Below are 115,343 nucleotides of genomic sequence, written 5' to 3'. Positions count from 1 at the left end.
GCATCAGGTGCAAGCGAGTGTCACATCGTTGATCTGAAAGAAGAATTTGTGCGTGATTTCATCTACCCGACCATCACAACAGGTGCCGTTTATGAAGGCGAATATTTATTAGGCACGTCAATGGCTCGCCCTGTTATAGCCAAAGCACAAGTCGATATTGCGCGCAAAGTAGGCGCCGATGCCTTGAGCCATGGTTGCACCGGCAAAGGCAACGACCAAGTCAGATTTGAAGGTGCTTTCGCGGCACTAGCGCCTGATTTACAAGTGATTGCCCCGTGGCGCGAATGGGACATGGTCTCGCGTGAAGATTTACTCGATTATTTAGCTAGCCGAAATATCCCAACGTCCTCCTCAGCAACTAAAATATACAGCCGTGATGCAAACGCATGGCATATATCTCACGAAGGCGGTGAACTTGAAGACCCATGGTGCGAGCCGAGCAAGCAAGTGTGGACAATGACCACCGATCCTGAAGAAGCACCAGACAAAGCTGAGCGTATTTCCCTTATATTTGATGAGGGTAGATTAACCCATGTCAATGGCAATGCATTATCGCCTTATCAAGCATTGGTAATGCTTAACCAACTTGCTGCTCCACATGGTGTTGGTCGTATCGATATCGTTGAAAACAGACTAGTAGGCATGAAGTCACGTGGTTGCTATGAAACACCTGGCGGCACGGTAATGATGAAAGCTTACAAAGCACTGGAATGTCTTGTTTTGGACAAGTCAGCGTTGAAATTCAGAGAACAACTTGCCCTCGAATTTGCACATGTTATGTACGATGGACGCTGGTTTACAGCGCTAAATGACGCTTTATTAGCCAGCGCGGCAAGTTTCGCAAAATTGGTTACTGGCGAAATAGTCGTGAAATTATACAAAGGCCAAGCTACGGTCGTGCAGCGCCAATCACCAAACAGCCTATATTCGGAAGACTTTGCCACCTTTGGCGCAGATGACGTTTATAACCAAAGTCATGCTGAAGGATTTATTAGATTGTTTAGTTTATCTAGCAGAATTAAAGCATTAAAACAAAAATAAGGAAGCATCATGGCATTATGGGGTGGGCGTTTTCAGTCCGGTAGTAGCGATATGTTTAAGCAAGTTAATGATTCACTGCCATTTGATTATGTCATGGCAGTTGAAGATATTTGGGGATCCGTTGTTTGGTCTCGTGCGCTAAAAGACGCTGGAGTGTTGAGAGAAAATGAGCAACTTCAACTCGAAAATTCTCTGAATGCGCTAAAAAAGCAAGCAGAAGAAGGCACTCTTGATTTTGCTAACTCGCCTGAAGAAGATATTCATAGTTTTGTAGAGGCGACCTTAACGGCTGAATTGGGTGATGTTGCCAGAAAACTACATACCGGTCGCAGCAGAAACGACCAAGTGGCCACTGATTTTCGTTTATGGTGTCGTTTACACTTAACGTCACTAAGAGACGATTGCTTAAATGTGATTAGTGCGCTGTTAAAAGCGGCAACTCGCCACCAAGATGCCATTCTTCCGGGCTATACACATTTGCAACGCGCACAACCTGTGTATTTTGCACATTGGTGTCTGGCTTATGTCGAAATGTTAAAACGTGATGTCAGTCGAATTGAAGACTTACAAAAGCGGTTAAATCAATGTCCTTTGGGCTCTGGTGCATTAGCAGGAACCACATTCCCAGTTGATCGTCACAAGATCGCGGCAGAGTTAGGTTTTGACTCTCCTTGTTTAAACAGTTTAGACGCTGTTTCCGACCGTGATTTTGTGCTCGAACTCCTTTTCAACGCCAGCACAAGCATGATGCATTTGTCACGCATGAGCGAAGACTTAATTTTCTATAACAGTGGCGAAGCTGGTTTTTTACAATTGGGCGATTCCGTTACATCGGGTTCGTCACTCATGCCGCAAAAGAAGAATCCAGACGCACTGGAACTAATGCGCGGTAAATGTGGCCGCGTATTTGGTAACTTACAAGGCTTACTGGTTACCATGAAAGGCTTACCACTGGCATATAACAAAGACATGCAAGAAGACAAAGAAGGCGCAATAGACAGTGTCAATCAATGGCATATTTGTTTATGCATTGCAGTGGAAGTGCTTGATACATTGTCGCTAAACGAAGAAAGATGTCGAGCGGCTGCTCAGCAGGGCTATGCGAACGCAACCGAATTAGCCGATTATCTAGTGGCAAAAGGTATCCCGTTTAGAACGGCTCATGATATTTCTGGACAAGCTGTGGTAATGGCAATCTCAAAAGGCAAAGCGCTCGAAGAGTTAAGTATTGCGGAGTTGCAAACAATAAACGATAAAATCGAAGATGATGTCTATCCTGTGCTGGAATTAGAGTCAGTTTTAAATAAACGTAATGTGCTTGGTGGCACCAACAAAGAGTTAGTTACCAAAGCATTATATGTCGAACTAGAAAAGCTCGACCAACTCATAGGGTAGCCAATGAGTCTGCTTATTGTTGATGTTAAGAGAGATTAAGATGGCATTGTCTGATTCGGAAAGTATTCGTCTATTTAGGAGTTCTGCTCCCTATATAAACGCGCATCGTGGTAAAACCTTTGTGATTATGTTTGGTGGTGAAGCGATTGAAGATCCTAATTTTCCTAGGATAATCCAAGATATCGCGCTGCTTAACAGCCTAGGTGTTAGACTTATTCTGGTGCATGGCGCTCGACCACAAATTGATCAGCGTCTCAAACTTCGTAATAAAGAATCGAAGTTTAAAAACAATATCAGGATTACCGATAAAGAAACCTTAGAATGCGTCAAAGACGCAGCAGGTTCGCTGCGCAGTCAAATTGAAGCCTTACTTACCATGGGTTTACCTAATTCACCTATGCACGGTTCGCAAATTAGAGTCTGTTCAGGAAACTTGGTGGTTGCTAGACCTCTAGGCGTAAAAGAAGGCGTCGACTTTGAAAATACGGGCCTAGTTCGCCGTGTCGACGTGCAAGGCATCAATGATCACCTCTCCGATGGCTCAATTGTATTACTTTCACCTATGGGATATTCACCCACCGGCGAAATTTTCAACTTATCCCATGAAGACGTTGCTACGCAGGCTGCTATTGCAATGAAAGCGGACAAAATTATCACGCTCTCAGAACGCGACGGTATTTTTGATAAGGCAGGTGAGCTGTTAAGAACAACTGAATTAAATCTGATTAAGAAAGAGTTAGCAGCTAACAATATTGACGCTGAAACAACCTGTTTAACAGCCATGATAAGCTCTGTTGAAGCAGGGGTAACGCGAGCACATTGTGTCAATTATCACACTGATGGCGTGTTACTGAGAGAGTTATTTACGCGTGATGGAGCAGGTTCACTTGTATTGCAAAACCACTATGAACAGCTTAGAACGGCGACCATAGACGATGTTGGAGGTATCTTAAAGCTAATTAAACCGTTAGAAGAAAGCGGTGCTTTAGTAAAACGCTCACGTGAACGATTAGAAAATGAGATTGGCCTATTTACCGTCATTGTTAGAGACGGGATGATTATCGCCTGTGCGGCTTTATATATGTATAGAAACGACGCTTGTGGAGAGTTGGCCTGCGTTGCAACACATCACGATTATAGAGGCGGAAACAGAGGCGAACGCCTACTCGATGAAATTCGTAAAAAAGCAATTTTAGGTGGCCTTGAGCGTATTTTTGTTCTAACCACCGTCACTGGCCATTGGTTTTTAGAGCAAGGCTTCGAAGAAAAAACGATTGAAGCATTACCCTCAGCTAAACAGGAGATGTATAACTTTACACGTAATAGTAAGGTTTTTATGTTGTCACTATTTGTGAACTAATCGACATCAGAAAAAACGTAAACTGCACATCGGCCATGAGTTAATCGAAATCAGTTATGCCTTACGTAATTGTCTTAAACTTTTTTCCATAAGTTTTGTAGCTTCTTGTACCCAAAAAATCCATAAGGATTCCAATAACTTGGAATAATATCTAGTTCTTTACGCTCTTCAAAATTTGACGCCAACTTGCGCAGTATTTCTTGTAAACGAGCAGGACTAATTTTTTCAAGCTTCTTTTTTGTTGTAGAAAAGTAAAGGTTACTTTTCTTATCGATAGAAACGACTTGACCGGAAGCGATAAAAGTCAAATTACGAGTTACTATCCGACATGTTGGTACAAAAGGATCTTCAGGATTGAGTCCAGTCACTATTGCGTATTCGTAACGATCTATACTTTTATTATCGTCGTCTTTGGGAATATAGGTAATACCATAACCTTGCGGGAAATGCCCTACTATGGCGAGTAAGCTATCTGCTACTACTTTACTAATACTATCGCGTTCAGCTGCTTTGCCTACTATTAGCATAGCTTTGGGCAGATCAAAAAAATTGTGATTTTGTTTAGAAGAAAATATAATAGAGGCATAAATCTGTGGCGCTTTGATTAAATTCCCCACGCCCAATTTTGGTTTAAGCGCACTAATCAAAAGCGTGCGAATGAAATTCAGTCGCTTTTTTTCGTTTTGTGCAAATTCTGTTCTTTCTGCTTTGCAATTCCCTACATATCTCTGCATGCCCAAACCATAGGTAATAAAGTGTAGTGTCTGCTCATGGTTTATTTTAAGTAAGGTTAGACGGTCTTCTTTGTCTAATAGCCTAAATTCGTCGAGCGTTCCATCTTCGCCCTTTAAAATAATTTGTGCGTTGGGGTGCAATGAACCGATGTCTTGAAATAGCGCTGCCATGATGACAGGAATAGCGACTTGGCGTTGGTAAAGGGTTAAATCGCCTTCTTTTTCTGAATAACGCAGGTTAACCTGATACCGTTCATTGATATATTGATTATTGATTTGTCCATCATTTAGCAGTTTATCTAACAATCTAATTGCCAACACTCCCCTGTAGGCGGGTTTTAATCTTTGGTTTTTATGGGCAAGTTTTACGCCCTCGCCGGGAGAAAGTAATTGCAAAGTACCTAATAATTTTGCGCTGTTAACCTGCGTCTTTTTCCAATTTTCTGCTTCACAAAGTACAAGTAATTTAGAACATACGTCCAACACGTTTTGCAATCTTAGGATGCGCATATCTTCTTGGCGAGCATCGTCTTTATGTAAATCTCGCCGGGCAACATCAAGCTTTTTAACTAATATATCTTTATTTTTTGCAACCGCTACTTGCAAAGCGTCTTCTAGGGATTTTATCTTTTTTTGTTGTTCCAGATACGCCTGTTTATCTTTATCTACATTTTCAAAGTAAAGCCGCGCTTGTTCGAATAGGGAATCTTTTTGTGCTGTGCTACTTTGGATGCTCCTAACCAAATTAGAAACCGATTTAGTATAGGAAGATCCACCCATGGGGCCATGCATAAGCGTTACCTAATGTGAGCGGTTTTATCGTAACACATAGTATAGTCTAATTTTTTCTTCCAATACGGTATACTTAATCACCGTTCTAATGTGAATTTGATACTTAAGGTGTGAGCAATCACAGGATTTTAAATAGGCATTTTCTTATCCGCAAATGCTTTGGCTTTGGCAAACCGCTGGCTTGAGCGTTCACCCAGTTTGACTAGCATCAAATAACAAAATGGAACCAAAAATAAACTAGTAAAGGTTGAAAACAATAGGCCACCGATAATGGCCACAGCCATTGGGTAAGTTTCGCTATCATTGGCAGCAAACGTTAACGGAACCATACCTATAATAGTCGTCGCTACGGTCATAAAAATCGGCCTAATTCGGCTTACACACGCTTCTACAATCGGCGCAATGAGTGTTGCTGAGTCGGTTTTCAACTTATTAATCTGGTCAATCAGTACAATGCCGTTATTCACCACTATACCCATTAAAATCAACATGCCGATCATGCCGGTTTCACCCAAACCCATACCCATTATTGCAAAGGTCCAATACACTCCAATAAAGGCTAAGCCGATAGACGATAATATGGCGATCGGCATTAACAATGATTCAAACAACGCCGCCATCACAATAAAAATAAGCGCTAAGGCGAGTATCATATTTATCAACATGTCTTTTGCAGCTTCTCTATCTTCCGTAAACTGGCGTCCTAAGTTCCAATCATAACCCGCAGGCAACTCAATATTATCCATCACCTCTTTAATTTTTTCGGCTGCTTGATCACGGCTTATATCTGCAAGGTTGATGGAAATACCTAGCGTGGTTCTCCGTTGCACGCGCGTGATCTGTTGCATGATTGGCTGGGTATCAAAGACCACTAATTGTTGTAAGGTAATAATGCGTCCGTTACTTTCATAGATCGGTAATTGCTTAATGCGCTCCATAGGTACTGCTTGTTCAGGATGGTAAACCAAACGGATATCAACTTCTCCTAACGTCGCATCGCGAAAAGAACGCAGGTTGATGCCTCGCAGTGAGTTTGCAATACGCATAGCAATGTCTTGGGTGTTTAACCCTAAGCGTGACACTATTTTGCGATCGATACGCAATACCAATTCCATATCTTGGTTTTCATCATCAATACCGACCTCAGAAAAACCCTCTACATTGCTCAGTCGACTGATAACCGATCCACTCATTTCCAATAGGCGTTTTGTAGAACTCCCGTTTAACGTCATCTTAACCAGTTTTTGCTTTTGTTCAGACCACTCAAATGAGGGTTTCGCAATCGCAGTTTCAGGAAATCCTTGTTTAATTTGTTCTTTTAAATCATTAAAAGGAATTGAGTAACCCTCTTTTAGTTTCACACGAGACATCGCATAGCTTGAAAAAATCCGACTATTCACTTGAGTAAACTCAAAGGCTTGCTGGTTGGCGTACAAGTACTGCTCCATTTGGTCTACCAAACGACTCACATCCGCTAATTTTTGTTGACCTTGAATATGGTAAACAATAATGACTTCAGTCTCTCCTTGGCCCATCTCACTATTAGCATTGACTAATTGTTTGGTGAAGAAGCCACTAACACAGAGCAAAAAAATGAAAGCGCCGGTAACTTTTGGATATGTCAGTATTCTGATGAGATTTGGACGGTACCATTTGTCTAAACGTCCCTGTGTTACGACACCTGATAACGCAGTTTGATCTATCCGACTTAGCATTAGTGGAATAACGGTTTTGGAAATAATTAACGAAGCAAACAAAGGTAAACATATGGCGACCGCTATTTGTTCAACCAGAATGGTAATAAAGTTTTTTTCGCCAAGCAGTAAGGGCATAAAAACGATGGTAGTGGTCAAAGTACCACTTATTATTGCAATACTGACGTTATCAACCCCTTTGAGAACTCTCTCTATGGCGCTTAATGACTTATCTTTTTGCTGAAGAATACTTTCACAAATGACCACCGAGTTATCAATTAATAAACCCACGGCAATAAAGAGTCCAGCAAGTGTCAGCATGTTTAAGCTGTAGCCCATAAAGTACATGCCAGCTAAGGCAAAACTCAATGATATAGGCACAGACGCGACCACCACCAACGTGATCTGAATATTACGCAAAAAGATAAATAGAACGATAAAAGACAACACAATACCGAGCCCACCCGCTTTCAGTAAACCACCCAATGATTGTTGAATTTCTTCACCGCTGTTGTCTTCTATACCGATAGTAATGCCTTTAAAGTCATCCGCTAGACGCAAGGCTTCAACTAGCGCAACAATGCTATTGGTCACATCAATCACATTTGAATCCGACTCTTTGAACACCTCTATGCCGACGGATTTTTTTCTGTCAGTTCGTATTTCACTGTTTCGGGGTGGCGTCACTAATCCAACCGTTGCTACTTCACTTAATTTTACCCCTGCTCTAACCTGGAAGTTTTCGATGTCTGCTAAGCTCTGGTATTGGCCGTCAGGTGACACTCTAAATTTGCGACCGGCATTGAGAATAGAGCCGGATTTGACCAAAAAATTACTGGCTCGTAAATCACGCAATAATTTACCCTGATCCACCCGGTTCATGGATAACTTAGTGCTATCCAGCTGAATTTCAATATAAGGTTGGATCACGCCCCGCATTTCAACTTGACCAACACCTTCAAGACGTTCCAGAGGTTGTTGTAGTTTTTGGTTCAAAAAATCATAAGCTTGAGATAAATTTTTATCACCTGACAAGACTAAGCTGATGACAGGCAGGTCTTGGGTCGAAAACTTTTGCACGAAGACTCTTTCCACATCATCGGGCAAGAGGTATCGCACCATATCAACTTTTTCTCGCACTTCTAATATTTTGCTATCCAAATCCGTACCAAGATCCATAAAGACTCGAATAGATGCTCTATCTGCGCGGCTAGTAGAACGCATTTCGGTAATACCGCCTAAAGTCGATACCGCTTCCTCTATTGGACGAGTTATCAATCGTTCGACTTCTTCTGGGGTTGCGCCATTGTACGGCACATTAATAAATGCTATCGGGATATTGAGTGCCGGCCAGCTTTCTTGTGGCAACAGCTTACTCGAAATAAGCCCAGTCAAAAAAAGCGACATAATTAACATACCCGTGGTGACAGGTCGCTTTATGGCTAAGGCCGTTAACCAAACCGTGGCCGGCAAGTCTGCCAATTTTTGCGTAAATCGTTTGTTATGAAACTTAGGGGCTGTCATATTTTCGCCTCGATTGTTTTATCAGGGAAATTGTCAGGACCATCACTTTCAAGAGATTCACTTTCAAGAGCTTCACTTTCAAGAGATTCACTTTCAAGAGCTTCACTTTCAAGAGCTTCATTTAGCGGATCGTCACTTTCTATTTGATAGTCTTTTCTATCAAATAAGCTATACAACACTGGAATTAGTAACAGTGTCAGCATGGTTGCAACCAGCAAACCACTCATGACCGTAATCGCCAAAGGAGCACGCAGTTCGGCGCCCTCTCCACTACTGAACGCTAGGGGAGCTAAACCCAATATTGTGGTTAATGAGGTCATAATAATAGGCCGAAAACGAGAACTACTGGCTTCTATAATCGCAGCCGTTTTTTCAACTCCGCTGTGGCGCAGCTGGTTAATTCTATCAACTAAAACGATGGCATTATTCACCACTATGCCAGTAAGCATAATAACCCCAATAAGCACAATCACGCTGATGTTGGTGCCAGTTACGAACAAGCCTAATACCGATCCTAATACGGCAAGCGGGATCGAAAACAAAATAATAAACGGATTTAGTAATGACTCAAATTGTGATGCCATCACTAAGTAAACCAAAAATATAGCCAAAGCCAAGGCCATCATTAATGAAGAAAAGGAACTTTCCATTTCTTCATTTTGACCCGCAACCGTGGCTTTTATGTTGAACGGCAAATACAAATCGCTGACTAAATTTTCTGCTTTTTGGGCTGCCTCTGATAAATCACCAAAAGCCAAAGAGGCTGAAATAATGGCCACACGACTCTGATCAATACGGTTAATTTCATTCGGTCCAATACTTTCAGTTATGTCAGCTACTGCCGACAAAGGCAACGACCTACTTTGCTCTGAGTTGATGGTTAATTGGCGAATAGCTTGTACCGAATTTCTAGCGCTTTCATCGGCGCGCACTAAAATATCAACTTGTCGGTCTTGTAGGTTATATTTACTGGCAACTGAGCCCGCAATTTTAGTCACCAACTGATCAGCAATATCGGCTCCCCTTAGCTCCAAACTTGCCAAGCGCTGATTATCGAAGCTTATGTTTAGTTCAGGTTGTCCTGCTCGTAAACTATTGTTTAAATCAATAAACTGCTTATCTAGCGACAGCTTTTGCATAAGTTGGTCGCTATATTTTTTAAGGGCGACAAGATCGTATCCTGATAAAATGACTTGCAGAGGACGCTCCGTGGTGAACATATCTACTTGTGCTATTTCAGCGCTCACATCGGCCATTTGTGCGACTTTATCCCTGACCACAGATTTTACTGCGTCGACGTCTTGACTATTATTAACTGCAACCAATAATTGGCCCCAGTTTTCACCCCCTTTACTAGCTGAACTCATCATCAAGCTGCCACTTCCAGCTAGGGAGTAGCTGTGCTTGACGCGCTTATCGTTGGCAATCGTGGCTGCCAGCTCTGTCAGTCTGGTATCCGTCACCGAGATAGGTGTGCCTTGGGGCAAGGTTAACTCAATAGTGAATTCAGCTTTTTCTACCTCGGGTACTAATTCAACAGCGATTTTGGGTAATAAGCTCAGTACTACAATGGCAAAAATAACACTACAGGCAACTAAAATAAGTCGATGTTGCAACGTGGATTTTAGTAATTTTGAATAAGCTAAGGCTACTTTTTCGAAATAAAGACTAAATATTTTATGTGCGGGCTTAAAAACTAGAGTCATGATTTTGGTGATCATGTTGGTCAACAGCAGTACCGCTCTTGTTATCAACATGGGCACATAATTAAAAATTAATACAAAAGGGAATGCCGCAACTTTCGCTATTATATTGAAGGTTTTTTTTGCCGTGCTAACCGGCGCTTTAGGTATTTTTTTATCTGCTAAGACAGGACCATTATCGGTTGTAATTGTACGCTTATCGAATTGACGGGAGGCCAACATTGGAATTAATGTTAATGCCACCACTAACGAAGCAAGTAAGGCGAAAGTGACGGTAATAGCCTGGTCACTGAATAATTGTCCTGCAAATCCCGTGACGAAAGCCAAGGGGAAAAAAACAGCTAGTGTGGTCAAAGTGGACGCCGTTACAGCGCCGGAAACTTCATCGGTACCGCGTACCGCCGCTTCTATAATGCTCGCACCTTTTTCTCGGTATCGTGCAATATTCTCAAGCACAACGATGGCGTTATCCACCAATAAACCGACAGCTAACGCAATGCCGCCTAATGACATAATGTTAAGGCTGATATCATTAGCAAACATTAGGTTAAAGGTGGCAATAATGGAAACAGGTATGGCCAATGAAATAATAATAGTATTGAAAAAATTACCCAAGAATAAATATAAAATCAGCATCGCGAGTAATCCACCTAAAATGGCAGCACTTTTTACTTCATCCACCGCATTCACAATAAATTCAGATTGATCGTAAATGACTGTAAAAGAGAGCTCTTCAGGTAACGTTTTTGCAAGCTCAGCTAATTTAGCATTGACCGCTTTTGCTACAGTTACCGTGTTTGCATCACCTTCTTTATAAATTGCTAATTCGATAGCTTCATTATTATTGACTCGAGTAATATCGGTGCGTTCTTTTTCGCCATCAATTACTCTTGCAATGTCTTTCAGATAGATGGTTTTGCCATCGACTTGTTTAATAATCATATTGCCGAGCTGGTCTAACGAAACAAACTGATTGACCGTGCGTACCAAGTATTCTTGTTGACCATCGTATACACGACCTGCCGACATATTGATATTTTCACTCTGAATGCGAGCAACAATACTTTGCGCTGTGATCCCTCTGCGCGCTGCTTTTTCTTGATCGAAAATAACTTGAATTTCTTGCTGTAAGCCACCGCCAAGTTGTGCTGCTGCGACACCTGAAATGGTTTCAATTTGACGTTTTATTTCTTGTTCAGCGAAGGTGCGTATTTGTTTTAATGCGCGGGGGTGAGTATTCTCAGTGGATAAACCTAAGCGAATAATAGGATCTAGTGCTGGGTTAAAACGCAAGATAACAGGTTTGTTAACGTCGATGGGTAGCGCAATAATATCCAGTTTTTCGCGCACATTTTGAATCGCGAAATTCATGGCCGTACCCCACTCAAACTCAATAACAACATCCGATTGCCCGGCTTTTGAGATGGAATGTACTTTGCGAATGCCTTTAACAACTCCCACCGATTCTTCGATAGGTTTGCTGATCAGTTGTTCTATTTCAGCCGGCGCGGCACCGGGATTTTCTGTTCTGATTGTGAGTGTAGGATAAGACAGATCGGGCAATAAAGACACCGACAAACGCGAAAAACCAACCATACCAAATAACATAACTGCGAGAGTAAACATCGCGACTGTTACCGGGCGCTTGACCACCGTACTAACAATACTCATAAACTAGTCCTTTGCTATCACATCGTCGCTGGTTTCTTGCCCCAAAATTTGCACGTCACTATCAATTTTTAAGCCTTGTTGACCAACAATTACTATTGGCTCTTGTGCATTTAAGGGAGTTAAAATCTCAACATAACCGTCCTGTTCAAAACCGGTTTCTACAACAAGTCTTTTTGCTTTATTGTCTTTTACTACAAATAGACTGGTTTCAGTGTCAGTCACACGTAAGGCTTTTTGTGGCACTAGTTGCGCATTATCGCGCACATCTAAGGTAAGAGACACTTTGGCAAACATACCAGGCTTTAAACGATGGTCATCATTGTTCACTTTCAAGGTCACTTTGAAAGTACCTGTCTCAGTATCAATAATCGGAGATATCAGAACCACGGAGGCTGGAATAACTAAATCGGTAGATGGAAAATCTAGATAAGCTTGTTGATCTATATGTACGTTATTTATTTCAGCTTCTGGCAGATAGACAACGCCTTGCAGGCTATCAAGCGCCACTATCTTAAACATTTCACTGCCCACTTGGGCTGTCATGTTGCCCTCTTTTACCATTCTTTGGGCGACAACACCCGATATTGGTGCACGCACTTTAGAGTCACGAACTTGGATAGCGGCGACTTTTTGTTGGTTTGTTCGCGTTTTAACTAAGAATTCAAGTTTTTCAAAGTCTTTCGCCGCGATAAGCTGCTTGCCATCAACTGGTTTACTGCGATTAAACTCTGCCACTGCTGAGTTAAGATCTATAGTGGTGCGTTCGAGTTCTAATAAATAATTTTCAGAGTCAATTTCAGCTAAGGTTTGTCCTTTTTTAACGGACATTCCTACTTCAACCAAAATCGTGTCAATCATACCGCTGACTTTATTCGTGACATTACTCTCAGCTCTGGCTTCAAGTATAGCGGTGGTCCGATAAGTGTTGGTTATTGTTCTATTTTCGACGAGTGTTACTTCAACAGGAACTTTATAGACTTTCTCCTTGACCTTTTCTTCCTGCGCTGGATTAGGAGAGCAAGCTGCTAATGAAGCAACTAACAATAGTAATAAAGTAGATGGTGTGTTTAGGCTCATAGCAATCCATTGATTTTATATTTACGACTATATTATCCGCATTAGGAAATGAGATACAAATAGCTTCTGTTCTTAATTGTAACTACCCGTGACTAAGAATAAATATGCACAAGGCTAACGTGGCAACTTGACAGTACTTTTTATTGGGGAAACGAGTCCATGACTAGGTTGCGGGTTGTTTTGATGGATTTAATAGGATTGAGCAAAAATGCCTGCTTGCGATCGACACAAACAGGTATCCGCTATTTAATTAAAGGCTGACGCGCTTATATGGGCGATATTCTGGTTTCCAAAAGTTACTTTCAATACGTTGCTCTAACATTTCGTCTGGGATAGATAATGCTAGCCCTTGCCCCATCGCCACTTTTGCCACTGCAAATGCGATTTTTCGACTCAAATTTCCAATTTCGGTCAGCGGTGGCAGTAATTCGCCATTAGGATCAGTCACCATCGGCGAAGCATCGGCGAGTGCGTTGCTGGCTGCCATCAGCATTTCATCACTAATTAGGCGCGCTTTGGCTGCAATAACACCCAAACCTATGCCAGGGAATATATAGCTATTATTACATTGAACAATTGGATAGACCTTATCTTTATATTCGACAGGCTTAAAAGGACTTCCGGTAGCAATCACTACATTACCATCGGTCCATTCGATGACTTGTTCAGGTCTTGCTTCAACCTGACGAGACGGGTTACTTAGTGGGAAGATGATGGGTTTTTCACTATTTTGCGCCATCGTCCTTATCACTTGCTCATTAAATAAACCGGGTTGACCTGAGACCCCAATCAATACATCGGGTTTAGCGCAATGGATAACATCTAGTAAGGATGCATACTCTCCACTGTATGACCAATTTTGTAGGACTACTTTGGGTTGCTGTAATGCTTGCTGGAAATCGCGTAAGTCTTGCATCCCCTCCGTCAACAAGCCAAAACGGTCAATCATAAACACATGTTGACGGGCGTCTTTATCGCTTAAACCTTCAAAAATCATCTGTTGAATAAGCATTTCAGCAATACCACAGCCAGCTGAACCTGAGCCCACAAAAGCAATATTCATGTCCGATAACTTAACACCACGAACTCGACAGGCCGCTAAAATAGTGCCCAGCGTCACCGCAGCAGTGCCTTGAATATCATCATTAAAGCAGCATACTTCTTCGCGATACTTCTTCAATAAGGGCATTGCATTTGGCTGTGCAAAATCTTCAAACTGGATCATTACTTCAGGCCAACGTCTGCGCGCGGCACAGATAAACATATCCACAAACTCATAGTATTGATCTTGATTTATTCTTTCATGCCGTGCACCCATGTACATTGGATCGTTAAGTAATTTCTGATTGTTGGTTCCAACGTCTAACATTACAGGTAATGTATATGCGGGACTGATGCCGCCGCACGCTGTGTATAATGAGAGTTTACCAATTGGAATACCCATGCCTCCAATACCTTGATCACCTAAACCAAGAATCCGCTCACCATCGGTTACCACAATGACTTTCACCTTGCGTTTGGTTGCGTTACGCAAAATATCATCCATTAAATAACGTTCTTCATAACTGATAAATAAGCCACGCGAACTGCGATAGATATCCGAGAAACTCTCACATGCATCACCAACAGTAGGCGTGTAGATAATGGGCATCATTTCTTCAATATGTGCTTGCAGGAGTCGATAAAACAAAGTTTCGTTATTATCTTGAATTGCACGTAAATAAATGTGCTTATTCAATGGGTTCTCGAACCCTTTGTATTGTTTATAAGCTCTGCTGACCTGCTCTTCGATAGTTTCGTATCGAGGCGGCAGTAAGCCCAGTAAATTGAAATTTTTACGCTCTTTTTCGGTAAATGCGCTACCTTTATTTAATAGAGGTGTCTCAAGTAAAGAAGGCCCTGAATGCGGAATATATAGGTGATTGTGCTGACTGTTGTCGCTCATTCGTGAATTCTCTTTTATGCATGATGTGTTAGTTATTTGTTGTTGGACTATTTATTACTTTTTGATTACTTTTTGATTACTTTTTGATTACTTTCTGATTACGTTCTTATTATATTGTTATTACTTTGCGCCTCTTGACCTTCCCCAATATAGTATATTGTTGAAGGTTAAGAGGCCTAAGTATAGAAGCTTGTTCAGAAAAACCTGAAAAAACCAAAAGAACTAAAAAATATCATCAATTTCCGGTGCTTTAGGATTTTCTTCATCTATTGGTAATGATAACTCATCATCTACTACATAAGTGGTTGGTTCAGTTCCAACTTTGAAGTATTCGAACATTGCAGTATGGTCTGTTCGTCGTGTTAATTTACCTGTTTTGAGATCGATTCTAACCCGGATAATACCTTCTGGAATTTTTTTAGGCACTTGCGGCTGGTCTTTAAGCACCTCTTGCATAAAACGTATCCAAGCGGGTTGAGCGCTCATGGCACCAGCTTCAGTGCCGATCAGCGCATTACCAATCCAATTAAATTTTTCAGGATTTTTGTTTACTAGATTTTGATTCCGCGAGGCTCGACCTAGTTGGCGCGATGCATCATCAAACCCAACCCACGTGGTTGCGACTAAGTTGCCAGCAAAGCCGCTAAACCAAGTGTCTTTTGAATCATTCGACGTCCCTGTTTTACCCCCAATATCGTCTCGTTGCAGCAGGTTTGTCGCACGCCAACCCGTGCCTAACCAAAAGGTTTTCTTGTTCCAGTTGCCATTCGCCTTAACTGCCGAGTGCATCATTTCGGTAACCAAAAACGCGGTTTGCGAGCTAATGACTTGCTGCGCTGATTGTTTGACTTTCTTTTTCTGACTATTACGTCCTAACTTTTGACTAAATTGAGCTGCTAAGCGAGCTTCAATATCAGATTCATTTAATACTTGTTCTAGTTCTGGTGACTCATCATCGCATGGATTACAAGCGTAAACAGGTTGTGCTTGCCATATTAACTCCTCCAGATCATTCTCAATTCGCTCAATAAAATAAGGACGCACAGCAAAACCACCATTCGCTAGCACTGCAATGCCGGAAACGACCTCTAAAGGCGTATGTGAACCTGAACCTAGGGACAAAGTTTCATCACGAGGTATGTCGTCTTTGTCAAATCCAAAACGCGAAATATAGTCCACAGTTTCATCTATACCAACACCTCGTAAGAGACGAACTGACACTACGTTTTTTGACATTCCTAATGCGACACGCAAGCGTATTGGACCTTCGTAAACGGCGGGCGAATTTTGAGGACGCCAGGCAACGCCAGACGAGCTATCCCATTGATTAATAGGCGCATCATTCATAATGCTCGCTAGTGTATAACCATTTCCAATGGCGCTGGCGTACACAAACGGTTTTATATTTGAACCCACTTGGCGCTTTGCTTGTGTCGCTCGGTTAAACTGACTTTTGTAGAAGCTATACCCGCCAACCACGGCCTTTACAGAACCGTCATAAGGATCTAGTGCGACCAAAGCACCGGCCGCGTCAGGCAACTGGCCGAGCTGCCAAACATCGTCTTGAGGACGCTTTCGGATATATACCAACATACCTTCCTGTAGAATATCTGCCGCAACTTCAGGTTCATCTCCTTGTGTCTGATCATCGATGTAGGCTCTTGCCCAATCCAAACCATCCCAGACTAATTGAATCATTCGACCATCCGCAATAATGACATCTACCGATTTTTCTTGTACCGTCATAACCACCGCAGGCAACAATGGGTCTATTTCTTCAACGCTATCCAGATATGCTGTGACTTTCTCAATAGACCAAGCATTTTTATTGATACGGGGAGGCAGTTCTACTGGGCTAGGATTACCTTGTTCTATACCATCAACAACCGCGACCGGTTTAGCAACTGCACGCTCAAGTGGTTCCCAAAGTTGCGCCAAAGGTCCTCTGAATCCATGCCTCTCGTCATAATCATGCAAGTTCTGTATGACCGCTTCTTGGGCAGCCTTTTGCATATCATAAGTTGCCGTTGCAAAAACATTAAAGCCACTCGTTTCTGCAATTTCTTTGCCGTAGATTTCAACCATTTCGTTATAAATAAGGTCTGCTAAATAAGGCGCATCGAGCGCGAGTTCTGCACCGTGTTTCTTAGCTGTCACTGGGGCTTGGGAGGCTTCATCGAACTGTTGCCGGTTAATATAACCTTCATCTAACATACGCAACAAAACGATACGTCGGCGCTCTTTTGAGCGCTCAGGCCGGCTTATTGGGTTAAGTACCGAGGGGGCTTGCGGCAATCCAGCTAACGTGGCAAGTTGAGCTAGATTCAATTGCTTTAAATTTTTTCCATAATACACTTGTGCAGCTGCGCCAAAACCAAAAGCCCGGTGTCCTAGCTCAACCTTATTAAGATATAACTCAAGAATTTCATCTTTGCTTAATTCTTGCTCCATATGCAATGCAATAAACAATTCCCTGATTTTACGACTAAACTTCTTTTCTTTAGTCAAGAAGAAACCGCGCGCCATTTGCATCGTCAAAGTGCTAGCTCCCTGCCCCCGCTCGCCAGTTGTAATCAAATTTAAGAAGGCACGACCAACACCAATAGGATCTACCCCAATATGGCTGTAAAAGCGGCTATCTTCAGTTGCTATAAGCGCCTGTACTAAGGTCTCGGGGACATCATCAAGAGAAACCGGTATTCTTCTTTTTACCCCATATTGGGATATTAATTTACCGTCTTGGGTAAATATACGCATAGGTGTTTGTAACTTGACCTCTCTCAAAATTTCCACACTTGGAAGCCCGGGTTTGAGATAAAAATACATACCTATAATGCTAATAACCGCTAGGAAAAAACCTAAGGCGCTCAGTAACATGAGTTTCTTTATTAACTTCACTGTGCTGTTTTCACTTTTATTTATTGGGATTAAATACTCAATTTTTATACTTAGGTGTCGTTAACAGAACCATACAGTTTAAAAAAATCAGTATTATTTGTACCTATGATACTAGAACTATGACAGAGCTACTAATCAATGAAATCGCTTTTTAAGAAAAAAGTCCAAAGTATAATCGGGTTAGACATAGGAACCAAGTACGTTAAGGCCGTATGCTTAGATGTTAGCGGTTCTGTAGCCAAAGTAAATGCTTTCGCTTGCGAACCTATCATAGGTGGTGCATTTAATGAGCGTGAAATAAAAGACTTTGACGCCGTCAGCAAAGCACTGGCCAAAATCAAGCACAACTTGAAGACAAAAAACAAAAATGTTGCGATAGCTGTTGCTGGCGCATCAGTTCTCAGCAAAGTGGTTTTCATGGAGCCAAATCAAACTGATTTTGAACTGGAAAGCCAAATTGAAATCGAAGCAGACAGCTTAATACCTTACCCCTTAGAAGAAGTTTATTTGGACTTTGAAGAATTGGGTGAAAGCAAAATGCACGGCGGTAAAGTCGAAGTATTGCTGAGCGCCGCACACAAAGACATGGTCGATAGTCGCATTACGCTCGTCAGAGAAGCGCCTTTCGAACCCGTAATCATGGACATTGAAGGTTATGCTTTAGGTAACGCCCTTATCCACTTTGCAACGCATAGAAAAGACAGCCCAACGTGCTGTATTAATGTAGGTGCCAGTTTATTGCAAGTCTGTTTCGTTGAAGACGGCGAAGTCATATATAGCAAAGAACACAACTTCGGTATGAACAAATTCATACAAGATTTAGCGGTTATTCACTCGCTAGACATTCAAGAAGTAGAGAATCAAATAGCCGATGGTTCAGCACCTGAGTCATGGTTTAAAGATACCTTGCCAATGTTTTTATCTGCATTGCAACAACAAATACAACGTGCATTACAAATGTATGCGTCGACAACGCACAAGACGCAGCCCGAAAAAATCTTAATTTCTGGTGGCGCTGGTTCATTGCCAATGGTCATTGAAGAATTATCAAAAGACCTCGGCATTGTGGTCGAAGCCTTTAATCCGTTTTTAAATTTAACCATCGCTGAAAACGTCGACGCCGAAAAATTAAACAAATTTGCTGCACAATTGGCGATCGCGATGGGGTTAGCAAGTAGGAGTTATTCGCAATGGCACATGTAAATTTACTTCCATGGCGTGAAGCTCAGCGTCAGCGTCATAAAAAACAATACATTAGTTCATTGGTTGTTATTTCGATTGCTGTGCTTGCCGTGTTCTGGATATTAGGCGAAGTCATTGAGCAACAAGTTCGCAACCAGAACTCAAGGAACAATTATCTAGAGCAGCAGATCGGGGTTTTAGACACGCAAATTCAACGCATCAAAGACATTCGAAGCTCAAAAGCAGAGATTGCCCAGCGCATGGCACTTATCGAGCAACTGCAGGTGAGTAAAAATGTATCACCCATTGTTTTTGATGAATTGGCGCGAATTGTACCCGTGGGTGTTTCATTTGAGAAGATGTCCCGTATCGGCAACTTAATTGAAATTGTCGGCATTAGTGAATCGAACAATCGTTTATCTGCGTTTATGCGAAAACTTGAGCAGTCCGATGTATTTACTAGTGGCATATTGTCTTCAATTACTGCTGATGTGAGCACGTCGAATGCGGTCAGTGACTTTAAATTAACATTCTCTATTACGCCGAAAGTTGCTCCGGTTCAAAATGTAGAAACAGATGAAGGGGGGAGTCAATAATGGCTTTTGATTTTTCTAAATTAAAGGAAATAAACGATCTCGATTTCGAACAAGTCGCTATTTGGCCGAAGGAAATCAAGACGGTCGTTGCCATCTTCTGTGTGGTCGTGGTGGGTGCTATTTGCTATTACGCTATTATTAGCAGCAAGTTACCGCAGTTGGATAGTTCTAAAATCAAAGAGACCGAGCTTAGAACGACATTTGAATCGAAATATCGAATTGCCGTCAACGTAGACGCTTATGAAAAACAACTAGTAAGAATGCAAAGCGATTTTTCCTCGATGCTCAAAACATTGCCAACGAGCAATGAAACACCTGGGTTATTGGACGACATTACTTATGTAGGAACCGACGCAGGTCTCTCATTTAAGTTACTTAATTGGCAACAAGAAAATCCGAAAGAATTTTACACCGAGCTACCTATTCAACTTGAAGTTGCCGGAACTTATCACGAGTTTGGCTTATTTACTTCGAACATCGCTAATCTTCCAAGAATTGTAACCTTGCATGACTTTGATATTACTAACAATAAAGGCGTTCTTAATCTAAAGATGCAAGCAAAAACTTATCGTGCTGCGACAACTCAGGCCGATATGAATGCTGAGGGGAAAGAATAATGACAAACGCATTTATACCCCTCCCTAAAAGCCTAATGAATAAGTATCTTGTGCTTGCAACCTGCCTTAGTTTGTCAGCTTGCAGCGCAGAAATTGATGACCTAATTGCTTATACCGATAGTGTCAAAGCGAATACGAATATCAGCATTGAAGAATATCCCAAGTTTAAGCAATTGCAGCCGGTTAATTATTCAGCTAGCAATCTGCGCAGCCCCTTCCAAAGGCTGCAGCAAGGAAATGAGGCAAAAACAAGCGTGACGGTTCAAACGGCTAACTGCAATCAGCCAAATCGCCAACGCTCTAAAGAAAAATTAGAATCTTACGGTATCGATGCATTACAGATGACAGGTGTCTTTAGTACTGGCGGTCAAAAGTGGGTTCTTATCAAGGCCAATGATGGCACATTACACAAGGCGAAACGAGGTCAATACATCGGCCTGTTTTTCGGCAAAATTATTAACATAACGGATAAAGAAGTGGTTATTGAAGAAATGTTACCTGACGGTGCTGGATGTTGGAAAACAAAAATCGCCACATTAACTATGTCATCAGTAGCTGGGGAAAATGATAATGTCTGATAAATATATTTTTAACAAGCGCTTAAACAGCAACAGACCTCACTGGGTCTTGATAATTGCGTTCGTTTTAGCCATTGTCAGCTTAGGTGCTGTTGCTCAAGAGTCTGAAAATTTAATTGATTTAGTTGATCCGCAAGGTGAAGCTACATTAGAAAGTTCAGCCATCTTAAATAGTATTGATTTTAATCGCTTTGTAAAAACGGGAAACGTGCTTATAGGATTTGAAGGCAAAATCCCATCGGTGACCGTTGTAGAGGCTAAAGGTTTAATTACCTTAACGATGAAAGAAACGATGTTGGCTGAGGACCAATACGTTGAAGTTGACGTTAGTCAGTTTGGTACTGCGGTTAACAGCATTGAAACCTTTCAAGATGCAGACACAGCGAAGGTTGAGATCCGCTATAACGGCGTAGTAAAAATTAAAAGAATGGAAGAGAACGGAGTTGTTACTCTAGCGGTAACGCCGTTGACACCAGGTGAAGTTGAACAATCTAAGAATACAACGTATGAAGGCAAGCCAATTTCGTTGGATTTCCAAGACGTGCCTGTGCGCCAAGTATTACAGATTATTGCGCAAGTTAATGGTTTTAACTTGGTAACAACTGACACCGTTAACGGCAATGTCACTATAAGTTTGTCTGGTGTTCCTTGGGACCAAGCCCTTGATATGATTTTAAAGATCAGAGGGTTGGATAAACGGTTAGAAGGTAACATCCTACTTATCGCCCCGACTGAAGAATTGTCTGCCCGAGAAACGCAGCAACTTCAATCTAAGCAACAAGTACAAAATCTTGCTCAACTTAAGTCAGCACATATTGAAATTAACTATGCGAAGGCTGATGAAATTGCGACCATCCTTAAAACTAGCGATGGCGGAATACTTTCTGACCGTGGTAACGTCACTGTCGATGCCCGTACCAACACCATATTAATCCGCGATACATTAGAAAGTATCGATGAAGCGCGTCGGGTTATAAATGCATTAGATATCCCAGTAAAACAAGTGCTTATTGAGTCTCGCATGGTCACCGTTCGGGATAACGTAGACGAGCAACTGGGTGTTCGTTGGGGATTCACCGGCGCAGGCGATAACAATTCAGTTTCAGGTTCAATCGTAGGTGCTGATACAGCCGGCCAGGGCAGTGTTCCTGATATTGGTGACCGCTTAAACGTGAACTTACCGGTATCGAGCGCAGCTGGCACCATCGGTTTTCAAATTGCGAATCTACTTGACGGTAATATCTTAGACCTTGAGCTAAGTGCTTTAGAAGCCGAGAACAAAGGGGAAATTATTGCCAGCCCTCGAATTACAGTTGCCAATCAGCAAGAAGCTTACATTGAACAAGGTACTGAAATTCCGTTTGTGCAAGCAACATCGAGTGGCGCAACATCGGTAGAATTCAAAAAAGCCGTATTGAGTTTAAAGGTAACACCACATATCACGCCGGATGATAGAATTATTCTAAATCTTGTAGTAACTCAGGATACGCGTGGCGATACCGTGGCGACTTCTACTGGTCCAGCTGTTGCAATCGATACGCAAGAGATTAGTACTCAAGTACTGGTCGAAAATGGTGAAACCATAGTTCTTGGTGGTATCTTTCAGCAAGTTAGTACTAACGACGTTACTAAAGTACCATTGCTCGGCGATATTCCTTACTTCGGTAATTTATTCAAAACAACGTCAACTATTGAACAGAAACGTGAATTACTTATATTTGTAACACCAAAAATCATCGAAGAAAGCTTTTAATTACTGATTTATTAAAGTATTTACACTAATATCACTAACCGTTATAAAGAGTGAAGGCATGGCCTTCACTCTTTTGTGGTTCTAAAGCACAGTATTTTACCCATTGCTTGAATAAGAATGCTTGCATATCAGGCTAGTTAATTGAGATAATCCCTGCATAGATTTTCCACAGAGGAAATTATTCGCTCGCATTGGCGTTAAAAAATTATAAAACGCGTTAATGTGGTAGTTAAAGTTGCTTGTTACGAATACACCAAGCCGACTTCAATCATTTATAAAGAATGTGAATCAATCAGACATGGCTGAAAAACGTAATATATTTCTTGTTGGCCCAATGGGAGCAGGAAAGAGTACTATCGGTAGACATCTTGCAGACGAACTTCACCTCGATTTTTACGACTCTGATCAGGAAATAGAAAAGCGCACTGGCGCAGATATTGCCTGGATTTTTGATCTCGAAGGGGAAGATGGTTTTCGCAAGCGTGAAGAAGACATCATAAACGACCTCACTGATAAACAAGGTATCGTTTTAGCCACGGGTGGAGGTTCTATTGTCTCAAAAAATGTGAGAAACAGACTTTCAGCACGAGGTATCGTAGTATATTTGCAAACAACTATTGATAAGCAAGTAGCTAGAACTCAGCGTGACAAGCGCCGCCCTCTTCTTCAGAATAATGACCCTGAGCAAGTATTAAGAGATTTAGCTGACGAACGTAACCCTCTGTATACTGAGGTTGCTGATTATGTAGTTGAAACGGATGACCAAAGCGCACGCGCAGTAGCAAACCAAATTATCAGTAAAATCGGTTTGTAACAGGTTAATTTTAGGATTTTTTAGAAAGGATATTGCGCTATGCCCACATTAAACGTTGATTTGGGAGAGCGTAGCTACCCTATCTACATTGAGACCGGTTTGTTTAATCAACCCGGTTTTTTACTTTCTGCTATTCAAGGAAAACAATGCGCGATTGTCACCAACGAAACCGTCGCACCTCTGTTTTTAAATAGTATAAAAAAGCCATTGAATAACGCAGGTATAAGTTCCTTCGATATTATTTTACCCGATGGTGAACAATACAAAACAATTGAATACTTCAATGTTGTCTTAACACAACTACTTGAAAATAGAGCGGCTAGAGACACAACGCTGATTGCTTTAGGTGGCGGAGTTATTGGTGATATGGGCGGTTTTGCTGCTGCTTGCTATCAGCGAGGAATACCTTTCATTCAAGTACCTACAACACTACTTTCGCAAGTTGATTCCTCCGTAGGCGGAAAAACAGCGGTAAATCACCCTCTTGGTAAGAATATGATTGGTGCTTTTTATCAGCCCAAAGCCGTATTTATTGATACCAACTCGCTGTCTACTTTACCCGAAAGAGAATTCTCTGCCGGCATGGCCGAAGTTATAAAATATGGGATAATGTACGATGGGGACTTCTTTACTTGGATTGAAAACCAAACTACAGCAATAAAAAACCGCGACCCTGACGCGCTGCGATATCTGATTACAAAGTGTTGCGCAATAAAAGCAGAAGTCGTCAATTTGGATGAAAAAGAGCATGGCGTTAGAGCTTTATTGAATCTTGGTCATACCTTTGGTCACGCTATAGAGGCTGAAAAAGGATATGGTGTCTGGCTGCACGGTGAGGCTGTTGCTGCTGGCATGGCGCTTGCAACAAAGCTCGCAGTGCTGCGTAATTGGATCTCAGTGTCAGAATCCAGGCGCATACAAAGGCTATTGAAGTTATTTAACTTACCGATTACGGGGCCGGCAGATATGTCCGCAGACACCTATATTAGGCATATGCAACACGATAAAAAGGTACTATCCGGTAAAATGCGATTCATCGTTCCGACATCTATAGGCAATGCTAAAATAATAGATGACGTTAAAAATGAAGAATTGACGGCGATATTGAACTAGCCCAACCTGCTGCAAAAATTTGTAAGGCCAAATTTAAAAGGACATGACTGTTTGTCAGAATTGCAAGAACGATTGGAACACTTAGTTAATTATTCTTCTCAGCTTATATTCGTAAGCGGGGATAGTATTGCTCAGCAACAAAGAACACTCGAAGATTTTTTGTCGATGCAAAAAGAAAATACTGAAATTTCCTATTTTACTTCTGAACTCAGCATGGAGTCACCGGATTTTCGACGGATTATTTGTCGTCAACTTTTAGGCCAAAAAGTGGGTAGTTTTGTTCGACCATTAAAAGAACTCCTCAAAGATTTACACGAGCAACCAGGTCCCTACTTACTCTGCATTAAGCAAGCTCAAACTCTTCCAAATGCATTTTTACAAGAACTATGGGACTGGGTAACAGAGAGTAAAACACAATCGCAAAATCATCACGTCAACGTCATACTCTTTGGTGAGACAGCTTGGGCAGAAAAGGCTAAAAAGTGGCTTCCTAAACGCAATAGTAGTCGTCCCGTGCTGTTATCGACTCAATCTATAGATTCAACAAAGTTCGACGTAAATGCATTAGAGAGCCTCATGGCGGACGAACGCCGCGCATTTTCTGTCGACTTATTCAGGCGAGACGAATTTTCACCGCCTATTGTGACGCAAAAATGGTTTATTGTAAGCGTATTAGTCTTGCTGCTATCGGTTTTTGTTGGTCTCATGAGTTGGCAATATCCAGACCACGTAAAATCGCTGCTACAAACAGGAACGCTGCCACCTGAAACCCAACTTAATATAGACAAGCTGGCGCTGCTAAACGAGCAGTTAGATAGAGAGATAGAAACTGAAACAGAGGCGAAAATAAAGGCGAAAATAGAGGCGAAAATAGAGGCGGATATAAAAGCGGAAATAGAAGCGGATATAGAAAGCACAGACTTATCGCTAAGCAAACAAGACGCGATGCAGTTATCTACTGCGAAGGAATTACAGTCCAGTTTAGATTCGGATTTAACTAAAGATAACACCCAGTTAGTCACTTCATGGGATAACGCTAAGCAAGCTAGCAATGATAAAATTAAGTCACTCAAAGAGAATATTAATGAGCAGCGGATTACGCAAGAGAAGGATGCTGCGTTCATCACAAACGTAGACGAAGAAAGACCATTGCCCGATGATGTCGTAGACGTTTATGACGCTGACGGCGATTTCGCGGTTCCTGACATCATTAGCGTTGAACAGCTAGATGCCACATTAGGCAACCAATTATTGACCCCGTCACAAGAAAAACAGCTAGTTATCGATACTTTGGCATCTGAAAACGCATTGCTGACTTTACCAGAACAAGCCGCTGCTCAAGAAAAGCCAGAGCTAATAGGTAATGGCTTGTACGAATTTGATGAGGCGATGTTATTGGTATTGCCAGAACCAAGCGTCTTATTGCAACTCTCAGGTATCCAGAATAGAAGTGTATTAAATGAATTTATTACGGATAATCAATTACAAGATCTGGTCTGGGTTTATCAAACCAAACGATATGGTGGCGCTTGGCATGTGGTTTTATTAAATCAACGTTTTGATTCCTTAAATGCAACACGCCAAGCTGTCGAATTATTGCCATCGTCATTGCAGTCGACAGGACCATTCGCAAAAGACTTGGCACAAATAAAGCTAGAAATACGAGATCGTTAGATTTTATGGTACTGTAGCGCTACTTTTGAAAACACTTTGCAGTTTGAATCACAGTCGTGAATAAAAATACTAAAAATAGGGCCTTTTTGAAATGGGCCGGCGGCAAATATTCTCTGCTTGAGTATATTCTCCCCCATTTACCTAAATCGCCAAAACTCATCGAGCCTTTTTTTGGCGCTGGTTCTATCGCTTTAAATGCACAATATGATAATTATCAACTTAACGACATTAATACCGATCTGGTTGATTTGTATAAATTGGTTCAACACTCATCAGCGCATTTTGTTGCGGCATTAGCTCCATTATTCACGCCAGAGTCAAACGATTCAGATTTCTACTACCAGCGTAGAGAGGAGTTTAATGCCACTGATGATGCATTTCGAAAAGCCTTGTTGTTCGTTTATCTCAATCGCCACGGCTATAATGGCTTATGTCGCTACAACCGCAAGGGTGGTTTTAATGTGCCCTTTGGTCGCTATGTAAAACCAAAGATGCCATCGGCAGAAATTAGTTATTTTGCTGAGCGTTTTGCTAAAGCTGAATTCACTAATTTAGACTATGTTGAAGTAATTAAAAAAGCGCCTGATAACAGCGTTATTTATTGCGATCCACCTTATATTCCTATTAGTAAAACAGCGTCATTTACTCAGTACGCAACAAACGGATTTAGCCTACAAGCGCAAGAAAAATTGGCACAAACAGTGCTCGACATTGTAGCGAATCGCCCGGTGACGGTGATTATCAGTAACCACGATACTGCCCTTTCGCGGCGTTTGTATCAGGGCGCAAAATTTAATAGCTTTTCTGCCCGACGATTGATCAGTCAAAACCCTCTCAATCGAAAGCCAGTAAAAGAACTCATTGCTATTTTTTGCAAAGAAACCAAGTGATCGATTAAGTAACTCCCTTTTAAAGACTATTATATAAAAATAAAATATGTCTTCGATAATCCAGTGGGCTAATGTATCGATATGGTAGATTACTGATGAACTTGAATGATAAAGGAGGTGCTGAATCACAACCGCTCCGTTTACCTGCTTGGGCGATCACAGCGCAGTATTATACATTCGCACTGAATTGGGTTTAGGGTAGCTATAGATGATTTTGGTGCAGGATATTTAATTTATAAGCCCATCATACATCAAGACCTAGTCATATTTTTGCAAGACAATAGCGAGTCGTAATAGATACTTCGTGCCTGATATGGGTAATATGGACTAAACTAAAAAGTTAACTAGCAAAACAAGACTGACCACAAACAGAATAACCAGAACAATACCGGTAACGATGAACGGGACGGGTGATTGTTCGGTGAAGTCTTCTTCGTAACTCTTTTGAGATTGCACGCCTAGCATACTTGCAGATACACTTTTTATCAATCGAAACCATTTTTTGAGCACTAACACTACCTATTATTCATCGGACCCAATTTGCGAGAGCAACTCTAACAAATCAAGAAAATGAAACTGATTAGATGTAGATTTGTTGGTTATCCACGCCAACCAACTTACTTCATTGCCTTTGCGCGAACATTGGATACTTGCAGGTAAACCATTTTCGTCTGTTTGCACCGCAAAATCGCTTTGGCTACAAACGCCCATAGATGGCTGAATAGAAAAAATAGTAAAATAAATACCAAGCATTAGACAAAAACCGACAGACACTGACTTTATCAATGTTGCTTTTCTTGGTGCTTTTCTATTTACCTGACTCTTCATATTCAATTTTATATTCTTATCGGCATGTTCTCTTGTAAATATAACGACAAACGAACACGCTCTGGTGGGGCTGAAAAATGCAAAACGTTGACCTTATAAACACCTAATGACGCTGTGGTTCATTATATAAATTTCATCATATAAATAAAGGATCAGAGGAAAGTATAGCGCAAAAGTCAAAATGCGCAATATTTAATCATTCATAAAAAACCCTGCAAGCCTTCAGGCTTGCAGGGTTTTTATATATAATCCTATCGTGTTAAGTTATAGCTCAAATGATTTGCTAAGCGAAAAGTATAACGATTCGCTGTCATCTAAGTCAGAACCGCTGACTACAAGGCCTACGCCAACATCAAATCCGCCAATTTCAGTACCGTATGCAATTTCACCATACTCACCATCGAAAACTTTGCCCCAAGAACCAATAGTTGCAGACCATCCGTTTTTCTCGACACTCAGTGTAACTAACGAATAATCGCCTTCGGTTGCGTCCTCGTTACCTACTGCACCATCCCACTTACCATTAACATATCCGACCGAAAATAGACCGTAACCAGCGCTTACTCCAATTTCATTGTAAGCACTGTCAAAGTCACCGGTGTATTGATAGCTAACAAAATTGGCATCCAGCGTGATGCCACTTTCTAATTCAAGGCCATAACCGCCATACAAATCGACTTCGAGTCCATCTTCAACCTCAGCAGACCAAGCACCGACATAAAAGCCAGAATCAGCGGCATAATCAACGCCAGCACTAGCTGACGCGGACTCAGTTTGTTGAATACCACGGAAGTGATAATCAGACACTAGACCGACGTTTGCTGACCAACCCGCCATTGCAGATTGACTTGTTAGCGTTGCTGTCAAAATTGTTGCAGCTATTGCTGCGCGTTTAAAAGTTTTCATGTGAGTTCTCCGTAAGGTTCCAAGTTGTTAAAGCGGTTTCTTCTTGTCGTCTTATTATTATTAGTTTTGTAATGCTGTTACGTATTAAATTGATAATTTATTTTAGTTGTTGGTACAACATTCATTTATTTTATTTGTATAATCGGTGTATGGACTAGGTAGAGCAAAAGTAGTGCCTAAATATAAAAAACTGCATATAAAAAATTATCACATTGAATTTTATAGATTTTTTTGATTTTTATGTTTTGCTACATAAAAATATTTGGCGCATCGAATGGATTCAGTAAATAAAAACGCCCCAATTTGATGCATGCTCACCAATAAAGGGCGCGGTTAAGGCTGTTGTCAATCACGAAAGTTCGGTAAACTGTTCAATTTTGGGACTAAATAATGCACACGCCATTAATTGCACCATCCATTCTGTCCGCTGATTTTGCTTGTTTAGGACAAGATGTTCAAAACGTGCTCGATTCTGGGGCAGACATAGTTCACTTTGACGTAATGGACAATCATTATGTTCCTAACCTTTCTTTCGGCCCAATGATTTGTGACGCATTGCGCAAATATGGTATCAGAGCGGATATTGACGTGCATTTAATGGTCCAGCCAGTCGATTCTATGATCCAGGCTTTTGCAAAAGCAGGTGCAAGTATGATTAGTTTTCATCCTGAAGCTACGATGCATCTGGACCGCAGTATCCAATTAATTAAAGATAATGGTTGCAAAGCCGGGCTGGCGTTAAACCCCGGAACACCATTGCACGTTTTGGATTGTGTCCTTGAAAAACTTGATTATGTTTTATTAATGTCAGTCAACCCCGGGTTTGGCGGACAATCTTTCATCGAAAATACACTGACTAAAATAACCGAATTAAAGAGGATAATAGATGCGAAGGGTCTCAATACTCGAATAGAAGTCGATGGCGGTATAAAAATCGACAATATCAAGTCGGTTTGGGAAGCAGGCGCGGACATGTTCGTTGCAGGTTCAGCTATATTCAGTAGCGACAATTACGCCGACACTATTGCGGCAATGAAAAATCAATTTAAATAACACTAGGAAGTCGTAAACACAATGAGCTTGCAAAAACCGATCGTTTTAAGTGGTTGCCAACCTTCAGGTCAACTGACCATGGGCAACTATATGGGAGCCCTGCGTCAGTGGGTCAATATGCAAGACGACAACGATTGCCTATACATGATTGTTGATTTGCATGCCATTACAGTTAGGCAAGACCCTACGGCGTTAAATCAAGCCTGCCTTGATGGCTTAGCATTATATCTAGCCTGCGGTATTGATCCTAAAAAAAGTAGTATTTTTTTGCAGTCACACGTTCCTGAGCATGCGCAACTAAGCTGGGTACTCAATTGTTATACGCAAATGGGCGAGCTCAACCGGATGACACAGTTTAAGGATAAATCACAAAAGAATGCGTCAAATATCAACGTCGGTTTGTATAGCTATCCTGTGCTTCAAGCTGCTGACATACTGATTTATCAGGCGAATAAAGTCCCTGTTGGCGAAGATCAAAAGCAGCATTTGGAATTAACTCGAGACATCGCAACTCGTTTCAATAACATCTATGGTGACATATTCACCATCCCTGACCCATTTATTCCTGAATCAGGCGCTCGCATTATGAGCTTGCAAGATCCGTTGAAAAAAATGTCAAAATCGGATGATAATGCAAATAATGTGATTGGCTTATTGGACGATCCAAAAAAGCTAAGCAAAAAAATTAAACGTGCCGTTACTGACAGTGATGAGCAAGCACGTATTTATTTTGATGTTGCTGAAAAGCCGGGCGTATCAAGTTTATTATCGTTACTGTCTTGTGCAACAGGACAGTCAATTGAGAGCTTGATCCCACAATATGAAGATAAAATGTATGGGCACTTAAAAGCTGATGTAGCTGAGGCTGTTGTTACTATGCTTGCTCCGATTCAGTCAGAATATGCTCGGATCCGCACCGACCAAAGCTATTTACACGATGTTTTGCGAGCCAGCGCTATAAAAGCCAGAGAAAAAGCATCAGTGACACTCGCAAAAACATATAAAGCACTTGGGTTTGTTGCACCATAACCCCGTACCCTAGATTTCTATCCAGCTCTAGGCATCGATTTGACTATAAACGAATATGATTTGCTTGCAAAACAAGCTTTGCCATTGGAGTCACTAACATGGTTTTGATCATTGATAATTATGACTCTTTTACCTTCAATTTAGCGCGCTACTTTGAAGAGTTAGGTGCCAAGGTAAAAGTCATCAAAAATGATGAGCTCAGTATTAGTGAGCTGCAGAAACTAGACTTTACACATTTAGTGATATCTCCTGGTCCATGTTCACCGAATGAATCGGGTATTTGCCTAGATGCAATTGCAGCATTTGCAGGAAAAGTCCCGCTTTTAGGAGTATGCTTGGGCCATCAGGCAATAGGGCAGGTCTTTGGTGCCAAAGTAATACGTGCAAAAAATATCAAACATGGTAAAACGTCAGTTATACAGGTAAAACATGCGCATGGGATCTTTGAAGGCATCCAGAGTATATTTATAGCAACCAGATACCATTCTTTGCTGTTAGAATTAGAAACACTACCTGAGCTGCTAGAAATTACTGCAGTTTGCAGCGAAAGTGGCGATACAGAGATAATGGGAATTCAGCACAAAACAATGCCTATATTTGGTGTTCAGTTTCACCCTGAGTCGTTGTTAACCCAGGAAGGTCACAAAATTTTGAATAATTTTTTAAGAAAATAGACGACGGATGTAGAACAACTAAATGAAGTTAAGCGTATCTCAATTAGCCTCGACTATGAATAATAGATTCGAGCACCTTCTCGTCAGTTCGGATGAAGCTATTCTTTTGACTGGTCAAAAAACTGAGAAACAACGCATTATGGAAGAGTCAGAGCAAGCTGATGCTCGTCGAGAATTGTTATTTGTCGAAGAAGTTACCATAAAAAATCGTGAAGAAAAAAATCAAAAACAACATTTGTTTATTCAACAAGTTGAAGCTGAATTTCACGTTAGCCTTATGAATGATCTTGCTGAAAGATTCAGAAATACCTCGTACGTATTAGAAAAAGTGCTTGGGTTTGACCCATCCATAGGTAAAATTTTAGATGTTTTGTACACAGAGTCCTGTTCAATATCTCGCTTAGAAGTTTTCATTAAAGAATTGAATTGGTTGTCAGATGCCATTCTCAGCTTTATCAAACAACCAACATACCGTCGTTTTGATTCAAAAGGTAGACTAATCGTCATCGATACTTTGCGCAGTGCACTGAGTTTCATTGGAATAGAAAGTCTGCGCACCTTGCTGCCAGCGCTAATTGCTAAACGCAGTTTACCGCCCAAATCAGCGCTATTTCCAGAATTGCAGAAGCACCTTTGGGAATATACCTTGGGCACGGGTAAAGCGTGCCGAGCGATTGCCGAAAAAGAAGGAATGAAATGGTATTTAGGTTATAACATCGGATTGATGAGCACCATTGGGCGCAGTGCAATTACCACAATGTACCTAAAAGCATTCGAAGGTAAATTACGCGAAAAAATCATCGAAGAGCAAAAGAAAAATAATCCAGTCCAAGCTGAAGCGCTCAATACACTGGTACCCTCGCACAAGTATCTTATTTCATTATGGCATCGTTATGCGGATAATCTTAACAACGACATAGTTGCAAGCTTAAAGTGCCGTTGGTTGATGTTTGGTATTGGCTTTGAAGATTACACTCGCATAAAAGAAATAAGCTTTGCGCACGTAAAAGAGCAAAATTTACATCCCCTCACCAATTTATTGTTTCGTTGCCAAGGCTATATGCAATTTAAAATGATGAAAGGAAAAAACTTAATATCCAAACAAGCATCGTTGCTGTATTTACGCAACTTTGGGATTGTTTCAGACGATGTTGTGTTGTTGATGAAAACAAATTTAACTGGGCTTGAAATAAAAATCCCCGAGATCCAACAAGCACTAAGAGCGCGCAACGACTGAACGATTTACAATCCTAGTTTATCAATCAGCGCTGTCATTTGATTAGCATTTTTTTGCATGAATATGCCCTAATGTAATGCCTGAAAGCCAACTATTGTGTCGATATTTGTCCCACTTTAAAATATGTAGCTTGTCTGTAAGCCATTACAGTCAGTACTAGCACCTTAAAACCTTGCTATTTTTTTCGCTATACTGCCACCAAAATAAATATTCACTAATTCTGCAAATCAGTTCACACCCCCTATTTTTACTGGCCTTGCGACGAATAAGTTGATTGCTTTAAGTATCTCTTCTGGCATAATACGCCTTCAGATTACTCATACATCTACTGTTGTGTGGGTGCAGAATAGCTAAGCAAAGAGGTGTATAACATGCAAGTGACTCGTTCAACGTTTGATGATGTAATGGTACCTAACTATAATCCAGCACAAATGGTGCCGGTGCGTGGTGAAGGGTCTCGCGTTTGGGATCAAGAAGGCAATGAATACATCGATTTTGCAGGCGGTATTGCGGTTAACGTGCTTGGCCATTGCCATCCGGAACTGGTTAGCGTTTTACAAGAACAAGGCAACAAGTTGTGGCATCTAAGTAATGTATTTACCAACGAGCCCGCAATAAGATTAGCTAAAAAGTTATGCGACGCGACTTTTGCCGATAAAGTGTATTTCGCTAATTCGGGTGCGGAAGCAAACGAAGCAGCATTGAAACTAGCGCGCAGGTTTGCTATTGATCATCACAACGAAAGTAAAGACCAAATTATTGCCTTTAAGCAAGGCTTCCATGGTCGTACTTTCTTCACAGTAACCGTGGGTGGTCAACCAGCCTATTCAGACGGGTTTGGTCCAAAACCCGGCGGTATTGAACATTGCGAATACAATAACCTAGAAATGCTAGCAAGCATGATGTCAGAGCGCACTTGCGCCATTATGATGGAGCCATTGCAAGGTGAAGGCGGAATAATCGTGCCAGACCCCTCATTCGTGAAGGGTGTCAGAGAACTTTGTGATAAACACAATGCGCTATTGATTTTCGATGAAGTACAAAGTGGTGTTGGTAGAACAGGCTATCTATTTGCTTACATGGATGTTGATGTTACCCCTGATATTTTGACCTCAGCTAAGTCATTAGGCGGAGGCTTTCCAATTGGCGCTATGCTTACCACTGACGCGATAGCTAGTAGCCTGAAACCAGGTACTCACGGCAGTACATATGGTGGTAATCCGCTAGCATGCGCAGTAGCAGAAAGAGTCTTGGACGTTATCAATCAACCGGAGATTTTGGCTGGAGTGCTTAAGAAAGAAGCATTATATCGTGAAATTTTAGGTAAAATTAATGATCAATATCATGTGTTCAGTGAAATACGTGGCAAAGGTATGTTGTTAGGTTGTGCGTTAAATGAGAAATACGCCGGCCGTGCACGTGACTTCATGGTCGCAGCGAATGAGCAGCATCTTATGTGTTTAATTGCTGGCATGAACGTTATTCGTTTTGCTCCATCTTTAGTTATCCCCGATGAAGATATCATTGAAGGTTTAGCTCGTTTCGAAAAGGCGGTTGCCTCAGTCGTTGCCGGTTAGTCTTTTTTAGATTGTCTTTGACAATCACAGGGATCATTTAATGAAAATTATTCGACCGATTAAAGCGTCTGACTATCAGACGCTGCACGAGATAGCGAAAGAGTCCGGCATCGGTTTCACTTCACTGCCAGTGAATGAAGAGCTATTGCGCCGCAAAATCACAAAAGCTGAAGCAGCGGTTCAGTCAACGCCAACAGAACCAGGTATGCAAAGCTACTTATTCGTAATGGAAGATACAGAAACCGGTGAAGTTGTCGGTACTACTGGTATTGAAGCAACAGTTGGCCTGCAAGACGCGTTTTATCATTACCATATAAGTAAAGTGGTGCATGCGTCGCGTGAGTTAAATGTGCATAACACTGTCGACATACTGCATTTTTGTAATGATTACACAGGCGTGAGTGAAATTTGCACCTTATTTTTAAGAGAAAATGCGCGGAAAGGTCTTAACGGTCGCTTTCTGTCCAAAATGCGCTTCCTTTTCATGGCTGAGCACACAGAACGTTTTGCTGACGTGGTTATCGCTGAAATGCGTGGTGTTAGCGATGACAAAGGGCTTTCGCCATTTTGGGCTTGGCTCGAAGAAAATTTCTTCTCAATGGATTTCCCCACTGCTGACTATCTAACCGGTATCGGCAATAAAGTATTCATCGCTGAACTGATGCCCAAATACCCTATTTACGTTAATTTACTCAGTAAAGCGGCACAAGACTGTATCGGAAAAGTACACGAAAAAACCAAACCAGCTCTCTGTTTGCTTGAGCAAGAAGGATTTAAGTGCCGTGGGTATGTGGATATTTTTGACGCCGGTCCAACCGTAGAAGCAGATGTTAAAAACATCGCAACAGTACAAGCCAGTCGCAAAGCATCTGTCGTCATCAACGACAACCTCGCTCAAACCGATGGTCAAACCTGCTTTGCTATTAATACGTCAGTACAAGACTTCAGAGCTTGTATCGCAGAAATCGCCTATGTTGACGGTAATCGCGTTGCGATTGAACGAGTTAGTGCTGAGGCATTAGGTATTAAAGATGGCGATTCAATTCGTTTCTCGCCAGCTAACACGAAGCATTAGGAGCACACATGACAAATTCAACACACTTTATCAATGGTCAATGGATAGCGGGTTTAGGCGATGCTATCCATTCGCTCGATCCTGCAAAAAATATCGTGATTTGGTCTGCAAAATCAGCATCTAACGCACAAGTAAACGAAGCGGTTGTTGCTGCTCGCAATGCTTTTCCTGCATGGTCTTTGAAGTCGGTTGAAGAACGTTTAAGCATAATAAAGAAATTTGCTGAATTGCTAGGTGAAAGTAAAACTGAATTAGCCAAGATTATTGCAAAGGAAACAGGCAAGCCCGAATGGGAGACAGCCACTGAAGTTGGTGCCATGATAGGAAAAATTGCGATTTCTGAAAAGGCGTATAACGAGCGTACAGGAACTGTTGAAAATCCTATGCCTGTTGGTCAAGCAATAATCAGACATAAACCACATGGTGTCGTGGCTGTATTTGGTCCCTATAATTTCCCAGGCCATTTGCCCAACGGACATATCGTTCCAGCACTGATCGCAGGAAATACGATTGTATTTAAACCCAGTGATTTAACCCCAATGGTTGCCGAATTTATTGTTCAATTATGGCAAAAGGCGGGCTTACCAAGTGGCGTGTTAAATCTTATTCAAGGTCAAGTTGAAACAGGTAAGGCACTTGCCTGCCACCCTAATATTGATGGACTGTTTTTCACCGGCAGCTCTCGAACAGGTAAAATATTGCATGAACAATTTGCCGGTCATCCAGGCAAGATATTAGCGCTTGAAATGGGCGGCAACAATCCATTAATAGTTAAAGACGTTGCTAATATTGACGCTGCAGTGCATGACATTGTGCAATCTGCTTTTGTCACTAGTGGGCAGCGCTGCACTTGTGCTCGACGTTTGTTTCTTCAAGACAATGAACAAGGTGATGTTCTGTTAGCGCGTTTGTTGGAAGTGACCAAAAACATTCAAGTTGGTCATTATGATGCGCAAGAACAGCCCTTCATGGGATCGATGATAAGCTCAGCTGCCGCTGCTGGAATGGCAGACGCTCAACAGCAACTTTTGAGCTTAGGTGCAACAAGTTTACTGGCACTTGAACACACAGATAAAGACACCGGTTTCGTTACTCCTGGTCTAATTGATGTAACGGCAATACTCGATGAGATGCCTGATGAGGAACATTTCGGGCCACTTTTAAAAGTGATCCGATATAGCGATTTCGATGATGCAATCACGCATGCGAATAATACTAGCTTTGGTTTGTCTGCAGGTTTGTTAAGCGATTCCAAAGCAGATTATGAGTATTTTTTAGCACGTATTAGAGCCGGTATTGTCAACTGGAACCGCCCTATTACAGGCGCTAGTAGCGCAGCACCTTTTGGTGGTATTGGAGAAAGTGGAAACCATAGAGCAAGCGCATACTATGCTGCTGACTACTGTGCATACCCAGTTGCGTCGGTAGAGCTAGATGTAGTTACGTTACCATCTACACTTAGTCCTGGTCTCAAGTTTTAATAGATTGTAAGGAATAAACATGCACACAGATATCAATAAATTGTTTCAAGGACTTTGGCAAAACTATATTCAAATAACGCCATCAGCGAGCAATATTCATGAATTATTAGGCACCAAAACTGGCAAGTCCGATATTATCAACGACCATATTGCTTTGCGCACATTTAACCTTCAACGCGTTAATTTGAACAAGCTAGCAGCACATTTTCTTGCACTCGGTTATGAGCAAAAAGGAGATTATGACTTTGCGACAAAAAAACTGACAGCACAACACTTTGAACATCCGGATACGACGCAAGCAAAAGTATTTATTAGTGAGTTGAGAGTAGAAGAACTCAGCGAGACCGCGCAGGCGATTATTAATGAGATGATTTGCAATGTTAGTGTGCACGCTGTTGAAGCCGATAATTTCCTGTATTCAGGAACACATTGGACGGTTTCACATGGAGACTATAAAACCCTATTAGCCGAATCGGAATATGCAGCGTGGATGGCCGCCTGGGGCTATCGCGCAAATCACTTCACCGTTAGCGTTAATCACTTAAACAACATCGATGAACTCAGCGAAGTAAATAACATCTTAAAGCAGGCTGAGTTTAGATTAAATTCATCTGGTGGTGAGATCAAAGGGGGAGAAGAGGTTTGTTTAGCTCAGTCTTCAACTATGGCTGATTCATCAGAAGTTGTTTTCGCTGATGCTACAGTGTCTATTCCTAGTTGCTTTTATGAATTTGCCCAACGCTATAAAATGGCAAATGGCGAGTATTATCAAGGATTTGTGGCCGCTTCTGCCGATAAGATTTTTGAAAGCACAAATGCCCAATAATTAGCATTTACAAGACTCATTTAATTTCAAATGAGTCTTGTCCGGCTTTTTCAATGACACTTGTTTATGCCTTCTTCAGTAAATATTCAAGCTCCGGATCAACGATGAATTTGCCAGCCATTGCTTCGCGTCCAAATAACATCAAGTAGGTCATTTCAGAACGGTCCGTTAAGGTTAATTGAATTTGCCAACGCTGATCTGCCATTACGATATCTGTTTCAATAACATAGCGGCGCTGACTGGTTGCAGTAGAGCTTTTCCCCTTGCGTTGCCCTGCCACTTTTGCTTGACAGCGGATCAGCTTTTTTACATCATGAATGTCAGGATGAATATCAAATTTTATCCATGTATCCTCACCAATATCAATTTCTTCAATGTTATCCACATGCAAAGATGATGTTGTTGCGCCGGTGTCAACTCGAACATGCAGTCCTTTTATCCCTAACTCAGGCAAGTCACATAACTCTAAATTACCAACAATACGCTTTTCATTCATTTTTGACCTCTCAATAGTAAAAGTTAGATGCGCATATCAGTTGCTTAATCAACCACAATTAAGTTGTCTTGAAACATCTCAACGTGCTCTGCTACCTCGTCAGGTTTTTTGAAGTAAGCAATGTGATATATGGCTTCACCCTCTTGTGCTAATGGTATATTTTGCTTACCAATAACAACACCTGTGCTTGGAGAGTCAATCGTACCTAGTTGCTCACCAAATGGATTTGAAATGACAGCAAGAACATCTCCCTTAACGACATGATCACCTAACTGTGCCTTATGCATTACAAACCCACTTTCGTTTGCTCTTACCCAGCCGCTTTGCCTTGCAACAAATGGCTTAATCCTATGCCCCACGGCCTTAGTTCTATTTAACATACCAACATGGCGCATTACTTTAATAATACCCTTTACACCCGCTGAGATTGAGAACTCATCATATCGCAGGGCCTGGCCTGCCTCATAAAGAAGCACTTTCGCGCCCTCATCGGCAGCGGCTTGGCGCAACGATCCATCTCGAATGTCAGCGTTAAGTAAAACTGGGACACCAAAGGCTTCTGCCATTTCTAGTGTCACTGGGTCGTCCAGATTGGCGCGTATTTGTGGCAAATTAGAGCGATGTATAGCACCTGTATGAAGGTCAATACCATAATCACACTTACTGACTATTTCATCTAAAAATAAACGGGCAATGCGTCCGGCTAGTGAGCCTTTTTTACTACCCGGAAAACAGCGATTTAAATCTCTGCGGTCGGGCAAATAACGGCTTTGATTTAGAACGCCGTAAACATTTACCATTGGTATCGCAATTAAGGTGCCGCGAATACTTTTTATCGCCCGGGTTTTAATTAAACGGCTAACGATTTCAATACCATTTAATTCATCACCATGGATCGCAGCGCTCACGAACAACGTAGGTCCTGGGCGCTTACCGTGCTGCACAAAGACAGGAATTCCCATACTCGTGTCGGTGTACAATGGCGGCATTTGCAATTGCAAACGCTTCTGTTCACCGGGTTTAATAACTTCCCCACCAATCGTGAAGTTTTCGCGTTTCATGTTTAGCCTTTACCTATCGTTTTTGTTTTGTTTGGAGTAGCTGTGGTTGCGATGAAGTCAATAATCATGCTGGCAATATCTTTGCCCGTAGCGGTTTCGATACCTTCTAATCCTGGTGAGGAATTTACTTCCATAACCATAGGGCCACTTTTTGAACGCAATATATCAACACCACACATATTCAAGCCCATTGTTTTTGCCGCATCCACGGCGGTTTTTCGTTCAGCAGGAGACAAACGGACGAGACTTGCTGAACCACCTCGGTGCAAGTTGGAGCGAAATTCGCCTGGTCCACCTTGGCGCTTCATTGCTGCAATAACTTTACCGCCAACAACTAAACAACGGATGTCTGCACCACCGGCTTCTTCAATGTATTCTTGTACTAAAATACTCGCTTTAAGCCCCATAAATGCCTCAATGATAGACTCAGCCGCTTTAGCTGTATCGGCTAAGACAACACCAATACCTTGGGTTCCTTCCAACAATTTGATAACGACTGGCGCACCACCGACATTTTTAATTAAGTCGTCAATTCTGTCAGGGTGATTAGCAAAACCAGTTCGGGGCATACCAATACCTTTACGTGATAGTAATTGCAAAGAACGTAATTTATCTCTTGAGCGACTAATAGCAACAGATTCGTTAATTGAATAGGTTCCCATCATTTCAAATTGACGAACGACGGAAGTGCCGTAAAAGGTAACAGATGCCCCAATTCTTGGAATAATAGCGTCATAACGTGGTAACGCTTTACCTTTGTAGCGAACCGAAGGGCGGCTGCTCGTTACGTCCATATAACAATGCATTGTGTCGATGACATCGACTTGATGGCCTAACTTTTCGCCAGCTTCGACAAATCGTCGAGTGGAGTAAAGTCCAGAATTGCGTGACAAAACAGCAATTTTCATAATTTTCCTTTGCATTATATTGTAGTGCAACTATATATCGTTAAAATTACTGTTTGAATACCTTTATTTGTTTTTTTGTCCTATTTATCGATACTTTTGATCGTTAATACGGCTAAAATAATCTCATCGTAAGGATGCTCACGCCTCCTTAAAATACCTTAAAACATACTACTGGGAAAACTGAATGACCGACTTACCTATTATTTCAAATTTTATTTTATGGTTTGATAAATACTACATAACCCTTTTATGGTCCGGCGGCGTTATTTTTTTGCATGCGGTCATAGTAAAGTGGACATTACCAAAAATAAGAAAAGGCGTAAAAATAAGTAAGCTAACCGAAGACAGTGCACTGAAAGCCTTTAACATCGTGCGCATTATTATTGGTACTATGACCGTTGCCGGTTTGCTTATTGTATGGGGAATAGACTTTTCTGGCCTATTACTTATTTCAACCTCATTGATCACAATCACTGGAGTCGCGCTGTTCGCCAACTGGTCTTTGCTCAGTAATATTACCGCTTACTTCATTCTATTATTTCAGCCCTCTTATAGTCGTGGAAACTTTATTAGAATATTTGAAGGTGATAATTTTGTTGAGGGTACTATATGCGAGGTGAATCTTTTTAATATAAAACTCATAACCGACGAACGCGATATTATTATGTATCCTAACAATTTATTATTAACGCGCTTAATCATGCTCAATCCTAAAGAAAGATTACAAGGGTTTGGTAAATTAGTGCCCACTGTTATAGTGGAGAACAAAAATCAAGATGACCTTATTAAAGACCGTGTTATCAACGATAGCCTTACCAATGAGGGCGCTAACTTTGAAGAGCTAGGTAGAATAAAAGAAGAACAGGCTAACAGATAAGGAAATCCACGCTTATGAGACCCTTAGTCACAATTTACGTATCTATACCGCGTAACGCAATTAGGTGCGCCGGAGGCCATCGCCAAGAAAGATTTAGAGGCTATTTGGCAGCCGAATCAAACTTGGCAACGTTTCATTCAAGATGTTAAAGAAAAGTATAAGAATTAAGGCACATGAAGCACTAGAATTCTTTCAAAACAGCCTCATCATAATCTTCAGCCTTGAGGATCAAATTATACTTCATGGCCAAACTATCAATTTCAGCTTGATCAATAGCCAGTTGATCCATAATGATTAGGTTGTCGTCTAACTCCCACAAAAGACGCGAGCCTGCGTAGCTGAAATTAATGGCAAGTAATGCATTAATATTACCTTCTTGAGCGGCCGCTTTAAGTTTTAGCATTTTACGGTTGATTCGATTAAGTACTTGTTTAAGATCCCACACATAAGCGACCTCGATCATAAAATCGTGAGTACGATATTTATTGAGAATCAATCCAATTAGCAAACTTGTAATCACAACACCGGTCAAATTCCAATGGAAATGACTGCCGCTTTCGTCAGGAAATACCGCTATCAGTAGTTGAGAAATAGCCAAGCAACCAATAATTAGGGAGACAACACAGGCAACTATTATGTAATTTAGATGCCGGCGGTAACGTTTTTTATTTATATCAATGAGTTGCATAAAAGCCTAAAAGTTAGATATCTGAAAGAAAGTACCGAGTATTGCAACCAAACAAGCCAACGACCAAATTAATATATCACGTCTTTTTGGTTTGCTGTCGTTATTACTCGTACCCTATTTTTTACGCTGAGTTTCCTATCAATATTACGTTGACTATTTACCTCGAAATAGATAAAGTATTAGCGTCAACAAAGCTAATTAATTACATCTTAGATTCAAATAATAAGTGCATAAATAAACATGGGTAAAACACACTTGAATATTGACGCTTTAATGTCGAAAAACGTTATCTCCGTGCATATCGACGATAGATTAACAAAGGTAAAAGAATTATTTGAGCAAAATTCATTTCATCATCTGATGGTAGTTAATGATAGAGGTGAACTTGCTGGTGTTATTTCTGATCGTGATTATACTAAAGCAATCCACCCTAACGTCGACATGCCCTCAGCTACGGCGAAAGACTTGGCAACGTTAAACAAACGGGTTCATCAAATAGTGAATAGAAGCGTTATTTGTGTCGATCAAAACACATCTTTGCGCGCGGCAATCGAACTATTTTATGAAAACAAAATTTCTTGCTTACCCGTCGTCGATAGCAAGAATCACCCTATCGGTGTGGTGAGTTGGCGCGATCTATTAAAGTGGCTATACGAAAAAGTGACGCATAATAATTAATAACGTTGAGCACAAGAATGGTTCACAATACGCAAATCACAGCAATTTAGGTATGTACCTATTAATTATTAGTAGTTATGTAAATACTAATCAATTGTAGGTACGTCACTACTTGGTTTATCTATATTTAAATCAGGATCTTGGGACTCAGTTACTGCTTTTTTATCTTCTATTTCAACCGAGTCTACGCGCTGTAATCCACGGGGTAATTTGTTACCTCTGCGACCGCGTTCACCTTGATAGTGAGTTAAATCTTTTGCGCTTAAGGTCATTCCACGTTTACCCGCAAAAACCTTTATATCAGCGCCGTCAGGCACAACAGTTAACACCGTAAGATACTCTTCTCGCGTTTTCGCCTTGGCAGATGGAATGTTCATTAACTTATTTCCTTTACCTTTGCTTAACACCGGTAAGTCTTTAAGTGGGAAAAGCAACATCCTACCTTCATTAGAGATACACAAACACCAGTCAGTTTTAACATTGCTGACCGGTTGAGGACGTATCACCTTTGCGGCACTTGGCAATGAAACGAAGGCTTTGCCTGCTTTGGCCTTACTCAACATGTCAGAAAACTTACCGACAAACCCATAACCGGCATCAGAACCAAACAGGTATTGTTTATCATCAGCACCCATGATGACATGTTCTACATTTTCCCCACCCACAATGCTAAAGCGCCCCGTTAAAGGTTCACCCTGGCTTCTAGCCGACGGCAATGCATGTGCGTCACAAGAAAATGCTCGACCTGATGAGTCAATAAAAGCAACAAGTTGGGTACTTCGGCCTTTCGCACTGCAAAGGAATTTATCGCTCGATTTGTAACTCAGGCCTTCAACATCGATATCATGACCTTTTGCACATCTCGCCCAACCTTTATCAGAAACAACAACAGTAACCGCTTCAGAGGGAACGAGTTCTTTCTCAGAAATAGCTTTTGATTCTGCACGCTCAACAATTGGGCTGCGACGGTCATCGCCATACTTTTCAGCATCGGCTAAAAGCTCTTTCTTAATAAGCGTTTTTAAACGACGTTCAGACCCCAGTAGCAACTGCAAGCTGTCGCGCTCTTTGGCTAGCTCTTCTTGTTCACCCGTTATTCTAAATTCTTCAAGCTTCGCCAAATGACGTAGTTTTAATTCAAGGATAGCTTCAGCTTGGATGTCCGTGAGACTGAATCTCTCCATCAAGAAAGGTTTAGGCTTATCTTCTGTGCGAATAATATGAATAACTTCATCAATATTCAAAAACGCGATAAGCAAACCTTCGAGAATGTGCAAGCGCGCAAGTATTTTGTCTAATCGATATTGCAAGCGACGCGTTACGGTGTCTTTCCTGAATACTAACCATTCGGTCAGAATAGAACGCAAGTCTTTGACCTGAGGACGGCCATCAAGGCCTATCATATTAATATTTACACGGTAGCTTTTTTCTAAATCGGTTGTAGCAAACAGGTGCTGCATCAGCTGATGAATATCAACACGATTGGAACGTGGTGTAATTAACAAACGCGTTGGGTTTTCATGATCAGACTCGTCACGTAAATCACTAACCATTGGCAACTTTTTGGCTTGCATTTGGCCCGCAATTTGCTCTAACACTTTACCACCAGAAACCTGATGAGGAAGCGCTGTCACTATAATATCGCCGCCCTCGTCATGGTAAACCGCGCGCATCTTAATTGAACCACGGCCAGTTTCATAAATCTTTTGAATATCGCTGCGCGGCGTAATAATTTCAGCATCAGTTGGATAATCAGGACCTTGTACATGCTCTAATAACTCGCTCAGTTCAGCACGGCTGTTATCGAGTAGTAGTGCACAAGCATTGGCTACTTCACGCACGTTGTGAGGGGGTACATCGGTGGCCATACCAACGGCAATACCGGTAATACCATTCAATAAAATATGCGGAAGTCTTGCTGGAAGTACTTTGGGTTCATCTAAGGTGCCATCAAAGTTTGGCTGCCAGTCTGCTGTGCCTTGGCCTAATTCAGTCAGTAATATTTCACTGAACTTACTGAGTCGCGATTCGGTGTAACGCATCGCAGCGAAAGACTTAGGGTCATCTGGTGCACCCCAGTTACCTTGGCCATCGACCAATGGATATCGATAAGAAAACGGTTGTGCCATTAACACCATTGCTTCATAGCAAGCCGAGTCACCGTGCGGATGGAACTTACCTAATACATCACCCACCGTTCTTGCTGACTTTTTATATTTTGCGTTATTACTCAGTCCAAGTTCAGACATAGCATAAATAATTCGCCGTTGAACCGGCTTGAGCCCATCACCAACATGCGGTAACGCTCTGTCCATGATGACATACATGGAATAGTTGAGGTATGCGTCTTCAGCAAACCGACTTAAGGGTAGTTGTTCAATACCGTCAGTATTGATGGTTATTTCATTGCTCATGATTGACTTTTATTTATTCTTATTTGATAAAATCAAAAAACTGCTCAGTAGCTAGGCTAACAGGCTGTACATATGATGCCGCAAATTCTATATTAGCATCATGTTATATTATTTTCGAATCAAGCATAACAATTCTTGTGTCTAAACTAACAAAAATACGTGCGTTACTGGCATTCACACTATTCTTTTTGGTGTTTTACGCACAAGCAATAGAAGCGGTCAAATTAACAGACGAATCATCTAAGGTGAATATTTCGTCCGCAATAGTTGCATACCCTCAACAAGGCCGTGCATTGAGTTTTGACGAGTTCAAATTGAGCCGCACTAATCTCTCCTATCAAAGCCACACTATTCCTAATTATGGATTCACTCCTGCGGGCGTATGGTTATATGCTGAAGTGACCAATATGTCGAGTAAGCAAAGTTGGGTTCTCAATGTTAACTTTTCTCAACTTGACCAAGTTGATTTCTACCTAGTTTCAAATGGAGAAGTACTAGAACAACTTAGTGGTGGTCGCGAGCAAAGCAATCACTTCTATCGCACTCCAACGTTTAGGGTAACACTTGATAGTGAACAGGCATATCAAGTCTACCTCTTCGTCAAAGCGAAGCGCATTCCTACCATTGCGCCAGTGCGATTGATGAGTGAAGAACAGCATCGGTATGAAACCCTACTAGATTACTTAATTTGGGGCATTTTTTATGGTGCCTTGCTGGTCATTGCAATTTATTGCATGTTCGTGTTGATCGATAAAAGAGAAGTTAGTGCGCTAGCGTTATTTACGCTTGTTTGCCTATTATTTTTGTGGCATACGGTGTGGAGTGGGCACGTCCAGTTATTACCAAAACAATGGCACTCCTTGAGCTTTTTCCAAAGCGTCGACCTGCTGCTGCCCCTCGTTTGTGCGTCTGCCAGTTTATTTACGCTCACCTTTCTGCCTAAACCAGCCAATTTTAGTCGCGTTTATTTAGCACTAAAGCTGTTATTTATAATACTTTTTTTCACTTTTATCATTGTTTTATTTGGCTGGTTTAGCGAGTTTGGACAAGCCATGCTTGTTCGCATTGTCGGTTATGCGACATTACTTCTCAATATTATGTTCACAATAAAAAATATCAGTCAGGCATTTTTGCCAGCCAACACAGTCCTGGTAGGTTGGCTGTTTTTAACTTTGGGCTCGGTTATTGGTTCACTCTTTATTGCTGGTAAGTTACCGGTTAATTCTTTTACAACTTACGTATTTCAATCTGCATTATTGGCACAAACCTTATGTTTTGTATTAGCGATAATTCTGAAAGTTAGATTTAGTCTCGAAGTAGAAATTCGCCAAGCATCCAACGATGCGGAAAATAACTTTTATCTCATTGAAGAACAAAACGTGCACTTAGATATTGCGCGCAGAGAAGCGGTCAAAGCGAGCAAAGTTAAAAGTCAGTTTTTAGCAAATATGTCACATGAAATTCGAACACCATTAAATGCAATTATTGGCTTTAGTACTGAATTGGAAAGCAAAACCAATGAAACTGAACGCGATGAACATGTGCGCATTATCAATAGCGCTGCGTCCGACCTATTGATCATCGTAAATGACATTCTCGACTTTTCAAAAATGGAAGCGGGTAAGCTGACCATTAATCAGAAACCGTTCTCACCGCGCGACGCGTTCGAAGATATTGCAAGCTTGATGGCGAAGTCTGCGCATTTAAAACAACTCGAATTCATATTTGATATTGATACGCTTCCCTCAGTGCTAATAGGCGATAACTTTAAACTTAAACAACTGATGAGTAACTTGCTAAGTAACGCATTAAAATTTACCAATTACGGCCAAATTGTGTTGCGCGCAAAATCGTTACAATTTGGTGATGACGATTACATGCTATGTATTGAAGTTGAGGATACTGGTATCGGGATAAGTAATTTGGACAAGAAGAAATTATTTACGCCATTCAATCAACTTGATGATGAATTAAATAGATCCTTCCAAGGTACTGGATTGGGTTTAGTTATATGCCAAGAACTTGTATTTTTAATGAGGGGCAGCATCGAAGTCCAAAGCTACTACTCCATAGGCAGTAAATTCAAGATAAACCTGCCATTCAAAAAAGTAAACGACCAAGTAATACCAGCTGTGCAGAATCGTTTCGTGTCAAAAATCGCTGGTATCTATGATCCTTCTCCGCAAAGCAGAAAAATCACATGTAGGCTCCTCAAGAGTGTCGGTTTTGACACTTACACATATGATTCAATCTCTGCTTTTGAACAGGCAAATGTTTCGTTTGACTATATTTTTGCTTCTTTACCAATGCGATATATTGCCAACCGAACAAGCATTATTAATCGGATATTGAAACTTAGATCGCAAAAAACGGCGCTTGTTTTTTCTGGCCCACCGCCAGAACAAAAGCAAATTCGCAGCGTCATTAATCAACCCATAATCATCCGCTCACCATTAACTTTAAAAAATATTAATAACCTAAACAATGTGCAACTTGAATCAGCCGAAAAAGTCAGTAAATCGGATCCGAAATCACTGCCTGCAGCGCGCATATTAGCCGTAGACGACATGCCATTGAACTTAAAACTGTTAAAAACTTGGTTAAGAGACTCCCCCTCGACACTTGATACAGCTTCTTGCGGAGCTGACGCCATCAAATTGTGTAAGCAAAACGGGTACGACCTAATATTAATGGATATCCAAATGCCCACCATGGATGGACTCCAAGCTACTCAGCATATACGGCAAACTCAACTTAATATGGGAACCCCGATTGTCGCTATCACTGCACATGCATTCCGTGAAGAAAAAGAACGTTTTTTGTCTTCGGGAATGGATGATTATCTACCCAAGCCTGTTGACTTAGCAACCTTGGTCAACACTATTCAACGCTGGTGCCAAGGCGCTGAATTTGTCGAAACTAAAAAACTCGCCATAAATTGGCAAATTGCAACTACTAAGGCGCACGGCAGCGACGAAGGTGCTCGTGAGTTTCTAGCCGGATTTATCGCTATACTGCCCAGCAGCATGACAGAAATAGAGTTGCATTGGCAAAAACAGGATTTTGTATCATTGCAACAATGTGTTCATAAGCTTCATGGTGCTAGCGCATATACAGGCGCCACTCGCTTTCAAAGAGTCTGTTACGACACGGAGAGCAACTTAAAACAACAACACTATCAATCGTTGACGAAATTAATATCTACTCTTCTGGTAGAAGCGGAGGCAATTTTAGAGCAGTGGCATAATACGTCACAGTTTAATTCAAAACACAGCGGGCGGGATTAAGTTAATTAATATCAGGTCTTAGGTTTGGTCGCAGAATCCTGGCAGTCTTTTAATAACGCAATGAATTTCGTCGCTTCCCTATCAATTTCGTTAGTCGAAATAAAAATATCATAGCCAAGTTGATTTCGAAGTTTCCCCATCCGGTGACCAAACATCGCAGATACGCCTTTTATGGTTTCACCACTGGTTCGTAAAAACTTTTCATCCTCAATCATATCAGCACCATAAGACCGCCCTGTTGCAGCGTTATGAGCGCGGTTTTGCATCGTCAGAGGACGCTGTTCCATCAGCAGATAGGTAATTAATCGCGGTGAAATTTCATCCAGAAAAATGTCGGCATCACGCAACTTAAAGCCGATCATTTCAAGGTCGACTTGCTCTATGCCTTTGGTGATCCGAGGCACATCGATGCGCTGGATGTTTTCCCACGAAATACGCCACTTCCCGCATCGGTGATAATAGATGATATGTTCGCGAGTTAACTCAAGACTATGTTTTGGCTCTTTTAGCTTAAAAAACCCAATAATAAGGCCGACGATACCGCCACTGATAATAAACACACCAGGAAGAAAAAACAGCTTTGGTAATACGACACACATAAATGCACCAGTCAAAACCAAGCCAGACCCAATTAAAATCGAGGTCATTGCATTGTGAGATGATGCTGCTTTAATAAAAATGGATTCGGATTCAGGTCCAGACATATAAATAAAATACCAACATAATTAAGCCCCATAAACATATATAACGTGAACGGCGGCAAAAAGCACAATCTGTTTGCCACCATTTTTTGATTTGTTGGAGAAATTTAGGCATGTGCTGTGTTGTGCGCTCGTTTTTGTAATTTCCTAGTGCGCATTCTACACATCAATGCAACGATAGTGGGAGTGAAAAACAATGAAAGAATAACAGAAAAGCCAACACCACCGGCTAACACAACCGCCAAGGGTGGCCAAAACGAACCTTGAGAAAATAATAATAGAGGGATCAGACCACCCACGGTGGTGAAAGTTGTGGATAAAATATGACGACTACAACTCATGGTTTCTTCAACAATAGCCCTAGTGTCGCCACTTTTAGCCTTAGCATTGCCATTAATAGCGGCAATTACTACGATAGATCCGTTAATTGCGACACCGATCAATCCGGCGCTACCTAGCAGCGGATTGAAACCAATGGGCAAGCCCGACACCCATAAGCTAAACATGCCAAGCCCGACAGACAATATCGCGACCATTGCGATGACAACAGCAAACCTCACGCTATTGAAGGTCAGAATTAATACAGTGACCATTAGTACCAATAATACGGGTGCATAGGTTGCCAACTGGCCCAATGCTTGTTTTTGCTCATCCGCGTCACCCGCCATTTTGAGTCGATAGCCTTTTGGCAGCACAAAATTACCGTTTTCTAGCAACTCTCGCAGTTGCTCACTGGCATCAATAGCAGGAACACCGGGTAATAAGAAAGCCTGAACTTTGTTCACGCGTTCACCGTCTACCCGAGTAATACCGCTAATACTGGGGAGCAGAGTAAATTGCCCCAACGAAGCAACCCCTATACTTGCTCTATTTTCCATCAATGCTTGGTTCATCAACGGCATAGCATCAAGTTCTTTCATATCACTGCGTTGATTTTCGTTAACTCTGACTCTAACAGGTAACTCTTCAGTGCCCTGCAATATTGAACCACCGGTAGTTCCGGCTAAGGCTAATTGCAGTTGCTGAGCAATATCGGTCAATGATAATTGTGCAATATATGAATCGTTTTCAGACACATCATATTGCAGTTCTGGCTCGCCAGTAGTGATGGTCGCGATGGTTTGCGTAATCCCCGGAACTTTGGTCATCGCTAAGCGAATTTGCTCACCGAGTGCGTTGAGCGTGTCAATATCTGGTCCAAATACATCTACCTCAATTGGTGCTGGTATTGGAGGGCCTTGCCCAAATGCTCTTACCACGATGCGAGCATTTGGATAAGCATCTTGTAATTCATACTGCAATGTTGGTATGAGCGCTGCAGCTTGTGAAATGGAATTGGTGGTAACGACAGCATTTGCAAACTCGGGAGAGTTATCTCGCGACATCACTTGGTTATAATATATAGACGGTGTGGACGCACCTACTAACCAGGTAACTTGTTGTACTTCTTGTTTATCTCGGATCAGTACATCAATGCTTAGCGCTACCTTTTTGGTCTGATTGATTGAGGTACCATTTGGCAGCCACACATAAATTTCAAACTGATCTCTGTCCGCACTCGGAAAGAAAACGCTGGGTAGCTGCTGGGATAGAACAAAACCAGATAAACAAAACACAACAATGACTGACAATACCAGAGAAGGTTGCTTTATTAACCGCCCCAACAATCGCGAAAATTGATATGAAACCGCCGGCATCTGCCAACCACGGCGATACCAAGCATGCTCACTGGTGCCATCTCTGGGCAAGTATCTGGCTGCTAACGCTGCGATAATAGTCAGTGAAATAGCTAAAGACCCTAGCAATGCCATGACAACACTGATGGCAATTGCGCCTATAAAGTCGCCGATATTTCCGGTTAATAAAAAAATAGGCATAAAACCCAGTACCGTTGTCAAGGTCGACGCTAATAAAGGAGCAAACAGATGCTTCACCGATTTTTCAAGCGCTTGTAATCTGGTTGTACTCTGATCAAGCAGGTTTAACCTAATTTCGTCTGTAATGACAATCGCATTGTCAATCAGTAGACCGATCGCAATAATAATGCCAAAAATAGACATTTGATGAATTTGTTGATCAAAAAAGCTCAAGGAGAAAATGGCAAAGGCAGCACATAATGGCAGAGCGAGGCCAACTATCCAACTTGCTTTAGCACCCATAAACACAAGAATAACGAGCATCACAACCACCGAGCCCAGCAACAAGTTTTCAGTTAATTCAGTTAGCCGGGCTTGGGTATACTCATTTTGTTCAAATACAATGTTGGCTTGAGCAGTGCCATTAAACTCGTTATTAAAATCTGTGACCTTTTCGTTAACAGCTTCGGTCCATTGGTCGACTCGCACAGTAGTTTGCATGCGGGCTGCCATAAATATCGTGCGCTGACCGTCGACAATCGCAAATTCGCGCTCAGGTGTTTGCCAAGACTGCTCGATAGTCGCTACGTCGGCTAAACGCAAATAACTACCGTCAGCAGCAACGAGTGGAATATTCGCAATAATGTCCAAGCTTTCCAGTGGTTCAGCCACTTGTACTCGAATATTTTTTTGTGATGTTCTTAGTATTCCAGCGGGTAACTTGGAGTCGGCTGTGCGTATACGCTCACTAACTTGGCCAATACTTAAGCCTACCGCAGCGAGTGCTTGGGGATCGAGCGCAACCACAACCTCTTCTATTGGGTTCCCGTATAAACGCACCAGTTCGGTGCCTGGCACATTTCGCACGCGGTCTACTAACTCGCTAGCGAGTCTTCCTGAAACTGACAATGAGGTGGTCTCGGGCATGTCTGCGTCAATGGAAATTAGCATAGTAAACGCGGTTGCTCCGCGCTTATCCTCTAGTATTGGCTTACTCGCGCCAACCGGTAATCTGACAGACGCGTTTTCAAGGCTATCTCTGATTTTTGAAAATATTTGCTGATTAGTTGAATCGTCTACCCAGTCTTGTAATTCAACCAGCACGCTGGAGAATCCGGCTTTTGATGTAGATTTGATTTCCTTAATCTCATACAATTCACGCAGTTCATCTTCAAGAACATCTGATACTAACGCTTCAACGCGTTCCGCAGAGGCACCAGGGTAAGATGTAAGAATGATGACATTACGCAAATCGATGCGCGGGTCTTCTAAACGTGGCAGGTTTGTCACTGCCGATAAACCTGCGACCAGAATGATGATAATACTAAGAGCAAGCAAGTGTCCGCGACGAAAGAACGTCGTATACCAAGGTGAATTATGTTGCGCAGTCGGCATTATCTAGTTTCTCGCCGTGTTGATCACTTGCACGTTTTGCACGACCTGGTTAGGCGTTAATCGATGCAGACCGGATACAACTAGCAACTCCCCTTGCGCTATAGCGCCTGATACAAATGCACGCTCTTGCTCCATATATTCAACATACACACTGCGCGGTTGAATAATTTGAGAACCACTTGATTTGTCAATTATAAACAGAGTCCACAAGCCTCTAACCCCATTAGATAAAGCGCTCATGGGGATCCAAACCCCCTGTTTTTCAATTTGTACATCGACTGACAGTGACACCAGATCACCAGACATAAGATAACGTTTTTGTGCCATTTTCGCATCAATCTTAAATAAAGCGTCCACCGCTCGTGTGGCTCTATTTCGTTGTTTCGCGATTGAAATTAATATTGCCGGCAGCGTCTCGCCTTCGTAGCTCAATTCATAGCGTTCACCCAAATTCAATGCCAGAGGAGATCGGGTCGGTAATCCTATTCGTGCCTCTAAGTCCATTTCAGCCATTAGCGAAAATACCGCCTGGCCTGTCGTTACCACGGTGCCTAAATCTAACAGTTGCTGCACAACCTGACCACTGAAAGGCGCTATCAGCGACGACTTCCGAAGTTCAACATCAAGGCTTTCGTGCCTCGCTTTTACCTCATTCACTAACGCGTTTGCAGCATCTAAATTTGCAATAGCTTCATCTAACCTCTGCTCTGGTTCCAAGCGTTTCTTAACTAATTCAGCGGTTCGTTTGGCCGACAAGCTGGCGAGTGTTGCATCTGCCTTCGCTTTCACTAAGGTAGCATCCAGTTCTTTCTTTTGCGCAAATAGCCTCTGTTTGTCCAGAGTGGCTAACACCTGCCCTTTGACCACTCTTTCGCCTTCCACAACTAGTGTTTCATCGATGACGCCGGAAAGCTCAAAACCCAGATTAGCTTGTTTTGCAGACTCAATTAAACCATATACCTTTCGTTGTTTTATGTAAGACGGTTGAATAGAAATTGATTGCACATTTACTTTGGCATTTTGAATAACCAGTGATTGCTCGTCAGCAAATGCAGTTGCCGTTTTATCACCCGAAAATAGAATCAATACGATTAATAATAAAAAACTACTTACACAAAGCACAAGCAGTGAGAACTTACCGCTATTTATATGATTTATTTCATTTATTTGATTTTGTGCTTTCATATTTTGGTAAGATGGCCGAGTCGAAGCTTGCTCTGAATGCAAACCTGGGCTTAACGGATTGCTGCCATCAGGACCTGTATTAATGCTCATGTGTTTAGATTCGATGCTATGGAGAATGTCATATTACCTATTGCCTGTTAGCTTAGTCCCACCTTTTTAGAAACGGTGAAAATGTTTACTTCCATTTACGATTAGAAGCGGAATATCTAGGAGTACTTTTACTCGTTGTCGTTGTCGTGTTTGTGCCGCATACGGTTGTGTTGCATGCAATGCCGAGCATGCTAAACTATAAATACTAGACCGTCTAGTATGATTACTGATTTTGTGCTAACTTAACTCGACACGGGATGTCTTTCTCGGTTGTGAAACAATTTACATTACATTAAAAACCTTATGACTATTTTAACCACATCTGCTAAAAATTTGCCAAAGCAAAGCCGACTAAAAATAGTCGGCAGGCCAAAGAGTAGCCAAAAACGCAAGCAAATACTGCATCACGCAGGAGAACTATTTTTGCAGCAAGGCTATGATCGCACCTCTATGGACGCAGTGGCCAAACAAAGTTGTGTTTCCAAGCAAACTGTTTATTCACATTTTCAAAATAAAGACGTGTTATATAATGCGGTTATTGAAAGTAAATGTGAGGAATACCGGATTGAAGAAGCGGCTATTTGTATCGGGTCTAATTCGCTTGACGAAATTCTTTACTCAATTGCTTTTAATTTTATTCAGCTGCTCAACGATAAACGTGTCATCGCCATGTACTCTGTGGTTATAGGTGAATCAAAGAATAACCTGCATTTAGCGCAACTATTTTATGACGCAGGACCGCTGCATAGTATCAATTTGGTAAAAGACTTATTAATAAAACACCCCCAGAGTGGTTTATTAGAGTGTGATGCAAAAGAACTTTCTACTGATTTTTTTAATCTTTTAAAAGGCAATTATCACATGCTTAGTATGCTCGGATTGGCTTATGAACAGAAACCAGAAGCATTAGAAGCCTATGCACGCAAGGTCGTTGCGAAAACGCTCAAAATTGCCGAATTATTTACCTACTAGAGCAATATAAAGTGCTTACGATCTCACGCAACAAGTGTTGACACTTTTATCTGCTGTTGATGAAAATTTAGCATCTAGCCAGCATTTTTTTGATAAACTACGCGGCAGTTAATATTTAACCCATAAAGGCGCCGTTTTGAAGACTCAATTTACCGGTAAACACGTGTTAAGTGTCGCGCAGTTCGACCGAGGAGCTATTGAAAAAGTTTTTTTAGTGGCCGACAACATGTTGCCGTATGCGCTTCGCAAAAAACGCACACAAGTGCTTGAAGGTGCGATATTGGGTAACTTATTTTTCGAACCAAGTACAAGAACCCGAGTCAGCTTTGGCACCGCATTCAACTTACTTGGAGGCGAAGTGCGAGAAACCACGGGCATGAGTAACTCCGCCCTAGCAAAGGGTGAGTCTTTGTATGATACCGCTAGAGTGCTAAGCGGTTATTCAGATATCATCGCCATGCGCCATCCGCAAGAAGGCTCGGTGGCCGAATTTGCCGAAGGAAGTCGAGTTCCGGTTATAAATGGTGGCGATGGTGCGAACGAGCATCCAACTCAAGCATTACTTGATTTATACACCATAGAAAAAGAAAGAAAATTCCACGGTGAAGGAATTGATGGTTTAAATATTGCCATGATTGGCGATCTTAAATACGGTCGTACCGTACATTCTTTGTCAAAGCTTTTGTGCTTGTATAAAGATCTGCATTTCATTTTCATTTCACCGCAAGAACTTAGCATGCCTGCTTACATTTGCGATATGATCACAAATGCAGGTCACAAACTAACGATCACTGAGCAATTAGAGGGGAGTTTCAATGCAGACATTTGTTATCAAACTCGTATTCAAGAAGAGCGTTTTCCATCGCAAGGTGAAGCAAACAAATATCGCGGAAAGTTTCGTTTGAATCAACAAACATATACGAAACATTTCCAATCAAAAACTGTCATCATGCATCCTCTCCCTAGAGATTCCAGAGCGGAAGCAAACGAACTTGATAATGATTTAAATCTTAATCCAAATCTGGCGATTTTTAGACAAACTGATAACGGCGTGTTGGTCAGGATGGCATTATTTGCCCTGACATTAGGCGTTGAAGACAAAGTTTCCGATTTTGATAGACCCGTACACTGGTACAGCAATAAAGGCCAAAAATAACTATGACAACCCATTCTGAAACACTTTTCGCAAGAGCTCAAATTACGATCCCTGGCGGCGTGAATTCACCCGTTCGTGCATTTAAAGCAGTAGGCGGTACTCCTCGGTTTATTAACAGGGCTGATGGCCCTTACATGTGGGATGTCGATGGCAATCGCTATATTGACTACATCAATTCTTGGGGACCAATGGTACTAGGTCACAACAACGCAAAAATCAGACAAGCGGTTATTGACGCTTCTGAGTTTGGCCTAAGTTATGGCGCCCCAACCGAAGCCGAAATTATCATGGCTGAATTAGTCAGTAAATTAGTACCATCAATGGAAATGGTACGTATGGTAAATTCAGGTACCGAAGCCACAATGAGCGCTATACGTCTTGCTCGCGGCTATACCGCCAGAGACAAAATATTGAAGTTTGAAGGTTGTTACCACGGCCATGCTGACTCTCTGCTAGTAAAAGCAGGATCTGGTGCGCTTACTTTGGGTGTACCTAGTTCACCAGGTGTACCCGATGATTTTGCCAAGCACACCTTAACAGTCGATTTTAATAATCTTGACTCTGTACAAGCCGCATTCGATGAACATGGCGACGATATCTCCTGCATTATTGTTGAACCGGTAGCCGGCAATATGAATTGCATACCACCAGTTGAAGGCTTTCTTGAAGGCTTACGTGGCATTTGTGACCACTATGGTGCACTGCTTATTTTTGATGAAGTTATGACCGGATTTAGAGTATCTTTGGGCGGCGCTCAAGAGCGTTACAGCGTGGAACCTGATCTTACATGTCTTGGTAAAGTTATTGGTGGAGGCATGCCAGTAGGTGCTTTTGGCGGTAAAAAGAAAATACTGACGCACATAGCCCCAACAGGTCCTATATACCAAGCAGGTACACTATCAGGCAACCCAATTGCAATGGCGGCGGGCCTTGCAGCGCTATCACAATTAGCCGAGCCCGGTTTCTATGATAGTATTTTTGAAAATACCAAAATATTGGCAGAAGGTATAAGAGATACAGCGCATAGAAATAATATACCTATGAGCATAAATGTCGCTGGTAGTATGTTTGGACTATTTTTCACTGATGTTGAACATGTGACTAATTACAAGCAAGCAATAAATTGCAATACGGCCCAGTTCAACCAGTTCTATCATGCAATGCTCAACGAAGGTGTTTATTTCGCACCGGCATCTTACGAGGCAGGTTTTGTTTCTAAAATGCATACTATTGATGTTGTTGATGCAACGATTGAAGCCGCCGATAGGGCATTCAAACAAATTACGGCAAAGTAATAGGAAGTTAAGTCTGTGCTCTTTTGGGTTATTGGTTTATCAATTTATGCGATTATAAGCACTGCGCTATGGTTAATTACCCTGCGCAAAGCGAAGCGCATTAACAATAAACTGGTGCAATATACTGACTCCGAAAAGCAGTCTTATCAGCAAAAAGCCGACCAAGCGATGCATCTTAACCAAAACTTCCAAAAGTTTGTTCCGCGCCAATTCGTAGAGCATATTTACAAGCAAGGACAATCAATCGAACTCGGTTATGCCGACGAAGATAATGTGGCCATTTTGTTTTGCGATATCAGAGGGTTTACTGGTCTCTCTGAAAAAATGAGTCCGCAGGAATTAATGAATTTTCTAAATTCATATTTCTTGCGCATGAATGCCCCGATTCATGACAATAAAGGCTTTATCGATAAATTTATTGGTGATGCCATCATGGCGTTATTCGATAATCCAGAAGGGTCTGATTGCGACAAGGCACAAGACGCGATCCGAGCTGCCATTGGTCTTAGGCGTGCATTATTTTTATATAATCAACATCGTGAAAAAAGTGGCTATAGTGCTGTCAATATTGGCATTGGCATTCATTTTGGCCCCGTTATAATCGGTACCGTAGGCTCAGACGATAGAATGGATACAACGGTTATCGGTGATAGTGTTAATATTGCACAACGCCTTGAAACACTGGCCCCCGTATATAACGTCGATATTATTGTGACTGACCAATTAGTGGCAACAGCAGAGTATGCATTTGCCTCTCGCACTATCGACTGGGTTAGGGTAAAAGGACGCACCGAGCCGTTAAAGCTTGTTGAAGTCCTGTCGCACTTACCCGATGAATTACAAAAACAACGACTAAATAACGCTGAAGCTATTCAACAAGGTTTGGATTTGCGCATCGAAGGGAACTTACGAGGTGCACTCGATGTATTCCGTACGGCGAAAAAGTTGAGCCCAAAAGATCCTATCCTCAAACATCATATTAAGTGGACTGAACAACTCATATTACACGGCGTACCTGAAAAATGGGACGGCGCACTGCAACTCGGCCATGAGTAGACGCAGGTAAAGCCATGCCTAGGTATCAATAGCAGACATGACATACAAAAATGGTATATCATCCAGCTAGACCGTTCTATTTTTAAACAACCCAGAATTTTATTACCGATCTTAACGAGAAGCAGTATGCCAAAAGCCAGTGAAATAAAGAAAAATGCCGCCATTGAACTGAATGGAAAAGTATATTTTGTAAAAGACATCGCAAAGCTTACGCCTAGCGGCAGAGCAGGTGCAAGTTTATATAGAATGCGTTTATATGAAGTTGCCACAGGCGCTAAAGCAGATGAAAGTTTCAAAGCGGATGAGATGATACATACTGCCGAATTTAGCAAGAAAAAAGTAATGTTTTCATATTACGATGGCGACGAGTATGTGTTCATGGATAATGAAGATTACACCCCTTATTCGATAGATAAAGAGACGATTAGCGATGAGCTTTTGTTTATTACTGAAGAAACCATTGGTCTGCAGTTATTAATCGTCGATGATAAGCCAGTCGGTATTGAATTACCGGCTTCAGTTGACTTAGTTATTACTGAAACAGACCCTTCGATTAAAGGCGCATCGGCTAGTGCTCGCACAAAACCAGCATTATTATCTACTGGCTTAACCGTGCAGGTGCCAGAATATATTTCAACTGGCGAAAAAATAAAAGTAAATACGGCAGACGTTAAGTTTACCAGCAGAGCTTAAAGTTCTCTGTTATGGCACTTCGTAATGAGTGCCATAACTCACTCAACACTATTGTGGGCTTCAATTGTAGTGAAAGGTCCATTTGTCCTAAACTTCTACCCACCTAACTAACCTAACATGACTTCCGCTTAAATTTTTACTGAGCTGAACCTAGTCGCAAAATTATTTATATAAAAAAAGGGTTAGCAGTGCTGGAGGCATCTGTAATGAGCATTAAATCGCGTCCTGTGGACCTGAATGCGCGGTAAGGTTACGTTGCCAATGTCTTGCTTTGACCCGATAAAAAAACAGGACAGACTTGACGATCTCCTCTGAATAAGTGATCAACACTACCCAATATATCGGCAAGGCAAAATAAAATGCAGCTGCAAAGGTTAACGGAATGCCAATTATCCACATGCCGGAGAAGTCGATAAGCAAACAGTGTTTGTTATCTCCCCCAGCGCGCAAAATTCCCATCGAGGCTGTCATGTTAAATACTTTTATACAGGTGCCAAATGTAATCAGTATAAAAATATCGTGGGCGACGGACAAGGTAGCCTGATCCAAATTGGCGTAGGGCATGAACATTAAAGATTCCAAACTCAGCATCAGTAGCCCTAAGAAAAGTGTCACGATGGGCGCGCTAATCGCAAAACCTCGCGCTACAGACCAAGCAGACATGAAATCGTCTTGTCCAAGTCGCTGGCCAATCATAATGGAACAAGCAGAAGCAAAACCAAAAAAGAAGGCGACTAATAAACCTTCCAGCGGCGCCATTAGACTCATGACAGCGAGTTCTTGTGTGCCAATACGACCATATATGAGCTGATACACAAATGTACCTAATGACCAGACTCCGAAGCTCACCATCAACGGCCATACTAGTTTAATTAAATGAGACCACTGTTTTATGTCGTAAAAGTCATTTCCAGTAAGACCCGTAGGAAAGACAATATGCTTACTTTTAGCCAGACAAAATACAATCATTAAGGCGTGAATTGCTCGAGCTATAAAGGTTGCCCAAGCCGCACCGAGCACGCCCAATGCATCGACCCCTAACCCGCCGTTAATTAGCCAGTAGTTGAGCGCAATATTAATAATAATCGCAATACAACCGAGCGCCATAGAGAGCCTTACCTGACTGAACCCACGCAGGGCATTCTCAAAAACCATGACGATTAATACGAAGGCTAAGCTGGGCATAGTAACCCACAGATATTGTTTGCCTATATTAATTATTGCAGGGTCAGTGGTACCTAAACCAACAATAAGATCGCCGAAAAAAAAGGTCAGCAACACCACCGGCAATAAAAGCCCAGTTCCAATAATCAGAACCTTAATGATTACCGGACTGACGCGAGTAAGTTTACCTGCACCATAATACTGCGCAGAGAGCACTCCCACGCCAGTAGCAAGACCAGACAAGATGATCAGCACAACAAACTGAATACGGTTGCCTAATCCAACAGACGCAACCGCTGCGTCACCCAGATGACCAACCATCATAATGTCGCTCATGCCCAGCATGGTTACCAGGATACTTTGCAGCGAGATAGGCCACGCAAGTTTTACGCTTTGCCGAAAAGTTGAGGTGTTGTTATTTCGTAATTTATATAACATGGCAGTCAACGGAAAATTAATCTTCATAACTATCTGTTTTAACCGTCTGTAGACCACTAAACATGACTCATTCTTCTTTTAATATCGTAAATATATTTTACACCATGTTGAAAAAACTGTGTGATGTGGCCCCGCGACTTGGGATCAATGGGTTGTATGCGCGCTTGTCCGATAAACGATACCAAAGGGAGGGGCGCACAAATGTATATCAAATGATACTGCATATGCTGAGGTCTTGGAATGCGGTATTGTTTGCACAATTAAATATTTATGGATTATCCGGATATATGAAAGTTTGAAACTAGGTATTAAGGATTGGAACTGCATCAGTGGTTGATATGCTAATGACATCTGAACCGACATGGCTGACATAAGCTTTAAGCTCGTGACAGTCGCAAAAGTGCCAAATATAGTCACTGATACTTTATCTAATTCACCCTAATGACACATAGGAGACGTTAGCAAATTTCAATAACTGGGTTAGCGTTTGATGCGTTCGCTTATCGTTAAAAAAACATTTAAATTTTCAGATTTTTTGATATTGGTGGTTGTCATCATAAGAACAGCAGATCGGAATTACTAGCCTTATCGCCCCCTCACTAAAATACAACGAGCTTTCTGCACGCTGGTGCATCTATTATACAGATAGATGCCATATAAACATCGGTTCATCCTTTGTTAAACTATTTTAGACTAAACAATATTTCAAAATAGAAGTTTGATTATAATACTCAGATGACTTAATCTGCATCGCGAATTGATGTTTATATTTTAAGATATCGATTGTAGTCACGGGCATAATATTTTTTTAATACGAATACTTATAGCCCCTTTTAAACCTTTAAAAAATAACTTCTATTATTAAGTAGCCACGATGTTCGAAATCACAATACTTGCAATAGCCTTAAGTATGGACGCATTTGCAGTGTCTTTAACCATGGGTGTTAGCAATCCAAAGAAAATTCAGAAACTTGCACTGTTAGCTGGTTTATACTTTGGCCTGTTTCAAGGATTAATGCCATTATTTGGATATCTTGGAGGCGTTGCTTTATTTAGTTGGATTGGTGGTTTTGCTCATTGGATAGCGTTTATATTACTCGTTATTATCGGTCTCAAAATGATATACGAAGCAGTCACATCTCAGCCCGATAAATGCGCAGCATCTAAAACATATTCTCACTATTCATTATTATTGCTTGCAATTGCCACTAGCATCGATGCTCTCGCAGCTGGTTTCTCGCTAACGCTGATGAATATAAACGGCATTTACGCGTGCATCATCATTGGTATTATTACGTTTTTGTTCAGTTATACTGGTGTTCTCATGGGTCGAAGCACATCAGTTTGGCTTGGAAATAAAGCTGAAATTTTTGGAGGTGTTGTCCTTATACTTTTAGGCGTTAAAGTCTCAATAGTATAGTCATTACATTTCACGCTTACCGGTAATCATCGCACCAACTAAGGAAATTTTTCCCCACCATCCAACAGCGAATACCGCTAAAATATGCACGATGATAATGCCGTATAATACGTTTGAAAAAATGGAATGGATACTTTCGAGCAAACTATTGCCAAAAAACATATCTATCTCTTCCATCATAAATCCGGTAACCGCCAATCCTACAAAAAGTACCCAAGTAAACAACACCATCAGCCACCCGACCGGATTATGACCACTATCGGCAGGAATAGCCTGATAATTACAATAATCTCTGGTTTGATCATAGCTCAATTTATCCTTAAAAGTTAGCCTAGTAAGCTTTTTATAAATCATTCTATGACGATATTTTATAAACACCGCCTCTGCTCATTTTGATTTAATTGGCGGGTATCTGATTACAAGCGTTCAGATGCAGCATGCCTTAGTCTGCTTGATAGCAACAGTTAATACATAAACGTGTTTTCAGATTGGTATCGCTAGTATTGCGCAGTTCGTCAAATTACCAACTCGTCGCAATACCAACTCTATAATTTACTATTGTCTACGTCGCCGAAACTGTCTTTTGGGATGTAAAATAGTGAACTGCGACTGGCGGGTATTCGCTCAGGGTGTGTGAAAACTCAAAATACAATCGCCAAACCTTGTTGTCTCCGATACTCAGCCTGCCAAATGATTGAGTCACCGATTATTAACGTTAGCGCGGGATTTTGATTTTGCAGTGTTAAGGTCGGTCGATGAGGGTAAATGTGAGGTTTTAAGGCTGTTTTACAACGCGAATTGAGGCTAATGCGCCTTTATCGCCTGATGGCCTCCATCAATCCAGTTGTTCCCAGTATGGTCATCATTCTTTTCAGATTATAAGCCAGCACATGCAGGCTCATTTCGATACTCACGTTCTTTATCACCTCTTCGTGAATCCAGCGTTTCATCTTTCTTGGCTCTTTTAATGACGTTGTACATTTAGCCCTGATAGTACAGTCTCTACAAGCGATGTGGTTAACGTAGACCTTTTGCTCAAGACCATCTTCTGTCGCGTTACGTCGATGCGGTAATTTCTCGCCCGCAGGGCATGTATAGATATCCTGATGCGCATCGTATTTAAATAAGGATTTGTTGAATATGCCTTTCTTGGCGGCGCCCGATATATCGGTTTGCCGCACATTTGCTGTCGTGCGTCTCCTTGATGTCGGTGCGACTAAAATAGCCTTTATCGGCGATGACGGTAATGTCTTTTTGCCCCAACGTTTTTTGGACTTGCTTTGCCACTAAGGTAAGTTGGCCTCTGTCTGTTGTCGTGGTGATTTCGTGCGCCACAATTAAGTGATGCTTGGTATCCACCGCGCTTTGCACGTTGTAGCATGCCTTTCTTTCCATATGATGCGTCTTCATCAAACGAGCATCGGGGTCGGTTTGTGATACTTGCTTATCTGGGTGTTCATTCACTTCTTTTTCAAGCGCTTTGAGTTCAACTAAACGCGCTTCAAGCCATGCCAATTTTGACGCTGAAACTGTGGTGACAGTCTCTTTTTCATTCTTGTCTTGGGTGTCCATTTGACTTAAGTATCTTTCAATATGCTTTTCAACGCGCTCGATACAGTCTTTCACTTTGCCAGGCGTATAGTTCTTGGATTTGTTGTTGACGGCTTTAAACTTACTGCCATCAATGGCGAAAATTGAATCAGAGAACATCTTCATCTGGCGACACATCTCTACGAACCTGCGGCACACGCTTTTTATGCCTTTGCCATTGTCCTTTCTGAAGTCAGCAATCGTTTTAAAGTCTGGCATCAGTCGACCTAGCAACCACATCAACTCAACGTTGCGATGGCTTTCTTTTTCTAAGCGACGCGAAGATTGAATGCGATTGAGATAGCCATAGATATAAAGCTTTAACAGGATTGCTGGATGGTAACCTGGACGGCCTTTGCCTTTGGCAATAACGCGCTCAAATCCGAATGTTTCAAGGTCTAAACCGTCTACAAATACATCCACGACTCGAACAGGATTATCTTCAGTAACAAAGTCTTCAAGCACTTCTGGAAACAAGGTGGTTTGTGTTCTTGATTGGGCTAAAATATGGTGTGCCATGAATTGTTTTCTCTGGTTTGGCTGACCATGTCATTATACTCAAAGTGGCGATTTAATAGTCAATAACATTAAGATTGTTTGATCATAAAAACACTGGGCTTAGACCAAAAGGTGATCAATAGTTTTCACACACCCTGCGCTCGCTGTTGACTATAGATTCGTTGCCTGAGTGGACTCAGGCACCTGAATTTCTAGTGCGAACTCAGGCGGCACTCTGACAAAAAATGGTATTACCAGTTATCTATAGAATAATATGGTTCATTTAAACTCTGCTGGAAAGATGTTTAACGATGCCCCGCGATTTGTGAAGAACTGCGATAATAATTGGATAATCCTCACTAACTGTTAGATAAAAATAAAATGCTCAACTGCTTTAGTCACGTAAACATTAGGTAAATTTTTTGAATAAGACCAAGAAATGATGCTCCTCTGCTGTAATGTCTATTGATAGTCTCATACTGAACCCAGTCCAAAATTATTAAGATAGAAACACAGTACAGAGATAACAACATTTTGTCATATTTGAGTCGAATTAAACGTGCAAATTTTCTTATCATCTAACATCAGCTTTGCCCACGTCCTTCAACGTCTCCTTATCGCTCAGGAGCCAGTCGCTACCCTTTGAAATATATTTTATTGTTGGATTGAAATCACAGGCAGAGCTGTCAGGCGGCCATAGTCCACATAAGTCGTTCAATCTAAATAATTTTTACTTAACCTGAGATCTGCTTAAGCAACAACCATAGCCTTGCGCTCTACATCAGTCAAATTAAAGCTTGGCTGGTTCCTTTTTGGATTTGTTCAATCTTTGTCGAAAGATCAGATCTTGGAACCAGCATTTAGTTCAATTTCTTAAGCAGGATTCGGGTTACTTAGATTGTTTAGGTTCTGTGCTCGTTGTATACGAATAATGTGCCACAGCCATTTGATGATTTCGGCTAAAAAGGGCAGCTAACGACCTATCGCTATTATTAGAGAATTCGATTAATCAAATTGGCTTTTAGCTATAAGCTGAGATTAGAAACAGCTTAAATTCTTGGTATTTTCTGTTGCGCTTTTATCTTATGCTTCGTCCCTTTCCGCTAAACATTAATAGCTGTTTGAAATAAAAAACAAGGAAATGCTTAGAGTATTGTCAGATGAAACGTAGTGGCAACTAGGGCAAGTTAATTGGTTTTAAATCTATAAGCCAAGTCTAGTGAAGCAGTTTCCTTAAATGTTTGTAGCTCCATCAATTTATCGGTTTTTTAATTTTGATTGAATAAGTTTAATGTTTGCGTTGCTCACGCCATACCTTTTTGAAAGCTCAGTCCAATTTTCTAAGCAAGATAGGACTTCCTCTAATATACCTTCAGCTTTTTGCCTTTTGATATTGGTCTCTTTAGCAAGTTTCAACAGGTGTTCAATATTCGGGTTTTTGCCTTCCCCCATAACAGTAGTGCTTTGCTCTCCACCTGGACCAGAAGAGAAAGTCAAATCGTATGCAGGAGAAAGCCTCCAAAGCCCAGCTTCATCCATCAAAAAACTAAAGTTTTTGGAGTGGTCATCCCTGTTATGTGTGAGTACATTAAATGCGGCCAATCTGAATGCTTTTTCGACCTCGCGTACATCGCGAGTCAATATGCCCGTTAATGTTAATAGTTCTTCGTAGTCCAAAGAAGGTGTTCTGAAATCAGAGTGCAGTAACCCGCAAGCGGTATGCATGTGATAGCGTTTTGGACCAAAACGGTCAAATCGCTTTACCGCAAAGTACCCGTGCCCTTTTTCAGCAGGAAAAAGGTGAACATCGGGCATATCAATGCCAGCATCTTTTGCTAGGAGGGCGTAAACATATTCTATTGCTCCAGCATCAATGCCGTCCTGCGTACTAGAGAATTTAACCATCCAAGGCTCGTAGCCTTCACTAAGTATGCTCACGCCATGAATAATATGATCGCGTTTCTCATTAACACCAATGAGGGCCTTGGGCCGCGCACCAGCAGAAGAACCATTTAAAGCGATAAGATGTTTCAGCACATCACTGCTTTCACCATCGAGAACTTCTTGTGCTTCTGCGGATAATTTATCCAAGCAGATACTTTCGTTTTGTTCGGCTAAGTCAAAGTCAGGCTCATAGATCAGTGCGCCAAGCCCATGTGTGCCGATATGAGCCAACCTATCTAGCGGTGTTATATCAGTTGGTAGGATGCCCTGAGTACGCGCGAAACGGTCAAACAGCAACCGTCCCCATCCATCGGGTAAGCTGTCATTAAATACCCCCGGTAATCCTTCAAATAAGGTATTATCAAAACTATGTAAGCCTGGCTGTAGTGGAAGTCTTATAGGTGATATTTCTAGGTTCAATTCGATAAAACTGCGTTCATATTCAAAGTAGACTTTTCGCCCACGCATAGCAAGGCGACCTACCGCAATGCGTTTCGTGCCGAAGTCAAGACTGACTTTTATTTCATTTACTGTATTTTTCGCACTCATTTTCGAGTACCTCGTTGACGTGTTTTCGTATTTTGTGTATCAAGCACTTCGTCAATTGATAAAAAAGCGGTTTCTTTGGGAGCACTCGCTTTAACAATGTCATCTAGACCACCTAGTACCATATAAATCTTGAGGAATGACTCTAGGGATATAGCACCCTCTTGCTCAAACTTACGCAAAGTACGAAGGGGTACGCCGGAGCGCTTGGACAGCCCCTCTTGAGTTAGATCCATTTGCAGACGCTTCGCCCTCGCATTAATTGCTAGTTTCTTTTGAGATTTTGCTGGTGTAATAAGTGACATCATTATGTTATTAAGCATCTAAAAACAGTGTTAGTGACATTGTAGTGTCATTAATTGAGCCTGTCACTGTTTGAGTGCCAAAAAGCTGTCATTAGATAGTGAAATGCTAAAGACAAAAATGAGGGATTTGAGCAGCGAAATAGAGATTGGGTAGTGTATGCCAAACGTCCCTTTGCAGGACCCGAAGCGGTTCTGGCTTACCTATCTCGTTACAAGCATCGCGTGGCGATTGCTAATAGTCGGCTCACTGAGTGTAGCGACCAACACCTTAGCTTTACTTACAAAGATTACCGCATGAAGGGCCGAATAAACGCAAAAACGATGCAACTGGATACCATGGAGTTTATGCGCCGCTTTATGCTGCATGTATTACCCAGCGGCTTTCATCGTATCAGGCACTATGGATTGTTGGCCAGCCACAAAAAAGGGTATTTGAGTAAAGCGTTGGCAGCAAACTTATTCGAGGAGGGCGTGACTCTAATAACAACGGTACGTAAAAATATGAAGGCAAAAGCCATCTCTTTGTGGGATAGAGCGATGCTCTAGAAACGGTTTATTATTGAAACAATAAATGACCAATTAAAGAACATTTCGTACATCGAGCACTCAAGACATCGCAGCATGAACTGCTTTATGCTCAATCTACTCGCTGGATTGGTGGTTTATTGCTTAAAGGAAAACAAGCCAAGCCTTAATTTGACTGACGTAGAGCGTAACGCTATGGTTGTTGCTTAAGCAGATCTCAGGTTATTTAGAATTAGTGTACTCGAAGGGTATAAAGGCTTTTTGTTAAGCAAGTTGGCACAGTCAGATAAAACTTGTTGATGAGCAGTGGCATAAGCTACTTGTTTTTACGAGCGCCTGGTTAGACAATACTAGGCACTATAAGATAAGTTTTGTTTAGGCCTTAATCTATGCGCCATTGTTTGTGAAGCGGTGTGTACTTTGCAGCGTTTGCGAAGCAATCTGTGCGCAGCGATCTTTACGCAGCTATAATCGCGGTCTTCTCATTGCTTTTAACTTGTTTGAAGCCCTGCGCTGGAAAATAATAATGAAAAAAGAATTCACGGTTCCCCACACCCTTGTTTTATTGCTAGGCATGATGTTGCTCGCCTACATAGCCACTTGGTTAATCCCTCAGGGCTTTTTTGAAACGGTCATTTTAGACAACGGTCGAAGCGCTGTCGTTGCCGGCACCTACGCGCTAGCAGACGATCAAATTAGATTAAGCCCCATGGACTTTTTGGTGGCTATTCCACGCGCACTGGCGGCCGCGCAAGATGTCATTTTCTTTGTGTTTATAGTGGGTGGAGTACTCTCTATTGCCCGCGCCACCGGCACAATCGACGCACTTATTGGCAGGCTATTAGAACGCTTCGGGCACAAACCTCACCTACTTATTTTTATGGTGGTTTTCTGCTTTGCCCTAGCTTCAGGCGCCATTGGCACCGCTGGCGAATATATCCCATTCGTGCTTATTTTGGTAGGTCTTTGTAAGGCCATGCGCTTAGACGCGATGACCGCTGTAGGTATGGTAGTTACGGGCTATGGTATAGGCTATGGCGTATCGGCTTTTAATCCTTTTACGGTAATGGTTGCACAGCAGGTTGCGGGCATTCCCTTATACTCTGGCATAGAATTACGACTGGCAATATTTGTACCGTTTGTGTTGATTGGTTTTCACCATGTATGGCGTTATGCAAAAATGGTACGCGACGACCCTAGCAAATCGTATATGGCGGGTTTGCCATGCCCTTTAGACAATACCGAATCCACTGATTACCCTTCTTTAAACATTCGTCACCAGCTCATTTTATTTGGACTAGTTGCTAGTATTGTTATCGCCGTTTGGGGAATTTCTCAAAAAGGATGGTACTTATACGAGTTAGGCGCGGTATTTATATTATGGGGAATACTCACCGCCATAGTAGGACAGCTAAGCGCCGACACCGCCGCCAATAGATTTATTGATGGCGTGAAAGATCTGGCGACCACCGCAATACTCATAGGAATAGCCCGTGGTATTGCACTCATTATGGAAGACGGACAAATACTGCATACCCTAGTTCACGGTATGTCTATGCCTTTGTCCCATTTAGGCGCCGAACTCGCCGCAGTGGGTATGTTTATTATGCAGTCTATACTCAACCTCTTTATTCCTTCTGGCAGCGGACAAGCTTACGTTACCATGCCTTTAATGGCACCGGTAGGCGATATTATTGGGGTAAATAGGCAAATAGCCGTACTTGCTTATCAGTTTGGCGATGGTTTTTCCAATATGATAATACCTACCAATGCAGTGCTTATGGGTATTATTGGTATGGCGGGCGTGCCTTATCACCTTTGGTTTAAGTTCTGTTTTCCACTCATATTAAAACTCATGCTTGCTGCGTCGGTAGTGTTGGTACTGGCCGTTATGTTTGACTATGGGGCAGGTGTTCAACCAGCAGCCATGCCGGCGGCAAGCTTGTTAGAGTAAGTTTGTTGGCCTAGATTGGTGACGCAAGAGAAGGGATAGTAACAATCTGGGGTTCAGGCTAGTTGACGCGATAGGCGCAAGCTCACCCCCCAAATTTTATGTTAGCTCTCTAAAAAGGGGCCTATTTCAAGCACGGGCGCGGCGTCTAAACATTAAGTGTAGATTCAAGGCAACCTGATTTTATTTGCCATCGAGCTATTTCAATAGTCAGTTAAGTCATCAAAATACCAACAAAATCAATCCCTGTTGTATAGAGCAGGGATGTGCTTTATCCTTTTTATTTACTAATTTGCTTTCATGAGTTGAGCGATTGCCAAAGTCATTGTGGATCGCACTACAAATTGCCTTTTTGTTTTCAACCAATGACGTTTTTAATTGATTTAACAGAACCTGTCTTTATCTAAATTTAGAAGCAGGCCCCTCTCTCGATACTTTGCGTTGTAACTGAAATATCTGACTCAGTTCTTTGGTGTTAGTCGTTGTGGTTTGAATATTTAAACTATTCATTACTAATGATCTTCAATCTGATAGCTTATTCAACTGAGTTAGCAGTAATAAAGTTGCTTAGTAAAGTTATGCCCGAATCCTGCTTGCCTTCTATTAGCAAACCAACAGCCCGGAGGCATTGGCAAAGCCTTACGATCCACAATCCAGAATTTACTAATATCACTATCAATGCCTGAGATAAGGTCAGCGATCAATCGACCATTCAATTGCGTCAAAGAAACACCGTGCCCAATACAACCACTTGAATAGATTATATTCTCATCTCCGATAAAGCCGATTTCAGGTACCATATCAAAATTGGCAGAAACCACACCACCCCACTTGTAATGGACTTTCTTGTGTTTCAATGTCGGAAAAAGCCAGTGAAAATGATCTTCGAGCGCTTGCCAAATTTTAGGATCATGCCACTTATCCATTTCTTTGCCATACTCATACGCTATATCACCTCCCCCTATGGCGATACGCCCACATTTTGTGATGCGTAAATAATGTACAAACTGTCGATTATCTTCGATGGACATTCGATCTTGCCAACCAAGAGTTTGCCATTCTTCTTCTGTTAAAGGCTCTGAGACAATTTGATAAGTCCAGGCAGGTCGTTGGCGATTACGTATTTTCTTGGGTCCTGCTAAGGTGTGAGACCAAGCATTGGTTGCTAATATCAGCTTTTTGGCGTGTATTGTGGATTGGTTCGTCTTAACGATAGTGCCATCACTATCTCTGCGGATATCAACAACAGCTGTATTTTCGTAGATCTTAGCGCCTGCTGTTTCAGCCAACTGTTTAATAGCCCGAACATGTTTGCAAGGGTCAAGTATGCCTGTTTCAGGTTCGAAGATAGCAGCCCTTACTTGCGGTGCATTTAGTTTTTCCCTTACTTTGCTTTGGTCATAAAATTCATAACTGTTTGGTTTGGCAAGACTGGTAAGTAGATCATAAGTTTTTTTCAATCGCTTCTCTTGGCTTTCACTATACGCAACCCGCCACATAACAGTATGCTCGTAGTCAGAATCCAAGTTTTCTCTCTCAACCAAATCGTGAACATACGCCACCGCTTGTTGCATATAATTCTGAGCTTCTTGCGTCTTACTTTTACCCCAACGCATCACCGTAGTCTCCGGTTCCATTCCGAATAATGTCATGTTAAAGCCCCCGTTTCGTCCCGAAGCACCAAAACCTATTTCAGTGGCGTCCACTGCCATCACCGTCTTTTCAGGTGTGTCTCTCATTATTTCACGTGCTGCCGTCAGCCCGGTAAAACCCGCACCAACGATTAATACATCAACTTCATACTGACCTTTAGGTAAAGCATCATTAGCCTTATAATTACCGTACTTGTACTGCAAGAAAAAGTGTTAGCTGAAAACACACATAACGATAAGTTTAGAGTAGCCTGCTATGAATACTTGAATTATTGGTTTAAGCATCCAGAACGTTTCCGTATGGTATTTTTGAATGAAGATCGTGCAGAATCTGAAAGTAGTTTTTTCTTTCATCACGCTAATATTGAAGTACGCATGAATAAAGTGTTCTTACCATTAACTCAGCTGGTATTTGGTGGGAAATCTGACGAACAGTTACTTAAAATAATTCAAGGTGTAATTTGCCATATGAATGGTATTGCACTGGATCTCATTACGATAAGCGAATATCAATGGCCTGGACATAAGTGTCTATTGGATGCATATTTAGACTTGTTAATAGAGTCATAACTGGGTGCTTAAGAATATCCCATTTAATCAACATTTCGCGTTGACCGGTTGAACTAACAACCTAAAGCAGTCTTAAGAGAATTCGAATAATCAGTTGGATTTGAGCCAATAAAAACAACCAACTCAAGCCAGACAAAAGCCAAAACTAGAAAATTAAAACGAGGAGTAAAAAACGTTGCCAAATATCTTGTCTCAAAGCAAGGTTGCGGACAATATAAGTTTACAGAAGAGCAATACGTAGAGTCGCGTTGGTATATGGAAGGTGCAGGCGGATTAGCTCCATTTATCGAAGAAAAGGTGCAATTGTCGGTGCTGCAGAACTAAGTAGCATCCGCATACTAAAGGGATCTACTGTATTGAAGCTTTATCAATTCAATACCAAGACGGCTAAACATTATTTTGTTCAAAATGCAGTATTTACACGAGTAAGACTTCAATTGAGTTAAGTCTAAGTCGCCTTAGGAACTACTGCACGCCTTAGCCCTCTTCAAAAAGTTATCTCACTTCGTTATTCAGCAGTTCTAAGCTATTTATAAACTTTGCAGCTATAAGTTCAACTGATATAGGAATTTCAATTGAATCAGCCCGATAAGACACTTCAACCTGAATTGCTGTATTTTTATTTGCAGGGTGCCGGCAAATATTTCCTATTGTGTGGTAATACTGAAAACTTTTTGTACTTCTACTTTTGCTTTGATGATCTTCGACCAAGCTTTTATAGCTGAAACAACTATTACCTTTGAATGTAATAAATTTGTTTTCAATATCTCTATTTATCCACCTTTCTGGATCGTCATTCTTGCTGCGCTCAGAGATGATAAATACCAAAAGATCTCGGTCTTTCTCAAACTCCTTTACCGAAAATAAATTAACACCTGCGACTGCACTATCAGAGGCTGATGGGATCGTACCAAAGGCAATCTTATTCAGAGAGTGTTGTATAACATACCAGCCTCGCTCATTCGGCGAGTATATTTGTGCCCCCAAAATTTCATACATGCCATTAATTTTTGCTTTTTGAAAAGGAGGCGGTGAAGCGCAACCTATCAAAAACACGATTATAAAAAGACCTATATGTTTCATCTTTACACCATAAGTACCGTTAGTAGCGATTGTTTGATATCAGCCTTTCGATTTCTTTCTTCTCTAGGTTAGTGCCAGCGCAAAGAACATAGCCCTTAATCTGAGAAATTACGTAACCTTCTCCAGCTATAGTGTTGTAAGAACTCTCTTGTACTTCAATATTTTCAAAATTTTGTTGTCCGCATAACTCTTTGGCCCTTTTGTCCCATGTTTTCCAAGCGCCTGAGAAGTTTTTCCACGGTGCGAAATTCGTCTTTACCGTCAAACTGTAAAAGCTTGGTGCCAATTGGTTATCTAAAAAGCCTCCACCCAAATGATTAGCGCCGTTTTCATTTAAGTTGTGATACGAAGCACATGAAGAAATCAACATAACCAGCAATAGGCATTGAAAAATTCTTAACTGATTTATAATCATTCGATATATCTACCTATAAAAGAACGGTTTATTAACTTTTGGAAATTACTTATGAATAGAAAAATTCTTTTGTCTTCGTCTTGCAGGTAACTCCAAAATAACGCTGTCATTTTGGTCACAAGTGTATAATATTTTTTATGTAAATTTTGGCGTTATTGCTTAAAAAGCACTAGAAAATATCCCGGATCTATTTAGCCGGCATGTATTGTGCTCGAATTAGCGCTTGAACTGACTTTGGGACATCATTGATGGTAACGAAAATAAAGCTCGGCTTGCATCTGTTTACTTTACAACGTTTATAGGCTAATGATGTGATGCGTTACTAAAATCAGACAAATCGACTGATATTTACACTAATGAGTCGAAGTGCAGCTTTTTGTAGTTACGTAGCAATTTCGTCCCAAGCGTTCTATCAGTAAATGACTGACAAAAATCGCCCGTTTGCACAGGCGCCAGTCTCCCGCTTTAGGGATAATGTGATAGGCTCTTATGAGGCCAAACCTATCACACGCTTTATCGTCATTTTAGAAAATAACCAGTTACGCTTTGGTCAGTAGAATCTGACCAAACTCATCGCGTAACTTGTTCTTCTGGACTTTGCCTGTCGATCCTATCGGCAGTGCGTCTGCAAAAATTACGCGGTCCGGTATTTGCCAACTTTCAATCTTGCCCTTATAGAAGGCCAACAGTTCTTCCTCACTTACCTCCCCAGACTTCACTGCGATAAGGACAGGGCGTTCGTCCCATTTTTCATGTAACGCGGCAATGGCGGCAGCATTGGAGATCGCTGGATGAGATATCGCTATGTTTTCTAAGGTAACCGTTGAAATCCACTCACCTCCGGATTTAATAATATCTTTAGAGCGATCACGGATAATCATAAAGCCCTCGGCATCAATTGTGGCCACATCGCCGGTGTCAAACCAGCCGTCTACCGTGAGGGCGGATGTATCTTTCCCAAAGTAAGTATCAATAACCCACAAACCTCTAATTTGAAGATCACCCTGGGCTATGCCGTCGTGGGGCAATATACGTCCAACTTCATCTACCAAACGCAGATCTACGCCAAATGGCGGACGTCCCTGACCAAGACGCAGTATTGCCTGCTCTTGCACTGACATTTTAGTGTGCCGCTGTAGTAGCTGATTCATAGACCCTACAGGTGAGGTTTCGGTCATCCCCCAAGCGTGTATCAACTCAACACCATATTCCGCAAATTCGGGGATCATTGAGGGCGGTAACGCAGAGCCGCCTACCACTGTTCGTTTAAGGCTAGGCATTTTCGATCCCGTTTCTTTGAGAGCGCCAAGCAGTCCCATCCATATTGTCGGGACACCTAGCGCTAGCGTGGTACTGGTAATATCGATCAGGTTCACAAGGCTTTTACCGTCTAAATTTGGCCCCGGCAGCACCAACTTACAACCCGTTATCGCCGCAATATACGGCACACCCCAAGCATTAACATGAAACATAGGCACAACAGGCAGCACAGTATCCTTAGCGGAAATATTAAGCCCATCAGGCTGATTTCCAGAAAGCGTGTGCAAAACAGTCGAACGGTGCGAATACAACACGCCCTTGGGGTCACCTGTGGTGCCAGAGGTATAGCATAAATTAGCCGCTGATTGTTCGTCAATGTCTGGCCAAGCCTCGTAGGCATCACCCGTCTCTAAAAGCTCGTCATAGAACATCAGCCCGGGAATAGTCTTTGCAGCCGCCTCATCGCGAGGTCCTAGCATAACAATGTGTTTACAGTATTTGAGTGCAGGTGCAAGTTTGCCCGCAGCAGGCACAAACGTCGCATCGATAAACAGCACCTGATCTTCAGCGTGGTTCATCACATAGACCATTTGCTCAGGCCCCATACGCGGGTTGATCGTGTGACAGACAAACCCACCTCCAGCAACGCCAAAGTAGATCTCGAGGTGGCGTCGGTTGTTCCACGCAATTGTGCCGCAGCGCGCGCTTTTTCCAAGCCCCAATTTGCGTAGTGCTGATGACAACCGATGCGCATTAGCCCCGACTTCGCCCCATGTAGTGTTCTCGTTCCCACCTGTTGTCTCCACCGAGATAATCTCGCCGCTGCTGTGAAAGCGAGCGGCGTGGTCGATCAAGCTGCCAATAGTGAGCGGCATATTCATCATTTGTCCAAGCATAGGTCTCTTCTACTCTTATAATTCGTTGTATTGCACAATATAGCAAAATAAACCATGAGTCGGCTCGATGCAATAGGAATAATTTGTTTGGTATTTGGAGGGCAACAAACTGATTGTCTTGAGCTTCGGGCAGTTTTTAAGCTGAGTTTTTTGTCGCAACTTTACTAGATATGACACAAATTAAATGATTTTACATCAACATCAAATCTGAATTTTTTTCTGCCTTTATAGCATTCCCTGTGTTCAGAATAATGTCTTTTGCTGTTAGTATTTTTAGCATAAATTTGATGACTACCATACTCCCTGTTCGGCTACAGCGCATTATTCAATAAAACACGACGGGTTCAAACTGCTTTGTTTTTTGTAAAATTTACTCTGTGTAATTTCCTTTGTGAAATTATTAACTAAATTAAGTTATGATTGCTTTCTTGAAGTTGCAAAGACCTAATTGATACACACCGGAGAATACATTATGAACATGCCAATCGCTGACGTTAATCGCCTCGACATTCAAAAACAGTCATTTGCATCTGAGCTAGCTATTCTTTTTGGTCAGATGCGTCACAATACGAGTTCTGATGTACTTGATAGTTGCCTCGAGCCAAGCAAAATACTAGACCAGTACTTTGCATTACAGAATGGTTCACACGAGGATGTCAAAGAATACGTTATTTACTTTCGTCATATAATGGTGTTCTTTGCAGACGGTACTCACTGTGGTTTAGCACAGCCAAAACAGTTTGTTGCCTTTGCAGGCCACAAAGATACTCCTGAATCAATAGTGCTCAAGGAAAATAATGTTCATATCGAATTAGTTCTTAATACTCGCAATTACATGAACCGAGCGGGAGCATCGACACATATTGAATTTCCTACGCAAAGTACATTTACGTCTAAAGCGGACGACGATTATTTCGTAGAGTAATTTATCGATTATGCCGTCAAACGAAAAAGAAAATAGTAATCAAGCTTCAGAAAAAAAGGCTGATAGTAATGCCAAAACAGCCGGCTCAAATAAAATCGAAAGATTTTTTGCACTCGGCATTTTTCAGCTGATTGAGCGGGTATTATTGACTCTTGTGGTTTTAATGACGCTGGGAGGCGTTGCCTTCGAAGTGCAAACCTTTTATCGTGCACAGACAATTAGTCTTGCCGATATACTGCTAATGTTTCTGTACTTAGAAGTTATTGCCATGGTGGCAATATTCTATTCAGATCGTCGCTCAGTTTTCGTTTACCCTATTTTTATTGCCATAACAGCCATTGCGCGGCTGATTATTTTACAAGGTAAAGACATGGCGCCTGAAAATATATTGTTTGAGGCAATTGCAATTCTGGTATTAGCGATTGCCGCGGGTATTATCATCCGGATGCGCAAGGATTGATAAAACACAATAATACTCGATGCAACATAGCGTAATTAAAAATAGGGTTGGCCTCAAATCGAACTATATTCGTCCTCCACTTAACTAGGCCGATTTACATTTATTCAGCGCACCTTGAATGATCATCCATTGCGCACAGTAATAAGTTGTCATGACTAAATAGCTACTCAATGGCAGTGGATGTAAGAAGCGGTCAATGGCAATAAGAGAATCTGATAGGATAAACACAAATGCCCCTAATACAGACCATTTTAGCGGCATCGTCGATTGACTAGCTAAAAGCCCCATCAAACCGATAACCACTAAGTAAGCAAAAACAGGGATGTTAAGTTCGCCTAAATGAGGGCTTAATAAAAAAGCCATTGCTAACATAAAAATTAGAATGGACCCTGAAATGGGCCAGCGCGTCATCACTGACGACCAGTTACGTGCAAAGAATACGCCGTAGTATAACTGAGCTATTAAAAATGCCCCTATGCCGAATATAAATAAATCTTGTTCGAGCAAAACATCGCCGGTGGCACTCAATGCGAGTGCTAGAAGCAAAAGCGTTCTACCAGAAAAAACCGGTGTGTTGGCAACGGCGATGACCAAAATTAAGATTGGTAAAATTTTGATGAGCCAAGATATCATCAGTGGGTCAAAAGAAAGTAGCGCTAGGTAAAGTAATGAAAAGGCAAAGAATAAAGCATTGTATATAGCTTGCATTTTATTGCCTTTTTATTGTTTTAGTATGATCGCACTGTGGCATAAAGCCCTTTTTTATTCAAATTAAGTCCCGGTGGTTAAGCCGAATGAACTTAGCCTCTGCGCTAATCACAGTCATGCTGAAGAGCTAATTAACTTCAGTCAGCATAGCCCCAAGGTGCCTCAGGCACTTCAGTAGGGTTAGTTAAGTCGAAATCAACGCGAAACTCCCTGCCCTCACGCACCATTCTATAGGTAAACTTTTCAGCATAAATCGACATCTGCCACGTATTGCCCGCCGATTGAGGAATCCCAGTTCGGGTAAATAGTTCTTTTGAATACTGGTCTGCTGGAAACGACTGCGCCTGAACATGACCGGCGTCAAGTGTATGCCCACCATACATAGTTAACGGGTCGTCACCGCCATCTTCCTTTCTATGGTCATGCTTTAAACTCAAACCACTTCCGGTTTTGCTAATGATCCACGTACGTGAAGCATCGTTTCCAACATGCAAAGGAATTTGTAATTGTATACCTGAGCATTTTCTAACGTGCATCACCAGTTTATTGTCAAATGTCGGACTTGGATCGTTATCAAACACAACTTTGCCCTCGAATGCTTTGCCACATAACTTCGCTATACTATTGAAAAAGTTATCATGCGTGGGAATAGAAACTAGCGGAGCTGACTTGACAATGTTTGTCGCTAGTACAGGGAGGCAGAGTAAAAAGTTAAAAATGATTGCTGTAATCGTAAGTGATTTCATAAAAATTGGGAGCCTAATCGGTAAACGTATGTGTTAGCTTATTTGATTTTAAAACAAAAGCCCAGTATGGCCTCCTTAAAGTGAGCTTGCTAGCAGCCATTGCTTGTTGTATTCAAACTATTAGCAGATGTCTAAGTGGCGGGAAGTAGTTACCTTAGCTGCTTATTCTAGGTGCTTATTCTAGGTGCTTATCATTCAACACTTCTCTCATTCGTTCTTGCACAACCTCGACTAACAAATCCGGCTGGAATTTGGAAATAAATCTATTGCATCCTACTTTTTCAACCATGGCTGCATTAAAACTGCCACTTAATGAGGTATTCAGAGCAATAAATAAAGTAGACATACGTTCGTCTTTTCGTACTTCTGCGGTGAGTCGATAACCATCCATTTGGGGCATTTCGGCATCAGTAAACATCATTAAAATTTCATCTGTGACTGTTTTACCTTCGTCTGCCCAGCTTTTCAAAAGATTCAGCGCTCTAAGTCCGTCCTTTTCTTCGATAATTTCAATACCTAACTGCGTCAGTGTTTCGCGAATTTGCCATAGAGCGGTTGCGGAATCGTCAACCACCAATACCTTTTGACCAATTAAGCTTTCTTTTATATCCGAATCTAAGAGGCCTTCTGAAATCGAGGTATCGTAATGAATAATTTCTGAAAGCACTTTTTCAACATCAATGATTTCTACCAGTTCTATTTGGCCATCGTTTTCTACTCTAGTAAAAGCGGTTAAATAGTTATTCTTACCAGCCGAAGATGGCGGCGGTTGAATATCACTCCATGACGTATTCACGATACTCATTATTTGCCCAATTAGAAACCCTTGTACGCTTCTATTATATTCGGTAATGATGACGTTTTGAGCCTCATAATGATCGTCGTTATTGCTCAAATGAATAGCCGTCCTTAAATCGATAATAGGTATCGATCCGCCCCTATAATTCGTTACGCCTTTAATATGGTGGTGCGATCCAGGCATTTGATTTAACGGGGGAACTGTAATCACTTCTCTAACTTTGAATACATTAAGCGCAAATGTGTGGCGTGAACCTAACTTAAACATCAGCAATTCTAGCCGATTTTCACCCACTAGCTTGGTGCGTTGATCAATTGATGACATTAAATTAGACATAACACTCTCTAGAATACGAAAAAGATACAGAACACAAATCGTCTGATTACTATTATAGGGTATCGCCCGATAACGCGCGTTTATTAGCCCTTTCTAAGAATAGTTCAGCGGCGCCCTTCGCAACATATTAGGCTAACGTACGCGCGTTGCGGTAGGCGCCGACGCTGGGTATTAAGGCAATTACAAATGTCGCTAGTAGTACCGCCCCAATTACCAACAAGGTATGTATCGAAAGAATATTTACACTCAACGACAAGCCATATTCTGCTAACAACCAATCGTTACTAAGAAAGATTGTGCCCGTGACTAATACAACGGCTAGAACACACGCACCCAATGCGATACTGAGCGCTTCTAATTGCAGCAGCCAGAATACAAAGCTGGGTTTTGCACCCATAATTCTCAATACACTAATCTCTGCCTTACGCTCACGCAAAGAGGCTAATAACATAGTGCTAAGGCCCAATAAACTGGCAATCAGTACTGCCGCTGAAATAATACGCAATACGTTTTCAACCGCACCAACCAAACGCCAAAGTTCACCTAGGGCAACACCTGGAATAATAGCTGACAGTGGTTCGAGTTTGTCTTGATTTACTTGTCGTTGAACTTGCAGAACAGCAATACGTGACTTAAGTCCGAGCATAAAAGCCGAAACTTGAGTCGGCTGTGCAAGTTCATATTCATCATGCTCATCATGCTCATCATGCTCATCATGCTCATCATGATTATGATCCTCCGCTTGTTTAGACGTTCTCAAACTAGTCTGAGAACGGTTGTTACTAGACAAGCTTTTTTTGGGCTGTGCATGAATCGACTCTATGGCGTTCAAACCAACATGCACGCCTTGGTCAACTGGTGTGCCGGTAAACTCCAAAATACCAACAACAGTAAAGGGGTGTTCAGCATGATGACTAAAACTCACTTTACCAACACCATGAGAAATAATAATTTGCTCGCCCACTTGATAATTTAATTGCTTGGCTGCATCCGCACCTAAAACAACATCGAAGTGATTATTCATGGACGTCACTTGTTTATGCTCGTTAACGTCACTATTGGTAAAACGTCCACCGGCTTGAAAGCTCAGCTTGCGTTTGTCACCATAGCGATAGTGCTCAAAATAGTCATTGGTAGTGCCGATGACTGCGAAACCTTTGTGCGAATCTCCTAAGGACAGCGGGATAGCCCAATCGACTTGTGGATTAGAAATAATGCGCTGGTAGCTTTGCCAACTAACTGAATTGGCGTTAGCACCCACTCTGAACACTGAACTTAAGAGTAAATTGATTTGCCCGGTTCTAGCACCAACAATTAAATCCACACCCGAAACCGTGCGGTAAAAGCTGTTTTTTGCTTCTTTTCGAATATGCTCGATAGACACCAATAAAGAAACACTGACTAACAAAGCTAAAAACGTCAGCAATACCGACACTTTCCTGTGCAATAAACTTTGTTTGGCAACATTCAAAATCATACTTTGTTATCCAATTCAGGCCCTAAAGCAGCGCTTTCGTTAATGTCGGTCAACGCTTCAATACGTTTGAAATGGCGAGCTAAAGACTGATCATGACTGACAAAAATTAGTGCAGCATTCGAATTTGTTGCCGTTTCAATAAGCACTTTCATAAAGGCATCTTTAGCTGATGCATCAAGGGATGATGTGGGTTCGTCAACAATCAGTACATCAGGTTTATTAATTAATGCGCGAGCGATTGCTACGCGTTGTTGCTGCCCTACGCTCAATTCACTGGCTTTTTGTTGTATGCAATCTGTGGGCAATTGTAAGGCATGTAACATCGAGATTATGCGTTCTTGTTTGCTCGTGCTTTTTTTATCTGTGCTTTTTTTATCTGTGCTTTGTTTGTCTGTGCTTCGTTTGTCTGTGCTTTGTTTGTCATCGCCATCATTTGCAAAATGCATTGCCAGGCGAATATTATCGAGCACGCTTAGATAGGGAACCAAATTAAATTGCTGAAAAACCACACCAATATGTTGAGCTCTGAAGCGATCTCGTTTACTCGGTTTTAGGGCTGTAATATCTGTATTTAAAATACTAACACTGCCTTGCTGCGGGTCCAAAATACCTGAAAGCAAGTTCAACAGAGTACTCTTACCGCAACCGGATGGGCCGTATAAAAATACTTGTTCTGATTTGTTCAAACGCCATTTTTTAATATCTATTATAGGCTTACCAGAAACGTAGGAAAACATAACAGATTCGACAAGGACCGCTGGTGATTGCTCATTAAAAGTGTTTTTCATGGGCTTTTTTGAAGGCTGTGTCGAACCATCAGCACCAACTTCATTAGGTAAATTACTCAAAAAGAAAATTTTCCATCGTCGTATTCTTTTGCATGACGTTTAATAAATTGGATTGATGGAGCAAAAAAAGCGGCTCCAGTTTCCGCATTAGAATAATCCAGAAGTCGGTCATAATGCCCCATTTCATCTCCAAAAATACGACTGTGCAGCATATTGCTAAATGCTTTACTGCTATTTGCGCAGCTAACGAAAAATAAGCCCTGCATTAACATGTCACCATAAGGCATACTTTGCTTTAATAAACTGGGGTATTCGCCATTGGGGCCGGTCAATTTGGTACGAAAACTGTGCGATGAACGCCCACTGTCGACCAAAGGCAAATTATGCTCTTTAGTTTTCCCCATAACGCCCTCCTGGCGGCGCAATGAAAGCGCGTTCCAACGGCTCATATCATGACGGTAGCGCTGAACATGAATATAGCTGCCGCCCTTATACTCAGGATCATTGTCGCTAACCACGGCTATATCAATCTTTTTCATGCCTCTTGGATTGTCTTCACCATCCAGAAAACCAGTTAAATCTCTACCATCAAGATATCGGAAGGCACTGACCTGCTCCACTAACTCAACGTGCACCCGCAGTAGATCAAGAACTTCAATACCAACAGCGTGACAAATATCAAGGCGATCCGCTCTAATTTGAATAAACAAATCACAAGGAAGAACCGGCGCGCAGCGGTCTTCGCTCTGCATATCTGGAAAACCGACTAATTCTTGTGGCGAACTGTGCGGATAAATTTCAGACCAAAAGCTTGACCCTATGGCAATCACACCCGAGACCATTGCTTCATAGTGTTCATCATCAAAATGCTCAAATAAATCAAGCAAACGAGATAGCTTTTCACGCATTGCCGGAAAGTCATCATCGACAACGTTGAACAGCAAATATTGAGCATGCAAATTTGGCTCTGCGCAAACACCCTTTTGCGGTTGACTCATTAATTAGTATCCTGCGGCTTGACCGTCTTTTCTAGTTTCTGATGCACCATAATACACTTTGTTTTTAGCGTCTAGCATGATTGCTTGATAGCCGCCAAAAGCACCCGAGACATCCTTTATAGTATGTCCCTTTAAAAGCAAATCGCGACGCGTTTTCGCTGAAAATCCAGATTCCAAACTAATATAGCCGCCGTCGGTCATAATATCTCCCTCGGGTGAGCTAGAGCCTGTATGCAATATACGCGGCGCGTCACCTGCCTCCTGTAAATTCATACCAAAATCAATCATATTAATGATAATTTGCGCGTGCATTTGTGGTTGCGTGCCACCACCCATTACGCCAAAGCTCATCAGTGGTTTGTTATTGCGGGTGACAAACGCGGGAATAATGGTATGAAAAGGGCGCTTACCAGGCTCTAAGGAATTAAAGTGATTTTTATCAAGGGAAAACATTTCACCACGGTTTTGCAAAACAAAGCCCAAATCGGTGGGGATCATACCTGAACCCATGCCTCGATAATTACTTTGAATTAACGACACCATATTGCCTTGGCTGTCGGCAACGGTTAAATAGATTGTGTCGCCTTCATTTTTACCGGCATCCACACGCTTTGCCGACTCACTAGGATTAATCAGCTTTTGACGTTTTTCTGCATATTCTTTGGAAATTAACCAGTCTACTGGAATTTGATTAAAGTCAGGATCAGCATAAAACTTAGCTCGATCTTCAAATGCAAGCTTCTTGGCTTCAACGAATATGTGTATAAACTCAGCACTATCGCGCTGCATACTTTCAATATCGTATAATTCTATTATATTGAGGATTTGCAAAGCAGCAATTCCTTGACCATTGGGCGGTAATTCCCATACGTCATAACCACGGTAATTTGTTGAAACAGGGTCAACCCATTCTGATGTGTGTGATGCTAGATCTTGATAACTGAGCAATCCATTTTGGCTTTGCATAAATCCACTGATAGTGCGTGCAATATCGCCTTTGTAAAATGCATCGCGCCCGCCGGTTGCTAATTTTTCATAAGTCGCTGCAAGATTTGGATTTTTGAAAATTTGGCCTTTCTTCGGCGTTTTTCCATCAATAGTGAATGTTTCTTCAAAGCCCGGATAGTGGCCTATGCGCTTTTGATTCATTTCAAAATAGTAAGCAATAACTTCCGATACAGGAAAACCATTACGAGCATAACTTATTGATGGGGCGAGTAATTCTTGCATCGGCTTTGAGCCAAATCGATCATTTAACATAAACCAACCATCGACTGCCCCAGGCACAGAAACAGGTAATGGGCCAAACGCCGGGATCTTATCCAAGCCCTTCTGAGCAAAGTAGTCACGAGTGAGCCCTTTTGGCGAACGTCCTGATGCATTTAGCCCATACAACTTTTTAGTTTCAGCATCCCAAACAATAGCAAATAAGTCTCCGCCTATGCCGCTACCTGTGGGTTCAACTAAACCCAGCATCGCATTTGCAGCGATGGCTGCATCAATGGCATTACCTCCACTTTTCAATACATCCAAGGCAACTTGAGTAGCTAAAGGTTGGCTGGTTGCCGCCATTCCGTTTTGCGCAATCACTTCAGAACGACTAGCAAAAACTTCGCCTGTTATGCGATCGTATGCGCTAGCATGCGCGGTAAGCAACGTTATAGAAATAGTAGAAAAAAGAACAAGGATAGATTTAATCGACTTAAGCATGCTGCACTCTTTATATTTAATTATTTAATTATTTAATTATTTAATTATTTAATTATTTAATTATTTAATTTGGTTTGATTTAATTTGGTTTGATTTAATTTATATCTATTCTTATTTAATATTCAAACAGATGTCGTAATGATAGTGTAACGCCGTTTTGCAAAGAGTGCGAAAGGGAATTTAAGACTACTTGCAACGGATCCTATAAAAGTTTGTCCATTAACGCAGACCCTGTTATTAGATGTTCCGGAGGGTCGCGATCGAGGCCAAGAAAGTGCATATGCTAAAGATAAAGAACGTTGGGATTAATACGAGTGGTTTTACTCGACGAAGAACGCCTCAGCAGCACTTGGCATTAACTGGTTAATGTATACAATACAGGCCTATCAAAAATTAAGTAGCAACATTGGAGAGCTTGATGAAATTAGTATCTTGGAACGTTAATGGCGTTCGAGCCGCAATAAAAAAAGACTTTTTCCAGTCTTTAGCTTCACTAGAGTGTGACGTTCTGTGTTTACAGGAAACTAAAGCGCAGGATGATCAAGTGATCGAGGCCTTGTGCGACCTAAAGGGATATCATGTATTCACAAACTCAGCCATAAAAAAAGGTTATTCTGGCACCAGTATCATTACCCGAGTCAAACCCATTGATGTAACAAGAGACATCGGTATCGAAGAACATGACCAAGAAGGCCGTGTATTGTGTGCAGAATTTGATGCGTTTTATTTGGTGACGGTTTACACGCCTAATTCCGGCGACAGTTTAAAGCGTTTGTCGTACCGTACACAGTGGGATGCTGATTTTCTAAGTTATGTGAAACAGCTCGAAGCACTAAAGCCTGTTGTCGTATGTGGCGATTTAAATGTGGCTCATCGTGACATTGATATCGCTCGACCCAAACCTAATTACAATAAGAGCGCGGGTTATACACAGAAAGAAATAGACGGTATCGACAGCCTCATTGCAGCAGGATACGTGGATACTTTTCGGCATTTATTCCCTGACACAGTAAAGTACAGTTGGTGGAGTTATCGAGCAGGTGCAAGAGAACGTAACGTAGGTTGGAGACTTGATTACTTTTTGGTATCCCATAAACTAAAAGAACAGATCAGTGGCGCGGATATTCACAACGACATTCATGGTTCAGATCACTGCCCTGTTAGTGTGCAGTTGTCGCTCAATTAACACACAAAAAAGCCTCGATAAATCGAGGCTAATCGTCAATGCTTACGTTAACGGTTGGCGTGTAGTTATTGTTATTTTCACGCCAACTCTTGCTTCCTTTCATCTTCCTTGAATTTCCCTGATAGAGCTAGCTTTCCTTTGCTAGCTCTTTCACTCCTGTAGAATCAGATTATTAACGGCTGATGGTGAAGTCTGGGTAAGCTTCTAATCCACACTCACTCATATCAACGCCTTCAAACTCTTCTTCATCGGTGACCCTGACACCCATAACCGCTTTTATTGCCATCCAAACAATAAGACTGGTTACAAATACCCATATAAAGATAGTCGCAGCACCTAGGATCTGTCCACCGAACTTAGCCGCTGGGTTAGTCAATGGAACAACTAATAAACCAAACAAACCAACAACACCGTGGACTGAAATAGCGCCCACTGGGTCATCGATTTTAAACTTGTCTAGTGCAAGAATACTGCCGACCACAATCAAACCACCACATGCACCAATTACTGCTGCTACCAATGGCGTTGGTGTAGAAGGCTCAGCCGTAATCGCGACCAATCCAGCCAATGCACCATTTAATGCCATGGTCAAGTCGGCTTTACCAAACAATGCTCTTGCAAGTAATAGTGCGGCAACTAAGCCACCAGCAGCAGCCATGTTGGTGTTCATGAATACAACAGCTACACTGTTGGCACTTTCAACGGTCGCGGTTGCTAGTACTGAACCACCATTGAATCCAAACCAACCCATCCATAAAATGAATGTACCTAGCGCTGCCATTGGCAGATTTGCACCTGGAATAGCGTTCACTTTGCCATCCGGACCATACTTACCTTTACGAGCCCCCAGTACAATGACACCAGCTAATGCTGCCGATGCACCTGCCATGTGCACAATACCTGACCCTGCAAAGTCTGAGAAACCAAAATCGCCTAACGTGTATAAACCAAATACGGCTTCGCCACCCCAAGTCCAGCTACCTTCCATTGGGTAAATAAACGCGGTTAGAAAAACAGCAAAGATTAAAAATGACCACAATTTCATACGCTCAGCAACTGCACCAGATACAATTGACATGGCCGTAGCAACAAATACGACTTGGAAGAAAAAGTCAGCTGCAGGTGCATATGTTGCTGCATCCTCAGCAACACCCGTTGCGCCATCAGCCGTAATTCCGTCTAAGAAAAACACGAAATCGCTACCGCCATACATAATACTATAACCGCAAACCATGTACATGATACTTGCGATTGCGTAAAGTGCGACGTTCTTGGTTAAGATTTCGGTTGTGTTTTTAGCGCGCACAAGACCCGCTTCTAACATTGTAAAACCGGCGGCCATCCACATTACTAACACGCCACAGATTAAAAAGTAAAAGGTATCTAGTGCATACCCAAGTTCGAATGTTATTTCCATTTTTGTTCTCCGATTATCTCGCTACGCGACTTAAAGAGCGTCAGCATCTGCTTCGCCAGTACGAATACGCACAGCTTGTTCTAAGTCATAGACGAATACTTTTCCGTCACCAATTTTGCCTGTTTTAGCTGCACCAACAATGGCTTCAACCAAACGCTCAACTTGATCATCGTTTATGGCAATCTCAAGTTTAACTTTGGGTAAAAAATCAACTTGGTATTCAGCGCCACGGTATAACTCAGTGTGACCTTTTTGACGACCAAACCCCTTGACTTCGGTCACGGTTAAACCGTCGATTCCGATTTCAGAGATGGCTTCACGAACATCATCAAGCTTAAAAGGCTTAATGATTGCGGTGACTAATTTCATAGTGTGCTCCTGCGTAATTCAAAAAGAGATAGTAAAGTTAATTTTGCTTATTCAAGACCGATGCCAATACTTAATAGTCAGTAAAATCAAAAAGATAGATTTTGTTAGAGTGATCTGACGAGAATAGGTAGCACCTTAATGGTGCAGTTTGAAATATTTGCCCCATAAGGACGCACTTAACATGATAAAGCAGAGTATGTGGATCCTAATTTACTTAAAATCCAATTATGTCGCACAATATTATTTCAGATCGTACTCATTTTATTGCGACACAATTTAGCGTCCAAACAATTTCTCCCAAAGTGTTTTTGGCTTCTTTTTGGATTGCATTTTAATGGCGGGTTTACCATCACAGGCTATGGCTTGTGTCGGTAGCGCGCTAAGAATTGCTGGCACGCTCACAATATCACCACAACCCGGTGTTGAGAGTTCACCAGTATGTGCGTCAAAGTGCGCAATACCTAGACCTTCGGGGAAACGTCGAGATAAATTTTTAGGCGATTGCTTTTTCTGAAAGGCAATAAATATTTGCATGGCACCGCTAGCACCCGACAAGTTAATTGGAGAGTTGTCGTCGGATCCCATCCACACCGTAGTGACCAAGTTTCTATCAAAACCCGCAAACCAACTATCCCGGTAATCATTAGTTGTGCCCGTTTTACCCGCCATATTAATATTCGGGAAGGCTTTTCTTACTGCACTAGCAGTGCCTTCAAGTGTGACTTTATGCAACGCATAATTAATTAGATAGGTTGCCGACTCATCAGCCCGAATTTCACTTTTAACGTCGCGTAAATAAAGCAATTCGTTTTCGTTTGATGTCACAGCCGCTAGACTGTGCAGTTCATTCAATACTCCATTGTTAGCGATCGTTTGGTACATTTGATTTACCTGCAACACCGACAAATCAATGGCGCCTAAGGTGAGCGCTGGTACTTGTGTTATATCCTTATCCACCCCTAGTCGGTTAATAGTGGAAGCCACTTCGTCTAAACCCACGGCCATACCAAGTTTAACGCTAGGCACATTGTACGATTTAATCAATGCTTCAATTAATGCGACTTGGCCACGAAACTCTTTGTCAGCGTTTAGCGGCTCCCAATACTTACCACCAGTGCTGCGCATTTTTACTGGTGTGTCTTCAAGCATGGTCGCTAAATTATAATGTTCTGGGTCCTCTAAGGCTGACAAATAAACGGCAGGCTTTACCAATGAGCCTATCGGCCGGTAGGCATTTAACGCACGATTAAAGCCACTAAATGTGGTTTCTTTGCCACCCACTATTGCCCTGATCTCACCGGTTTGTACATCAGAAACGACCATTGCGGCTTGTAACTTCGGTTGTTTACGCTTTTGTGAAATACTATCAACTTGTTCTTTGAGGGCTGCTTCGGCACGGCGTTGCGCGTTGATATCTAAGGTTGTGTAAAGTTTAACACCGGACAATTGTTCTGAACGGCGACGGATCACCGTGTTAAGCTCGTCGCGTACTTTGTCCATAAAAGCGGGATGCTGACCACTCGCCAGACTATCACTACTGGCTGTATTTAAGGGCGTAGTTACAAAGGCTGCATAATCGTTACTACTAATTTCATTGGCTTCAAACAACAAGCGTAGCACCACATTGCGACGTTTCAATGCTCGTTCAGGGTGTTTACTTGGTGAATAAAATGAAGGGCCTTTTACCAAACCTATTAACGTGGCTATTTCAGGAATATTAAGCTCCGCCAATGGCTTATCAAAATAGAAGTGACTGGCTAAACCAAAACCATGCACCGCGACAGCGCCATTTTGGCCGAGGAAGACCTCGTTTATATACGCATTAATGATTTCATCTTTGTGATATCTAGCATCAATAACTATCGCCATAACTGCTTCTTTGGCTTTTCGAGTATATGAGCGTTCACGGGTGAGAAAAAAGTTTTTAGCCAACTGTTGGGTTAATGTACTGCCACCCTGCACGGTTCTGCCTGCAATTATATTCGCAAACAAAGCTCGAATGATTGATGTGGGTGCAATACCGTAATGTTGGTAAAAGTCTCTGTCTTCAACGATCACCAATGCTCTTTGTAATAGTTTAGGAATATTATCCTTACCAACTAGCATGCGATCTTCTTCAAGCCCATTCACTAAACGAGACACTAACCAAGGTTCTAATCGTATTAAAGCAAGCGATTTTGAAGTCGGGTTAGCCCCCTTCCCTATCAGGTATTCAATTTTTGTAATGCGCACTCCTTGCCAGGTAATGCGTATATCTCGCTCTGGTTCAAAACCATTAGGAAAATGAAAAGCTCGGCGTTGAATCCGAAGCTGATTTGAATAAATCTGATATTCACCTGTCGATTGAGCCGCAGCAACTTTGCGATAACCCAACAAACTCAATTCATCTTTGACTTCATCTATAGTGATTTCTTGTTTAACTTGCAGCGTCAGCGGACGCGCAAATATTTGCGCAGGCACTTGCCATTTGTTTCCTTCGAATCTCTGCTTTACTTGCGCATCAATATAAATAACATAGGATACAGAAGTTGCCAGTAGGACAATAAAGAGTTTCCAAAAATGACGTTTTAACCACCTAAATGGCAGAAGAGGGATTTCTATTATCTTCAAAGCGTTGATGTTCTCATTATGTTGTTCTCTTTATAATTTTCTGTTTAGGTAATTCTGTTTATAAGTAACTGTATTTACAAATTAGCGCACTCTACTGATAAATTGCTAGGTTATAATTGTAAATTGACGCTAGCAACGACGCTTTTGCACACTAAGCATCTTAATATGAGGCAAGCTCAGCATAAACGAACGTGATGTAACGCAAGCTAATCTTGAATAATCCCTACTACAATGGTCGAAAACTATAGACATTGTTTGGGCTGCAACATAGGCTAAAAGTTCAGCAGTAACAGCAAAGCGCAATACCCACTGGTATTTGAACAAGCTATTTGTTTGTATTACGGTATATTTTGGAGGAAACGTTATGAAAGTCAAAATTGAATTGGACTTAAGCCCCGCCGATGCCAGAGAAATTTTCGGACTGCCTGATTTTAGTCAATTGCATTCAACAATAACAGCAGATCTCGCAGAAAAATGTACATAAGATCCACAAAAAGCCTTTGAAAAATTTATAAAACCTTTGTTAGAAACTGGATGAACGGGCTTTACGGCCTATCAAGAAATGATGGATGGCTTTTTGAAAAACCAGAATAAATCTTAGTAACAAATAATATTGTCATTAATAGCGACTAATAACTGCAGTTAGCACGTCACAATGGAGAATCAAATGGGTACTGATGAGAGTGAAGTTTTAGCTTACATTGAGAAATATGCGACCGTTTTTAATGCCTTGGCTAAAGAGGTGTTGACGAGAACAAACAAAACCGCAGAAGGTGCTGGGGTATCAGCGCCGGGCATGTTCGACCCGCAAAAATTAGCCTCGCTATTAAACGGTGATATTAAAGTTGATTCAAATAAACTTATTCAACAGCAAATGCAATACATGCAAAAACAAGCCGATTTATGGCAACAAGCCTCCAAAGCAATGATGGGTCAGACTCTGGCTGCAAATGCTGAAACAATTGATACAGGAGCCACAGAACCTAAAACTACATCCGGCGACCGCCGGTTCGAGCACAGTGATTGGGAAGACAATCCGGTATTCCACTATATAAAAGAGTCCTATTTAGTCAATTCAGACATGCTCAACAATATGATTGATACGCTAGAATTTAGTGATGAAAAAGCAGCCAAGCAAGCAAAGTTTTTTACTCGTCAATATATCAATTCGCTGGCGCCGACGAACTTTATTTTAACTAATCCAGAAGTTTGCGAGGAAGTGATTAAAAGCAAAGGCGAAAACTTAGTGAAAGGCATGCAAAACTTTCTGGAAGACTTAGAAAAAAGTCCTTTGGAAGCGTTTAAAATGCGCCAAAGTGACAGCGATGCTTTTACGCTTGGTGAAAATTTGGCGAATACCCCCGGAAAGGTCATTTTTCAGAATGAACTTATGCAACTAATTCATTACGCACCCACTCAAGAAAAGCACTATCAAATACCTATTTTGATAACGCCGCCGTTCATTAACAAGTACTATGTTCTTGATTTGGATGAAAAGAAGTCAATGGTGCGCGGGTTGCTAAATGCAGGCTATTGCGTGTTTATGATTTCTTGGGTTAACCCTACCTCCGAATTAGCAGATTACGATTTCACAGATTACATGCGCAAAGGCCCGTTGGCGGCTATTGAGACAATCAAAGCAATAACTAAACAAAAAAAAGTTAATCTAACCGGTTTTTGTGTTGGCGGGACTTTATGTTCAATGACTGCAGCCTATTTAAGGGCAATTGGTGATGATTCCATTGCTTCGCTGACTTTCCTAACCACATTATTAGACTTTAGCGAACCGGGCGAAGTTGGTAATTATTTCTCAGAAGATATGCTATCAATAGTTGAAAAAAACGCAGAAAATAACGGTGTTTTCGACGGGCGGATTACAGGTATGAGTTTTAGTTTGTTGCGCGAAAACAGCTTATTTTGGTCATTCTTTATTGAAAACTATTTAAAAGGTAAAGACCCTGCGCCCTTTGACATTCTCTATTGGAATAGCGACGCAACCAATATTCCATCGGCTTGCCTTAAGCAGTACTTACGCGCCACCTATTGGGAAAATAAGTTAAAAGATCCAGGGGCCTTAGTTATTGATGATATACCTATTGATTTAGCTAACATTGATATGCCAAGCTATTTTCTATCCACCATCGCCGACCATATCGTGCTTTGGCAAGGTGCTTATGAAGGAACCAAAATTGTTGCCGGCGATTGCCGCTTTGTACTGGCTGGCTCAGGGCATTTAGCAGGGGTTATCAATCCGACAGAAGGGGGTAAGTACCCGCACTGGATAAATGATGAACTTCCTGATTCAGCAGAAGACTGGTTAGAGGGAGCAACAGAACATAAAGGGTCTTGGTGGCCAGATTGGCATCAGTGGATGCAATCAACGTCAGGAAACAAAATTAAGGCGCTACACCCGGGCAAAAGTAAACAACATCCGGCCATTATGGACGCACCAGGAGACTATGTGCTCAAACGCTTAGATGAATAGTCAAACAACATTACCTCAAAGCCATGCAATTTTTAATAAATTAGGCTAACCTAATAAGGCTCATAAATGAGCCTTATTATTTTATAATGTAATTTGTTGTTTTTTACTTCTTAGAGGTTACCTTGGTCTTCATCAAAAAATATCCGAATCGCCGTTTGTACGACAGTTCACAAAGCAAGTATGTTAATTTAGATTTTATTAAAATACTGATAAATGACCGGATTGAATTTAAAATAGTGGATTCAAAAACAGACGCGGACATTACAAAGTCAGTACTCTTGCAAATTATTAGTGAGTCGGAAGCAAATGAACAACAATCGCTTTTAACCGATGTTTTGTTGAAACAGCTTATCCGGTTTTACGATAGTGATATGGAAGTGTTCGTTAGGCAGTATCTCGAACAAAGCATTGTTCAGTTCATAGAACAGCAAGATAAAGTGCAAGGATTGATGAAGAATATGGTCGACAACAGCCCAATCGGCATGTTTTCAAAGATTATGGAGCACAATATGTCGGCTTGGAATGCAAACCCGCAAAATAAAAAAGACAGTTAAAACAAACAATTAACTGTTTTTCCACTCAAATACCTTGTTTTATATCAAAAAAATGTTGCAGCGCAGCAAAATAATACTTGATCTTCTCTATAGTTTGTCTATTATTTGATTATACGAAATGTTGCAGTGCAGCAAAGTTTAATTAGACAATAGGAGAAACAAGTATGTTTGGTCAATTTTCAGAACAGATGAAAAACTCATCACAGCCAGCTAGTGAGTTACTTGCTGCTAATGTTAAAGCAATGGAAGCCGTGACTAAGCAACAAACCCTATTTTTCTCTGGGCTGCTTGATGACAGCGTTAAGTTAATGCAAACCATCGCTCAACAAACAGAAATGAAAGACATATTGGCCGCTCAAGCAGTCTATGCTGAATCTTTAAGAGAGCGTTTAACTAGCACATCTGCGAATACTTACAACACGATAAGTTCTGTTTCACAAAAATATACCGACGCAGTAAAGTCAGGCTATGAAACAGCGAGTGAAGTAGCGAAAGAGACAGTTAAAACAGCACCTGTTGTGAAAGCAGCAACGGTCGTAAAAGCAGAGCCAGTTGTGAAAGCAGCACCTGTCGCGAAGGCAGCGCCGGTTGTAAAGGCAGCGCCGGTTGTAAAGGCAGCACCTGTTGTAAAGGCAGCACCTGTTGTAAAGGCAGCACCTGTTGTTAAAGCCACTCCTGCGGTTAAAGCAGATAAGGTACAAAAAGCAGAACTAACAAAAACAGCGGCCAAAACCAAACAAACGCCGAAAGTAATAGCGAAAAAGCAAGTCGCTAAATCTGCAGCGAAACCAGTTACAACACTAAGTGCTGATGAAGTAAAAGCACCGGCGAAAACAAAAGCTGACGACGCTAAAACGGTGTCTGATATTAAATCAGCACCTGTGACGAAAGCTTAATTAAATTTTATTCTTAAATATTGGAGATACATCATGTTAGATCAAGTAAACGAACAACTTAAAGAGTCAATGAAGCCTGTTACTGAATTAGCGACACTAAATATGTCTATTCTTCAAGCACTTGCTGAAAAACAAAATGCACTTTTCTCAACGCTTTTAAGCGGTGGCGTTTCATTTGCTGAAACTGTAAGCAAGCAGAAAGACGTAACTAGCCTAGCTGAAGCGCAAAAAGCGTATTTAGAAGGTTTGCAAGCAACCGTAACTGAATCAGCAAAAGAAACTTATACTCTAGTCTCCGGTGCTCAAACTAAAGCCGGTGAAATGATTAAAGGCTTAAGTGAAGATATGACGGCTAAAATGTCTGCAGCTGCTAAAGCTAAGTAACACGACATTGTCAGTGCACGCCGTTCCGGTTTGTATAAAAATATAAAGCAACTCCAATCACAAGGATTTAACCGTCTCGGTGCTTGGAGTTTTTTTTACCCAATAAGAACTGTTCAAAAGCAATTATCCAGCATTTGCCCAATTCGGTTGCTGGCATTGGATTACTAGGAGACGTGATGAAGTATCAAGCATACGATTATTTTGCAAAAAGCGGACAATTAATGAGCGAAGGTTTTTACTTCCTTAACGAGCTTATTTCACATCCCAGTAACCCATATTCGCATACTTGGAGCGGCCGTATTGCAAGCGCGACTCTTGAATCAGCGATGCGACTCACGCAACGTTATGACAAATTGGGTTTTCATATCACTACGGTTGATGTAAAAGGTAAAACAGTGGCCGTTAAAGAAGAAATAGTATTAGAAAAACCCTTTTGCAACCTAATTCACTTCAACAAAGCAGGACAAACTGACAAAGATAAAGTGCTGCTAGTCGCACCGCTATCTGGACACCATTCAACTCTATTGAAAGGCACTGTTGAAGCCCTCTTACCACGCCACGAAGTTTATATTACTGATTGGCTCGACGCGCGTGACGTGCCATTGGAAGAAGGTCCATTCTCATTCGATTGTTATGTAAGTTATTTAATCGATTTCATGAACAATTTAGGGCCAGAAACGCATTTGATTGCTATCTGTCAGCCTACTGTTCAAGCATTAATTGCAACAGCAGTAATGGCACAAGAAAAAAATCCTAATATACCGAAGTCATTGACCCTAATGGCTGGTCCGATTGATACCAGTAAAAATCCAACTCGTGTGAATGAATTTTCACATGAACACCCAACGAGCTGGTTTGAAAACGTTGCTATTCATACAGTTCCGGCCGGCTATCCTGGTGAGGGCCGTCGGGTTTACCCCGGATTTATGCAACTCGGTGGGTTTATTTCAATGAATAAGGAAACTCACATTAAGAAGCATCAAGAGTATTTCCAGAATTTATTAATTGGCGAGACAGAAGATACCGATCGCTTTAGAGCGTTCTATGATGAGTATTTGTCTGTTTTAGATATGCCGGCAGAGTTTTATTTAGAAACCATCGAGCGTGTATTCAAAAATAACGAGTTAGCCAATAGAACCATTACATATGCTGGCAAGCCTGTCGACTTTAATGCGATTACGAATACGCCACTGATGACAGTTGAGGGGGCGGAAGACGATATTTGTGGTATTGGGCAAACTGAAGCTGCTCAAGATATTTGCCAAAAAATACCAAAAAATATGCGTAAACATCATACCCAGCCAGGTGCTGGTCACTTTGGGATATTTAGTGGCTCGATGTATCGTAAGAATATTCGCCCATTAGTGACAGAGTTTATTGATAAATATTCCTAAAGTGCGTGTAAATATCTAGCCCGATGACGGCGTTAACAAAAATCAAAAAGTGCGAACTCTCGCACTTTTTGTATATTTGATGGTCAGTATGAGTAATACTCTATCTATCTGCATTTAACCTAAGTTTGATGTAGCCAAAGCAAATTACATTTTTAGCATTAGGGAATAATTACTATTATGTTTCGACCGCTTTCTCAAATTAACAGGTCACCAAAAATACGGATTTTTCGTGCACTTACTCGCATATCTTCGATATCAATCGCAATCTCAATTTCAACCTTGACCTATGCACAAACAATGGCGGAACCGTCAGCCAAAAAACAGCAAAGTTTTGCTGAATGCAAAGTGTCACTTGCAGAAATTGCATTCCAGCAAGGCGTTTCAGAAACTCGTATAGCGGCTGAAATTCCAAACTTAACACAAGTTCCAAAAGTGTTAGATTATGATCGTAATCAGCCTGAATTTGTACAAACATTCCCCAGTTACTATAGTGCCAGAGTAAATACATGGCGTATTGAAAAAGGCCGCGAAGCGCTAACAAAAAATAAGAATTTTTTAGCTGAATTGACCAAAAGATACGGAATTCCTGGGCATTATTTACTTGCATTTTGGGGGCTTGAAACTAATTTTGGCAACTATAAAGGTAAAATGTCGACGCTTGATTCATTGGCAACATTAGCGTGTGACCCTCGTCGTAGTGACTATTTTACTGGCGAGTTAATGCTTGCACTGAAACTCATGGATAGAGAATCGCTTAGCAAAGAACAAATGATTGGCTCGTGGGCTGGGGCTATGGGACATACACAGTTTATGCCGACCGCCTACACCAAGTACGCCATCGACGGAGACGGTGATGGCAAAGCAGACCTGTGGAATAGCGAAAAAGATGCACTCACTTCGGCGGCTAATTTTTTGAACAAACTAGGCTGGAAACCTGGCCTAAGATGGGGCCGTGAGGTATTGTTGCCCTCCGACTTCAACTATGCCAACGTCACTAATAAGAAAAAACCGATTAGCCACTGGGCAGATTTACATATTACCAAAGCCGATGGCACAACTGTCGGACAATCCGACATTCCATCAAAGTTAATTGTACCAGCTGGTTATAAAGGGCCTGCATTTTTAACCTATCACAACTTTAATATCATTTTGAGATGGAATAATTCCGAGTTTTACGGCATCGCTGTTGGACAACTCGCCAATCGTATTTTGGGTAATGATGAGTTGAGTAAGCCCTTACCTGAATTACCCAAGTACAGTATTAGCCAAATGGCGCAAATGCAACGAAAATTAAATAGTATAGATATAGATGTTGGTGGTGCAGACGGCATTATTGGCCCTGCGACTAGAGCCGGTATTCGTGAATTTCAAGGTCGTAATAATATGGTTGCCGATGGATTCCCATCAACTGAGACCTTTAACGCGATCCTCGCTTTTTAAACTAGGACCTCAACTTTACGCAGTGAATGCCGCTAATAGAAATTAAAAAAGGAGGCCACACGGCCTCCTAATTGTGTTTTTACCTGCAATTAGCCCCTAGATTGAAAACAATAAAGTAGTTAATTACGCCACTAGTCGACACATGTTGGTGCGCATGCACCAACTTAATACATATGTTGTCCACCATTGATAGACAGTGTAGAGCCAGTAATAAAGCTTGATTCATCATCAACTAAAAATGCCACACTGTTTGCAATATCCTCAGGTTTACCTAAACGGCCGACCGGGATAGTTTTGATAATTTTGATTAAAACCTCTGGAGGTACTGCTCGCACCATATCGGTGTCAACGTAACCAGGGGCAATGGCGTTCACAGTGATACCTTTACTCGCACTTTCCAATGCAAGTGCTTTGGTAAAACCATGTATACCCGACTTAGCCGCCGCATAGTTCACCTGGCCATATTGGCCGGCTTGACCATTTACCGAGCCGACGTTAACGATACGACCAAAGTCTCTGCTACGCATGCCATCAATCACAGCACGACAAGTATTAAAACAAGAAGCTAAGTTGGTTTGAATAACCGCATCCCATTGCTCAAAACTCATTCGATGCATTGTGCCATCTCTAGTAATTCCGGCGTTGTTGACTAAAACATCAATTGGACCATACTCGCTTTCAATTTTAGCTATTCCAGCAGCGGTTTGCTCAAAATTTGAGACATCAAATTTTGCTACTGGAATACCAGTTCGTGCATTAAATTCAGTGGCTTTAGCATCATTGCCAGCATAATTAGCCACAACTTTGTAACCTTTGTCGAAAAGCTTCTTACAAATCGCTTCACCAATTCCACGAGTTCCGCCTGTAACTAATGCTACTCTGGTCATATCCATTCCCTATTGTGTGACTTAACGGTTAAATAAAATACTGCACAAAATTTACTCACTATTTATAATACAAAATACACATTACAATAATGCGACTTTGGTCTATCGGTTATATTTTCTGAGAACTGAATTGATATAGATCACAATAAAATTTATTATTCACTTCAACGTAGCAAAATTTAGACCGAAAATTTCTTATCAATTAAAAAATACCCACGGTATACTTTATATTTAAAATAAAACGTTATCTGCGCAAAAGGAAAACTGGTTTTGCAATCTACTTACCGCCTTGTTATTGATTGTCCCGACCAAACGGGACTAGTGGCTGCTGTGTCACAATTCCTCTGTGAGTATGGCGCCAACATTCTCGAAGCGAGTCATCACTCGGACTTGCAACTCAATCGTTTTTTTATGCGCCACGAAATAGATGCGAAGTCGATTGCAATGGATCATGAGCACTTTGTAAGCGCGTTTAGTAAAGTAGCCGAACGTTATGAGATGCGCTGGACCCTTAATGATTCGCAGAAAAATATGAACGTTGCTCTGTTAGCCAGCAGGGAGTCTCATTGCTTAATTGATGTACTGCATCGATGGCACACTGGCGAACTGCAATGCAACATCCCATGTATTATCGCCAACCATGAAGCAATGCGAGAGTATGCTGACTGGTATAAAGTTCCGTTTCACTTTATTGATTTTTCGGACAAGACAAAAGCATTTAAAGAAGTAGAGAGTTTACTCGAACACTACCAAATTGATTTAACCGTACTTGCCCGATTCATGCAAATTGTGCCAAATTATTTATGCCAAAAACTGGCGGGCAAAGCGATCAATATTCACCATAGTTTTCTACCCTCTTTCGCTGGTGCAAAGCCTTATCAGCAGGCATATGAAAGGGGTGTAAAGCTAATTGGTGCTACCTGTCACTATGTCACTTCAGATCTTGATGATGGGCCTATAATTGAACAAGAAGTCTTGCGTATTAGTCACAGTGATTCAGCTCAAGATATGGTGCGCAAGGGCAAGCGGTGTGAAGTGAATGCACTAGCTAATGGTATTCGATATCACTTGCAAGACCGCATCATTATTCATCAGAACAAAACCTTGGTATTTGCGTAGATGGCTTTTTTTGATTAAAACGCAGCCTGAGTATGAGCATGCTTAAAGCGTGTTGACGTTGCGCTAGCAGTGGTAGTTTAAAGCTTTGCAGTCATTCTCAAGGTTTGGTTTTTATGCTTCTCAATCTGTGTATTTTCGGCACAGTAGAGGGAGGCTATCTAACCTCAACCAACACTTCATTTCGGCGCATCATAGGCAGAGTAAAAGGTCCATTGTAGCCAGCTTTTATGGGCTTACCTATAGCGGTATAGCCGTTATTGGCAATCCAAGCTGTCAGAATTTTTGTATGTTCGTCGACGTTGCTGTCACTGAGTGTACCACTGAACTTAATGGCGGCGACTTTATAGTCTTTAAGTTCACTCACCTGAACATCAGGGTTAGTTGGTTTGGGCGTTGTTTCTAGGGTGAAATCGTTAGGCATAACGAATGACATTAAGGAAATGTCAGCGCTTTCATTCATAAACACAGGGGCGGTCATCGAAATTTCGGTGCCTTTCTTTGTGATTTTTTTATCATCCATCATAACCGGAGCAGTCATAGCAATTTCAGTGGCGCCCTCATTCTCGCCACCAATGTATTTAAACAACTTTCTAAATGCACTATTACCACTTGTTCCAGACATACTAGTTGAGACCAAGATCATTGAATCATAGTTACGAACTTCAATTTTCTGAATATCGTCAGATCTCAGTAAAGTATAGGGTGCAGTATCTACATTACTTTGACCGACCACGGAACATCCCGCCACAAAAATTGATGCAAGTATGGGTAATAGTAATTTCACTTTAAATCCTTAGTTTATGCTTCTATTATGAAGCCAATGTTGAGTAAGGCTCGTAAACTTTTGGGTAGAGAAAGCAATTTACGCTGTACTACTTACTCTTTACGAAGATTTTTCAAAAAAAGTATTGTTCTTGGTAGCCTATTAAATCCATGCACTTTTAGCACAAGGGTGCCTTAGCCCTTTTATAGCGAGAAACGCTCACGCAAAAAGTGCGCTATTCCATCCTTGTGATTATGCCCAATAACAGCACTAGCAGACTTTTTAATTTCGGCCTTTGCATTCTCTGGGGCATAACTCTCATCTGCAAGTGCAAACATACTTAAATCGTTATCACCATCACCAAAGCAAATAATATTACTGGCACCTAATTGCTTTTTTAAATTAGTAACTGCATTGCCCTTACTAGCGCGGCAATGATGAATGTCCATCCACCTAAAATTATCACCCTCTGTGGTTGGTCCGGAGTAGGCGATTAGATTTGGGTGTTTATTAAGCTCTAGCCACATTTCATTAATAGTATCAGAAAAGCCGATCATACTAATATTAGTCACTTGACTGTCAATAGGCAGGGCTTCTAAGGGTAAAAGTGTCGCTTTAGTGCGAGAAAAATACTTATGAACCAACTCTCTTTCAACATCATGACGTGTTTCAGTATGAAAAATAAAGTGATGATGGTTTTCAATGGTGTTAACAAACGGCGTAATCCCGTGCGAAAATGCTAAGTCGATGACCGTGGCAACTTCAGTATGGTTAAGCAGATTTTCCAGAGTGAGTTGTTGGATTTTAGGGTCCCAGACGGTTACCCCATTATTGTATATTTGAGGTAAATTAAAATCATGACCATCAACAATCCCACGAGCGGACAGCATGGTACGCCCCGTTGCCACGGTATACGCTATGTCGTTCTCTCGCAATAGAATAAGGGTTGCTTTGGTAAAGGGTGATATTTCAGATGCATCGTTTAATAGAGTGCCATCTAAATCAAAAAAAATGAGATGCATAAATATGTCTATAGCTCAGTATAATGGGCGAAAATTTAGCCCGATGTTAAAATGAATAGTATGCCAGTAGGTTACGTGTTGGAAGACAATTTAGTTTATATGCGATTGAATGAGCATTACTTAGGCCTAACGCTCAATAAACTGGGGTTGATATTGCTCAGAACTTCAACATAAAAGCATTCATAAAAGCATTCATAAAAGCATTCATAAAAGCATTCATAAAAGCATTCATAAAAGCATTCATAAAAGCATTCCATTTTTATTGAATATTACATTTATATTCAATGCGTTGACTCAACTCCTGTTTATTCTAGTATGATATTGAGCAATAAAAATTAATTTCTAGGAGCACTATTTATGTCTCAAAAGCTAAGCTGCTGGCAATGTGGAAACCTACTTGAAAATGTTATTTTCCCGATGTCGCGGCGCGAAGATTGCTCTGTTTGCGATGCCGATCAACATGTTTGCAAAATGTGTAAAGAATTTGACGGCCGAAATGGATGTAACGAACCCAGTGCAGAAGATGTGACCGACACAGAAAAGGCAAATTTTTGTGATTACTTTTCACCATCGCGAGAGGTTTTCGTTAAAAAAACGCCAAAGAAAGGAAATGCAGAAGCTCAACTAGCGGCTTTATTTGGTGAAGAATCAGACGTGGACAGTGTCAACCATGATGAAAGTTTAACGCCTGCGGAGTTGGCAGAGCGTAAACTTCGGGACATGTTAGGAGGTTAACTTTGATCCAGATATAAAGACATCAATGCTGGCGGGTAACTAGTAAAGCTGTCATCCGTTAATATTCTTTACGATGCGTCGCCTGCAATAGCTAACGCGACTGCTTCGGCTACGCGTATGCCATCTATGCCAGCTGACCATATGCCTCCAGCATAGCCTGCTCCCTCTCCTGCAGGATATAAACCATGCACATTCACACTTTGATAATCTGCTCCGCGCTTGATGCAGATAGGTGAAGAAGTGCGGGTTTCAACTCCAGTTAATAAACCATCTTGTTTAGCAAAACCCTTTATTTGACGATCAAAAGCGGGAATGGCTTCGCGAATAGCATGAGTAACATAATCGGGTACCACTTTACTCAAATCAGTTAACGTAATACCTGGCGTATATGAAGGTTTGACCACCCCAATTTCAGCACTGGGTTGGCCTGTTAAAAAGTCACCAATTAATTGAGCCGGCGCATGATAATTTTCGCCTCCGACGGTAAATGCCAATGCTTCTAAACTGCGCTGCAATTCAATTCCTGCTAAAGGATGACCAGGGTAATCCTCTTCAGGTGTCACTCCGACAACAATAGCGCTATTAGCATTGCGTTCATGCCTGGAGTATTGACTCATTCCATTCGTGACCACTCGACCGGGCTCAGATGCTGCCGCTACCACGGTGCCACCTGGGCACATACAAAAACTATATACCGTGCGGCCATTTTTACAGTGATGTACTAGCTTGTAGTCGGCGGCACCCAAAATTGGGTTGCCTATGTTATCGCCAAAGCGGCTGTGGTCAATCATACTTTGTTCATGTTCAATGCGAAAACCTATCGAAAAGGGTTTTGCTTCAATGTAAACACCTTGTTCATAGAGTGCAGTAAAAGTATCACGGGCACTATGACCAATAGCCAAAATAACTTGTTTGCAGCTGATATAATCGCCTCCCGACAAATATAATCCTTTAATTTTATGATTTTTATTATCAGCTTCTAAATCTAATTTTTCGACTCTGGTGCTGAAGCGGAACTCGCCTCCTAGCGCAATAATTTGCTCGCGCATTTTTTCAACCATATTCACCAGTTTAAAAGTACCTATATGCGGCTTACTCACATACATGATTTCTTCAGGTGCACCGGCGACAACAAATTCATGCAGCACCTTGCGACCGTAATGCTTGCGATCCTTAACCTGGCTGTAAAGTTTACCATCTGAAAAAGTACCTGCTCCACCCTCACCAAATTGCACATTTGATTCTGGATTAAGTTCTTGTTTGCGCCAAAAACCAAAGGTGTCTTTTGTACGTTCACGTACGGCCTTTCCGCGTTCTAAGATAATAGGTTTAAAGCCCATTTGTGCCAAAATCAAAGCGGCAAATAAACCACATGGGCCAAGACCAACAACGACTGGACGGTGGGTAAGATCAGTTGGGGCTTGAGCGACAAACTTATAGCGCATATCGGGTGTTACGCGCACGTGTGGATCACGGCTAAACTGCGCTAACAATTCTTCCTGTTTCTCTACCTCAACGTCGAGCGTATAAATGAGTTGTATGTTTCTATTATTACGTGCGTCATAACCCCGTTTAAATAAATCAAATGACAATAGCTCGCTCTTGCTAATGTTAAGTTTGCTTAAAATGGCAAGCTCAAGTGCCTGCTCATCATGATCGAGCGGTAATTTAATATCGGTTAAACGAAGCATAATACTTTTACTCTTTGTAACGCCGGACAGCCTTTCTGTCAGGGCGCGATATTTTAAAACAGTTAGCCTTGTTTAGATAGCCCTGTGTGATTAACTAAATCGATACGTTGAGCCAAACAATGTCACAAAGAAACTTGTGTTTTAACACTGCTACTTTACACTTGCGACAACGAAAAATGATTTAATAGTTAAGCCATCATGACCTTTGTAGTAACCGACAATTGCATTAAATGTAAATACACAGATTGTGTTGCTGTTTGTCCAGTTGATGCTTTTTTTGAAGGACCCAATTTTTTGGTTATCGATCCTGCTATTTGTATCGACTGTGACTTATGCGTCGCAGAGTGCCCAGCTGAGGCTATTTATCAAGACACTAAACTGCCACCAGAGCAGCTTAAGTTTTTAGAACTTAATGCCCAGTTGTGTCAAGAATGGCCAAATATCATAGACATTAAACCTGCTCCTGCTGATGCCGATAAATGGAATGGTGTGGACGACAAGCTAGCGTTACTTGAACGTTAGCCCTTAAAGCCTTTGCCAACAATATAAACTTCACGAGACCGTGCTCGAGAAGCGTCAGGTTTGCGAACCACCACTTTATCAAATGACTTTCTGACCTCTTTGGCATATTCCTCGTAACCCACACCTTGAAACACTTTTGCACAAAAACTACCGCCCGGCTTTAGTACGTTACGAGCCATATCAAGCGCTAACTCTACAAGGTATATAGAGGAGTATTGGTCGGTGGTATTTACGCCGCTGAGGTTAGGTGACATATCAGAAACAACAACATCGACCTTATCTCCATTCAGCGTACTTAGTATATTATCGTAAACCGCGGCTTCAGTGAAATCACCTTGAATAAATGTTACCCCTATTATGCCATCCATAGGCAGGATATCTGATGCAATAACCCGCCCCGAAGCACCTACCAATGGAGCTACAACTTGCGACCAACCGCCTGGTGCAGAGCCTAAATCCATGACAATATTACCAGCGCGAATTATCTTGTCTTTTTCGTTAATTTCGATAATTTTATAACTAGCACGAGAACGATAGCCGTCAATTTTTGCCTTCTTTACGTAGGGGTCATTGACGTGTTCGTCCATCCATTGTTTACTGGTTTTTGATCGGGCCATAGAGTGAATACACTATTAATATCGCTGAAACGGCACTTATTGTAAGCTTGCAAGGCAGATTTGCAAATTCCTTGCGGTGTTAAATCGGTTTTTTATTTCAAACTATCTCGAATAAGCAACATTTGGTCTCTTTTTGCCTGACTTAACTTACCCAAACCGCTACAATTAAGATTGCAAAATACAGTGACTCGCATTGTTATAGTAGTTTTACGCTTTGTACAAACGACGACAAGGACTAAAAGGCAAGGTTATATGAAACTAGATGATGTTAAAAAGCTGCATCAAAAAAAGTACCGCACACAGCTAGGTTATTATTTAGTAGAAGGTGAACATCTTATTCTTGAGTTACAAAAGGCTCAGTTACGAAACGAACAGTTGAAAAATGATCCGTCACAAAGAACTATTCAACAACCGTCTAATGTAAGAGATATGACACTATATGTTACACAAGAATATGAAGAATGGGCAACCGCGTTAAGTGCTCAATTTACAACTTTGACTATTAACAAAAAACAAATGGCACAGCTTAGTGACACCAAAACCCCACAAGGGATAATTGCGCGCGTGCCGCTGCCCAATGCTAAAAAAATAATAGCCGATCAACATATTCCTAAACAACACGAGCGATGTATTTATCTACATGAAGTGCAAGACCCTGGCAATTTAGGCACTATTCTAAGAAGCCTAGCTTGGTTTGGTAATTTTCGTTTATTACTTAGCCCCAACAGTGTTGACCCATTCAACTCAAAAGTAGTGAGAGCAAGTATGGGGGCTATTTTTCACGTGCCTGTTGAGCTGGAAATAGAACTTGGCGATTTATCGACTCGTTTTGACAAGTTCGCTTATTTAGATTTACAAGGTAGCAATATTAACACGGGTGAGTTTGCGTATTACGAGTGTTACTTATTTGGAAATGAGGCACGCGGGGTTCCGCTTGAAGCATTGTCAGCCTTCAATGCAGATGCTTTTACTATCCCAGGGAGGGGCAGTATTGACTCACTCAACTTAGCCAGTGCGGTAAATATATGCGCTTATCAGTTGTCAGTTTAAAGAGGTATAGTTGCAACTAGCCTTTATTATCGTTTTATACACAGCAACCTCGATCTTGTTAAGGTTGCTGTAGAATCTTATGTGAGTTGGACTGATTAAGGCTGTGTAATTGGGAGCAACGAAATTTCAACTCTCCTATTTTTCTGCTTGCCTTGTTCAGTTGCATTACTCGCTATGGCTTGAGTTTCACCAAATCCAATAACGTCCAATCTGTCTCTAATAATACCGTTTTTGAAAAAATAATCAGACACTGATTGCGCGCGCTTTTCAGATAAATTTTGATTTAAAGAACCAGAACCCGTGCTGTCTGTGTGTCCGCTAACAACAACGAGTGTTTTATTAAACTCGGTCAACACTAAAATGACTGAGTCTAAAACGGGCAGAAAACCTTGAGCAATATCAGCGTTACCCGAAGCAAAAGTGATATTGCCAGGCATAACAAGATTAATATTGTCGCCGTCGCGTTCAACACTGACCCCAGACCCGCGTAATTGCTCTCTTAGCTTAGCTTCTTGGACATCCATATAATAACCAATACTGCCCCCAATCGCGGCTCCACCAGCAGCAGCTTTGAGTATTCTTTCATTGCGTTTTCCCGCATCCTTATCTTTATTCGCCAGATAAGCAACGACTGCAGCAACACCTGCACCAATACCTGCGCCTTTACCTGCTTTACTGACTTCTTGCTCGCCCGTGTAAGGGTCGTAGGTGGCGCAAGATGTAACTAGCAGAAGACAAGAGAGAGAAATAGCTACGCTTAAAATTTTCATTTAATTTCCTTTATTACTTATTTGAATATAGTGAGTAATGACTGTTTATTTATGAGTAGAGAGTCTCTTTGAGTAAATAGTATATCTTTCGCAGTTCATGTTGGGATTGCGCTATCACTCGAGATAGTTAATACATAGGCGCAAAATATCATTGCCGTTATCTAGTGCCCTTTCAACTCGTCAGTATAGTTTACAGTAAAGACAAGTGCAGTGATCAAGTGATTTTAGCGAGCGGGCAGCATAGTTAAACAAAAGTATATAGGTCAAACTTGCCAAGTGCATAGTGAATGCCTACTATTACACCCAGCCTTATCCTTAGATAAGAAGTATAAAACTAAATAAAAATGCTAATAATAATTAAAAGGGAAACGATATGAAAAAGGCCGTATTAACGCTTTCTGCTCTGGCACTAGCGCTTTCGATGGCTGCTTGCTCTGAAAAACCGAGCGCACCTGAACAAGTTGTTGCTGAGACTTCGGCAGCACAAAGCATGGACAATGTGCTACTGGCTGAATTCACGGGACCATATAGCGGTGTTCCCGCTTTTGATAAAATGTCCCTAGCGGACTTAAAGCCTGCACTAGAAAAAGGCATGGAGCTAAATTTAGCTGAAATTGATAAAATAGCCAACAATCCAGAGCCTGCGACATTTCAAAACACAATCGTTGAAATGGAACGCGCGGGCAGCGAACTAGATCGTGTGTTCACTTATTATGGAATATGGAGTTCGAACAACTCCTCTCCCGAATTTAGAAAAATCCAACAAGAAATGGCACCTATTATTTCTGCTTTCTCTTCAAAAATAATACAAAATAAAAATCTGTTTGAACGTGTTAAAGCTGTTTATAGCAGTGAAGAATTGAAGTCACTTACAAGTGAAGAACAACGTATTACTTGGATGAGATACAATGGATTTGCAAGAAATGGCGCAACACTAAACGACGAAGATAAAAAGCGTTATGCCGACATTAACCAAGAACTCGCTTCACTGCATACTCAGTTTTCAAACAATGTCCTTGCGGATGAAGAAAACTATGTTCTATATTTAAACCAAGACCAGCTCACCGGCTTACCTGGATCGTTTGTTAGTGCAGCTGCAGGAATGGCCGATATACGTGACAATAAAGGTAAGTATGCGATTACTAACACACGCTCTTCAATGGACCCTTTTCTGACTTATTCTGAAGATAGAGGATTGCGTGAAAAAGTGTGGAATACGTATTACAGTCGTGGTGACAATGGCGATGAATACGATAACAATGAATTGGTCAAGAAAATTCTAACGTTACGGCATGAGCGCATTACATTGTTAGGTTATGACAATTATGCGCAGTGGCGTTTGGAGGATCGCATGGCGAAAACACCAGAGCGCGCGATGGACCTAATGGAAAAAGTATGGCCCGCCGCTATTGCACGAGTCAAAGAAGAAGTCGCTGACATGCAAGCGATCGCGGACGCTGAAGGTACAAGTATTACTATAGAGCCTTGGGACTATCGTTTTTATGCGGAAAAAGTACGCAAAGATAAATACGCGCTAGATTCTGATGAAGTAAAACAGTACCTACAGCTAGGTAAACTGCGCGAAGCAATGTTTTTTGTAGCCGGTGAATTATTCAACTTTGAATTTACCCCAGTAGCAGAAGGCAAAGTGCCGGTATTTAACCCCGAAGTAAAAGTATGGGATGTGACCGACAAGACCAGCGGCGAGCATATTGGACTATGGTATTTGGATCCATTCGCTAGGCAAGGCAAACGCTCAGGCGCATGGGCAACGACTTACCGCAGCTATACAACATTTGATGGCAAACAAACGGTATTGTCATCAAATAACTCCAACTTCGTGAAAGGCCCTGAAGGCGAACCGACGCTGATTTCATGGGATGATGCTGAAACTTATTTCCACGAATTTGGACATGCCTTGCATTTTTTATCAGCCGACGTTGCTTATCCAAGTTCACACTCTGGGGTACGCGATTACACGGAATTTCAGTCGCAGTTACTTGAGCGTTGGTTGTTAACTGATGAAGTCATTAACAATTACTTGGTTCACTACAAAACAGGTGAGCCAATTCCACAAGACTTAGTGACTAAAATTAAGAATGCATCTACGTTTAATGAAGGCTTTAAAACAACCGAGTATATGGCGTCTGCGATTATGGATTTACTCTACCATACAACTGATCCAGCTAAAATTGAGCCAGACAGTTTTGAACGAGATGAATTAGCCCGTTTAGGTATGCCCAAAGAAGTAGTCATGCGCCACAGAACAACTCAGTTCGGACATATATTTTCGGGCGAGGGTTATGCCGCGGCTTATTATGGGTACATGTGGGCAGAAGTATTAACCTCTGATGCCGCCGAGGCGTTTGCTGAAGCACCCGGTGGTTTTTATGATAAAGAAGTAGGTGAGCGACTAGTTAAGTACTTGTTCTCTGTGCGCAACGCAATGGACCCAGAGGAAGCGTATCGTAAGTTCAGAGGTAGAGATGCAAAAGTGGAAGCACTAATGCGTGATCGAGGCTTCCCAGTTACTTCAAATGACTAATTAACCTAACACCACGTTAAGTCATCAAAGGAGCATCCTACATGCTCCTTTTTTTATTGAAAAACCTCGCCTATTGCTTCTATCGTTTGCTCAATAGCGCCTCGATTTTGCTCTATCACTCGTTTATTTGCCAAACCTGCTTCTTGCGCAACATCCGCATTATTTAACCATTCCAATGCCGTATCAGCGATTTGTTCAGATGCCGATAATATTTTCAATCCACCGGCTGTTGCTAATGCATCACAAATAAATGGGTTGTTGAAAATACTAGGGCCCATCATAGTTGGAACACCATATAAAGCAGGCTCAAGCGCATTATGTCCGCCTTTGAGCGCAAAACTGCCACCCACAAAGGCACAAGAGGCTAATTGATAACATGCCTTAAGCATGCCCATGGCGTCGACGACTAGAATATCTGGTGTGGTTTGCAGCGGAGTTTTGGCTAACTCACTCATCTTAACCACGGCGTAACCGGTTGCTTGACAAAGTTGTACAACCTTTTCAAAACGATGAGGATGACGAGGCACAACGATAAGAACGATATCAAGGTGGCTAATACGTAGTTTTTTAAACGCATCCAAACACATAGTTTCTTCTAGATCGTGTGTACTGCCTGCAACCAAAACAGCTTGCCCAGTGAGTCCAAGTTTTTGCTTTAAAGATATGGCCTTAACCTCATCTTGTGGATCCAATTCGAGATCAAACTTCATATTGTTAGTTAGCGTCATATTAGGTTTGTAAACACCTAGCCTTAGAAAGTTATCAAAGTCTTGCTGACCTTGTGTGCAAATACGTGAGAACTTACGCAAACTAGGTCTGAATAAAAATGCTAAACGCTGATAATTTTTAAGCGAATCGTTGGTCATTCTGGCATTGATCAAGACCGCTGGGATATTACGGCGAAAGCACTGATGAAGCATGTTTGGCCAAATTTCAACTTCGGTAACCAATACCAGCTTAGGCTGAAGTTTGTAAAAGAAAATCCACATACAGACCGGAATATCAATGGGTAAATAGCGGTGCTGAACACTATCCTCAAAAACTGCACGTGCTTGCTTAGCGCCTGTCGATGACGTAGTTGATATAGTGATAGCCAGTTCAGGATAAAGCTGTTGCAAACGCAGTACAATACTCTTAGCAGCATTGACCTCACCCACTGATACACAGTGTACTAAAATACCTTGTGTTATTGGCTTGCCTATAAAACCAAAACGTTCACGATTATTGTTTCGCTGCCCTTTGGTTTTATCGGACTTTAGCAGCAGTGTGAGCAGCCCTAGCGGCAACAGCAGGATAAGCACCAAGCTGTAACACCAACGCCATATAAAATGATACCAACGATGCGTATAAGGTGTGTTCATAAATTCCGAGTTAATGCCAAAATGAGTTGTTGTTACCAATACGTTTTTGAGTAGTATAGCCAAGTACTGGGCTAATTAATCTATTTTAAATACGCTTAACGCTTATCTCCAATTATGCCGAGGTATCGGCACTAAAAACACGAGGTAAATACCGTTTCTGCATTTGGAACAAAATTAACCCCGCTAAGATTAGAGCACTTACCTGATACACCGCGCCCATCATGTCAGAATGGGCTCCGTGTGATAAGTCTAGTTGCCAATTAAAATAGGTAAACAGCCAATCAAGAGTTAATCCGGCGAAAATAGCGCTAGCTACGATCGCAATAAGATAAAATATAAGCTCTCGCTTACCTAATTCATTTTTTATCACCATTAACGTGGCTATATTGGTCGCCGGCCCTGTAAGCATAAACACCAGAGCAGCGCCAGGTGATATCCCTGACAATAACAAACCCACTGCTATAGGAGTTGAAGCAGTAGCGCAAACGTACATGGGAATTGAAACAAGAACGACTACCAACATTGCGAGAACGCCTTGACCATGCTGAGTAAAGAATGATTGTGGAACGAAGGTAGTGACCAATGCAGCAAAAAAAATCCCAAGCATAAACCAGAGCATAAAGTCCCTCAACAATTGCCCGAAACCAAACGCAAAGGAGGAAACAACTTTTTGTTTGATGGATAAAGATTCAGCTTCAGAAGTGCCACAGCAACTCGGTGATTGTTGCTGTGGAATTGGTTTGAGTATATTTTTAGCCGTCTCTTTAGTACCGAATAGGTGTACCAACATCCCAGCACATAATGCAGAAAATATAGCCGCAACAGGACGAGCGACCGCCATTACTGGTCCCATTAAGGCGTATGTTATTCCTATAGAATCGACTCCTGTTTCGGGTGTGGCAACTAGAAAACTCGCTGTGCTGGCTTTACTTGCGCCACTGCGCCTGATCCCCATTGCGACAGGAATAACGGAACATGAGCATAATGGAAGTGGTGCACCAATGAGTGCTGCATTGACGATAGATCCTTTGCTTCCTAAGGTTTTCTCGATCCAATTTTTTGGTACAAATTGATGTATAATGCCGGCAATCAGCATACCCGCCAGTAAGAATGGGGCCGCTTCAACAAACAATAAAACAAAATTATTAAGAACCAACATCTCAGGTCTCCTGCTCTAAGGATGATATAATTGAACAAAACTCCGCGCTTTCTTGTCCACCGCAGCAAAAAGCTTCAAGCTCGGTTAGCGTATTTTGCATCTTTTTTAAGTTTTCAATCTGCGCAGCTATTTCTATTATTTTTGTTTGTGTAATTTGTTTTGCCTCTGCACAAACGTGCTGGCTTTTATCATTTTTAATTGCTAGCAACGATGCTGTTTCAGATAAACTAAACCCACACTCTTTACTGCGTTTGATAAATTCAGCGGTAATTACATCATCCTTATTGTAGACACGGTAGTTACTTTCAGTGCGCTGTGAAGGAGTCAGCAAGCCCACTTTTTCATAATATCTTACTGTATGAGCGCTCATTCCGGCCCGCCTTGCTAGTTCACTAATCCTCATTACCGTACCCAAATTATCATTCAATAGATGCATTATAAACCTTAGAGTAACATCTAAGGTCAAAGAATTATTGTACATAATAGAAAATAAAAAAAAGGCGCTAGCCTCGAAAGGTAGCGCCTATTTTAATTTGCTTTTAATTAAGCTTTGGTCACAACGTCAACTAACATCCAAGTCTTAGACTTAGAAAGAGGACGACATTCAGTAATATTTACTATATCGCCTTCATTACACACGTTAGCTTCGTCGTGGGCGTGTAGCTTGGTTGAGCGTTTGATAAACTTCCCATAAATTGGGTGCTTAACAGTTCTCTCAACCATAACAGTAATGGTCTTATCCATTTTGTTACTAGTTACACGGCCTTGTACTGTACGAATCTTCTGTTCAGTCATTACGCGTCAGCCTTTTGAGTTAAAATAGTTTTAACACGTGCGATGCTGCGACGTACTGTTCTTAATTGGTCAGTCTTTTCAAGCTGACCAGTAGAATGTTGCATGCGAAGATTGAATTGTTCACGAAACAAACTAATCAACTCAACGTTCAACTCTTCTACACTTTTCTGTTTAAGTTCAGTAGCTTTCATTACATCACCGTCCGAGTTACAAAGGTTGTTTTAAATGGCAATTTCGACGCAGCCAATGCAAACGCTTCACGAGCTATAGATTCTGGAACACCTTCCATTTCATATAACACGCGTCCTGGTTGAATTTGGCATACCCAATACTCGACGTTACCTTTACCTTTACCTTGACGAACTTCCAAAGGCTTCTGTGTAATCGGCTTGTCAGGGAAAACTCGAATCCAAATTTTACCTTGACGTTTAACGTGACGAGTCATAGCACGACGAGCTGCTTCAATTTGACGTGCGGTCATACGACCGCGCGCGACAGCTTTTAAAGCATAAGTCCCGAAGCTTACTTTGCCTCCGGCAATAGCAAGACCACGGTTACGACCTTTATGCATTTTACGAAATTTCGTACGCTTTGGTTGTAACATGATTAGCCCTCTCGTTTAGCGTTGCGGCCTTTCTTCTTAGGTGCAGGAGCTGGTTGCTCTTGTGTAAGAGGCAAACCGCCTAATACTTCACCTTTAAAGATCCAGACTTTCACGCCAATGATACCGTAAGTCGTTGCTGCTTCAGACGTTGCATAGTCGATGTCAGCACGGAAAGTGTGCAAAGGTACGCGACCTTCACGATACCATTCAGCACGCGCAATTTCTGCACCACCTAAACGGCCACTTACTTGAACTTTGATACCAAGTGCACCCAAACGCATTGCATTTTGTACGGCACGCTTCATAGCGCGACGGAACATAACACGACGTTCAAGCTGGCTTGAAATGCTGTCAGCAACAAGCTGTGCATCTAGCTCGGGTTTACGAACTTCAGCAATGTTGATCTGAGCTGGCACACCGGCTAGCTTAGAAACATGATTGCGAAGCTTCTCTACGTCTTCTCCCTTCTTACCGATAACAACGCCCGGACGAGCAGTGTGAATAGTCACACGGATACTCTTAGCTGGACGTTCAATAACGATTTTCGAAAGTGACGCGCTCTTTAACTGTTTCGTCAAATATTGACGGACCTGATGGTCGTTAAACAAGTTATCTGCATACTCTGCTGTATTAGCGTACCAGGTAGACGTCCATGGCTTGCTGATACCCAGGCGTATACCGGTAGGATGTACTTTCTGTCCCATAATCTACTCCTAGTTATCTGCTACAACCACAGTAATGTGACTGCTACGCTTAAAGATACGATCAGCACGGCCTTTGGCACGTGTTTTGATTCGCTTCATAGTCGGGCCTTCGTCAACAAAGATTTTGAATATCGACAACTCGTCAATATCTGCACCCTCATTGTTTTCAGCGTTGGCGATTGCTGACTCAAGCACTTTCTTGATCAGCGCAGCGCTTTTCTTTGGGCTATACGTTAAAACTTCTAAAGCTTTTTCAACGTGTAACCCGCGGATTTGATCTGCTACCAAGCGTGCCTTTTGAGGTGACGTACGAGCAAAACGGTGTTTAGCTAATGCTTCCATTTTATTCCCCTTATCTCTTGGCTTTCTTATCTGCGACATGGCCGCGAAAAGTACGCGTTGGCGCAAACTCGCCCAACTTATGGCCAACCATTTCGTCACTGACGAAAACAGGTACGTGCTGGCGACCGTTATGAACCGCAATGGTCAACCCAATCATATCTGGGATGATCATAGAGCGACGAGACCAAGTCTTAATTGGTTTCTTTTCGCCCTTTTCCACTGCAGCTTCTACCTTCTTCAGCAAGTGCAGGTCAATAAAAGGACCTTTCTTGAGAGAACGTGGCATGGTGAATCCTCGCTGTTATTTATTACGACGACGTACGATAAGTTTATCAGTACGCTTGTTACTTCGGGTCTTCTTACCTTTGGTAGGTACACCCCAAGGTGACACTGGATGACGACCACCAGATGTACGACCTTCACCACCACCGTGCGGGTGATCAACCGGGTTCATGGCAACACCACGAACTGTTGGTCTAACACCACGCCAGCGAGTAGCACCGGCCTTACCTAGTGAACGAAGCATATGCTCAGCGTTACCTACTTCACCGATAGTTGCACGGCAATCAGATAATACTTTACGCACCTCACCAGATTTGAGACGTAATGTTATATACGCTCCATCTCTTGCAAGGATTTGTGCATATTGACCAGCAGAACGTGCAATTTGTGCACCTTTGCCTGGCTTCATTTCAATCGCGTGTACTGTTGAACCGACAGGCATGTTGCGCATTGGCATTGCATTACCTGCTTTAATCGGTGCATCAGCACCAGACTGGATAGCATCGCCTGTTTTAGCGCCTTTCGGTGCTAAAATATAACGACGTTCACCGTCTGTGTATAATACCAAAGCGATATTAGACGAACGATTTGGATCATATTCTAAACGCTCAATTTTTGCTGGAATACCGTCTTTATTACGTTTGAAGTCAATTATACGGTAGTGTTGCTTATGACCACCACCAATATGACGAACAGTAATACGACCATTGTTATTACGGCCACCAGATTTGCTTAATTTATCAAGTAAAGGAGCATGTGGAGCACCTTTATGCAAATCAGGGTTAATGACCTGAACAACGTGACGACGACCTGCAGAAGTTGGCTTAGCTTTCAATAATGGCATTTCTAATCCCCTTCTTACTCAGTAGCACCGGCAAAGTCGATATCCTGACCTTCTTTAAGCATAACATATGCTTTTTTCCAGTCACTGCGTTTGCCAAAAGATTGCCCATGACGCTTAGTTTTACCTTTGCATACTAGGGTACGAACAGAGTTCACTTCAACTTCAAACAATTTTTCAACTGCAGCTTTTATCTCTGCTTTGCTCGCGTCTTTAAGAACTTTGAAAACAACTGTGTTGCTTGCTTCAGCAGCCATAGTCGCCTTCTCTGAAACATGAGGTGCCAATAGGACTTTTAATAAACGTTCTTCGTTCATGCTAATGCCTCCTCAAGCTGCTTAACCGCTTCAGCCGTAATCAACACTTTATCAAATGCGATTAAACTTACTGGGTCAATTCCTTGAACGTCACGAACATCAACTTTGTAAAGGTTACGTGAAGCCAAGAACAAGTTCTCATCGACTTCAGGAGTAACAATTAATACATCAGTTAAGCCGTATTCATTCAATTTCGCTAAAAGTTCTTTCGTTTTTGGTGTTTCAACACCAAATTTTTCAACAACAATTAGGCGTTCTTGACGTACCAATTCAGACAAGATGCTTTGGATCGCACCACGGTACATCTTTTTGTTGACTTTTTGTTCAAAGTCACGCGGCTTAGCTGCGAATGCACGACCACCACCAACCCAAATTGGGCTTCGGATAGTACCAGCACGCGCTCGGCCTGTTCCTTTTTGACGCCATGGCTTCTTACCACCACCACGTACTTCAGCGCGAGTTTTCTGCGCTTTAGTACCCTGACGAGCACCTGCACCGAATGCAACAACCACTTGATGTACAAGTGCTTCGTTGAATTCACGTCCAAAGGTAGTGTCGGATACTTCAAGAGCGCCTTTCGCGTCTTTCAATGTTAATTCCATCAGATTACTCCCAGACGTTACGCTTTGCCAGCTGGCAAGACGATGACGTCACTGCCAGTTGCGCCAGGTACGGCACCTTTAATTAATAAAAGGTTGTTTTCAGCATCTACGCGAACTAGTTCTAAAGACTG

At 41.7% G+C, this 115,343-nt stretch carries 99 protein-coding genes and 4 pseudogenes (2 of these 103 cut by a window edge); 48 read left to right on the top strand and 55 right to left on the bottom strand.

The window, feature by feature from the left end:
* The 3 genes in view from G399_RS0100775 to argA are tightly spaced (at most 40 nt apart) and all read left to right on the top strand, a layout consistent with a single transcriptional unit that may run on beyond the window.
* Nucleotides 1–1,041, top strand: the 3' portion of a protein-coding gene (locus G399_RS0100775; RefSeq protein WP_006011188.1) for an argininosuccinate synthase. 180 nt of this gene lie to the left of the window's left edge; 1,041 of the gene's 1,221 nt are visible here — the last part of the coding sequence; its start codon lies off the left edge, out of view; it ends in the stop codon at nt 1,039–1,041.
* A gap of 9 nt (nt 1,042–1,050) precedes the next feature.
* Nucleotides 1,051–2,436 carry an argininosuccinate lyase gene (gene argH / locus G399_RS0100770; protein ID WP_006011187.1) on the top strand — a complete coding sequence of 462 codons (1,386 nt, stop codon included), beginning with the start codon at nt 1,051–1,053 and terminating at the stop codon, nt 2,434–2,436.
* A 40-nt stretch (nt 2,437–2,476) separates the two neighbouring features.
* Nucleotides 2,477–3,796 (top strand): amino-acid N-acetyltransferase, encoded by a 1,320-nt coding sequence (gene argA, locus G399_RS0100765; protein WP_006011185.1) that lies wholly within the window; start codon nt 2,477–2,479, stop codon nt 3,794–3,796.
* Between the two features lie 74 nt (nt 3,797–3,870).
* On the opposite strand, the gene G399_RS0100760 is transcribed toward argA, so the two are convergent.
* The 6 genes from G399_RS0100760 to G399_RS0100735 all read right to left on the bottom strand — a co-directional run bounded on the left by G399_RS0100760 (nt 3,871) and on the right by G399_RS0100735 (nt 17,834).
* A complete protein-coding gene (locus G399_RS0100760; protein ID WP_006011184.1) occupies nt 3,871–5,322 on the bottom strand; it encodes a hypothetical protein in 1,452 nt (483 codons plus the stop codon).
* Between the two features lie 128 nt (nt 5,323–5,450).
* A complete protein-coding gene (locus G399_RS0100755; RefSeq protein ID WP_006011183.1) occupies nt 5,451–8,540 on the bottom strand; it encodes an efflux RND transporter permease subunit in 3,090 nt (1,029 codons plus the stop codon).
* Nucleotides 8,537–11,914: an efflux RND transporter permease subunit gene (locus G399_RS0100750; RefSeq protein WP_006011181.1), complete on the bottom strand. Its 3,378-nt coding sequence runs from the start codon at nt 11,912–11,914 to the stop codon at nt 8,537–8,539. The genes G399_RS0100755 and G399_RS0100750 overlap by 4 nt, the downstream gene beginning before the upstream one ends.
* Nucleotides 11,915–11,917: 3 nt before the next feature.
* Nucleotides 11,918–12,991: an efflux RND transporter periplasmic adaptor subunit gene (locus tag G399_RS19910; protein ID WP_006011179.1), complete on the bottom strand. Its 1,074-nt coding sequence runs from the start codon at nt 12,989–12,991 to the stop codon at nt 11,918–11,920.
* Nucleotides 12,992–13,241: 250 nt separating this feature from the next.
* A complete protein-coding gene (locus G399_RS0100740; RefSeq protein WP_006011177.1) occupies nt 13,242–14,936 on the bottom strand; it encodes an NAD-dependent malic enzyme in 1,695 nt (564 codons plus the stop codon).
* Nucleotides 14,937–15,158: 222 nt separating this feature from the next.
* The gene (locus G399_RS0100735) at nt 15,159–17,834 is read right to left on the bottom strand and encodes a penicillin-binding protein 1A (RefSeq protein ID WP_026843328.1); all 2,676 of its coding nucleotides are present in this window, start codon (nt 17,832–17,834) and stop codon (nt 15,159–15,161) included.
* Nucleotides 17,835–17,972: 138 nt separating this feature from the next.
* On the opposite strand from G399_RS0100735, the gene pilM reads away from it, so the two are divergent.
* The 9 genes from pilM (at nt 17,973) to G399_RS0100690 (ending at nt 27,051) form a co-directional block, all read left to right on the top strand.
* Nucleotides 17,973–19,037, top strand: a complete 1,065-nt coding sequence (gene pilM / locus G399_RS0100730; protein ID WP_006011172.1) for a type IV pilus biogenesis protein PilM — start codon at nt 17,973–17,975, stop codon at nt 19,035–19,037.
* The gene (locus G399_RS0100725; protein WP_006011171.1) at nt 19,025–19,612 is read left to right on the top strand and encodes a PilN domain-containing protein; all 588 of its coding nucleotides are present in this window, start codon (nt 19,025–19,027) and stop codon (nt 19,610–19,612) included. The genes pilM and G399_RS0100725 overlap by 13 nt, the downstream gene beginning before the upstream one ends.
* Complete coding sequence (locus tag G399_RS0100720) at nt 19,612–20,229, top strand: type IV pilus inner membrane component PilO (RefSeq protein ID WP_006011169.1); 618 nt, start codon at nt 19,612–19,614, stop codon at nt 20,227–20,229. The genes G399_RS0100725 and G399_RS0100720 overlap by 1 nt, the downstream gene beginning before the upstream one ends.
* The gene (locus G399_RS0100715) at nt 20,229–20,807 is read left to right on the top strand and encodes a pilus assembly protein PilP (protein WP_006011167.1); all 579 of its coding nucleotides are present in this window, start codon (nt 20,229–20,231) and stop codon (nt 20,805–20,807) included. The genes G399_RS0100720 and G399_RS0100715 overlap by 1 nt, the downstream gene beginning before the upstream one ends.
* Nucleotides 20,800–22,560 (top strand): type IV pilus secretin PilQ, encoded by a 1,761-nt coding sequence (locus G399_RS0100710; RefSeq protein ID WP_006011166.1) that lies wholly within the window; start codon nt 20,800–20,802, stop codon nt 22,558–22,560. The genes G399_RS0100715 and G399_RS0100710 overlap by 8 nt, the downstream gene beginning before the upstream one ends.
* A gap of 298 nt (nt 22,561–22,858) precedes the next feature.
* Nucleotides 22,859–23,374: a shikimate kinase AroK gene (gene aroK, locus G399_RS0100705; protein ID WP_006011165.1), complete on the top strand. Its 516-nt coding sequence runs from the start codon at nt 22,859–22,861 to the stop codon at nt 23,372–23,374.
* A 39-nt stretch (nt 23,375–23,413) separates the two neighbouring features.
* Entirely contained in the window at nt 23,414–24,487 is a 1,074-nt protein-coding gene (gene aroB, locus G399_RS0100700; protein ID WP_006011164.1) for a 3-dehydroquinate synthase, read from the top strand.
* A gap of 51 nt (nt 24,488–24,538) precedes the next feature.
* A complete protein-coding gene (locus G399_RS0100695; protein ID WP_006011163.1) occupies nt 24,539–26,161 on the top strand; it encodes an SPOR domain-containing protein in 1,623 nt (540 codons plus the stop codon).
* Nucleotides 26,162–26,217: 56 nt separating this feature from the next.
* On the top strand, nt 26,218–27,051 hold the full coding sequence (locus tag G399_RS0100690; RefSeq protein ID WP_006011162.1) for a Dam family site-specific DNA-(adenine-N6)-methyltransferase: 834 nt from the start codon (nt 26,218–26,220) through the stop codon (nt 27,049–27,051).
* Nucleotides 27,052–27,378: 327 nt separating this feature from the next.
* Here G399_RS0100690 and G399_RS0100680 read toward each other — a convergent pair whose 3' ends face one another.
* The 3 genes from G399_RS0100680 to G399_RS0100670 form a co-directional block, all read right to left on the bottom strand.
* Nucleotides 27,379–27,540, bottom strand: a complete 162-nt coding sequence (locus G399_RS0100680) for a DUF2970 domain-containing protein (protein WP_244877381.1) — start codon at nt 27,538–27,540, stop codon at nt 27,379–27,381.
* A gap of 33 nt (nt 27,541–27,573) precedes the next feature.
* Nucleotides 27,574–27,879 (bottom strand): hypothetical protein, encoded by a 306-nt coding sequence (locus G399_RS22215; RefSeq protein WP_051288455.1) that lies wholly within the window; start codon nt 27,877–27,879, stop codon nt 27,574–27,576.
* Between the two features lie 264 nt (nt 27,880–28,143).
* Nucleotides 28,144–28,785, bottom strand: coding sequence for a TorF family putative porin (locus G399_RS0100670; RefSeq protein ID WP_006011071.1), 642 nt, complete (start codon nt 28,783–28,785; stop codon nt 28,144–28,146).
* 390 nt (nt 28,786–29,175) lie between these two features.
* Here G399_RS0100670 and rpe point away from each other — a divergent pair, with 390 nt between their 5' ends.
* The 8 genes from rpe (at nt 29,176) to G399_RS0100630 (ending at nt 37,737) form a co-directional block, all read left to right on the top strand.
* The gene (gene rpe, locus G399_RS0100665; RefSeq protein WP_006011073.1) at nt 29,176–29,838 is read left to right on the top strand and encodes a ribulose-phosphate 3-epimerase; all 663 of its coding nucleotides are present in this window, start codon (nt 29,176–29,178) and stop codon (nt 29,836–29,838) included.
* A 21-nt stretch (nt 29,839–29,859) separates the two neighbouring features.
* Nucleotides 29,860–30,867 carry a tryptophan--tRNA ligase gene (trpS, locus tag G399_RS0100660; RefSeq protein WP_006011074.1) on the top strand — a complete coding sequence of 336 codons (1,008 nt, stop codon included), beginning with the start codon at nt 29,860–29,862 and terminating at the stop codon, nt 30,865–30,867.
* Between the two features lie 98 nt (nt 30,868–30,965).
* Nucleotides 30,966–31,541: an anthranilate synthase component II gene (locus G399_RS0100655; protein ID WP_006011076.1), complete on the top strand. Its 576-nt coding sequence runs from the start codon at nt 30,966–30,968 to the stop codon at nt 31,539–31,541.
* A 22-nt stretch (nt 31,542–31,563) separates the two neighbouring features.
* A complete protein-coding gene (locus G399_RS0100650) occupies nt 31,564–32,778 on the top strand; it encodes an HDOD domain-containing protein (RefSeq protein WP_006011078.1) in 1,215 nt (404 codons plus the stop codon).
* A 371-nt stretch (nt 32,779–33,149) separates the two neighbouring features.
* Nucleotides 33,150–34,355, top strand: coding sequence for an aspartate aminotransferase family protein (locus G399_RS0100645; protein ID WP_006011079.1), 1,206 nt, complete (start codon nt 33,150–33,152; stop codon nt 34,353–34,355).
* Nucleotides 34,356–34,395: 40 nt separating this feature from the next.
* The gene (astA, locus tag G399_RS0100640) at nt 34,396–35,430 is read left to right on the top strand and encodes an arginine N-succinyltransferase (RefSeq protein ID WP_006011081.1); all 1,035 of its coding nucleotides are present in this window, start codon (nt 34,396–34,398) and stop codon (nt 35,428–35,430) included.
* Nucleotides 35,431–35,438: 8 nt separating this feature from the next.
* Nucleotides 35,439–36,911, top strand: coding sequence for a succinylglutamate-semialdehyde dehydrogenase (gene astD / locus G399_RS0100635; protein ID WP_006011083.1), 1,473 nt, complete (start codon nt 35,439–35,441; stop codon nt 36,909–36,911).
* A gap of 19 nt (nt 36,912–36,930) precedes the next feature.
* Nucleotides 36,931–37,737 carry a DUF1338 domain-containing protein gene (locus tag G399_RS0100630; protein ID WP_006011084.1) on the top strand — a complete coding sequence of 269 codons (807 nt, stop codon included), beginning with the start codon at nt 36,931–36,933 and terminating at the stop codon, nt 37,735–37,737.
* Between the two features lie 64 nt (nt 37,738–37,801).
* Here the strand turns inward: G399_RS0100630 and G399_RS0100625 are convergent, their stop codons facing one another.
* The 3 genes from G399_RS0100625 to rimK are packed head-to-tail and all read right to left on the bottom strand — an operon-like array spanning nt 37,802 to nt 40,202.
* Nucleotides 37,802–38,233 (bottom strand): ATP-dependent zinc protease family protein, encoded by a 432-nt coding sequence (locus G399_RS0100625; protein ID WP_026843325.1) that lies wholly within the window; start codon nt 38,231–38,233, stop codon nt 37,802–37,804.
* Nucleotides 38,234–38,277: 44 nt separating this feature from the next.
* On the bottom strand, nt 38,278–39,294 hold the full coding sequence (locus tag G399_RS0100620; RefSeq protein ID WP_006011086.1) for a succinylglutamate desuccinylase/aspartoacylase family protein: 1,017 nt from the start codon (nt 39,292–39,294) through the stop codon (nt 38,278–38,280).
* 2 nt (nt 39,295–39,296) lie between these two features.
* A complete protein-coding gene (gene rimK / locus G399_RS0100615; RefSeq protein ID WP_006011087.1) occupies nt 39,297–40,202 on the bottom strand; it encodes a 30S ribosomal protein S6--L-glutamate ligase in 906 nt (301 codons plus the stop codon).
* A 184-nt stretch (nt 40,203–40,386) separates the two neighbouring features.
* Here rimK and G399_RS0100610 point away from each other — a divergent pair, with 184 nt between their 5' ends.
* On the top strand, nt 40,387–41,079 hold the full coding sequence (locus G399_RS0100610) for a mechanosensitive ion channel domain-containing protein (protein ID WP_006011088.1): 693 nt from the start codon (nt 40,387–40,389) through the stop codon (nt 41,077–41,079).
* A 181-nt stretch (nt 41,080–41,260) separates the two neighbouring features.
* Here G399_RS0100610 and G399_RS0100605 read toward each other — a convergent pair whose 3' ends face one another.
* Nucleotides 41,261–41,767, bottom strand: coding sequence for a DUF3087 domain-containing protein (locus G399_RS0100605; protein ID WP_006011089.1), 507 nt, complete (start codon nt 41,765–41,767; stop codon nt 41,261–41,263).
* Between the two features lie 240 nt (nt 41,768–42,007).
* Between G399_RS0100605 and G399_RS0100600 the strand changes: the two genes are divergently transcribed.
* Nucleotides 42,008–42,445 carry a CBS domain-containing protein gene (locus G399_RS0100600; protein ID WP_006011090.1) on the top strand — a complete coding sequence of 146 codons (438 nt, stop codon included), beginning with the start codon at nt 42,008–42,010 and terminating at the stop codon, nt 42,443–42,445.
* Between the two features lie 86 nt (nt 42,446–42,531).
* Here G399_RS0100600 and parC read toward each other — a convergent pair whose 3' ends face one another.
* Nucleotides 42,532–44,859 carry a DNA topoisomerase IV subunit A gene (parC, locus tag G399_RS0100595; RefSeq protein ID WP_006011091.1) on the bottom strand — a complete coding sequence of 776 codons (2,328 nt, stop codon included), beginning with the start codon at nt 44,857–44,859 and terminating at the stop codon, nt 42,532–42,534.
* 137 nt (nt 44,860–44,996) lie between these two features.
* Between parC and G399_RS0100590 the strand changes: the two genes are divergently transcribed.
* Entirely contained in the window at nt 44,997–48,146 is a 3,150-nt protein-coding gene (locus G399_RS0100590) for a hybrid sensor histidine kinase/response regulator (protein WP_006011092.1), read from the top strand.
* 11 nt (nt 48,147–48,157) lie between these two features.
* Here G399_RS0100590 and G399_RS0100585 read toward each other — a convergent pair whose 3' ends face one another.
* The 3 genes from G399_RS0100585 to G399_RS0100575 all read right to left on the bottom strand — a co-directional run bounded on the left by G399_RS0100585 (nt 48,158) and on the right by G399_RS0100575 (nt 53,373).
* Complete coding sequence (locus tag G399_RS0100585) at nt 48,158–48,850, bottom strand: DUF2982 domain-containing protein (protein WP_006011093.1); 693 nt, start codon at nt 48,848–48,850, stop codon at nt 48,158–48,160.
* Between the two features lie 104 nt (nt 48,851–48,954).
* Nucleotides 48,955–52,098 carry an efflux RND transporter permease subunit gene (locus tag G399_RS19900; protein ID WP_006011095.1) on the bottom strand — a complete coding sequence of 1,048 codons (3,144 nt, stop codon included), beginning with the start codon at nt 52,096–52,098 and terminating at the stop codon, nt 48,955–48,957.
* Between the two features lie 3 nt (nt 52,099–52,101).
* Nucleotides 52,102–53,373 carry an efflux RND transporter periplasmic adaptor subunit gene (locus G399_RS0100575; protein ID WP_006011096.1) on the bottom strand — a complete coding sequence of 424 codons (1,272 nt, stop codon included), beginning with the start codon at nt 53,371–53,373 and terminating at the stop codon, nt 52,102–52,104.
* 303 nt (nt 53,374–53,676) lie between these two features.
* Here G399_RS0100575 and G399_RS19895 point away from each other — a divergent pair, with 303 nt between their 5' ends.
* The 5 genes from G399_RS19895 (at nt 53,677) to efpL (ending at nt 58,545) form a co-directional block, all read left to right on the top strand.
* On the top strand, nt 53,677–54,345 hold the full coding sequence (locus G399_RS19895) for a TetR/AcrR family transcriptional regulator (protein WP_006011098.1): 669 nt from the start codon (nt 53,677–53,679) through the stop codon (nt 54,343–54,345).
* A 136-nt stretch (nt 54,346–54,481) separates the two neighbouring features.
* Nucleotides 54,482–55,501: an aspartate carbamoyltransferase gene (locus tag G399_RS0100565; protein ID WP_006011100.1), complete on the top strand. Its 1,020-nt coding sequence runs from the start codon at nt 54,482–54,484 to the stop codon at nt 55,499–55,501.
* Between the two features lie 2 nt (nt 55,502–55,503).
* Nucleotides 55,504–56,796, top strand: coding sequence for a glutamate-1-semialdehyde 2,1-aminomutase (gene hemL / locus G399_RS0100560; RefSeq protein WP_006011102.1), 1,293 nt, complete (start codon nt 55,504–55,506; stop codon nt 56,794–56,796).
* Nucleotides 56,797–56,811: 15 nt separating this feature from the next.
* Nucleotides 56,812–57,852 (top strand): adenylate/guanylate cyclase domain-containing protein, encoded by a 1,041-nt coding sequence (locus tag G399_RS0100555; RefSeq protein WP_006011104.1) that lies wholly within the window; start codon nt 56,812–56,814, stop codon nt 57,850–57,852.
* 126 nt (nt 57,853–57,978) lie between these two features.
* Nucleotides 57,979–58,545 carry an elongation factor P-like protein EfpL gene (gene efpL, locus G399_RS0100550; RefSeq protein ID WP_006011105.1) on the top strand — a complete coding sequence of 189 codons (567 nt, stop codon included), beginning with the start codon at nt 57,979–57,981 and terminating at the stop codon, nt 58,543–58,545.
* 213 nt (nt 58,546–58,758) lie between these two features.
* Here the strand turns inward: efpL and G399_RS0100545 are convergent, their stop codons facing one another.
* Complete coding sequence (locus G399_RS0100545) at nt 58,759–60,174, bottom strand: MATE family efflux transporter (protein WP_226988959.1); 1,416 nt, start codon at nt 60,172–60,174, stop codon at nt 58,759–58,761.
* 847 nt (nt 60,175–61,021) lie between these two features.
* On the opposite strand from G399_RS0100545, the gene G399_RS0100540 reads away from it, so the two are divergent.
* On the top strand, nt 61,022–61,567 hold the full coding sequence (locus G399_RS0100540) for a manganese efflux pump MntP (protein ID WP_006011107.1): 546 nt from the start codon (nt 61,022–61,024) through the stop codon (nt 61,565–61,567).
* Nucleotides 61,568–61,570: 3 nt separating this feature from the next.
* On the opposite strand, the gene G399_RS19890 is transcribed toward G399_RS0100540, so the two are convergent.
* The 4 genes and pseudogenes from G399_RS19890 to G399_RS0100520 all read right to left on the bottom strand — a co-directional run bounded on the left by G399_RS19890 (nt 61,571) and on the right by G399_RS0100520 (nt 66,453).
* Nucleotides 61,571–61,879 (bottom strand): cytochrome b/b6 domain-containing protein, encoded by a 309-nt coding sequence (locus tag G399_RS19890; RefSeq protein WP_006011108.1) that lies wholly within the window; start codon nt 61,877–61,879, stop codon nt 61,571–61,573.
* Between the two features lie 503 nt (nt 61,880–62,382).
* Nucleotides 62,383–63,676 (bottom strand): annotated as a pseudogene (locus tag G399_RS19885) (IS1182 family transposase).
* A 1,236-nt stretch (nt 63,677–64,912) separates the two neighbouring features.
* On the bottom strand, nt 64,913–66,148 hold the full coding sequence (locus tag G399_RS0100525) for a type II toxin-antitoxin system HipA family toxin (RefSeq protein WP_006011110.1): 1,236 nt from the start codon (nt 66,146–66,148) through the stop codon (nt 64,913–64,915).
* Nucleotides 66,145–66,453, bottom strand: coding sequence for a helix-turn-helix domain-containing protein (locus G399_RS0100520; protein ID WP_026843322.1), 309 nt, complete (start codon nt 66,451–66,453; stop codon nt 66,145–66,147). The genes G399_RS0100525 and G399_RS0100520 overlap by 4 nt, the downstream gene beginning before the upstream one ends.
* A 132-nt stretch (nt 66,454–66,585) precedes the next feature.
* On the opposite strand from G399_RS0100520, the pseudogene G399_RS22890 reads away from it, so the two are divergent.
* From G399_RS22890 to G399_RS0100510, 3 genes and pseudogenes are all read left to right on the top strand, one after another.
* Nucleotides 66,586–66,867, top strand: a pseudogene (locus G399_RS22890) (transposase); the annotation flags it as partial.
* Nucleotides 66,856–67,185 (top strand): annotated as a pseudogene (locus G399_RS22885) (transposase). The pseudogenes G399_RS22890 and G399_RS22885, both read left to right, overlap by 12 nt.
* A gap of 316 nt (nt 67,186–67,501) precedes the next feature.
* A complete protein-coding gene (locus G399_RS0100510) occupies nt 67,502–68,929 on the top strand; it encodes a YfcC family protein (RefSeq protein WP_006011116.1) in 1,428 nt (475 codons plus the stop codon).
* 545 nt (nt 68,930–69,474) lie between these two features.
* On the opposite strand, the gene G399_RS19880 is transcribed toward G399_RS0100510, so the two are convergent.
* On the bottom strand, nt 69,475–70,782 hold the full coding sequence (locus G399_RS19880; RefSeq protein ID WP_006011118.1) for an NAD(P)/FAD-dependent oxidoreductase: 1,308 nt from the start codon (nt 70,780–70,782) through the stop codon (nt 69,475–69,477).
* Between the two features lie 105 nt (nt 70,783–70,887).
* Here G399_RS19880 and G399_RS0100500 point away from each other — a divergent pair, with 105 nt between their 5' ends.
* Together G399_RS0100500 and G399_RS22430 are read left to right on the top strand one after the other, a co-directional pair.
* Nucleotides 70,888–71,148: a hypothetical protein gene (locus G399_RS0100500; protein ID WP_148277395.1), complete on the top strand. Its 261-nt coding sequence runs from the start codon at nt 70,888–70,890 to the stop codon at nt 71,146–71,148.
* Nucleotides 71,149–71,426: 278 nt separating this feature from the next.
* Nucleotides 71,427–71,572: pseudogene (locus G399_RS22430) on the top strand (GFA family protein); the annotation flags it as partial.
* 71 nt (nt 71,573–71,643) lie between these two features.
* Here G399_RS22430 and G399_RS0100495 read toward each other — a convergent pair.
* The 3 genes from G399_RS0100495 to G399_RS0100485 form a co-directional block, all read right to left on the bottom strand.
* Nucleotides 71,644–72,231 carry a hypothetical protein gene (locus G399_RS0100495; protein ID WP_006011121.1) on the bottom strand — a complete coding sequence of 196 codons (588 nt, stop codon included), beginning with the start codon at nt 72,229–72,231 and terminating at the stop codon, nt 71,644–71,646.
* A 19-nt stretch (nt 72,232–72,250) separates the two neighbouring features.
* Complete coding sequence (locus G399_RS0100490) at nt 72,251–72,646, bottom strand: hypothetical protein (RefSeq protein ID WP_006011122.1); 396 nt, start codon at nt 72,644–72,646, stop codon at nt 72,251–72,253.
* A gap of 539 nt (nt 72,647–73,185) precedes the next feature.
* The gene (locus G399_RS0100485; RefSeq protein ID WP_006011123.1) at nt 73,186–74,802 is read right to left on the bottom strand and encodes a long-chain-fatty-acid--CoA ligase; all 1,617 of its coding nucleotides are present in this window, start codon (nt 74,800–74,802) and stop codon (nt 73,186–73,188) included.
* A gap of 472 nt (nt 74,803–75,274) precedes the next feature.
* On the opposite strand from G399_RS0100485, the gene G399_RS0100475 reads away from it, so the two are divergent.
* Both G399_RS0100475 and G399_RS0100470 read left to right on the top strand, forming a co-directional pair.
* Nucleotides 75,275–75,727, top strand: coding sequence for an aldolase/citrate lyase/malate synthase family protein (locus G399_RS0100475; protein ID WP_006011125.1), 453 nt, complete (start codon nt 75,275–75,277; stop codon nt 75,725–75,727).
* A gap of 10 nt (nt 75,728–75,737) precedes the next feature.
* Nucleotides 75,738–76,187 carry a phosphate-starvation-inducible protein PsiE gene (locus G399_RS0100470; RefSeq protein ID WP_006011126.1) on the top strand — a complete coding sequence of 150 codons (450 nt, stop codon included), beginning with the start codon at nt 75,738–75,740 and terminating at the stop codon, nt 76,185–76,187.
* An 84-nt stretch (nt 76,188–76,271) separates the two neighbouring features.
* Here the strand turns inward: G399_RS0100470 and G399_RS0100465 are convergent, their stop codons facing one another.
* The 7 genes from G399_RS0100465 to ggt all read right to left on the bottom strand — a co-directional run bounded on the left by G399_RS0100465 (nt 76,272) and on the right by ggt (nt 83,749).
* A complete protein-coding gene (locus tag G399_RS0100465; protein ID WP_006011127.1) occupies nt 76,272–76,895 on the bottom strand; it encodes a lysoplasmalogenase in 624 nt (207 codons plus the stop codon).
* Nucleotides 76,896–77,032: 137 nt separating this feature from the next.
* Nucleotides 77,033–77,641 (bottom strand): hypothetical protein, encoded by a 609-nt coding sequence (locus G399_RS0100460; protein ID WP_006011129.1) that lies wholly within the window; start codon nt 77,639–77,641, stop codon nt 77,033–77,035.
* Between the two features lie 175 nt (nt 77,642–77,816).
* Nucleotides 77,817–78,776 carry a chemotaxis protein CheV gene (locus G399_RS0100455; RefSeq protein ID WP_006011131.1) on the bottom strand — a complete coding sequence of 320 codons (960 nt, stop codon included), beginning with the start codon at nt 78,774–78,776 and terminating at the stop codon, nt 77,817–77,819.
* A gap of 127 nt (nt 78,777–78,903) precedes the next feature.
* Complete coding sequence (locus G399_RS0100450) at nt 78,904–80,253, bottom strand: ABC transporter permease (protein WP_006011133.1); 1,350 nt, start codon at nt 80,251–80,253, stop codon at nt 78,904–78,906.
* Nucleotides 80,250–81,101, bottom strand: a complete 852-nt coding sequence (locus tag G399_RS0100445; RefSeq protein ID WP_006011135.1) for an ABC transporter ATP-binding protein — start codon at nt 81,099–81,101, stop codon at nt 80,250–80,252. Before G399_RS0100445 ends, G399_RS0100450 begins: the two co-directional genes overlap by 4 nt.
* Nucleotides 81,098–82,039 carry a Dyp-type peroxidase gene (locus tag G399_RS0100440; protein WP_006011137.1) on the bottom strand — a complete coding sequence of 314 codons (942 nt, stop codon included), beginning with the start codon at nt 82,037–82,039 and terminating at the stop codon, nt 81,098–81,100. Before G399_RS0100440 ends, G399_RS0100445 begins: the two co-directional genes overlap by 4 nt.
* Before the next feature lie 3 nt (nt 82,040–82,042).
* Nucleotides 82,043–83,749: a gamma-glutamyltransferase gene (ggt, locus tag G399_RS0100435; protein ID WP_006011138.1), complete on the bottom strand. Its 1,707-nt coding sequence runs from the start codon at nt 83,747–83,749 to the stop codon at nt 82,043–82,045.
* 418 nt (nt 83,750–84,167) lie between these two features.
* Here ggt and G399_RS0100430 point away from each other — a divergent pair, with 418 nt between their 5' ends.
* On the top strand, nt 84,168–84,935 hold the full coding sequence (locus tag G399_RS0100430) for an exodeoxyribonuclease III (RefSeq protein ID WP_006011139.1): 768 nt from the start codon (nt 84,168–84,170) through the stop codon (nt 84,933–84,935).
* 172 nt (nt 84,936–85,107) lie between these two features.
* Here G399_RS0100430 and G399_RS0100425 read toward each other — a convergent pair whose 3' ends face one another.
* The 3 genes from G399_RS0100425 to mrcB all read right to left on the bottom strand — a co-directional run bounded on the left by G399_RS0100425 (nt 85,108) and on the right by mrcB (nt 89,331).
* Entirely contained in the window at nt 85,108–86,352 is a 1,245-nt protein-coding gene (locus G399_RS0100425; RefSeq protein WP_006011140.1) for an ammonium transporter, read from the bottom strand.
* Between the two features lie 30 nt (nt 86,353–86,382).
* Nucleotides 86,383–86,721 carry a P-II family nitrogen regulator gene (gene glnK / locus G399_RS0100420; RefSeq protein WP_006011141.1) on the bottom strand — a complete coding sequence of 113 codons (339 nt, stop codon included), beginning with the start codon at nt 86,719–86,721 and terminating at the stop codon, nt 86,383–86,385.
* A 276-nt stretch (nt 86,722–86,997) separates the two neighbouring features.
* Nucleotides 86,998–89,331 carry a penicillin-binding protein 1B gene (gene mrcB, locus G399_RS0100415; protein WP_026843318.1) on the bottom strand — a complete coding sequence of 778 codons (2,334 nt, stop codon included), beginning with the start codon at nt 89,329–89,331 and terminating at the stop codon, nt 86,998–87,000.
* Between the two features lie 667 nt (nt 89,332–89,998).
* Here mrcB and G399_RS0100405 point away from each other — a divergent pair.
* The 6 genes from G399_RS0100405 (at nt 89,999) to G399_RS0100380 (ending at nt 96,484) form a co-directional block, all read left to right on the top strand.
* Nucleotides 89,999–91,816, top strand: coding sequence for a PHA/PHB synthase family protein (locus G399_RS0100405; protein WP_006011145.1), 1,818 nt, complete (start codon nt 89,999–90,001; stop codon nt 91,814–91,816).
* A 122-nt stretch (nt 91,817–91,938) separates the two neighbouring features.
* Nucleotides 91,939–92,370, top strand: coding sequence for a polyhydroxyalkanoate synthesis repressor PhaR (gene phaR / locus G399_RS0100400; RefSeq protein WP_006011147.1), 432 nt, complete (start codon nt 91,939–91,941; stop codon nt 92,368–92,370).
* 164 nt (nt 92,371–92,534) lie between these two features.
* Nucleotides 92,535–93,266: a TIGR01841 family phasin gene (gene phaP, locus G399_RS21145; protein WP_051288453.1), complete on the top strand. Its 732-nt coding sequence runs from the start codon at nt 92,535–92,537 to the stop codon at nt 93,264–93,266.
* Nucleotides 93,267–93,299: 33 nt separating this feature from the next.
* Nucleotides 93,300–93,650 (top strand): phasin family protein, encoded by a 351-nt coding sequence (locus G399_RS0100390; RefSeq protein ID WP_006011151.1) that lies wholly within the window; start codon nt 93,300–93,302, stop codon nt 93,648–93,650.
* A 176-nt stretch (nt 93,651–93,826) separates the two neighbouring features.
* Entirely contained in the window at nt 93,827–95,044 is a 1,218-nt protein-coding gene (locus tag G399_RS0100385) for a polyhydroxyalkanoate depolymerase (protein WP_006011152.1), read from the top strand.
* Nucleotides 95,045–95,341: 297 nt separating this feature from the next.
* A complete protein-coding gene (locus tag G399_RS0100380; protein ID WP_226988960.1) occupies nt 95,342–96,484 on the top strand; it encodes a lytic murein transglycosylase in 1,143 nt (380 codons plus the stop codon).
* Between the two features lie 164 nt (nt 96,485–96,648).
* On the opposite strand, the gene phbB is transcribed toward G399_RS0100380, so the two are convergent.
* The gene (gene phbB / locus G399_RS0100375) at nt 96,649–97,371 is read right to left on the bottom strand and encodes an acetoacetyl-CoA reductase (RefSeq protein ID WP_006011154.1); all 723 of its coding nucleotides are present in this window, start codon (nt 97,369–97,371) and stop codon (nt 96,649–96,651) included.
* A 270-nt stretch (nt 97,372–97,641) separates the two neighbouring features.
* On the opposite strand from phbB, the gene purU reads away from it, so the two are divergent.
* Nucleotides 97,642–98,490, top strand: a complete 849-nt coding sequence (gene purU / locus G399_RS0100370) for a formyltetrahydrofolate deformylase (RefSeq protein WP_026843316.1) — start codon at nt 97,642–97,644, stop codon at nt 98,488–98,490.
* A gap of 154 nt (nt 98,491–98,644) precedes the next feature.
* On the opposite strand, the gene G399_RS0100365 is transcribed toward purU, so the two are convergent.
* Nucleotides 98,645–99,274 (bottom strand): SOUL family heme-binding protein, encoded by a 630-nt coding sequence (locus tag G399_RS0100365; RefSeq protein WP_006012741.1) that lies wholly within the window; start codon nt 99,272–99,274, stop codon nt 98,645–98,647.
* A gap of 182 nt (nt 99,275–99,456) precedes the next feature.
* Complete coding sequence (locus tag G399_RS0100360; RefSeq protein WP_006012744.1) at nt 99,457–100,275, bottom strand: HAD family hydrolase; 819 nt, start codon at nt 100,273–100,275, stop codon at nt 99,457–99,459.
* A gap of 357 nt (nt 100,276–100,632) precedes the next feature.
* Here G399_RS0100360 and G399_RS19870 point away from each other — a divergent pair, with 357 nt between their 5' ends.
* Complete coding sequence (locus G399_RS19870) at nt 100,633–101,010, top strand: hypothetical protein (protein ID WP_006012749.1); 378 nt, start codon at nt 100,633–100,635, stop codon at nt 101,008–101,010.
* A 68-nt stretch (nt 101,011–101,078) separates the two neighbouring features.
* Here the strand turns inward: G399_RS19870 and G399_RS0100345 are convergent, their stop codons facing one another.
* The gene (locus G399_RS0100345) at nt 101,079–102,701 is read right to left on the bottom strand and encodes an NAD(P)/FAD-dependent oxidoreductase (RefSeq protein WP_006012752.1); all 1,623 of its coding nucleotides are present in this window, start codon (nt 102,699–102,701) and stop codon (nt 101,079–101,081) included.
* 198 nt (nt 102,702–102,899) lie between these two features.
* Here G399_RS0100345 and fdxA point away from each other — a divergent pair, with 198 nt between their 5' ends.
* Nucleotides 102,900–103,223 (top strand): ferredoxin FdxA, encoded by a 324-nt coding sequence (gene fdxA / locus G399_RS0100340; RefSeq protein WP_006012756.1) that lies wholly within the window; start codon nt 102,900–102,902, stop codon nt 103,221–103,223.
* Here the strand turns inward: fdxA and rlmE are convergent.
* Entirely contained in the window at nt 103,220–103,840 is a 621-nt protein-coding gene (gene rlmE, locus G399_RS0100335; protein ID WP_006012759.1) for a 23S rRNA (uridine(2552)-2'-O)-methyltransferase RlmE, read from the bottom strand. The two genes, fdxA and rlmE, sit on opposite strands and share 4 nt — an antisense overlap.
* A gap of 252 nt (nt 103,841–104,092) precedes the next feature.
* Between rlmE and G399_RS0100330 the strand changes: the two genes are divergently transcribed.
* The gene (locus G399_RS0100330; protein ID WP_006012761.1) at nt 104,093–104,890 is read left to right on the top strand and encodes a TrmH family RNA methyltransferase; all 798 of its coding nucleotides are present in this window, start codon (nt 104,093–104,095) and stop codon (nt 104,888–104,890) included.
* Nucleotides 104,891–104,985: 95 nt separating this feature from the next.
* Here G399_RS0100330 and G399_RS22715 read toward each other — a convergent pair whose 3' ends face one another.
* Nucleotides 104,986–105,660, bottom strand: a complete 675-nt coding sequence (locus G399_RS22715; protein ID WP_006012763.1) for a YiaD family glycine zipper/OmpA-like lipoprotein — start codon at nt 105,658–105,660, stop codon at nt 104,986–104,988.
* Nucleotides 105,661–106,033: 373 nt separating this feature from the next.
* On the opposite strand from G399_RS22715, the gene G399_RS0100320 reads away from it, so the two are divergent.
* Nucleotides 106,034–108,205, top strand: a complete 2,172-nt coding sequence (locus G399_RS0100320; RefSeq protein WP_006012764.1) for a M3 family metallopeptidase — start codon at nt 106,034–106,036, stop codon at nt 108,203–108,205.
* A 53-nt stretch (nt 108,206–108,258) separates the two neighbouring features.
* Here the strand turns inward: G399_RS0100320 and G399_RS0100315 are convergent, their stop codons facing one another.
* From G399_RS0100315 to rplC, 13 genes are all read right to left on the bottom strand, one after another.
* Entirely contained in the window at nt 108,259–109,566 is a 1,308-nt protein-coding gene (locus G399_RS0100315; protein WP_006012766.1) for a 3-deoxy-D-manno-octulosonic acid transferase, read from the bottom strand.
* Between the two features lie 112 nt (nt 109,567–109,678).
* Nucleotides 109,679–110,725 carry an SO_0444 family Cu/Zn efflux transporter gene (locus G399_RS0100310; RefSeq protein WP_006012768.1) on the bottom strand — a complete coding sequence of 349 codons (1,047 nt, stop codon included), beginning with the start codon at nt 110,723–110,725 and terminating at the stop codon, nt 109,679–109,681.
* A gap of 1 nt (nt 110,726) precedes the next feature.
* Complete coding sequence (zntR, locus tag G399_RS0100305; RefSeq protein ID WP_226988988.1) at nt 110,727–111,161, bottom strand: Zn(2+)-responsive transcriptional regulator; 435 nt, start codon at nt 111,159–111,161, stop codon at nt 110,727–110,729.
* Between the two features lie 107 nt (nt 111,162–111,268).
* Nucleotides 111,269–111,520 (bottom strand): 30S ribosomal protein S17, encoded by a 252-nt coding sequence (gene rpsQ, locus G399_RS0100300; protein WP_026843314.1) that lies wholly within the window; start codon nt 111,518–111,520, stop codon nt 111,269–111,271.
* A complete protein-coding gene (gene rpmC / locus G399_RS0100295; protein ID WP_006012771.1) occupies nt 111,520–111,711 on the bottom strand; it encodes a 50S ribosomal protein L29 in 192 nt (63 codons plus the stop codon). Before rpmC ends, rpsQ begins: the two co-directional genes overlap by 1 nt.
* Nucleotides 111,711–112,124, bottom strand: a complete 414-nt coding sequence (gene rplP / locus G399_RS0100290) for a 50S ribosomal protein L16 (RefSeq protein WP_026843313.1) — start codon at nt 112,122–112,124, stop codon at nt 111,711–111,713. Before rplP ends, rpmC begins: the two co-directional genes overlap by 1 nt.
* A gap of 2 nt (nt 112,125–112,126) precedes the next feature.
* On the bottom strand, nt 112,127–112,828 hold the full coding sequence (gene rpsC, locus G399_RS0100285) for a 30S ribosomal protein S3 (protein WP_006012777.1): 702 nt from the start codon (nt 112,826–112,828) through the stop codon (nt 112,127–112,129).
* A 9-nt stretch (nt 112,829–112,837) separates the two neighbouring features.
* Entirely contained in the window at nt 112,838–113,170 is a 333-nt protein-coding gene (gene rplV, locus G399_RS0100280) for a 50S ribosomal protein L22 (RefSeq protein WP_006012779.1), read from the bottom strand.
* A 10-nt stretch (nt 113,171–113,180) separates the two neighbouring features.
* Entirely contained in the window at nt 113,181–113,456 is a 276-nt protein-coding gene (rpsS, locus tag G399_RS0100275; RefSeq protein WP_006012780.1) for a 30S ribosomal protein S19, read from the bottom strand.
* Nucleotides 113,457–113,471: 15 nt separating this feature from the next.
* A complete protein-coding gene (gene rplB / locus G399_RS0100270; protein WP_006012782.1) occupies nt 113,472–114,296 on the bottom strand; it encodes a 50S ribosomal protein L2 in 825 nt (274 codons plus the stop codon).
* A 14-nt stretch (nt 114,297–114,310) separates the two neighbouring features.
* On the bottom strand, nt 114,311–114,610 hold the full coding sequence (gene rplW, locus G399_RS0100265; RefSeq protein WP_006012785.1) for a 50S ribosomal protein L23: 300 nt from the start codon (nt 114,608–114,610) through the stop codon (nt 114,311–114,313).
* Entirely contained in the window at nt 114,607–115,212 is a 606-nt protein-coding gene (rplD, locus tag G399_RS0100260; RefSeq protein WP_006012788.1) for a 50S ribosomal protein L4, read from the bottom strand. Before rplD ends, rplW begins: the two co-directional genes overlap by 4 nt.
* A gap of 17 nt (nt 115,213–115,229) precedes the next feature.
* Nucleotides 115,230–115,343: the 3' portion of a 50S ribosomal protein L3 gene (rplC, locus tag G399_RS0100255; protein ID WP_006012790.1), read on the bottom strand. The gene runs 525 nt beyond the window's last position; the window shows 114 of its 639 coding nt (coding positions 526–639); its start codon lies beyond the right edge, outside the window — the gene reads right to left on this strand; it ends in the stop codon at nt 115,230–115,232.

Origin of the sequence: Brumicola pallidula DSM 14239 = ACAM 615 (genome assembly GCF_000428905.1) — a bacterium.
In the GTDB taxonomy this organism is placed as follows: Bacteria; Pseudomonadota; Gammaproteobacteria; order Enterobacterales; family Alteromonadaceae; genus Glaciecola; species Glaciecola pallidula.
This window is presented reverse-complemented; position numbering and strand designations above follow the sequence as displayed.

What these genes read in the sequence shown, in the direction of transcription:
- argH (WP_006011187.1), top strand. Translation starts at nt 1,051, where the DNA reads ATGGCATTATGGGGTGGGCGTTTTCAGTCCGGTAGTAGCGATATGTTT.
- argA (WP_006011185.1), top strand. Translation starts at nt 2,477, where the DNA reads ATGGCATTGTCTGATTCGGAAAGTATTCGTCTATTTAGGAGTTCTGCT.
- G399_RS0100760 (WP_006011184.1), bottom strand. Translation starts at nt 5,322, where the DNA reads ATGCATGGCCCCATGGGTGGATCTTCCTATACTAAATCGGTTTCTAAT.
- G399_RS0100755 (WP_006011183.1), bottom strand. Translation starts at nt 8,540, where the DNA reads ATGACAGCCCCTAAGTTTCATAACAAACGATTTACGCAAAAATTGGCA.
- G399_RS0100750 (WP_006011181.1), bottom strand. Translation starts at nt 11,914, where the DNA reads ATGAGTATTGTTAGTACGGTGGTCAAGCGCCCGGTAACAGTCGCGATG.
- G399_RS19910 (WP_006011179.1), bottom strand. Translation starts at nt 12,991, where the DNA reads ATGAGCCTAAACACACCATCTACTTTATTACTATTGTTAGTTGCTTCA.
- G399_RS0100740 (WP_006011177.1), bottom strand. Translation starts at nt 14,936, where the DNA reads ATGAGCGACAACAGTCAGCACAATCACCTATATATTCCGCATTCAGGG.
- pilM (WP_006011172.1), top strand. Translation starts at nt 17,973, where the DNA reads ATGAAATCGCTTTTTAAGAAAAAAGTCCAAAGTATAATCGGGTTAGAC.
- G399_RS0100725 (WP_006011171.1), top strand. Translation starts at nt 19,025, where the DNA reads ATGGCACATGTAAATTTACTTCCATGGCGTGAAGCTCAGCGTCAGCGT.
- G399_RS0100720 (WP_006011169.1), top strand. Translation starts at nt 19,612, where the DNA reads ATGGCTTTTGATTTTTCTAAATTAAAGGAAATAAACGATCTCGATTTC.
- G399_RS0100715 (WP_006011167.1), top strand. Translation starts at nt 20,229, where the DNA reads ATGACAAACGCATTTATACCCCTCCCTAAAAGCCTAATGAATAAGTAT.
- G399_RS0100710 (WP_006011166.1), top strand. Translation starts at nt 20,800, where the DNA reads ATGTCTGATAAATATATTTTTAACAAGCGCTTAAACAGCAACAGACCT.
- aroK (WP_006011165.1), top strand. Translation starts at nt 22,859, where the DNA reads ATGGCTGAAAAACGTAATATATTTCTTGTTGGCCCAATGGGAGCAGGA.
- aroB (WP_006011164.1), top strand. Translation starts at nt 23,414, where the DNA reads ATGCCCACATTAAACGTTGATTTGGGAGAGCGTAGCTACCCTATCTAC.
- G399_RS22215 (WP_051288455.1), bottom strand. Translation starts at nt 27,879, where the DNA reads ATGAAGAGTCAGGTAAATAGAAAAGCACCAAGAAAAGCAACATTGATA.
- G399_RS0100670 (WP_006011071.1), bottom strand. Translation starts at nt 28,785, where the DNA reads ATGAAAACTTTTAAACGCGCAGCAATAGCTGCAACAATTTTGACAGCA.
- rpe (WP_006011073.1), top strand. Translation starts at nt 29,176, where the DNA reads ATGCACACGCCATTAATTGCACCATCCATTCTGTCCGCTGATTTTGCT.
- trpS (WP_006011074.1), top strand. Translation starts at nt 29,860, where the DNA reads ATGAGCTTGCAAAAACCGATCGTTTTAAGTGGTTGCCAACCTTCAGGT.
- G399_RS0100655 (WP_006011076.1), top strand. Translation starts at nt 30,966, where the DNA reads ATGGTTTTGATCATTGATAATTATGACTCTTTTACCTTCAATTTAGCG.
- G399_RS0100650 (WP_006011078.1), top strand. Translation starts at nt 31,564, where the DNA reads ATGAAGTTAAGCGTATCTCAATTAGCCTCGACTATGAATAATAGATTC.
- G399_RS0100645 (WP_006011079.1), top strand. Translation starts at nt 33,150, where the DNA reads ATGCAAGTGACTCGTTCAACGTTTGATGATGTAATGGTACCTAACTAT.
- astA (WP_006011081.1), top strand. Translation starts at nt 34,396, where the DNA reads ATGAAAATTATTCGACCGATTAAAGCGTCTGACTATCAGACGCTGCAC.
- astD (WP_006011083.1), top strand. Translation starts at nt 35,439, where the DNA reads ATGACAAATTCAACACACTTTATCAATGGTCAATGGATAGCGGGTTTA.
- G399_RS0100630 (WP_006011084.1), top strand. Translation starts at nt 36,931, where the DNA reads ATGCACACAGATATCAATAAATTGTTTCAAGGACTTTGGCAAAACTAT.
- G399_RS0100625 (WP_026843325.1), bottom strand. Translation starts at nt 38,233, where the DNA reads ATGAATGAAAAGCGTATTGTTGGTAATTTAGAGTTATGTGACTTGCCT.
- G399_RS0100620 (WP_006011086.1), bottom strand. Translation starts at nt 39,294, where the DNA reads ATGAAACGCGAAAACTTCACGATTGGTGGGGAAGTTATTAAACCCGGT.
- rimK (WP_006011087.1), bottom strand. Translation starts at nt 40,202, where the DNA reads ATGAAAATTGCTGTTTTGTCACGCAATTCTGGACTTTACTCCACTCGA.
- G399_RS0100610 (WP_006011088.1), top strand. Translation starts at nt 40,387, where the DNA reads ATGACCGACTTACCTATTATTTCAAATTTTATTTTATGGTTTGATAAA.
- G399_RS0100605 (WP_006011089.1), bottom strand. Translation starts at nt 41,767, where the DNA reads ATGCAACTCATTGATATAAATAAAAAACGTTACCGCCGGCATCTAAAT.
- G399_RS0100600 (WP_006011090.1), top strand. Translation starts at nt 42,008, where the DNA reads ATGGGTAAAACACACTTGAATATTGACGCTTTAATGTCGAAAAACGTT.
- parC (WP_006011091.1), bottom strand. Translation starts at nt 44,859, where the DNA reads ATGAGCAATGAAATAACCATCAATACTGACGGTATTGAACAACTACCC.
- G399_RS0100585 (WP_006011093.1), bottom strand. Translation starts at nt 48,850, where the DNA reads ATGTCTGGACCTGAATCCGAATCCATTTTTATTAAAGCAGCATCATCT.
- G399_RS19900 (WP_006011095.1), bottom strand. Translation starts at nt 52,098, where the DNA reads ATGCCGACTGCGCAACATAATTCACCTTGGTATACGACGTTCTTTCGT.
- G399_RS0100575 (WP_006011096.1), bottom strand. Translation starts at nt 53,373, where the DNA reads ATGAGCATTAATACAGGTCCTGATGGCAGCAATCCGTTAAGCCCAGGT.
- G399_RS19895 (WP_006011098.1), top strand. Translation starts at nt 53,677, where the DNA reads ATGACTATTTTAACCACATCTGCTAAAAATTTGCCAAAGCAAAGCCGA.
- hemL (WP_006011102.1), top strand. Translation starts at nt 55,504, where the DNA reads ATGACAACCCATTCTGAAACACTTTTCGCAAGAGCTCAAATTACGATC.
- efpL (WP_006011105.1), top strand. Translation starts at nt 57,979, where the DNA reads ATGCCAAAAGCCAGTGAAATAAAGAAAAATGCCGCCATTGAACTGAAT.
- G399_RS0100545 (WP_226988959.1), bottom strand. Translation starts at nt 60,174, where the DNA reads ATGAAGATTAATTTTCCGTTGACTGCCATGTTATATAAATTACGAAAT.
- G399_RS0100540 (WP_006011107.1), top strand. Translation starts at nt 61,022, where the DNA reads ATGTTCGAAATCACAATACTTGCAATAGCCTTAAGTATGGACGCATTT.
- G399_RS0100525 (WP_006011110.1), bottom strand. Translation starts at nt 66,148, where the DNA reads ATGAGTGCGAAAAATACAGTAAATGAAATAAAAGTCAGTCTTGACTTC.
- G399_RS0100520 (WP_026843322.1), bottom strand. Translation starts at nt 66,453, where the DNA reads ATGATGTCACTTATTACACCAGCAAAATCTCAAAAGAAACTAGCAATT.
- G399_RS0100510 (WP_006011116.1), top strand. Translation starts at nt 67,502, where the DNA reads ATGAAAAAAGAATTCACGGTTCCCCACACCCTTGTTTTATTGCTAGGC.
- G399_RS0100495 (WP_006011121.1), bottom strand. Translation starts at nt 72,231, where the DNA reads ATGAAACATATAGGTCTTTTTATAATCGTGTTTTTGATAGGTTGCGCT.
- G399_RS0100490 (WP_006011122.1), bottom strand. Translation starts at nt 72,646, where the DNA reads ATGATTATAAATCAGTTAAGAATTTTTCAATGCCTATTGCTGGTTATG.
- G399_RS0100485 (WP_006011123.1), bottom strand. Translation starts at nt 74,802, where the DNA reads ATGCTTGGACAAATGATGAATATGCCGCTCACTATTGGCAGCTTGATC.
- G399_RS0100475 (WP_006011125.1), top strand. Translation starts at nt 75,275, where the DNA reads ATGAACATGCCAATCGCTGACGTTAATCGCCTCGACATTCAAAAACAG.
- G399_RS0100470 (WP_006011126.1), top strand. Translation starts at nt 75,738, where the DNA reads ATGCCGTCAAACGAAAAAGAAAATAGTAATCAAGCTTCAGAAAAAAAG.
- G399_RS0100465 (WP_006011127.1), bottom strand. Translation starts at nt 76,895, where the DNA reads ATGCAAGCTATATACAATGCTTTATTCTTTGCCTTTTCATTACTTTAC.
- G399_RS0100460 (WP_006011129.1), bottom strand. Translation starts at nt 77,641, where the DNA reads ATGAAATCACTTACGATTACAGCAATCATTTTTAACTTTTTACTCTGC.
- G399_RS0100455 (WP_006011131.1), bottom strand. Translation starts at nt 78,776, where the DNA reads ATGTCTAATTTAATGTCATCAATTGATCAACGCACCAAGCTAGTGGGT.
- G399_RS0100450 (WP_006011133.1), bottom strand. Translation starts at nt 80,253, where the DNA reads ATGATTTTGAATGTTGCCAAACAAAGTTTATTGCACAGGAAAGTGTCG.
- G399_RS0100440 (WP_006011137.1), bottom strand. Translation starts at nt 82,039, where the DNA reads ATGAGTCAACCGCAAAAGGGTGTTTGCGCAGAGCCAAATTTGCATGCT.
- ggt (WP_006011138.1), bottom strand. Translation starts at nt 83,749, where the DNA reads ATGCTTAAGTCGATTAAATCTATCCTTGTTCTTTTTTCTACTATTTCT.
- G399_RS0100430 (WP_006011139.1), top strand. Translation starts at nt 84,168, where the DNA reads ATGAAATTAGTATCTTGGAACGTTAATGGCGTTCGAGCCGCAATAAAA.
- G399_RS0100425 (WP_006011140.1), bottom strand. Translation starts at nt 86,352, where the DNA reads ATGGAAATAACATTCGAACTTGGGTATGCACTAGATACCTTTTACTTT.
- glnK (WP_006011141.1), bottom strand. Translation starts at nt 86,721, where the DNA reads ATGAAATTAGTCACCGCAATCATTAAGCCTTTTAAGCTTGATGATGTT.
- G399_RS0100405 (WP_006011145.1), top strand. Translation starts at nt 89,999, where the DNA reads ATGGGTACTGATGAGAGTGAAGTTTTAGCTTACATTGAGAAATATGCG.
- phaP (WP_051288453.1), top strand. Translation starts at nt 92,535, where the DNA reads ATGTTTGGTCAATTTTCAGAACAGATGAAAAACTCATCACAGCCAGCT.
- G399_RS0100390 (WP_006011151.1), top strand. Translation starts at nt 93,300, where the DNA reads ATGTTAGATCAAGTAAACGAACAACTTAAAGAGTCAATGAAGCCTGTT.
- G399_RS0100385 (WP_006011152.1), top strand. Translation starts at nt 93,827, where the DNA reads ATGAAGTATCAAGCATACGATTATTTTGCAAAAAGCGGACAATTAATG.
- G399_RS0100380 (WP_226988960.1), top strand. Translation starts at nt 95,342, where the DNA reads ATGGCGGAACCGTCAGCCAAAAAACAGCAAAGTTTTGCTGAATGCAAA.
- phbB (WP_006011154.1), bottom strand. Translation starts at nt 97,371, where the DNA reads ATGACCAGAGTAGCATTAGTTACAGGCGGAACTCGTGGAATTGGTGAA.
- G399_RS0100360 (WP_006012744.1), bottom strand. Translation starts at nt 100,275, where the DNA reads ATGCATCTCATTTTTTTTGATTTAGATGGCACTCTATTAAACGATGCA.
- G399_RS19870 (WP_006012749.1), top strand. Translation starts at nt 100,633, where the DNA reads ATGTCTCAAAAGCTAAGCTGCTGGCAATGTGGAAACCTACTTGAAAAT.
- G399_RS0100345 (WP_006012752.1), bottom strand. Translation starts at nt 102,701, where the DNA reads ATGCTTCGTTTAACCGATATTAAATTACCGCTCGATCATGATGAGCAG.
- fdxA (WP_006012756.1), top strand. Translation starts at nt 102,900, where the DNA reads ATGACCTTTGTAGTAACCGACAATTGCATTAAATGTAAATACACAGAT.
- rlmE (WP_006012759.1), bottom strand. Translation starts at nt 103,840, where the DNA reads ATGGCCCGATCAAAAACCAGTAAACAATGGATGGACGAACACGTCAAT.
- G399_RS0100330 (WP_006012761.1), top strand. Translation starts at nt 104,093, where the DNA reads ATGAAACTAGATGATGTTAAAAAGCTGCATCAAAAAAAGTACCGCACA.
- G399_RS22715 (WP_006012763.1), bottom strand. Translation starts at nt 105,660, where the DNA reads ATGAAAATTTTAAGCGTAGCTATTTCTCTCTCTTGTCTTCTGCTAGTT.
- G399_RS0100320 (WP_006012764.1), top strand. Translation starts at nt 106,034, where the DNA reads ATGAAAAAGGCCGTATTAACGCTTTCTGCTCTGGCACTAGCGCTTTCG.
- G399_RS0100315 (WP_006012766.1), bottom strand. Translation starts at nt 109,566, where the DNA reads ATGAACACACCTTATACGCATCGTTGGTATCATTTTATATGGCGTTGG.
- G399_RS0100310 (WP_006012768.1), bottom strand. Translation starts at nt 110,725, where the DNA reads ATGTTGGTTCTTAATAATTTTGTTTTATTGTTTGTTGAAGCGGCCCCA.
- zntR (WP_226988988.1), bottom strand. Translation starts at nt 111,161, where the DNA reads ATGCATCTATTGAATGATAATTTGGGTACGGTAATGAGGATTAGTGAA.
- rpsQ (WP_026843314.1), bottom strand. Translation starts at nt 111,520, where the DNA reads ATGACTGAACAGAAGATTCGTACAGTACAAGGCCGTGTAACTAGTAAC.
- rpmC (WP_006012771.1), bottom strand. Translation starts at nt 111,711, where the DNA reads ATGAAAGCTACTGAACTTAAACAGAAAAGTGTAGAAGAGTTGAACGTT.
- rplP (WP_026843313.1), bottom strand. Translation starts at nt 112,124, where the DNA reads ATGTTACAACCAAAGCGTACGAAATTTCGTAAAATGCATAAAGGTCGT.
- rpsC (WP_006012777.1), bottom strand. Translation starts at nt 112,828, where the DNA reads ATGGGACAGAAAGTACATCCTACCGGTATACGCCTGGGTATCAGCAAG.
- rplV (WP_006012779.1), bottom strand. Translation starts at nt 113,170, where the DNA reads ATGGAAGCATTAGCTAAACACCGTTTTGCTCGTACGTCACCTCAAAAG.
- rpsS (WP_006012780.1), bottom strand. Translation starts at nt 113,456, where the DNA reads ATGCCACGTTCTCTCAAGAAAGGTCCTTTTATTGACCTGCACTTGCTG.
- rplB (WP_006012782.1), bottom strand. Translation starts at nt 114,296, where the DNA reads ATGCCATTATTGAAAGCTAAGCCAACTTCTGCAGGTCGTCGTCACGTT.
- rplW (WP_006012785.1), bottom strand. Translation starts at nt 114,610, where the DNA reads ATGAACGAAGAACGTTTATTAAAAGTCCTATTGGCACCTCATGTTTCA.
- rplD (WP_006012788.1), bottom strand. Translation starts at nt 115,212, where the DNA reads ATGGAATTAACATTGAAAGACGCGAAAGGCGCTCTTGAAGTATCCGAC.